This is a genomic window from Paraburkholderia sp. BL6665CI2N2 (genome assembly GCF_004366535.1).
In the GTDB taxonomy this organism is placed as follows: Bacteria; Pseudomonadota; Gammaproteobacteria; order Burkholderiales; family Burkholderiaceae; genus Paraburkholderia.
Genome location: NZ_SORC01000002.1, coordinates 114975 through 230317 on the forward strand (window position 1 = coordinate 114975; position 115343 = coordinate 230317).

Here is a 115343-nt window from a genome sequence, read left to right on the forward strand (position 1 = left end):
CGTAAGTCTTTTCGGTGCTGTCGTCTTCCGTCTAACTGTTCTACCAAAAAGTACAGTCCATCGACAGGAGAAAATCGAGTGGCACGAGCACGGCTCATCATCTGCCCTTGGCCGATCATGTGTGTGACCTTAACAACACTGCGCAGGATCCGGGCACAGCGAGACGTCGTGTCCCATGCGCATTGCGGATGGTTCTGAGCATCGTCACCGGATCGGATTGGTCGGGCGGCCACCGCGAGCCTTGATAGGCTAGTCTCCACACCAGCCCGGAATCAGGCGCATGAATATACTCCGGCATCTGGTGCGAAAAATGCTCACAGTATGTAGGCACCGCCTCAGTTGGAAACAGACGCACCCGTAAACAGCTCCATCTTGGGTCTAGCAGTACAACATCTGTAGTTACATCCATGTCGTATTGATCCCATTCGGCTTCTTCGCGTTTATCAGGCTAACTCCAGCCCCATCTGTTTTCATAACAACGTTTCGTTGATATATCCCGAGTTTTCTACCACAATCAGCGGGCAAGCAAAGCAGCGAAAAGTAGCGACGCAAAGCCAGCCGCTCATTTTTTCCGTATGTCGATGCAGACAGTTAAACATAAGGAATGTCCCCGCATATTTGGTTGTGACGATCTGTAAGAAATCGTATGCCTGAAAAGCAAAGCAGGCAACTATTAGCCTTGACAGAAATAGCAACCTCGATGGTATTGTCAAGTTGTTCGGTAGGCGGACGAGCAAGGGCGATTGGAGTGAGTAATCGATCGGCTTATGCCGCCATGCGAGCGCACGAAGCCCTTTCCCAGGCCGCGAAGGCCAGGGCGCGTGGCTCGCATTTGTGCAGCGCGTTGTGGTTGTAGCGGCAGCCCATGAACAGATTCGAAACCAGTCCATGAACCGAGGCGAATCGTTGAAGCTGGCGCGCCGATTTGAAACGCCGCATACCTTCTCGCGCACCCGGGTCGGCTGATGCGAATTCTCTGCCCGTTGTTCAGCCCCTTGTGCTGCCGATGCTTGCCAGTTGGTTGTTGGGCACCCCGTAGCTGCGCAGCTTGTCCGTCACGATGACGCGAGGGCGGCCGTGGCGCTTGAGCAGCTTGCGCATCAACCGTTTGGCCGCTGCCTTGTCGCGCCGGCTCTGCGCCAGTAGATTACTGCGCCGTGCTGATCGACGGCCCGCCACGGCCAGTGCTTCCTGCCGTTGATCGTCACGACCGCTTTATCGATGTGCCACTTGTCACCGCAACCCGGCGCCGCCGACGGCTCCGCCTCGCGATCGCCAAGCCGAACTTCCTCGCCCAGCACCGCACCGTTTCGTACGTGAGCTCGATGCCCCGGGCGGCCAGCATCTCCTCGACGATGCGCAGGCTCAACGGCTCAACGGAAAACGGTCGTACAGCCAGACCGCTTAGCTGATGATGTCCGGCGGAAACCAGTAGCCCTTGAAACGAAACCGGCGCCTCGGCCGATGGCAGAACGGAGATGGATGCTTTCTTCATGCTCCCAGTATATTCGCCGGCGTCTGCAGCAACCTGACAGTACCCGATGGACAAATGGGCATATGAAAACGGCGTGGAGATCGACTTCAGCCGTCCCGGCAAGCCAACCGACAATGCAGAGTGCGAATCCTTCAATGTGCGGTTCCGGCAGGAGTGCCTGAATAGCCATTGGTTCTTGTCATTTGCCGAGCCAAGGAGAAATCGACGCTTGGCGGACGTACTATAACGAGGTTCGTCCCCACTCCGCGCTGAAGTGGCAGGCACCTGCCGAATATGCGCACCAGCGCTTGCCGACGGCCAAATCGCTAATCCCCTTGAGCCGGAAATTTCTATTTCTGATCCGGACTAATTCGGGGTTCGGGTCAACAATGCGGGGGTTACGTGGCGACGCCCCGGTAGACATATTGATATTGCACTACATTTTCTCCCTCCAGTTCGACCAGGTATGACACCAGGGCTGGCCCGGCTTGGGTACGAGACCTAAATAGATTTGTAACGTGGGTCCAAATCTTATCCCCAGTTTGACGAGTGGCGGTGTAGACGCCCGTGTCACTCCCGGCTCCCTTATACGCCACTACAAACGACGATTGGTCCTCGCGAAAGGTTAGGCCGGGTCCGTCACTGCTGCGCTCCGTGTGGGTAATGCCTGTAAGAAGCAATTTGTCGGCGCTCCACATGTTGCCGTCGTAGTCGTAAGTTGTTTCCCTCAGTCTCTCGTCAGTGCCGCCGCCGCGGTGCACGCAAAGCAGCATGCGTTTCGAAGCGGCCAAGGCCGGACCAGCCGCGCTGAAATGGTTGGAGAACGGCTCGTCCGTACTCCATTCAGCATCGACATCGTCGAGTGTTACGTAATGCAGTTTGTCGTCCCTTGCGTTCTGGACATATACGCACCAAAGTTTGCCTTGAAACACGGCCAAGGCGGGGTCGTAAGCGCTGTAGTGCTTGGGGAACTTTTTGGCATCGCTCCAGCTGCTGTTTACGTTGGACCAGTACGTATAGTACAAACTGTTGTCACCGCCCGTGCCGACATAGACGCAATACAGTCGGTCTTTGAATACGGCCAGGGCCGGCCCTTCGACGGTGGTTTGGTCGGGGATCTCAATCTCACCGCTCCATGGGCGTCCCACGCCAGTCCGCTGCGGCGGCGTGATGCAGTAACACAGTTTGTTTTTACCACCGCCGCTGCGGTATACGCACCACAGCTGGTTATTAAACATGGCCAGCGCTGGCCGGTTGGGCGTTGTATATTCGAAGGGAGACGTCCCGGTTAGCGGGACTTGCGAACCCAGAACAGGCGGAAAGTCGAAAATGTAGGTGGCATAGTAAAGTGACTCAGGATATATGCTTAACATCGAATGCTCCTAAACGGCAGGTATAGGAATCACGGACGGGGGAGGATCATCTGTAGTTTTTTAGCTTGGTCTGACAGGTCCAGTTTATAGGTACGGCTCCCTTGCGGTCAGAGAGCAAAACCTATTGCAGCTCAATGCCACGTGTGATCCGGCTCGCCCATTACTGCGCGACGTTCACTCATTAAAAGTCCAAGGTTTCGAATTTACCTCGTTGGTTTCGTTACTACCTTGAAGACGGTACATGTTTAAGTCGGATTTTCAGTCGTTAGGATTGAATGGCTCCAGGTCGCTATCTATCGGAACATTATCGTCGCCGTAACCGCGCCCCATTATTAGTTTTGGTAACGTTTGTATGTTATGCACTTTGTAGTCCGGCAGGCCTATTGTTTTTTATGGATTTCTTGAGTCGCAAGAAAATTTCATGGCGGCGTCACAAAACTATCAAAAATAATAGTTGCATAGAGACTTAATCTCAGAGATAAATATTACTCGTTTTTTAATTGAAGAGAAATCGATTAAGGGAGAGGTGGTCTCGATATAAATAATTCAAGAGTTCACGCCGGGCGATAGATTTAAGGCGATAGACTAATAAAAAAGCGATTCGCGGGAATTTGTCATGAGAAGTTTTTATGAAACTTCCCCTTATTACCACTGCGACTGACGGGATGAAGGCGGATTCCGGTACGCCTCCTCCTGATTCAGGCCACCGCCGTTTACACGTCACTGCCATTGAGGAGAATTCGATGAAATATTATCCTGAACTACTCAGATTCAACCGCGCCGACAGGAGATTAACGTGGGAGGGCGAAACCATTTTCGTGGAGACATTCCCCTTCCAATACGCAAGCCCCGATCGGCCGGCCATCGCCATGTTCAATAACCAGCTCTGGTGCGTATACCGCCTCGTCTCAGGCAGTAAACTGGCCTACCGCTTCTCCTCTCCCCAGGATGTCGACGGGCAGTGGACCGGGGGCCAAGTAATCCCCGACCAGACAACCGTCGAAGGGCCGGCCCTGGCCGTATTCAAAGACCGACTGTATTGCGTCTATGTCGGCACGGGCGGTGACAACAGTTTGTACTATACGTACTGGTCTAACGTAAACAGCAGCTGGAGCGATGCCAAAAAGTTCCCCAAGCACTACAGCACTCGGGGGACCGCTCTGGCGGTTTATGACAACAAGCTCTGGTGCGTGCACACGGGGAACGGACGGGACGGGAGCTTGCGGTACACGACCAGCAGCGACGGCGAAAACTGGAGCGATGACACAAAGTTCCCCGGCCAAACGACCGCCTCCGCACCGTCATTGTTCGTGAAAGGTGACGATCTATTCTGCGTGCACCGCGGCGGCGGCGATGACGAGGTCGTTTATTGTACGTCTTGGGATCGCACCACGTGGCGTGGGAGCAGAAAGATGTTGGCTAATTCCTCCTCTATATACAGCAGCCACGCACCAGGCGTCGCCTACAGCGCCGATGACAAACGGCTGATCATGGTGCTCAAGGGTCGCCGCAGCGATACGCGGCTGTTCTATGGGGCTCTCAGGGATGGAAACGAGAATTGGTTTTTAAACGAAATATCCAAATCGTTCAGCCAAGCTGGACCGGCTGTGCTAGCAGCCCAAAGCACGACCTTTTGCTTTTACCGCGGCGCCGAGAGTTAAGACGGACCTCCGACGCGTCAGCAGACTGTGTCAAAACTCCAGGCGGGGCGATGCGGTTGTGTCGCGCCGTGCTGGATGGACCGATTTAGCGGGTTAAAGAAGCCCCGCCGGGCCTAAGTTGGGCAGCGACAAATGGAATGAACGCCCCCACCTACGAGGTGGGTGACGCCGAAGAGGCGGACCCTCACGGGCCGACGGCATCAAAAAGTGCCCAAATGGAAGATTGAACCGCCCCGGGTTTCCCGGAGACTGTTTTGCTTGAGTCATGCCACGGTGGCAGACCAAGCGAGATTTGCATAATAGGCGGCTTCTGCCTCGGCAGGTGGAATGTTGCCGATGGGGCCGAAGAGCCGACGATTGTTGAACCAGTCCACCCATTCGAGCGTCGCCATTTCGACGGCCTGCACATTGCGCCACGGTCCGAGGCGATGGATTACCTCTGCCTTGTACAAGCCGTTGATCGTTTCAGCCAGTGCGTTATCGTAGGAGTCGCCCACGCTGCCCACTGACGGCTCGATGCCAGCGTCGACCAACCGATCTGTATAGCGGATCGATACGTATTGGGCACCGCGGTCGCTGTGATGGATCAGCCCGTCCTGCTGCGCCGGCTGTCGTTCGTACAAGGCCTGCTCCAGCGCGTCCAGAACGAAGTCTGTGCGCGCCGAGTTCGACACACGCCAGCCGACAATGCGTCGGGCGAACACGTCGATGATGAACGCGACATAGACGAAGCCCTGCCAGCTCGATACATAGTCGGCCCTGAACAATTCGTTTCTCGCGCCACCGGCGTCAGACCATCACGTCGGCGGCAACCTGGCGGTTGATCAGAACGGCGAGAACGAAGACGCAAAGAAGCCGCAGCTTCCTCAGGATCATCCGCAGGTTGTGGCCGGCGCCGCACAGCACCGCGTGCATCGCATCGCCGAGCGCGCCTTTGAGCCAGTTCCGATCAAGTTTTCCGTCTGCCTTCATGTGGCCGATGGCTGGTTCGATTGCGCTGCGCCGCCTGATCATCGCGCGTAGTGTGCGTGTGATGCCGCGTCGCAAACCCGGGTGGTAGATTTTCACGCCGTCGACGGCGACACCCTTGTAGCCGCGATCCACGATTGCCACCTCGGGCTTCGTGTCACTCAGGATTGCTGCCTGTTCCAGCGCTTCAGCCAGTGTGTGCCCGTCGTACGGATTGCCCGGCATCGAGCGCATGCCGATCACCAGCCCTTCCTTGTGTGTCGTCGTGATGGAAACTTTCACGCCGAACTCGTAAGGAGTGCGTGCCTTGCCCTTGGCCAGACACTCGACTTCCGGCGCGTGCAACGCATAGAGCTTGTTCTTGTCCTTCGGCTTTTGCGACAGGATGCGTTTCGTGCGCGCAATCAGCTCCAGCAGTGCCGCTCGGCCGCCTTCGGCCACCTGGCCGGCCTGCCGCTCTACGTCGCGCATGACCCGCCCGACCCGGGAGCGCAGCGTGCGCAACGACTTTCTCATCCTCTTGAACTGTTTCGCATGAGCGTAGCGGCCAATCTGCAATGCAAGCCGTGGTGCTTCCCGGTTGTAGTTCTGCCTGAGCTTCAGTCCGTGCCGCGCTGCGGCTTTGACCAGATGTTCGCGACACCGCTCAAGCAATCGTGAGTCGGTTGGATGGGCAATCGCTTTCTCCATAACTGTGGTGTCAACGATCACGCGCTTCACGCTCGACGCCTTGATCACGCCGGCACGCCTGGCCGCTTCGATCGTCTCGGCCAGCAACTCCTCAACGCCGGCTTCGCCCAGGCGCTTCCTCCAGCGAGTCAGGCTCGATGGGTCGATCGGCGGCTCGGTCTGCAAATAGGTTTCGCCAGTGAACACCTGCCAATAAGGGTTCTCCACCCATTGCCAGATCACCTCTTCGTCGGACAGGTCGAACGCGTGCTGCAGATACAGCAGCCCGGCAACCAGGCGCGGCGACGTTGCCGGTCGCCCCTTGTGCGACACGAAGCTCTCGCTCATCGATGCGTCCAGCCGCTCCCAGTTGATCAGATCAGTCAGGCGCACCAGCGGATGCTTAAGGTTGATCTGTTCTCGCAGCGGTTGCCGGAAGAAGTCTTGTTCCGGCACAGGCGTCTTCGGACCCATCTGCACCTCGCCAGGATTTGCAGGATTCACGCACCAATATGCCAGGTCTCTGCAATTCCCACAACACCATTTCGGCTCCAAAGCCATGCCGCATAAGGCTCACCGGATTGTTCAGGTTCGACTACATAGGTAAAATCTGACACCCACAGCGCATTGGGCCGTTCGGCCGTGAATTGCCGGTTCACGAGATCCTTCGGGCACGGCGTCGAACCATCGCTCACTGTCGTGCGTACCGTCTTGCCCCGCACCACGCCGCGCAGGCCCATCAGCTTCATCAGCCGTTCGACTGTGCAGCGCGCCACGACGGTGCCTTGCCGCCTCAATTGCTTCCTGACCTTATCTGCGCCGTAGACCTGGAAGTTTTCTTCCCATACGCGTCGGATCTCATCCTTGAGCATCCTGTCGCGCCGGGCCCGCGGCGACACCAGGCCAGGATCGGCGCGGCGGGCCACGTGCTTGTAGTACGTCGACGGTGCGATCGGCAGCACCCTGCAGATCGGCTCGACCCCGTAGACGTGCCGGTGATCATCGATGAACGTGATCATCACTTCGGTCGGCGGTCGAGCTCCGCCTGTGCGAAATACGCTGACGCCTTGCGCAGGATTTCATTGACCTGCCGAAGCTCACGCACTTCCCGCTCCAGTTCCTTGATCCGATCCTGCTCCTGCGTGCTCGTGCCCGGGCGCAAACCCCGATCCCGCTCTTCCTTGCGCACCCAGCTACGCAGCGTCTCGCCCGAGCAGCCGAACTTCGCTGCGATCGACGCAATCACCTTCCATTGCGATTCGCGGTCGCCTTGATGTTCCAGCACCATTCGCACAGCCCGCTCACGAATTTCCGGCGAGTACCTTGGGGACTTCTTCTTCGTGTTTTCCATAGCTCCATTTTCTCAAGAAGTGGAGTCTCCGGAAAACCCGGGGCGGTTCACACGCGCGCTGCACGCACTTGCGGGCGCGCGAGCATGACGTTCAAGGTCGTTGCGCAGTGTTTCATGCAGGTGAATGCCCATCCAACCGATTCGCAATTGCTGGAGCGATGCCGTGAGCATCTGGTGAAGGCGGCGGCCCGTAACGGCCCGAAGTTGCGGCAAAACTAGAACCGCGAGGCGCCGCGTCTGGGGTTGCAGATTGGCCGCTACGCGCACGCGAAGCAGTACAAGCGGATGAGAAAGGCATTGCGCACGCTGCGTTCGCGCGTTGGACGGGTGATGCGCGATGTGGAGCGGCAGGTCTCGCCACCCTTCGTCACTTCTTCAGTCAAATCCCCGATCACAGTCCGAGCCAATTGCGATACAGCTGGATCTTTTCGTCGGCATCTCCGACCACGACTGAATCTTCGCACCGTCAGGTAACGTTCATTCGTGAGGCAACACGCCGGAGAAGATACTCGAAAATCACCTAGCGGGCCTCCTTCCGTAGCCGTGGAGGCGATGGGGTTAAAGTGAGCTTGAGAGCGCTTTAACCGGAAGGAGAGAGGGTAGCCGCACCCCCTCTCGGAAGCGCGACCCCTCGAAGAACTGTACGCGTGCGAGTCTCCCCGCATACAGATCGAGCACAGCATTAAGCGTCGTACCGACGCCGGTCGCACGTGCACTGCATACGACCTTCGTACGCGCCACATCATTGATTCACCTCAATACTGAGGCCAAAGGCGCTGAACCAGCAACATCTCCGGCCACCCACAAGCTGCCCTTCGTGGAATCTGAAACCTGGGCCTACGACAACTGCGCCACGCGGGAGTTTGCATCTCTCAGATCAGGGCAAATCTTGAAGACCCTTGCGGCCTGTTACAGGTCACCATTCGCTTTCTCTGCTTTTCTTACCCACTTCGTCAAGAGCTTCACTCGCGGGTCACCTGGCACTGATCCGATGTCCGAAATCTTTCGAAGGATCGGGCTTACCAGTTGTTCCCAGCGTTGCGGACGAACAAAGGACGTGGCTGAGTCAGTAGCCCACTTTTATGCTCAGCTCTTGCTAGAACAGGGCAACCTCATCGTCCCATTTTTGGGAGTCACTTCCAACAAGGGGGATGCTGTAGTCCAAACTCCCCTTAAGAAATACGTTCAGTGGATTGAATTGAATTCTGAAATTATAATTTACGGTAATGCCGGCGACGCTCACCTTTTCTGAGCGAATCAGGTGGTTTTTATCGAAGATCAGCGTCGCGCTGCCAATGTCATACTTGAAGACGCTGGTATCCGTCTGCAAGGTGTATTTCTCATCAACCTCGTCTAGCGAAAATTCAATTTTCGCAATCCCAGCGGAAATTTCATTCTTATATGGAAGTGATTTGACGTGGCGCTTAATATTTGCCTGTTCATGTTTAATTAGCTCATACGCCAAGCCTGATGCAAAGCTTTCGCTGTCGTCTGCTCCGGATTTGCGGTACATCAGTTGCAATGCTTCATCTCCTTCATTTAATTTATCAATAAGTTTGCATTTCAGGCTGTCAAATTGAAGTGTGCTCATAGCTAGATTCCTCGAAAAAAGTATAAACGATGTTGTCCACAAGTCCCAACGGTCCGAATGCCGAAGTTCGACGCTGGACTGTTTTAAATTTAAACCTGAGTCACCCGATTTTCTCTATCATTTTTAATAGTGATTTATCGCGCCACCGACCTGCCCCCGTCATAGTCCGAAGGGCATTGTCAACTTGCCGAGAGTGAGGCGGCATGACTGCAGATGGTGACGACTGTTACACAGCAGTCGACAAATTTTGGGCGAGTACGGCGAATTCGCCCAATGCGACGAACCGGGCTGCTGGTTGTTTTCGATAGAGTGAAGCGCGCAGCAAATGCGGTTTTGATAATCATATAGCCGACCTCCCTCCGTTCGAATCGAACGGCCGGCGTACAGTCAGGGTGCGAACACCGACGTGACGCACAGGAGGCCAGCATGAATAAGTTTAGTGGAATCGACCTGCACTCGAACAACAGTGTGGTCGTCGTTAGCGATGACGCTGACCGGGTTGTCTACCAGCGACGGTTGCCGAACGATCCGGTGCAGATCCGGGCGGCGCTGGCGCCGCACCGCGAAGATCTGGTGGGCGTGGTCATCGAAGCGACGTATAACTGGTACTGGCTGGTGGATCAGTTGATGAACGATGGCTATCAAAGGATATCGTGGAAGAGGTTCTTGATGAACCGTTCCCATTGAATGGGGCGTTGTTGCATAAATCCGGCTGCTGCGCGTCGAGCTAACGTTACGCGCAACAGACGGGACGGTACTGCTGATAACTTCGTGTCGGAGTGCGTAGATTCTCGCCTTTTGGGCGGGAAGATGCGCTAGGACGAACGCAAGACCAGCGAGCCGAAGGGCGTGTGCCGCGTCAGGGCCGGAATACAATGCGGGGCTGATCGAGCGACGGAACGCAAATTCGATTTACGCAACAAGGCCACTCGACGCGCGCCGACCCGATTTATACACCAACGCCTCAATCCAAGATCGTCATCCCGTTAAACATATTTAAACTCCCGCAGCTAGACCGAGTGGGATTGAATTCCTTCGTATTTTACGGGCGGATCATAAGAAATGCATACCTTCTTCCCATCGTCACTATGGTAGGCGTGTTTTACAGATTCGAATTCTATAATGGCCTTCAAGTTGTTGAATGCATCGCTAAGCTTCCCGATCTGCCTGGAGGACAGCGCGGTTATTTTATTTTCGTCGTTGCCTACGATTTCGCGGATTGTATCAATATCCGAACTAACCTTCCCCAGATTCGATTCGAAATTATCCTGAAATTGCGCAAATTGCTCCTTGGCGGATGCAACGTTATTTTTTGTAGAATTGCCGACATTAAGCCATGAGTTTACAAAGATATAGAGCCCGTATTTATTGTATTTTTCGAAAACACTATTGTATGCTTTGAACCTGCTTTTTACCTCGTCGTTCGCCTCGCGTACGTGATTCCAGTCTTCGACTGCATCTGCGCCTTTAACGTAGAGGCCGAGCGCCACCGGAACGATGGCGCCCGCTGAAGCTGGGAAGATAGCAATCGCTCCAAGCACCACCACTCCGATAACCACAACGCCGGTAAGCTTGACGAGTGTCCATCGCTCATCCGCCTCCGCGTTCGCCAAATTCTGCTCGGCCTTGGCAACCGCACTCTGGGCGTCGCTGAGTGCGGTTTTCAATTTGCCAAAGTCAACTTTGTCTGCGTCGCTTCTGCCAGCATATTTGGCATCTAGTACGTCGCAGGCAGAACTTAGCGGCGCCAAGTCAGCCTTCATGCGGTCGACCAGCGCATTGGCACTCATTATAAAATTGTTGCCGGACGATTTAAGGTCATTCTTCATGTTCTCAATGCTTTCAACTGCGATTTTCAAATTCGAAACTATGATCCCCACATCCTTATTCACATACACCGTATTGGGCTTCAATTTTTTTATCACCTCGCCCAACTTTGTGACGACAATTTCCGAAGATTTCGTATAAGAGTCCCAATGGGCATTTAACTTTACATCCAAATCGAACATGATTTCAAATAGTTTTTTCCCTTTGATCTCAAAGGTTTTTTTCTGGTCCGAAACAAATTCCAGCACTTTTTTGAAATATGGCTCGAGCTCCGGCTGATTGTTAGGCGCCTCGAATGGAGCACATTCACTCATCGAGCCAAAATATTCATAGACCGGATAGATGTAGCTTGCAACGTCCTTGTATTTTCCAGACATGATCACCTCTCAAGTGTTTCATTAATGGACTCTGATCGATTCGTTAATTCATCAACCCATATACCTTAGCATCTCACCGCTCGAAGTATTCAAGTAAAAGTAATAGTTCTGAATCTGTTGCAGTAAGGCGCTCCGCTATGATGTCCGGAACAACACGAACCACAGACAACTCAATGAATACGTGAATCCGGCGGTGGCCAGAGTGCTCAAGCGCCTGCATTCTCCGCTGGACATGATCCTGACCTGCGTGCGTTGGTACGTGGCATATCCGCTGAGCCTGCGGCACCTCGAAGCCATGATGGCTGAGTGCGGCGTTTCGGTCGATCATTCGACTTTGCACCGCTGGGCCGTCAAGCTGTTGCCGGTGCTGGAAAAAGCGTTTCGCTCGCGCAAGCGGCCGGTTGGCAAGAGCTGGCGCATGGACGAGACGTACATTCGCGTCAAGGGAGAATGGCGATATCTTTACCAGGCCGTCGACAAGGATGGCAACACCATCGACTTTCTGCTACGCGCCTATCGGGATAAGACTGCAGCCCGGCGTTACTTCGAGAAATCGATGGCGCAGAATGGCGCACCCGAGACGGTGACCATCGACAAAAGCGGCTCCAATCTCGCCGCGCTCGAAGCGAGCAACGCCAATCGAAACGCCCATCAAGATCCGCCAGTCGAAATATCTCAATAATCTGGTCGAGCAGGACCATCGGGCGATCAAGCGACGAACGCGGCCCATGCTGGGATTCAAGACTTTTCGCTGTGCCCGGATCCTTCTGGCCGGCATCGAACTCAATGGAATGAACGCCTCCCACCCGTGAGCGATGGGTTTCAGCAATGAGGTGGACCCTCACAGACCGACGGGCATCAGAGTGCCTGGGATGGAGGATCATACAGATCTTCACAGGCAAAACCGGAGGTGTCCGAAATGAACCTTACGCCAGTAGGGATTGATATTGCAAAGAGCGTTTTTCAGCTTCACTACGCGGACGCTGAGACAGGTGAAATCGTGAACAGGCCGATCAAGCGAGCCAGGTTTCTCGAACACTTTGCGAACCGGGCGCCCTGCCTGAATGAAATGAACGCGTCCCACCTGTGAATGTGCGAGCAAAGGAAGACGGATCCTCACGGGCCAACGGCATCAGAGTGCCAAAACTGGAAGATCATGGTGTTCTTCTCACGCAAACCGGAGGATCCAGCATGAACTGTACAGCTGTGGGTGTGGATATCGCCAAAAACGTGTTTCAGGTGCATTACGTAGATCAGGCTACCGGCGAGATCGTGAACAAGCCAATCAAGCGAGCGCATTTCCTCGAGCATTTCGCCAACCGCACTCCTTGTCTCATTGGGATGGAGGCGTGCAGCGGCGCACACCACTGGGCCCGGCAGCTTTTAAAGATGGGCCACGAGGTCAGGCTGATACCGGCGGAATTTGCCAAGGCGTTCAACATTCGCAAAAAAAATGATGCTGCGGACGCGAGAGCGATCTGGCTCGCCGTTCAGCAACCGGGCAAGCCGGTAGCGGTGAAGAGCGAGACGCAGCAGGCGATGTTGGCACTGCACCGGATGCGCCAACAGCTCATCAAATTTCGCACGATGCAGATCAACAATCTGCGCGGACTGTTGACGGAGTACGGCGAGGTGATGAGCCAGAGCCGAGCGGCACTCGATAAGGCGATACCAGAAGTGCTGGGACGGGTTGCCGAGCGATTGCCCGCAGTGGTAATCGATACGCTGCGCGAGCAGTGGAACGGGCTGACGAAACTCGACGAGCAGGTTGCGCAAATCGAGCGCCGGATGCGCGCGTGGAAGAAGGAAGACAAGGCCGTGAAAGCGATCAGCGAGATTCCCGGTGTCGGTCTGCTGACGGCCACGGCGGCGGTGGCCATGATGGGTGACCCGAAGGCATTCAGGTCTGGACGCGAATTCGCCGCGTGGGCCGGCCTCGTACCCAAGCAGACGGGCTCAGGTGGCAAGGTGAACTTACATGGCATATCGAAGCGCGGCGACGCGTACCTGCGCACACTGTTGATCCATGGCGCGCGAGCGGTGTCGAGGCATGCGAATCAACCTGGAACGTGGGTCGACCAAATGATCAAGCGCAGACCGAAGAATGTCGTGATCGTGCGCTCGCTTGATTGGCTTGTTCACGATCTCGCCGGTAGCCTGATCTACGTAATGCACCTGAAACACGTTTTTGGCGATATCCACACCCACAGCTGTACAGTTCATGCTGGATCCTCCGGTTTGCGTGAGAAGAACACCATGATCTTCCAGTTTTGGCACTCTGATGCCGTTGGCCCGTGAGGATCCGTCTTCCTTTGCTCGCACATTCACAGGTGGGACGCGTTCATTTCATTCAGGCACGGCGCTCGGTTTGCGAAATACTCGAGGAACTTCACCCGCTTGATCGCCTTATTGACGATTTCCCCGGTTTCTTCGTCCACGTGGTGTACCTGGAATACGTTTTTTGCGATATCGATCCCAACTGGCATAAGCTTCATCTCGGGGCCTCCGATTTGGCTGGTGTGAAGACCTGTATGATCCTCCATCTTGGGCACGTTGATGCTGCTCGCCGATAAGGGCGGCCTGCGTTATCTCTGTCTTCCTTCATCTGCATCACCTCCGGTGCAATCCAGGGTGGGAGGCGCTCATTTCATTCCGGGCAATCATGCCCAACATGACCGTTTGTAGCATCGCAGTCCTCCACCTTCTCACGTCGCAACGGCAATGCAGCACGTCACAACACGTAAGCGCGATTGAGCTTGTGCTCAACGGGGAAGTCCTTGTAGCGATAAGGGAATCGGGACAAACGAAAACACAATGTCGAATACTGCTTACGTTGCAAGCGAGTAGAACTGCTGGGCAGCAGAGGGTCGGTTTTTTCCTGCCCTTTTCAACTGCCCTTTCTTGATCCTATGCATGACCTCGATGCCGCCCAAAAGAATGCGGGCGCAACGGAAATTCTTGAATCCCAGCATAGGCCGCGTGCGCCGCTTGATTGCCCGATGATCCTGTTCAATCAGATTGTTCAGATACTTGTGTTCTGGCGGAGCCGGATAGGCGTTTCGCGCTCAGCATTCAGGGTCTGCAGCGCGGCTAGATTGGCGCCACTTTTATCGATCGTCACGGTTTCGGGCTCGCCGTTCTGGTCGATCGATTTTTCGAAGTAGCGTCGGGCTGCCGTCTTGTCACGACGGGCCCGCAGCAGGAAATCAACCGTCTGGCCGGCCTTGTCCACCGCGCGGTAAAGATACCGCCATTCGCCCCGGACCCTCACATAGGTCTCGTCCATCCGCCAGCTCTTGCCCACAGTGCGCGTGCATCGGCGAAACGCCTTTTCAAGCACCGGCAGCAGCTTGATGGCCCAGCGGTGCACGGCCGAATGATCGACCGGGATACCGCGCTCGGCCATCATTTCCTCAAGATGGCGCAAGCTCAACGGATACGCCACATACCACCGCACGCACAGCAACATCACGTCCAGTGGGTAGTGAGTGCAGGCGCTTGAGCACTTTTGCCACCGCCCCATTCAGGTGTTCCTTCATCGCTCCCATCGCTCGCCTCGGAATCGACAGCATACCCGAACGCCTTATTGCGACGGAACCTTTCTTTCCCAGATATTCGGCACTGGGAAAACTGATTTGTTGCATCGGCTAAGTTCGCTGGTCGTCCTGAGGCTATCAACGCTTCACACCGCCTCAACGTGGACAGCCTTGTCGATTAAATCAGCCGTTCCCTAGGCAATAACACCGAGTTCATCATCACCCAGCTCGATGCTTTCGACTTTAACCATGTCGTGCTTGAGCTGATCTATAATCTTTTGTTTTTCGGCTACCCATTTGTCTTTTTGCATAATCAATCCGAATCCATTCATTTTTACGTACACGTTGTTATAGTAATAGTCTAGAAACAATATATCTTGTTCGATCAGATCCTCTGATGAATAGCACATGATGTACGCGATCTGTATGTCCCCGCTTTCGTTTCTAACAGCACTAGAAATGTCGCAGAACATTCCTTCCCCAATTTTACTTGTCCTTTGCCTCCAGAAAATATTCGAAATATTGATTACACTTTGCCTGTTTTTATAGGGGAGTTTTTCGATAAAATCCCTGAAGATGGCGGTCATTACCGGATCGGTAGTTCCGAACAATTTCTTGTACGCGTCCACGGCAACAATATCCATCAGATTAATTTTACTTTTATATTTTTTGTCGATTATCGATTCGGCTGCAACGTAGTTTTTGGTTACGTGTCCTAGCTTGCTTATTATATCATTGACGATGTTGAAGTATATTAATTTTACCTGATTTTCTGGATTGTCACCGACTTTTTCTCCATAGGCGTATTCGAACCTAATGGAAGCGCGTTTTGAAATATACGCAAGAGTAAGCTGGACCATACTTCGCTCCTCCTTATCCAGGTCTTTTGCGTATACCAAACATTGATCTGCCGCGGCGATACAATAATTTTCGGCGAGCTTCACGATATGCTCCTCGTAGAACGCTGATTCTGAGTTAGCTGGGCTTATCCGATCCGCTCGAGTGCGAGCTCGTCCGAGCAGACCGGTAAGGGCGTCACTTAGACTCGTATATCTGGCGACTTTAATATTTCCGAACTCCCCAATTTTTTCTCATAATTGCGATCTTTCTTAGTGATAACGTCCACCAATAGTTTCTCCCAGCCAAGCAGCTCCCACAATTCATCGGCAAATTTGATGCCGATAGCCGCCGAATAAAATGTATTTCCTTTTCCGACTATGCTGAGTAGAAATGTCTTCCAGTCGCTATCTTTGATGTCAGATGCGCTAACAGCGTATACTGTTGCTAACATCTCTTCATTGCCCATGAGCCAGGCCGGTGCTAGGTCGAATAGGTGATTTTTATCCTCTTGCTCAGCCGATTCAAAGACATCGTTTAACAGCTTTTTGGCACTATCCGTAACGCCTTGATCGTTTGCCACGGACCCTAGGATTTGTTGGAAAGTACTGAGTACCGGACTGGTTACTGAGTTGGCTACTAGCCCGACGATGTTGGTCAAACAGTCAATGAACGGAAGGCCAACGGTTTTGGTAATAACGTTATAAATCTCAACTTCAGTGTGGAAAATAATCACTAAAGAATCGGTAAGACCTAAATCGTCCATCGCGGCGATATTAAAACGAAGCCAGTCCGGAGAGCCAGTTTTTTTTGGATTACCCAAGTCTGCAGTGCTCCAACCCGCCCTCTGGGCTAAATGTCTAGCGCGCCCCTGAATAGCGAGTTCCGTTAATTGAAGCATCTTCCTTTGAACGGGGGTAAGCTTCGTATCGCTTATAACTGCCTTATTATCGATCCGTATTATTTCCGCAGCTTTTGCTGCTGGCGGCTCTTCTTTTTTCAGAAGACGTTTGCGTAGCTCTTGATAAACTACTACATCGCGTTGCGACACTTTTCGCCGCATCTTCTCCACCTCCCTACGATATTCGGGGGAGATGTCGTTATCATCAAGGATGAAGAGATCGCTCATGGTAGTGCTCCTTTCCGGGGCTATTGAGGAGGCAGCCGTCGAATGCCGTGCATTCTTTGACCCGAGGTTCGTGCCGATTCATCATTGTTGTACTCGGCTGGAACGACCATAACATTACATAATATGAGGCTTCAAAACCTATGAAATGTATTAGCTTTATTGCAATGTCGTGTTCTGGCCATTTATAAATGTCGTGTTTAGGCTTCGGTATGCTTGCCAATTCCGCGGGGAACGACGGAGCCGGCCATGCGTCCTGCGACACTGGTAGCAGTGAACACCCACGAACTCGACCGCCTGAAGATGATCCGGGCTGTAGTGGACATGGGTCTGAATCCCGGCTGTGGTGCCGAACGGCTGGGCCTGACCGTGCGGTGGATCGAGCGGCTGGCAATCCTATACCGTGAATCAGGTGCAGCCGGCCTGGTCTCGAGCAAACGCGGCCGAGCTAGCCTAGTACTACAGCCGTAGATCTGGTTAACTGGAGGCACACATCCTCGTCTTCGGTAGTGGCACTGCTGGGCGCGGTACTGGTGTCGGCGCCGCCATGCCGACCAGGACAACACGTACGCGATAGAGTGGGCGCCGCGCCACAGGATGCGACAGAGCAGCCGGCGGATCTCCTGCACGCTGAGCGGCACCAAACCTTCAGGTGTTTTTTTTGCCGTGCACCCGCAGCGTGACGAGTACCGCATGGGCCAGCAGGGCCAGCGTGATGTGGCGATACCAGCCTTGCCATCGGCGCACCTCATACTGATCGAGTCCGCATTCGCCTTTGGTCGCCTCGAAGCCGGTCTCGATTTCCCACCTGCGGCCCGCCACGTTCACCAGGGTTTGCCGTGTGGCCTTGCTGCGCGGTGCGTATACGACGTAATACGCATGTTCGCGTTGCTCGTCCAGGCTGCGTCGCACCAGCAGGTAATGCCCGAAGCGACGCTCCTCTTCGATGATCTGCAAGCGCCACAGCGGAGTCAGCGCCCAGTCATACAGGCGCTCGCCCTTGGCGCCGGCACCCGCTGACAGGCGGCGCCATGCCCTTGCCGGCAGGGCCTCGGCGATTTGGTCTGCCCGTACGTAGTCTGGACCTTTCCACCATAGGGGTTCATTCTTCGCGATGGCCAGCACGAAAGACTGGCCGCGCGACTCGAGCCACAGCCGCAGGTGGCGGTCACCGCCGTAGACTTCATCCCCCGTGACCCAGCCGCACGGCACCCCTGCGTCCAGCGCCCGCTCAAGCATACGACTCGCAAGCTGTGGCTTCGTTGCGAACTCCACCGACCCGGGAATGCCCGCTGCCTCGCAGCGCACCCGGTCATCGGTCCACCCCTTGGGTACATACAGTTCGCGGTCGATGAACGCACTGCCGCCACGACCGGCATAGCAGAGGAACACGCCGATCTGGCTGTTCTCGATACGGCCTGCTGAACCGCCCCGGGTTTCCCGGAGACTGTTTTGCTTGAGTCATGCCACGGTGGCAGACCAAGCGAGATTTGCATAATAGGCGGCTTCTGCCTCGGCAGGTGGAATGTTGCCGATGGGGCCGAAGAGCCGACGATTGTTGAACCAGTCCACCCATTCGAGCGTCGCCATTTCGACGGCCTGCACATTGCGCCACGGTCCGAGGCGATGGATTACCTCTGCCTTGTACAAGCCGTTGATCGTTTCAGCCAGTGCGTTATCGTAGGAGTCGCCCACGCTGCCCACTGACGGCTCGATGCCAGCGTCGACCAACCGATCTGTATAGCGGATCGATACGTATTGGGCACCGCGGTCGCTGTGATGGATCAGCCCGTCCTGCTGCGCCGGCTGTCGTTCGTACAAGGCCTACTCCAGCGCGTCCAGAACGAAGTCTGTGCGCGCCGAGTTCGACACACGCCAGCCGACAATGCGTCGGGCGAACACGTCGATGATGAACGCGACATAGACGAAGCCCTGCCAGCTCGATACATAGGTAAAATCTGACACCCACAGCGCATTGGGCCGTTCGGCCGTGAATTGCCGGTTCACGAGATCCTTCGGGCACGGCGTCGAACCATCGCTCACTGTCGTGCGTACCGTCTTGCCCCGCACCACGCCGCGCAGGCCCATCAGCTTCATCAGCCGTTCGACTGTGCAGCGCGCCACGACGGTGCCTTGCCGCCTCAATTGCTTCCTGACCTTATCTGCGCCGTAGACCTGGAAGTTTTCTTCCCATACGCGTCGGATCTCATCCTTGAGCATCCTGTCGCGCCGGGCCCGCGGCGACACCAGGCCAGGATCGGCGCGGCGGGCCACGTGCTTGTAGTACGTCGACGGTGCGATCGGCAGCACCCTGCAGATCGGCTCGACCCCGTAGACGTGCCGGTGATCATCGATGAACGTGATCATCACTTCGGTCGGCGGTCGAGCTCCGCCTGTGCGAAATACGCTGACGCCTTGCGCAGGATTTCATTGACCTGCCGAAGCTCACGCACTTCCCGCTCCAGTTCCTTGATCCGATCCTGCTCCTGCGTGCTCGTGCCCGGGCGCAAACCCCGATCCCGCTCTTCCTTGCGCACCCAGCTACGCAGCGTCTCGCCCGAGCAGCCGAACTTCGCTGCGATCGACGCAATCACCTTCCATTGCGATTCGCGGTCGCCTTGATGTTCCAGCACCATTCGCACAGCCCGCTCACGAATTTCCGGCGAGTACCTTGGGGACTTCTTCTTCGTGTTTTCCATAGCTCCATTTTCTCAAGAAGTGGAGTCTCCGGAAAACCCGGGGCGGTTCACTCTGATGCCCGTCGGTCTGTGAGGGTCCACCTCATTGCTGAAACCCATCGCTCACGGGTGGGAGGCGTTCATATCATTCTTCGAGATTGCGCAAGCTCAGCGGGTAGGCCACGTACCAACGCACGCACACCAACATGATCTCAAGCGGATAGTGCAACCGCTTCAGCACCTTGGCTACCGCCGGACTGAGCGCTTTCATTGTCGTTCACATCATTCTGTAAGGTCCCCCAGCATACCAGCCGCCGCTATTGCGACGGAACCGTTGTTTCGATGGTTCTATTCTGGCCACGCGAGACAGGCGTGACTAGCGGGCTTGAACGCATTGCCACGAACACTTGGCGGCCTCATGCTGCTCCTATTTTTTTGGCCCTATTTGAGTCTATTTTTTCTTTCTCGTCATCGGCAAAGTAGAGACCGCGCGGGCGACCGTCTGGAGTCGCGATGTGTAAAAACAATGCGAGATGTTGAATGGCATCATGACGGATAGCGGTAGCTAAGGACCACCTCGCACAAGATGGTAATAGAGAGATTGGAGTCCAACATGCCAGACGAATTCATCCAGCTTGCGCCTGAATACGTGCGTGACCTAGACGCTTGGACGCGCGCTTGGTATATGGAAGCCGCCGCAACCGGCTATATCAGTTCGCCCTACCGTGCCGACGCCGCGACCGTAGAGCTTATTCGGGGCTACTTTCTCGCCGGCCTGTGCCCCGCTGACGCCGCTGAGGCTTGCTTCGGACGGAAGCACTAAGGATCTTCATTTTCGCGTGCTGATCAGGCGTAGACAAGAAGCGAGGGTAAGCATGCGAAACGCCACACTTGTTCGGGAGCATGAAGAGAAGATGGCTCGCATACAGGGTGTCCTGAGAGGTGATGAGCCTTCTATCGTTTACCAGCCGATCTACTCGCTCGCCCCCCGCCGCATGGTGGGCCTGGAGTGCTTGTCACGATTCTCGTCCACGCCGACTCGTGCGCCAAGCCAGTGGTTTGCCGATGCCGTCGAGATTGGCATGGCTGTGCCACTCGAGCTAAAGGCAATTCGCAAGGCACTTGCGGAGATGTCAGTTAGTCGGGATTTATACCTAGCGGTCAATGCGTCCCCGGAAACCATCTTGAGTGGCGAACTTGAGGCTGTGTTCGCTGACATGGAGATCGATCGCATTGTCCTGGAAATCACGGAATCCGCCTGCGTCTCCAACTACGAGATACTGATCCAGGCGCTCGAACCGCTGCGGAGCCGTTCAGTCAGGATTGCTGTGGATGATGTGGGTGCGGGCTTCGCCAACATGCAACACATCATCAATCTTCATCCTGAGTTTATCAAGCTCGATTCGAGCTTGATTCGAGGCATCGATACCGACGCCAGAAGACGCGCACTTGTGGCGGCGATGGTCTCGTTTGCCACCGAGACCGGCAGCCAGATTGTCGCGGAGGGGGTCGAGACGGCCGAAGAGTTGGACGTGTTGAAGTCGCTCGGTGTCACAAGTGCGCAAGGATATTTTCTTGCTCGCCCAGTGCGAGCCGCCATCGCGGCCCGTCTGCTCTGAAGTTCCAGTGAGGAACGCGTCGCCATTCGCACGCAGCGGCGAGAGACCACACAGAGACAAGTGCATCGCACGAATATAAAAAGAATTTTTGCAGTAAGCCAAAAGGCGCAATGCCATGAGACCCGTTCATGAATCATCATTTCGCATGACTAAGTTCGTGTTTGTCATACTTTTTCTGCTCGCCGCATTGGAACCGTCCGCGCACGCCAGCACGAGCCCGGATGTTGCAAGCGGCGACGTGGGGAACCGCATTGCGGCCTTCGCGCAAGGATTGTCTGAGATCATCACTCCGGCGCCCGTTGCGCGTCTCCAAGTCGGCACCGTTTGCACACTTCCCGCCATCATGCCGACGCCCGCAACGCTGGCGGGTCCGGTCGCTGGCCCGATAGGACAGGCAGAGGCTCGCCAACTGCGTTGCATTTCGGTGCTCGCCCCGTTGGAGATTGGCGTCGGAGAGCTTGTAAGCACAGTCGATGCGAACGTCACTCCGGAAACATCCATAGCACTAAGCCCTTCTATCGTCCCCCAGACCGGCGTGCCGTTCAGCATCCCCACGTCGGTCCCAGCGCCAGATTCTGCTGCCGTTGCAGATGCTGCCCCCTCGGGTGAAAAGTTGCATGTGTCGTCAAATTGCGGACAAGATCACGCATGTGCTGAGCGGGCTGCGCCTGTCCAGCCTAACAGAAGGTTTACCTCCGAGCCGTCGTCGGAAGCGTCCAGCTCCCTTGCTGTAGATCCTCAGGCAGTGCTTTTCGGCGCTAAGGTGTTGACCGGTCTTGCGCTTCTTGCTCTGATGGCTCTTGGATGTTGGGCGCTCTATAGGTGGCGATTTACGCCGCAAGCGAGGCTCGTTCGCGCGGCCCAAAGAGGATTGCTGCGTGGAGAATTTGGCCTTGAATATCAACCAATGATAGATCTTCGCCGAGGCAAATGCGTCGGCATCGAAGCACTGCTACGTTGGGACAACCTTGAATTTGGTCTGCGTGGGCCGATGCATTACATGAGGCGTCTCGAAAACAGCAAGGTGATTGGTCCTCTGACTCGATTCATGCTTGCCACCGCAGCCAGCGAGGTCGCAGCGTTAGGTGCCGCTAAATCGTTGTGTGTCGCGCTGAAGGTCTCCGGCGTTTACATGGCCGCCGACAACCTCGTGTCAGACGTGCAGGATTCGGCCAAGGGAATACTGCCCCGTCTGATTCTGGAGGTAACGGAAAGCGATTGCGCGGACTCCACGCCACGGGTGTTGGAATCAGTGGCAGCCTTGCGGAAACAGGGGGTTCAATTCGCGCTCGCTGGTGCCGGTTTGAGCCCGCTGAAATTCGGCTTGCTCAGGAAGTTCGATTTCGAGCTGATCAAAATGGACAGGCAGGTGCTCGCTCTTGATGGCTACGATCGCACGTCGAGCCTTGCGGCGATGACCGAAATCGCTCGCGACTTAGGCGCTTTGCTCGTGGCGGAAGGAGTGGACAGCGCAGCTCACCACGAGGCGCTCTACAAGGCGAGAACCAATCTTGGACAAGGATTTTTCTACAGTCGTGCGCTGCCCATTAGACGCCTCGCGGCATTCCTTGAAAGCGGTGGCCCGTCACGGCTTGCGGTGAGAACTCAGAGAAGGCGCGATGCAAAAGGAGGTAGTTGGCTGCACCGGCACTCGCCAACCTAGACCTCAAAATAGCAAGCTCACCGACACTAAGTTGATGTGGGCGACGGTAGAAGCCTGTTGGCAAACACTTTTAGCCATTCGATCAGTAGGAGTCGATCAGCATTGGACAATCGACCTACGATGGCCAGGATGGCCTTCGCCTGGTCATCCTCCCGATCGGAGGCCTCAGTAAGCAATTGATCAAGATTGCATTCGTAGACGTCGGCTAACTCTGCCAAACGCGCCACCGTTGGAATAGCAACGCCTCGCTCCATCCGCGAAATAGCTTCCTGCCCGATACCGAGCCTTTCGGCAACCTGCTCCTGAGTGAGATTCGCTATCGACCTACGCTTTGCGATAGCTTTCCCAAGAGATCTCGACAACGGTGTTGGGTTGTCCGTGCTCACTTTCTTCCTCCTGTCGCATACCACTTGGATGGTGGCAATACAACCTGTTGACATGAAGGGCGTTTTGAGTGGCAATACATCGTTTAAAGCTGTATTTCAGCCCAAGCAACTGCGGAAGGCGCATGGCACTTACGGGCAGACAATCGGATAACCCAATTTTATGACCCTAATTTATTGTAAAACGCATCCTTGTCGCACGGCGCTGTCGCCATTATCGATCGCCGCTGACACCTTGGGGTCAATTGGACCACCGGCAGCGCGGTGGAGGTAACAAACGATGCGTTACAAGAATCTGGCGACAGAAATCGCGGGGCTTATTCGCGCCGGACATCTTGCCCCAGGCATGCGTCTCCCGTCTGTGCGGCAAGCGACCAAGTCATATGGAGTAAGCCCGGCCACGGTTGCTCACGCGTATCACTCGTTGGAATCACAGGGACTGGTTGAGACGCGACCGCGTGCGGGGCATTTCGTATCTATGCGAGCGGGCCAGCCGTCGCCGGGATCGCAGTACGTCAGACCGAACGACGTCGCCCTCACGCCGGAGACAGACGACCTCTTATTTCACGTGCTCAGTTCGTCCGCGGCGCCGGGTATCGTGCCGCTTGCCGCCGCGTTCCCGAGTCCGGCGATGTTCCCGTCGAACCTGCTGGATCGGTCACTCGCGGCAGTTGCACGGACCATGGACATTGGGGCGGCGCCCATGGAGTTGCCTCTGGGCAACGAAGGTTTACGCCGTCAGATTGGCCGTCGCTATATGGTGGCAGGGATGGCGTTGCCGATCGATGAAGTTGTCGTGACGGGCGGAGCATTGGAAGCGCTAACGCTTTCTTTGCAGACAGTAACGTGCCCCGGCGATCTCGTCGCAATCCGGACACCTGCGTTCTATGGGGCTCTTCAGGCACTCGACAGGTTGCGGCTGAAGGCAGTCGAGATACCGATCCACCCAAGCAAAGCTCTCGACGTTTCAGTGCTTGCCGATGCACTTAAACGGCATCCAATCCGCGCATGCTGGTTCATGACGTCTTTTCAGAACCCCACCGGCGCCACCATGCCGGACGCGACCAAAGAAGCGCTGGTTGCGCTGCTAGCCGCTCACGACGTGCCGTTGATCGAAGACGATGTATACGCCGAACTGTATTTCGGGGCATCTCCCGAGCGGCCGGCTAAGGCATTTGATCGGAAGGGACTGGTGCTCCATTGCGGCTCCTTTTCAAAAAGCCTCACACCTGGCTACCGCCTCGGTTGGGTCGCGGCGGGCCGCTTCACGCAGCAGATCGCGCGAGCGAAGTGGATGACCAACATATCCACGTCCATGCCCGCACAGTTAGCGATCGCCGATTTTCTACAGGGCCGCAGCTATGATCGCCATCTGCGCCAACTCCGGCAGAACCTTGTAGCCCAACAAGGCAACATGCTGAAGGCCATTGAGAGATTCTTTCCGCCCGGAACCAAGGTTGCGCGCCCGAAGGGAGGGTATTTCCTTTGGTTGGAATTGCCAGTGCAGATCGATGCGGTGCGTCTGTTCGAGCTGTCGCTACAGCAGGGTATCAGTCTTGCGCCTGGCCCGATCTTTTCGCGGAGTCGCGGGTATCGGAATTGCATTCGCTTGAACTACGGTCACCCTTGGACACACGAGATCGAGCGAGCTGTGCAAACAGTTGGCACGCTAGCGCGTTCGCTATGCTGAGGCGTGGCTTCCTGAGCAGGAGCACGAAAGTCGATGTGCTGTTTTGCAGAAAAAATGAGGTGCGCGGAGGTACGTTCAGTAGCAGCGTTTGGGAAGTAAGAGTCGCAACACCCAATTTGGCAACCAAAGACGGCGGCGCCAGGCGGCGGCCTTGGGTGCACCGGCGTGAAGGCAGCGAAAGTTGTAGAAGTCAGCCGGTCGCGGATCGTTGGCCGGCGCCCTCGATGAGTTGCCACGGAGATTCCCGTCACCATGCGTCTCGTCCATCAGCCTTGGAGCCGTTCCTGGACCTGTCGGTCGGGCGGCGCTCGCTAGCCGCTCACCGCAGCCAGCATCGATCCCTTGCACCGCTTCGTCGCACAGTGGCACGCGTAGTCGGCGACCAGTTCGGGAGTGATCGCTTCATCGAGCGTGAGCCCATAGGCGATAAACAACTCGTCTCCGGGCAGCATGTCCCGGATCGTCTCGATAAAAACGCGCCCCCGCTCATCCTCGATCGCCTCACAGTTCGGCCTGCACGAATGGTTCAGCCAGCGGGCACTGTTGCCACCCATGCTGCCGTCAATTACGCGTCCGTCAGCAAGGCCGAAGAGAAACGTGTGACCGGGCGTTCCAGAACGCTTGTGCCTGGCAGCGGCCCGCCGCCAGGAGGTGACTTCACCGCGATATTCAAGGATCCGCGCGCCAGCGGTGATAGCCTGCAGCGCGAACACGCCCCGCCCATGAACTGAAGATTTTCTGACCGCCACACGCCGCACTTCCGCACTCCTGGTTCGTTGATGGCAGCGAGCATATCGGGCGCTGCGTGGCACCGCAACTGCACCGTGGCATTCAGAACAGGGTGGTCTGACGGGGGTCCCGCGCCGGCGGGCGGGAAACGGCAGTACGGCCAGGTCGACGGTTGCGGCCACGACTATTTCGCACCCGCTGCAGGTGGGCCAGCATCAGACAGCCCGACGTCCCATCACTGAAACGCAACGCAAACACCCCGGTTTCGCCGTGCGCGCACGGCCTGGTCGCGCAAAACGACAGACGCAGATCCCACGACTTCGCGCGCGCAATCATCTGCGTGCGGCTCATGCCGTGCCAGCAGTCAGCGATGAACGCCTTCACCGCCCCGGGCAACGACTCATGCGCGATGCCCGCGGGGAGCGTCAGCCCGGTGAGCAGATAGATATCGAGGCTTGACCGGGATTCATTAAAAATCCGCCACAACTCAGCCTAAGCGGCTGATTTAAATGCGAAATCGATGGTCGAATCTAGCGGTGGAACGGGGCGCTGGAGATCCAGTAGATAGTCCCCGAACCGGTTGATGTGTTCCCGCCGGTACGGCGACAGCACCTTGAGCACCTCGGCGTCGACCGGATGCCCCTTCTCCTGCAGTTCCTTTAGCTTGCGCGACATCCACTGCACGTTGTACAGGATCACCATGTTCGCGACGAGGTGGTTGTACTTGATTACCTTGCGCTGCTCGTGCCGGACGTTTTCGGCGATGACGCCTTCACCGCCGAACATCAGCCACTGCGCGAAGTCGTTGAACTGCTCGCTCTTGTTGGTCGCAGCGTGAATCGTGCGACGCAACTCCGGGTCATCCAGATACTTCAGCAGGAACAGCGTCCGGATCACGCGCCCCAGTTCCCGAAACGCGAAGTAGAGCTTGTTCTTTGTGCTTTCAGAGCCAAGCCGGCGCAGAATCGTCGACGGCGTCATCCTGCCTGCCTTGATCGACACCGCGACGCGCATCATGTCGAGATAGTGCCGTTCGATCAGTGCCCAGTCAATTGACTGGCGGCACAAGCTGTCGATGTGCTTGTACTTGCGACGCCGGTCCGCCTTGTACATCACGAGGTCCTTGATGTTGCGTATTCGCGGCATCAGGTTGATGCCCACCACGTACGACAAACCGAAGACCGGACCGCTTTGCGCCTGCGTATCGCCATGGATCGTGTCGGGCTTGACGTCGGCGCCGTTCAGAATCAGTCCATCGAGAATGTAGACGGCTTCGTGGACGCCACACGGGATGAAGTGACTGAACAGCGCGATGTACATGTCGGACACGTGATAGTAGCCGATCCCGCCGTATCCCCCATAGCGAACGTGATACTCGGACAGCAGGTTCTGCTCGTACAGGCTCCACTTGGTGCCGTCGGCCGACGCCCGCTTGCCGCTGCCCCAGTATTTCGGCAGCGCGAACTGATTGTAAGCGTTGATCACCTTCACATTCGCCTTGTCGAGCCGCTCCTCCGTGATGTGTTTCAGGTTCAGCCAGGCGACCTGTTTGCGGCTGAGCCCTTTCACCGAGCGCGCTGTTTGGCTGGGACCCAGGTTGCAGCCGTAGCAGAACAGCGTCGTGATGAAACGCTTGCGCGGATCGTCGATCTTCGCGTCGAACCCGGACAGCGGTCCAAACAGTTTATGCAGGTCCAGCCGCTGCTCGGTTTCGGTGAGTAGATCCAGGATGCTAATCTGCGGCATCGACGCCGTGATGGCCTGGTCGATCAGCGTCCGGTTCGGCGGCTCGGGCTCCTTGCCCGGCTTGTGAATGACGAGTTCCTGATCGACGAACTCGATGCTGTCGTTTATCGGGAAATTCGCATCGGTCTCGTCGAGCGCCACGTTAAGCTTGTCCCGCAAATCCTTCGCGAAGGTCTTGCCGTCCGTGGGCAATCCCACAATCTCGCAGTAGCGCGGCAGTTCACCCCGGAATTCCTCATCAGAGACCTGATGCACCCGATAATCGTCGAAGCGATCACTACCCTCGACGTAAAGATCGCCGGCATTTAGCTCCCGCATGATCTGGCTGAATACCCCCAGCTCGAAGAACCGGCGGTGTAGCATCCGGCTATCCCGGCCGTGCGGGAACACCGCGCGTTCCCATTTTTCCGGAAGCCAGTCCTGTGGGAGGTTCGCGAGGTCGTTCTCCGTCAGCAGCAGGTATTCGCGGTGCGCGTTCCGAAAGCCTTGTAGCCACGCGAGTGCGACCAATACCGCACGGTCCTGCGAACTCGATCGCAGCGGCAGCCCGTCCAGGCACTGGAACAGCAGCGCGCGCTGGTTGCGGTACGGCACGAGCATGAATGGCAGGTCGAACTGTCCGGCATAGGCGATGTGCTCGTTACACTGCGCGAGCGCCTCGGTCGGGTCGCCGAGCGTCTCGCGGATTTTCGGCAACCGTTGGCGTTCCGATACCTCTTCATCCTGAAGGATCTGCAGGACGTCCCGAAACTGGCCGACCAGTCCTTCCAGTACGTCGGTGTGTTCGAGCTGCTATTTTTTGCAGCCGGACCTTCGCGTAGGACTCCAACTTGCGCACCACCTTAATGAAGATCTCGGCAATATCATCAAGCGCCTTCTGCAACTGCGCCTGGATGAACAGCACCGCGAGCGCATGACGCTTCGCGGTCTTGAGTGAGCGCAGTTCCGCGACGTCGAGCGCCCGCGCTTCGGTGACCAGTTGGGCCCGCTTGCCGACAGACAGGATCGCGGGTGGCGCTGGCAAGCCTTCCGCCAGTTTCCTGATCCCGTTGATATGTTTGAGGAAGCTGGCAATCGCCCGCGCGGCTGGTCGCTTCGGCTCCTGTTTCAGATCGTCCCAACCAGACTTGCCGGCCCTGACGACGAGAAGCGTGTCGATCCGTTCGATGAGTGTTGCATCGAGTGCGCCGACGATGGCCCCATAGATCGCTTCGTTGAAATCGTTGCGCGCCTGCGTGGCGATGCGCTGCAGCGTCGCCAGCGGGGGCAGCTCATACCGGCGTCGGACCAATTCCTCAATCAGCACGTTGACGAGATCGGGAAGTTCGATCTTTGTCCGAACCTCCGCCGACGCGAGTTCAGTAAGCCACGCTGTCTCGCTCGCATCGAACGCCCGGATGTCGAGCCAGCTGCGCAGCAGCTTCTGGTGACGGATGCGGGTGCCGGACACGTCGTACCGCGCGATCGCCGCTCGGGACAGCGCGCGGGCCCGCATCGCACTCCGGATGTGATCGATAATGACGGGCGGCACATCCACGAGCATCGGAAAGTAACCGAGACGCTGCAGCAGCTTCAACTGCATCATGATCAGGACCGCGCTGGCTTCCTGCCGGGATTGCCGGCGCACGAAGCGGATTTCCGCGGCGCTCGGAGTGAATGCCACTTTCAGCTCCGCCGTGCCCGGCTCAGCAGGCAGCACCGGATAAATGGTCTCGTGGACGGTGCTCATACCGGCGGCCGCCGCGTAAAAATTCGCTCGATCTGCCGGGTACGCTGGACTTCGTCGTCGTCCAGGTAGATCGAGGTGGTCGTGATCGACGCGTGACGCAGGTTGTCGCGTACGGTCGTTAGCGTTGCACCGTTGGCCAGTGCCAATGTCGCGTGCGTATGGCGCAACCAGTGTGGCGTCGCGCGCTGCAGCTTGTCGGCGAGTGCCGGGTGGTCAGCCTGGATGGCGTCGGCGGCGGTCCGGAAAAACCGGCGCAGCACCTCCCGCAGGCGCGGCGTGGTGATGCCGCCGGATTCGTCGAGGTGGCCGAGCAGCGGCATATCCGGTGACCAGCGTGCGGGGCTCACGGGCAGACCGCGCTGCATCAGGTACTGGTCCAACGCAAATCGCGCGAGCGGCGGCAGTACCACTTTGCCAGCCTTCGCGCCCTTGCCAGTGAGGTGAAGCCACCGCTCGCCGTGCGCGCCGGTTACGATGCCGCCAAGTGTGACGCTGACCAGCTCACCCGCGCGCAGACCGGTCGCGTAACCGAAATCGAGAAGAAAGCGCATACGCTGCGCGGCGGGAACAGCCCAGCCATGCGACCATTCGAGGCCATCGGCAATCGTCCGGATTAGCTCCCATTCGCTGGCCGTGAAGGCCCGCGAGATGTCCAGTTCGCCATTGCGCTGCGCGCCACGTACCCTGAGGCCGGCGAACGGATTCGCGAGCACGTAACGCTGTTCGATCAGCCAACGAAACATTGCGCTCAGAACCGACAGCGCATAGGCGATGGAATCCGGAGACAGCGTACCCGTGAACGGCCGCCACTCGGACGACGATCGCGGCCGTGCCGGTGCGATCCACCGGACACGGGGTGCAGGACGACGCAGGAACGCGCGATAAGCGGTCGCATCCTCGCTCGTGAGCGAGGACAGCGCCTTGCCGTGCTCGACAATCGCCCACAGCAACAGCCGCTCCGCTTCCCGGCGATAAGCGCGCTGCGTTTCAGCGGCCTCGTGCCGTTCGAGCCAGGCGCTGATCGCCTGATAGTCGTTATCGGCCTCGAGCACGCACATAGGCTTCGGCGCGCGGAAGGCGCCGCGCGAACCGTCGACCTCATGAGGCAGGCGGATGCTTTCCCATGGCACCACGGGTTCCGGCGTCGCCACAACGATCAGCGCGCGGGCGCGTTCGGTGAGCGCCGGGTGGGCGGCAAAGAAGGCTTCAATATGGCGTGCGCTGCGCATGCCGAGTCCGGGAATCGTGCGCCACCAGCGCTGGCGACGAGGGATGCGCACGGTCAGATCGGCTAGCGTCCGGATGCCATGCTGATGCAGCACGGGGACGACGCGAGACGGCAGCCAGGCTCCGATGGGATCGCTTACCCACGGTTGCGGGACCGCAAGCGTCGGCAGGATGTGCAGCGCCCGGGTCGCGGCCTTGCGGTGACGCGTCCGTTCGCCGGCTGCGCACTGGAATGGCTGGGCCAGATCGTCGCGATGACGGCTTAGGGCAAAAGCGACGAGTTGCCGGCGAATGCGGCCGGTCATGCCGCGCGCCGACTGCTCACCTTCGAGCGCCTGCGGGCAATAGCGCTCGACCGCCTCGCGTGAGCCAACACCCGCGTACCACGCGCGCAGCGCGGACATGGACGCGGTGCCGGGAAAGGATGGTGGCGACGGAACGTTCGGCATCCGGAGATTATAGGCAACGGGATCGCAGCGGAGCTGCCGGTCAGGTGTGGTGCGTTTCGCGAAACGAGAGTTTCATCGAAAAATGCATCCCTATCGATAATAAGGGTTAGCGATAGGGATGCATTGAAAATCCATCCTTGCACTGGCTCAGCGCCCCAATCTGCCCGGTGCCCCATCGGGGTAAAATACGGACATCCGCGTATGTTCACCGGTGTGCCTGCGTACAGGCGCTGCACAAGGTTTCGCGTCAACGACAATGATGGCTTCACAGGCCGTCGGCATCGACTCTACCGTGTACCACTGTGGGAAGTTCATGAATCCCGATCCCCAATTCGACGAAGCACTGACTGACGAAGAGCTTGATTTCCTCGAGCGCTTTCTTTCGAGCAATGCCGTTTGCGACGACGCGATGGATGTCGTCATGCTGCACGGTTTTCTGACTGCGATTATTTCTGGTCCGAACATGATCATGCCGGGCGCGATCCTTCCGTGGATTTGGGATGCCAGGCAGGCAACCCGTCAGCCCAGATTCCTGTCTCCAGGACGGGCGCGCAAGGTCACCGGATTGATCGTCCAGTACTGGAATGACATCAACAACACACTGAACGAGTGTCCCGATCTGTTTGAGCCTCCGCTGTACACAACCGAGTGGAAAGGTGAGGAGATCTTCATTTTCGACGAATGGTGCGAGGGCTATTGCAAAGGCATCGACATTGACCGGAAGGCTTGGGAACCATTGATCGAGCTACACCCCAGCTGGTTCAACGTCATTCTGTTGTACGGGACAGCCTCCGGGTACGAGGATCTGGTGCAGCGAGATTACACGGTAGAGCAACGCCGATCGTTTACAAATTTGCTCAAGGCCTCAGCACTCAATATCCATCGATACTGGTGCGAGGAACGCCGGAAATCGATGGAGCGGGACGAACGCCCGCATATGATCTCAGTGGTTTCAAGGCCGAAAGCGGCGGCAAACCGCCAGGCTGGACGTAGCGATCTGGATGAGCAAGACAAGGACGAAGACCTGTTCCTCGTCGGTTCGCTAGGTCCTTCAACAGAAGACGCGTTCAATCCCCTTGAATTATCCCCGCTCTCCACGCGTGTCACGCGCGGCGACACCTCTGTCGACGTGCACATCTACCAGTCCGAAAACGGAAGCTGCAAAGGCTGGATACTGGAAATCATCGATTCGTTCGGGACGTCCACGGTATGGGAAGAATTGTTCCCAACCGATAGCGCTGCGCTTGCCGAAGCAGTCAACGAAATTGACGAGCATGGCATTGGCTCGGTAATGGGAGACGTACCAGCGCACGTGACGAAGCACTGAGCTCACGGGAAGACCCTTGATTCTCTTTTTTATCAGTAAGTTAGGGCGGGATGTGGCGGATTTTTCGCGAATCCCGGCCGACCCTCAATATCCTTCGCGGTCTTTGTATTTGTCCTGCGCCGCGCAACGATAAATCTACCAGAAGTTGAAAAGAGCGCGATCGTCAATGCCGCAACGGTTCAGCCGTACAGGAATCCGTTGTCAACATTGGCCAAGCGATACGGTGCTCGTTAACTTCGCGCGGCCTATGTTTTGTAGACGGGTTTAAGTTTTGTGGTGTGGTTTGCCGCGACAGACGGTTGATATGACTCCGCTTGTCAAGAGGGGATCGGTTTTGGGTTTTGATCTGCCATCTGAATTTCCTGAGGGCGACGTAGCAGTAAATCTCGACGGTGGATCATGCTGATATCCGCGGGTTGGTTACCGCATTACAGAAGTCCGCCCAGCGAGCCTGCCGCTATCTAGTGCCGCAAGTCGAATCAAATCCGTTGCCTAACCGTCTCGCGGGTTGCTCGGGTGCCGGGCTACGCCGCCTTCAGGAAACTCCTGCTCGGGTGGTGAGGTTGATTTACGTGTTGCTTAAGGGTTAGGTCACGCCATGTGCACCTCAGGCCGTTCGGAGAGCGACATGGCGAGCTGGCTGATGTCCCAGATGAAACCGGCGAGTTCGCGGGCGACCGCGACCACCGCAATATTCTTCTGCTTGCCGCGCGCGACGAGCTTCCGGTAGCGCCGGCACAGGCGCATCTGCGCGTCCCAGGCGCGGTCAACGATGGGCTTGGGGATGCCTTCGTGGCGGCGCTGGATTTCGGGACTCACGCGGGCCGGGTGCTGGTAGCTCCAGGCCGCTTCCACCAGCAGCTTTCTTGCATAGCTGTTGCCGTTCTTGGTGATGCTGCCCTGACGGCGCTTGTCGCCCGACGAGTGTTCGGACGGCGTCACCCCCAGCCAGGCCATCAGCTGCCGCGGGTGGGCGAAGCGTGACAGATCCCCGAGCTCGGCGAGCATGCCCACTGCCGTGGTGAACTGCACGCCGCGCATCGTCTGCAGGCCCAGCACGGCAGGATAGAATCGCCAGTTGACGACGGCCTCGCGCAACGCGGCCTCCAGTCGGTCGCATTGCGCCAGGCGATCCTCGATCGTGCGCCGATACTCCTCGAACGCCAGTTGCTGCCAGACGCTGTCGAAAGCATAGGCGCTCAGCCAGCGCCGATGCGCAGCTCCCCAGTTGGCGCTGCCGGCATAGCGCACGCCATGCAATAGCAGAAAGGCCTTCAGCCGTTGCCGGGCACGCTTCAGATCGTCCTTGGCGCTGACCCACGCACGAGCCAGATCGCGGAATGCTTCGTCTTCCACGCTTGGCACGTACACCGCTGACAGGTCGCCAGCGCGCAGCGACCGCACCAGCTTGATCGCATCACGCCGGTCAGTCTTGATCCGATCGCCCGGCTTCTTCGGAATCAGCGACGGCGCGCACACCATGCAGTCGATTCCCTTCGCCAGGAGCTGACGGTAAAGTCCATAGCCGCACGGGCCCGCCTCGTAGACGATACGGATGTACCGCGCCTTCGATTGCAGGCGCTTACAGAGGCGATCAATATCCGTCTTCGTCGTGCCAATCTTGCCGAGCAGTTCGACCTCGCCTGTGCCCAGCGCATAGGCAACCGTGATCGAATCCTTGTGAACGTCGAGCCCTACGTACAGTGTGCTATCGTTTTCCACGCTTTGCGACACGTGTCGCCGTCTGCCGGACGTAAACCGGTTGAGGTATTGGATGGCAAAGCTCCTCCCTGTCTTGTCGCACTCCGCCGCCATTGCTATTTGCGGCAGAGCTGTGACCTGCTGTACGACCAGCAGTTGCCTACCAGGACATGCGCGATGGGTAACTGTCGGGTGTGAAGCTCTTGGGACAATGTACTTTTCGAATGACGGCTCATCTCGGTGACGAGGGGGCCGACACTGCAAGCAGCAACGCGGTGTGAAGGCTAGGCAAGTTCCGAACGCACAACGTAAGTGAATTGCCGCTCGAATCCTCGAAAAAACGGACAAGCCAAAGCTGCTGATAGGCTTGAACCAAAAGGTGAATGGCCGGTTACTTCCTTAGCGTGTGGAAGTACGTCGTCGAAGCGCCATCGGGGAACAGGCAGGTGCTAACCGGATAGGCCCACCGACGTGGGTCGGCAAGGATGGGAACGTGGTAAACCCGATTTCTCGCCTTCATTCCAGTGAACCGGTATGAAGGCAGGCAATCCGCAAGGAAAGCTGTTGGGGGAGCGGGCATGGGATTGCGGAAAAAGCGAACGGCGGCCTGTAATGGGCCGCATAAGGGTTCAAGATTTGCCCTGACCTGAAAGGGTGCCCACTTCCGCATGGTGCAGCTGTCGTATGCCATCGTCTGAGATTCGACGAGAGGAAGCCTGGAAGAGACCGGTATCACTGCGGTTCGGCGCCTCTCGCCTTGCAATACGGTGAATCAACGATGAGACGTATGCGAAGTCCATGTGTAGTCAACATGGTCGGTGTCTGGACGACACTTAACGCTGTGCTTGAGCGCAGTGCGGTGAAAGTCGCACGCTGCGTTCTTAGGGGGCGGCGACGCAGCAATGCGTTGCTGCTACCCGCCGGCCTCCGTGATGGATATCGCCGGGTGTGGCCCTGCCCACACCGTGCGGCTCTGGCAGAAATACTAACCCGCGTTTGAGTCCTCCCGGCGGGCCAGCCTCTACCTCGCGGAGTCATACTGACTAGTTGCGTATTTGAAATCAACAGTCCTCGTTATGGTGAGCTTTTCCGGGAACAAGCATATGCCGCGATCTGACGCGTGCTAAGGCACGACAGTGTGAAACACCGATGAGGATGATTTACCAGCGAGAACGCAATAGTCGTTTCTGAAGAAGCGCTTGTAGATCACGGCGCGTATCGGTGACGACGTGAATGTAGATCAACGCCTTGGAGTTCTTCGTCCTTGAATGACGTCGTTTTGTGGACGACGAGGCGTCGCGGCAGCCGTCCGCCATTACGCCCCAGGTTGAGGCTCAGGCTATCAGATCACAAACGCCGGGCGCGGCAACGCTTTCAGTTCATTTCTTCGGCATAAATCCAACGACACCCCGGTTTTGCAATGAGGACGGAATCGATCAGCGAAGCAGCAATGACATCTGCTGGATTGATATGAAACCTCTTCGGAAGAATCGGAGCCAGGAGCCGAAGCAACGTCAGAGCTGCTCGCTCTGCACGCCTTGCTTCATTTCGCTCTCCGCCAATGAGGCTGGGTTTGCAGATCGTGAGAGATCGAAACCCGATTTCCTGGATGTCCCTCTCAACCTCTCCTTTGGTCCTGTAGTACAAGCTCATGGAACTTGCAGATGCACCCATAGCAGTCACAATCGCAAACGTCTCTACGCCGGCAGCGTGCGCGGCTTTGCCGATCGCAATAGGAAGTTCGTAGTCGACATGACGGAACGCTTCCTTCGAGCCTGCTTTTGCCTGGGTCGTTCCCAACGCGCATATGACCGCGTTGGGCTGGTACGACATCAGATTCGGAACAAGCTCCTCCAGGTTTGACCCGACCAGGTTCACCAGTCTTTCACTCGGTGCCAGCGGCTTCCGTGTTGGCGCAATCACCTCGGAAAAGGCGTCGTTCGCGAGCGCGAGCTTCAATGTTCTGCTTCCCACCAATCCTGTAGCACCCAGCAGTAGCAATTTCATCTTCAGACTCCCCCATCCAGATTTTCGAACCAACGGAACCGGTAAAAAGCCGATTTGCGTATGCAAAACAGAAGGCTTACTGCCTGATTCCCTCGAAATTGATCGTCGCGTGGACATCGTCGCCAACATAGGGAATATAAGCTTTCATGCCGAAATCGGAACGCTCGATCGTCGTTGTCGCAGTAAGGCCGGCCTGATAAACGTTGTACCAGTCGTATCCTGCCCCCTTCGATTGAAGGTTGTCTTGAGACCAGCGGCTTGGCGATACCAAGCAAAGTGAAGTCGCATCTCACGCTACACGCACCCCGTTGCCATCTCCAACCAGCGCCTCCTCGACTTCGATGAGGGCCGCGCCGACGACACGCCGCTTCTCATCCCGTTCAGGGGAAAGCGCCGCTGCATGTCGCGCTCAGCCGTGCACGACGCGATCAGAAGCGTATTCAGCAACGCCGCCGCGTGGCTGCGCGTCCGCGGACCTGAGTTCACGGATCGCGCCGATGAACTGGACCGTACCTCGGGCACTGGTTGCGACATACATCGGGCTCGCACCAGGCTGACAGCGGTGTCGACCTGCGCACGGCGCGCGACAATCTCGGTCACGTGTCGCTGAACACCACGAGCCTTTACCTGCATGAGGAACAGGACAAACACCATCGCGAAACGGTGAAGCGCCACCGGATGAGCTGGGAAACGCCGCCTGCTGCGGAGCCCGGTTCCACGAAGAACGACTCATGAACCCAGCCCCGCACGGCCGGCCCCTTACGATCGCGTTGACCCGCCGGCCGACTACCGCCTGACGCCCGGATGAGCGCGACCTATCCAGGCGGGAATCAGCCATCCGCGGGAATGGGAGAACGGGACGCTCCGGCCAGGAATGCCCCGAGCTTCTGCTCCGCCGCGAGTACTTCGTGCAGCGGCGCACAGGCGAGCTGCCGGTCATAGAGAGCAAGAAGCACCTCGAAGGCGGCGATCGCCTCTTCCGGAAGCCGCCACTCGCCACACTCGTGAGCATGGGCCAGCGTCGCCTCGACTGCGTATTCGGCGATCCTGAATTACGCGGCCGGACAGTTGCCGTATCCGGCTCGCTGCAGAAACCAGCCCAGATACACCACTCGCATGAGTTCATTGACGTGGTGTCCGTTCCGTGACCACTCCGGCATGCGACCAGCGCCAGATGACTGGCGAGAGACTGTGCGTTTGCCGACGCGCGATCCATCGGCAACAGAAGCGCCCTGATCAGCGGTTTATGGCCACGGGTACTGCGGGATTTGATTCGCCTGGTCGACACAGATTCGAGGTTGCAGGGAGCGGGTGTCTGGTTGATGAGCCCCAGCTGCTTCCTGGTAGACCAAGGGTTGGAGTGTCGGGGTGGTAGAAAGCGCGAGACGGTTGGTTGCATTCGCCTGTTGTGGTCAGGATGCCAAAGGTGAGCCGTTTCAGGAGACCTAAAAGGATATCTCGGTCTGAAGCATCATCGTTTCAATCAACCTGGTCGCGACAGGCGATCAGTCGAGGCACTCACTTAACCGTCGAGTATCAAGGCAGGCCTCACGCGCCAGCGTTCGTCCGGGGCAACCCGCATAAGCGTTGGCCGCCTCCTTCGTGCTGATGCCACGTAGCCGCAACTCCTTCACGAGTCGGTCCTGCAACGTCAGATTGGCGCGCTCGACGCGTCCCTTGGCCTGACTGCTGTCCGCACAGAACGTATCCACATTGAGCTCGTACAGCGCGCGGCCAAACTGCGTCACGCCCTTGCCAGGCGTCACAGAATGGCTGTTGCAGTGAAACACGCTGGCCTTGTCGCTGTACAGCGCGACCGGCTTGCCACGCTGCTCCATGTAGCGGCGCATCGCCTCAAAGTAACAGAAGGTCGACTCAGTCGCCGTGAAGTGCAGCGCCATCAGCCGGCTGGTCGCATCGTCGATGAACACAAGCAGCGTGCAGGCCGGCGCGCGTTCCTCAAACCACCGGTGACCACTGCCATCGATATGGATCAGTTCACCCAGGCATGCGCGGCGGTTTCTCGGCTGGTGCAACTTCGGCGGCCGCAGTTTGCGTGGAATCCATAGCCCGGCTTCCCGCATCCAGCGCCGCACGGTTTCCTTCGCCAGCACCACGCCATGACATTCAGCCAGCTTCTCGCACGCCAGCGTCGGCCCGAAATCGGCGTAGCGCTCACGCACCAGCGCCATGGCCCGTGCACGCAGATCAACCGGCAGTTCGCGGTTGCTCGGTTGGCCACGCCGCGCCGAAATGAGTCCGGCCGGTCCTGCAGCCTCGTAGCGTCGCACCAGCCGGCTGACCTGACGCTCGCACAACTGCAGCCGCTCGGCCGCCAGCATGACCGTCAGCCGCCGCTGCACGACTGCTTCGATGATCTTCACACGCTCGACTTCGTGCATGCTGATCGTGATCAATCCACGTCCGTTCATGTCCGGCTCCCAGGCTGTGCTCATGCCGCAGCATGCGCCACAGCAGCCAGCCCGAAGCCGGGAACCGGACATTTCTAAGGAGCCAGAACCGGACATTACTAAAAAGCCCTGACATCCCATGCTGCGCGACGGCACGTTAGGTCAACCGAAATCCGCCCATGATGCTTGACAAAAACCTAGGGTGCCCCAAATCATGCGCTTCAATGGGTTGCCTTACCTTAACTTTCCCTCGTAGCGCCCCAAAATCCCCAATGGGCCGGATCAAATTGATTCAGCGAATCCAACACTGAATGCGCGTGCATGAAACGTTCCCGACTCATCGCAGGGTCCGGAACGGCAATCACCTGCATACCCGCCGCGCTCGCAGCAGCGACGCCGAACGGCGAGTCTTCAAATACCAGCACCTCATGCGGCGCAACCCCGAGACGCCGCGCTGCGACCAGAAAAATATCCGGCGCCGGCTTCGCAGCCCGCACCTCCCGATCGTCCGCCGTCACCACGACATTGAACAGATTGAACCAGTCCCGATGCCGGGCAGTTTTGATCTCAACATACGCGCTCGACGAACTGGTGCCGACTGCAATCGGCACGCCGCGCGCCGCAAGCTGCCGCACGAGCGCAGCAGCTCCCGGCTTGGCCGGCGCATCCGCAAAACCCGCCCGCAATAGCGGCTCGCGTTCCACGAGGAAGTCATCCGCACTCATCGGCAGCGCAAGCGCACCCACCACATACTCAGCCAGCTCGCGCGCGCCGCGACCAATCGTGTTTTGCTTGACCTCCCAGTCGAACGTCTTGCCAAAGCGGCTCGCAATCTGCTGCGTGACCGCCGTGTAGATGCCTTCGGTATCGAGCAGCAGCCCATCCATGTCGAAAATCACGGCCCGCGTGGAACCGACTCTCAGTTCATTCGCCATACGGCACCCAGATGTTCTTGACCTGGAGCGCATGACGCGCAAACTCGCCGGTCGCGAGATGGCCGCCGTCTTCCGCGAGCAGGGCGAGCTCGGGGGACCAGACCGGTTTGAGGTTGCCCGCTGACTCTGCTTCAACACTGGCCCGACCGGCTGCGTCGCCGGAGTACCAGAACGCGTCGACGTCGTTGTGGGCGGCGAGCGCCTGCACCAGTTCGCCACGCGGGCCGCTCAGCAGATTGACTACCCCGTCTGGCACGTCGCTCGTATCGAGTAGTTGATAGAACTCGGTCGCAACCAACGGATGCGTCTGCGAGACCACCGCGACGACGCGATTGCCTAGCGCCATGGCCGGAGCAATCAACGACACAAGGCCAATGAGCGGCGCATCCTCCGGACAGGCGACACCGAGCACGCCCCACGGCTCGTTCATGGCGAGCGTGACATGGTGAGTCAAGGTCGAATGCACACGGCCGTCATACTTGTCAGCCAGCGCGGCATAGCGAAACAGCCGGCTAATGCCGAGTTCCACCTCACGTGCCGCTTCGAACTCCGAAGCGCCGGTGCATTCGCGCAACAACGCCGCGAACCCGGGCTTGCGCGCCGAGAGGTTCTCCGCGAGGTAGTAGATCACCTGGGCACGCGCATGACCCGACAACCCCGACCAGCCGCTCGCCTTACGCGCGGCCTCGACGGCATTGCGCACATCCTTGCGATTGCCAAGCGGCGCAAGACCGAGCGGCGCACCGTTCGCGCCGAAGACCCGGTAGCTGTAGCCGGAGTCGGGCCGGGTTTGCTTGCCGCCTATATAAAGCTTCGCCGTTCGATCGACGTTCCCGCAGTGATCGGACAAGTCCTGCAACGGAACCGGCGTGTGCACGACGGGAACATTCGTCGCTTGCGCCCTGTTAGCGCTCCCGGATGTGGCCTCCCCTCGTTCACTACGCGGCATCAGATACTCGAGCATGCCTTCGCGACCGCCTTCACGTCCATAACCGCTTTCACGGTAACCACCAAAGCCTGCTGCGGCGTCGAACTGATTTGCGCTGTTCACCCACACGACACCCGCCTTGACGGCGGCCGCGACTTCGAGCGTACGGTTCAGATTCTCCGACCACACCGAGGCGGCGAGACCGTAGCGGGTATCGTTAGCGAGTGCAATCGCTTCGTCAGGCGTACGAAACGTGCTCGATGTCACAACCGGCCCGAAGACTTCTTCGCGCACCAGTACGGACGTGGTTTCCACATCGGTCACGAGCGTCGGAGGATAAAAGAAGCCCTTAACGCGTACCGCCATTGGCGGCTGGAAGCAGGTCGCGCCTTCCGCGACGCCACGCTGAACCAGCGCAGTAATGCGCTCAAGCTGGATGCGATCGACGACAGCGCCAATGTCAGTGGACTTGTCGAGCGGGTCGCCCACCCGCAGTGTACTCATGCGCGCGCGCAACTTCGCATGGAAGAGTTCGGCCACTCCTTCCTGCACGAGAATGCGCGAACCGGCGCAGCAGACCTGCCCCTGATTGAACCAGATCGAATCGACCACGCCTTCGACCGCCGCATCGAGGTCGGCATCTTCGAACACGATGAATGGAGATTTACCGCCGAGTTCGAGCGAGAGTTTTTTGCCAGTTCCAGCCGTAGCCCGACGAATCGCGCGGCCCACTTCGGTCGAACCGGTGAACGCGACCTTGTCGACATCCAGATGCTCGACAATCAGCGCGCCCGTCGCACCATCTCCGGTAACGACGTTGACGACGCCTGCCGGCAGGCCCACCTGCTGGCAAATCTCGGCGAATGCCAAGGCGGTGAGGGGCGTGAACTCCGCGGGCTTCAGCACGACCGTGTTGCCGGCGGCGAGCGCAGGTGCAATCTTCCACGCAAGCATCAGCAACGGGAAGTTCCATGGAATGATCTGGCCGCAAACTCCAACGGCTCCGTGATTCGGAAATTCGTCGCCGATGAGTTCGGCCCAGCCGGCATGGTGATAGAAATGACGCGCGACAAGCGGGACGTCGATATCGCGCGACTCACGAATCGGTTTGCCGTTATCAAGGCTTTCGAGCACTGCGAGAAAACGCGCATGCTTCTGAACGTGTCGGGCAATCGCATACAGCAGGCGGGCCCGCTCGTGCCCCGGAGTCGTCGACCAGCTGCGAAAGGCGCGGCGAGCGGCCTCGACCGCGGCGTTGACATCGGCCGCGCCGCCCTGCGCAACCTGCGCGAGCAGAGACTCGTCAGCCGGATTCACCACGTCGAAATGTGCGCCATCCGCCGGTGCGACAAAAGCGCCATCGATGAAGTGATCGAAGCGCCGCCCGCGCTCGTCGAGCCAGTTCATCGCGACTTCGGTGCTTTCCGGGGCGGGGCCATATTCCATGGTATCGAGAATGTCTTTGATACGTGCTTGTGAGGTTTTCATGCGTGTGTCCCGTAAGTCAGCGTGTGGCGTCACGCCATGCCGTGCCGGTGAAGAGCGGAATATTGACCCGTGACGAAGTGCTCGATCTGCCGCTCGATATCGCCGAGCAACGAGCTCGCCCCGATGCGGAACAGGTTGGGTTCGAGCCAGTCGCGCCCGAGCTCTTCTTTCATCAGAATCAGCCAGTTCACCGCGTCTTTGGCTGTGCGCAGTCCGCCGGCAGGTTTGAAGCCGACCTTGAAGCCGGTCAGCGCTTCATAGTCGCGAATGGCGCGGCACATCACGAGACTCACTGGTAGCGTTGCGTTGACGTCCTCCTTGCCGGTCGAGGTCTTGATGAAATCCGCGCCTGCCATCATCGAGACGACGCTCGCCCGATAGACGTTGCGCAGCGTCTTCAGATCACCCGTTGCCAGAATTGCTTTCAAATGTGCCTCACCGCAGGCCTCACGCATCTGCCGGACTTCGTCGTAAAGGGCATTCCAGTTCTGCAGTAACACATACTCGCGCGTAATCACGATGTCGATCTCGCGCGCGCCCTCAGCCACCGCGTAGCGGATTTCCTCAAGCCTCTGCTTGAGTGGCGTCAGGCCGGCTGGAAAGCCTGTCGCCACCGACGCGACCGTAATGCCCGAGCCCTCGAGCGCGGCAACCGCTGCTCCGACCATCGTCGGATAGACGCAAACGGCACCAGTCATCGGCGGGTGTTCTTCAAGGCCAAGCGCGCTGACGAGGTCGTCGCGTAGCGGCCGGCGTGCCTTGGCGCACAGCCGCTTGACGCGTCCCGGCGTGTCGTCGCCCGCCAGCGTCGTCAGATCGATACACGAGATCGCCTTTACGTGCCAGGCCGCCTGATAAGCCTTCTTCACAGAGCGGCGTGCCTTCAGCGAGTCGCTGCGGCGTGCCGCGGCGGGCGCGTTGACCTGGGGACCAAGTACGGCGTCAAGGGCGAGCGCCACCCCTGTATTGCGTGGTAAGTGTTCGGACATGTCGTTGGGAAGCGAAGATTGAGCGGGAAGATCGGACGGCAACGCCGGCTGCCGCCGTCTGGAGATGCGTGCACGGGCCGTCATGTGCGCCCCGCGTAGTGGTCGATCAAGCGGTTCAGCAAAATAGCCAGCACAATGATCACTCCGGTTATCGTCATTTGGTAGAACGAACCAAGTCCCACAAGGTTGAAAATATTGCGCAGGACCTGCAACAACATCACGGCGAAGGTGGTGCCGAGCATGCCGCCGCGCCCGCCAAAGAGACTCGTCCCGCCAAGCACGACGGCCGCGATGGCGTCGAGTTCGAGGCCTTGAGCAGAAGTCGGCTGGCCGATATGCAGACGCGAGGTCAGCAGCACGCCACCAAGCGCCGCGAGCAGGCCGGAGATCGCGAAGACAGCGATCGACACTGCACGTACTGGCACACCTGACAAGCGCGCCGCCTCGATATTGCCGCCGGTGGCCAGCACATACTCGCCGAATACCGTATAGCGCAGCACGAGTCCAGCGATGATGGCGATCACGAGAAAAATGATGCCCATCACCGGAAACAGCAGATCCGATCCCGGCACAATCGGGACCATCGCGGAACCGATGCTGCTGAAGCCGCCCGGCAGCCCGCCGATCGGCGAACCGTCGGAAAGCAGAAACGTCGCACCGCGAAACGAGACGAGTCCAGCCAGCGTAATGATGAAGCTGGGCACCTTGCCGTAGACCGAAATTGCACCCATGGCTGCGCCGGCGACCAGACCAGCGCCGAGTGCAAGTGGCGCCGCAAGCCAGCCGGACATGCCTCCCTGCAGCAACAACGCAACGACGATTCCTGCGAACGCCGATAGGCTGCCAACCGACAGGTCGATGTTGGCGGTCAGGATCACGAACGTCATACCGATCGCCACGATGCCCACGACCGCAGCCTGCTGGAACAGGTTCGCGATATTGCCGAAGGTCAGAAAGTCGCTCGACAGTGAGGTTGCGACCGCTACCGCGAGCAGGAAGATCAAAATGAAGTTGTAACGCATCGCCCACTCGACGAGCGGGCTGTTGATCAAGCGGCGCTTTTTGCCGCTGTCGCCGCCTTGTCTGATCAGCTCTTTCGATGTTGTATCCATAGTCAAGCCCTTCGTCCAATGATGGTCGCCTGTTGAATGTCGAGACTCGGCGTCACCGCCGGATCGAAACAGACAACGTTCTTGCCTTCGTGAATGACCCAGATGCGGTTGCAGTTCGCGTATAACTCTTCGAGTTCGCTACTTGCTACCAGCACCGCCGCCCCCTCTTCGGCGAGGCCGCGCGCGAGCCGGTAGAGATCGGCCTTGGCGCCGATATCGAGGCCACGGCTCGGCTCGTCGAGCAGCAACAGCCTTGCTCCGTCGATCACCCATTTGGCGAGTACGATCTTTTGCTGGTTACCGCCCGACAATTGCCGCACCGGCTGGGTCAGCGAGCCGAATTTCGTCTGCAACTGTTTGAGAACCGGGTGTGTCAGCGTCTTCATGCGGCGATGCGACAGCCACCGGTGACGCCGGATGTGCGCAAGCGTGGCGTTGCGGTAGATCGGCGCATCGAGCACGAGACCTTCGGTCTTGCGGTTTTCCGGGACCAGGCCAATGCCGCGGCGGATCGCGTCCATCGCATGTTTTGGACGGTACGGCTCGCCGAACAATTCGATCTCGCCGGTCGACGGCTGCACGCCGAACAAGGCCTTGAGCAGCGTGGTTCGGCCCGCGCCGTTCAGGCCGGCTAACCCAACCACCTCGCCCTGACGCACCTCCAGATCGCGGATCTCGAGTCCCGCTGGACCGTCCAGCCGTTCGACGCGCAGCGCAAGTGTGTCGCGTGGCGGCGCATGCTCGCCGCGCTCGAGCAGTTCGTGACTCTCGCCGACCACGGCCGAGACGAGCGTGCGCTCATCGACTGCCGCCACATCGAAAGTCTCGACGGTTTGGCCCGCACGCAGCACTGTGACGCGATCACCGATCTCGCGAATTTCGTTGAGCCGATGGCTCACGTAAAGGACGGAAACGCCAGCGGCCGAAATCTCGCGGATCACCTGGAAGACCTTCTCCAGTTCGGTTTCGTTTAACGCAGCGGAAGGCTCGTCCATCACAACGAGCTTGGCCGCGCCCGTCAAGGCGCGCGCGATCGCGGCGAGTTGCTGGTTGGCGATCGACAGCGTCTCCACACGCGCGGTCAGTGCAAAAGTCGCGCCGATGCGCTCGAGGGCCGCCGCGGCGAGCGCGCGACGCCGGGCACGCGAGATGATGCCGAAGCGGCGAGGCGTATGACCCAGCAGAAGGTTCTCTTCAACCGTCATCTGCGGGATCAGATCCAGTTCCTGATAGATCATCGCGATGCCGGCCCCGCTCGCATCCTGCGGCGTGCGCAGATCGACCGGCTTGCCGTCGATCTGCATGGTGCCGGTGTCCGGTCGATGCGCGCCCGCGACGATTTTCAGCAACGTGCTTTTTCCCGCACCGTTTGCACCGAGCAGGCAGTGCACTTCGCCGGGGCGCACCTGCAGAGAGGCATCGACGAGCGCAACGACATTCGGTGGAAAGCGCTTCGAAACATGACTGACATCCAGCACGTAATCATTCATCGCCATGCTCCAGCAGGAAGCGCGCCGTCGCCTCGTCGGTGGCGAGGACATTGATATAGCGTGCCCGCAGGCAAGCACGCGCCACCCGATGCTTGCTCTCACCCACACAGACGCCAATCGAAAACGCCTTGTCGCGCAAGCGCTCGGGCCTAAGGCCAATGGTCCGGCTATCGAGTTCGGGAGCGACGATCTCACCGCTCTCGTCGACGAAGCGGCCCAGAATGTCGCCGACGGCGCCACGCTTTTCGAGGTCGCGCATGATCGCCGCGTCCACGTAACCGGACTCGACGAGCACCGAGCGCTCCGACAGTTCGCCCATGCTGAAGCAGGCAACCGGCGCCTCATCCGCGATACGCAGGACGTCAGCCACGATATGGTCCTGCTCGAGCGCTTCACGCGTGCGCTCGCTGCCCAGCATTGCGGGAACCGGCAGCAGCGTCGCGTGGCCGTTGCCCGCATGCGCGAAGCGCTCGGCAACGTTATTGGTCTGCTCGGCGACGTTGCGGATATTGATCGCGCCGTTCAACAGCACCACATGTACGCCGTCGTTCCAGCGCGGCGGCAACCATTGCGCCATCTTGATCATGGTACGGCCCCATGACACGCCCACCAGTTGCGGAGGCGGCTGCAGCCCTGCGAGATAGCGTCCGGCGGCCTGCGTCACGACATTCAGTTCGACATCCTCGTCGCCGCTGGACGCGAGCACGATGGCTTCGCGCAGTCCAAAGCGGCGTTGCATTTCGGCTTCGAGATGCGGCAGGCGCGGCGAACGAGGAATAATCTCGATGCGCACGATGCCGACCTCGCGTGCTTCGCGCAGCAGCCGCGCGACCTGCCAGCGCGTGAGCCCGGTTTCCTTGGCGATATCGCCCTGGGTCCGCTCGAGGTCGTAATAGAGCTTGGCGACCTGCGCCATCAGTTGTTCGCGCTGCGGATCGGAATTCAGCCGGCTCGGCAGCGAGTCATTGGTGGAAGCGCTTGTCATGCTGCGGACCTCATGGCAGTGGCCGCTGCAATCGGCGGCCTGGAGACGATAGGACCCACCGTGTCGGTCGCCTCCCGATAGCGCTCGAGCAGAATCTGATATTGCTCGTGCGCCTGCGGGTCGGGGTCGATGCGCTCACCGCGTGTCGCGAAGCTCGCAACCGCTTCACGCAACTGCGCGCACTCGCCGACCCCGCACGCCGCCGCAGCCGCTGCGCCGATCAGGGTCAGGTTATCGTGAGCGACGACCTCGAACGGAACACCCGTTGCATCGATGGTTGCGCGCAACCATAGCGGGTTCTTCTGAAAACCTCCAGCCGCTATCACGCGCCGGACCTCGATCCCCGCTGCCCGCAAGGTATGAAACACATTGGCGGAACCCAGCGCAATCGCCTCGACCGATGCGCGATAAACGTCCTTGCGCTGATGGTTAAGCGAAAGCCCGAGAATGGCGCCGCGCAACTCCGACGAACGATAAGGCGTGCGGTTGCCCATCCAGTAGTCGAGCACCAGCAAACCTGTCTCGCCGGGCGCAAGGCGCGCGGCTTCGGCGATCAGCGCCTGGTGGCCGGCATCGTCGAGACCGAACATTTCATGCGCGAGCCAATGCAGGATCGAGCCGGCCGAGACCTGTCCGCCTTCGATCAGCCACGGCCCGTCGATCAACGCGTTCGGGTATGGGCCCCACATGCCGGGCACGTCGACCCATTCCTCGATATGCATCAACTGAACAATCGACGTGCCGCCGATAAACAGCAGATCGCCGGGGCCAGTCGCTCCTGCGCTCAACATGGCCATATGCGCGTCGATGCCGCCCTGAGCCACAACCGGTCGGCCGGCTATGCCCAGATGTTGCGCCGCTTCGGCCTTGAGCGGCCCGATGCGGCCACCTACCCGGATTACCTCGGGCGGAAGCTTGTCTGCAAGATCCGGCACGCCGAGCCGTTCATAGAGATCGAGCGGAAAGCGTTGCTCCCGGGAGTCGTAGTTCCACTTGCAGGTCGCGTTCAACTGCGACGCGACCCAGCGGCCAGTGAGCCAGTAGTTCACGAGGTCTACCGCTTCGCAGATCCGGGCCGCCTCGCGATAAACCTCAGGTTCGTTGCGAGCAAGCCAGATCGCCTTCGTCACAAGCCATTCGACCGCGTCGCCACCGGTGCTCATCATCGGATGCCGGACCGCGCGCGTGTCATTGGCTTCACGGCCGGCGCGGCAATCCATCCACAACAAGGCGGGCCGCAACGGCGTGCCGTCCTCCCGGGCCGCGACCACCGTCGACGACGTCGTGGCCACGCAGACCCCGGCGATGCGCGGATGACCTGTGCTTGCCATCAGCTCGCGGCAGGCTTCACCGAGCGCCTTCCACCATGTAAGCGGGGTCTGCTCGGCCCAGCCAAGTTGCGGGTAGACCGTCGGATAACGCGCCTCCGCGACGCGCATCAGTTTGTGCGTCGCGGCGTCGTACAGTCCGGCGCGAACACTGCCTGTGCCGAAGTCCAGCCCTAAAAGCAGGGACATCTTGTCTCCTCCTACGTAAGTTTGTTGTTTATATATTACGCAGGCAGCTTCGAAGGCCGGAAGACAACTTTGGCCGCTCCTTTTTTTTCCGCAAAATGCTGGAACATCTCAGGCAGCGCTTCGAGCGGAAGATCATGGGTAATCATGAAATCCCAGCGCAGCGCGCCGCTCGCCAGCTTGTCGATGGCGGCCGTCCATTCGTCGCCGGGGAACGGTGACGAGAACGAATTCCACGCGCCATGCAACGACACTTCCTGACGTAGGAAATGCGAGAAGCTTTTCGTCGTCAGCGAGACATCCGCGGTGGGGATGCCGATAAACACGACATGACCGCCCGGGCCGGCCAACTGGATCGCCTGGTTGATCGCGCTCGGATGGCCGGCCGCTTCGACGATGAGATGGCAACGCGGCAACGATTCGTCGGGCTGGCCGCTCAGCAGCGTGTGCGTTGCACCGGCGACGCGCGCCATTTCGAGCTTGTCCTCGGAAATATCGATCGCAACGATATGGCGAGCGCCCATCAACTTCATCCACTGAATCGCGAACAGTCCGATCGGGCCGCAGCCGACCACGGCCGCGTCCTGCCCCGCCTTGAGTTCGCCTTGCCAGAGGGCGTGGATCGCAATGGCAGCCGGGTCGACCAGCGACGCCGCAGTCGGATCCATGCCCTGCGGCACCTTCACCAGATTGGTCAGCGGCACGCTGACGAATTCCGCATAGGCGCCGTCGCGCCGGCTGCCAAAGTAATCGTAGTCGAGGCAACGCGACGGATGTCCACGCAGGCATTGGTCGCATTTAAGGCATGGAATCAGCGGCGGCACGGTCACCAGTTCGCCGATCGAGAAACCCTCGAGGCCGTCGCCGAGCGCCTCGATAAAGCCAGAGAATTCATGGCCGCAGATGAGCGGCATCACGTGCGCGCCTTTGCTCAGCATTCGCGGGATGTCAGACCCGCACACGCCACATGCAGCGACGCACACGAGTGCGTGTCCCGCCTTGACAATGGGCTTTTCAACCTCTTCGACACGGATGTCGCCCGGTCGATGCATGACTGCTGCTCGCACGATTATTTCCTTACCAAGTGAGTAAATGAAACCCGCCACGAGCTGCGACTTCCGTTCGTACAACTGACCGGTTACGCGCTCATGACCAGGCGATTCGGGCCGGCGGCTAGCCGGCCCGAGACATCAGAAGACCTTTGGACGGTATTCGCCGAACAGGCCGTCGTGTTTGATCTGTTTGACGTTGTCTTTGGTGACGGCTTCCGTGCCGGCATCGACGAACGCCGGTACTTTCCTGCCCGCCACCACCTCGCGAGCTGTCTGGATAGTGATATCGCCCAGATAACGCGGATCATTCAGCGAGGTTGAGACGTACTGGTTGCCATTCTCGGTCGCATTCAACGCTTCAGACAAACCGTCGACACCGGCCACCAGCACGTCCTTGCGATTGGCTTCCTGCAGAACCTGCATCGCGCCGAGCGCCATGTCGTCGTTATGCGCAACCACGGCCTTCAGATCAGGGTTCGCCTGCAGCAGATCCTGCATGGCAGTGACAGCATTAGCGCGGATGTATTCGCTGTAGGGGCCTTCGACGATCTTGAAGCCCGTACCTTCGACCGCTTCGTGGAAGCCTTTGCGCCGATCCATCATCACCGTGCCGCCCGCATCGCCCTGGATCTCGATGATCTTGCCGCTAGTGACGCCCTTCTTTTTCAGCGCGGCGACCAGCGCCTTGCCAGACAGCTCGCCCATCTTCACGTTGTCGCGGCCGATATAGGCGACGACGTTGCCATGCACGTTGCGATCGACGGTGATGACCGGCACGTGAGCACGCTGGGCGGCTTCGAGGGACGGTGCGATTGCATCCGGATTCACCGGATCGACGATCAGCACATTCACCTTACGAGTGAGCAGGTCCTGAATGTCGTTGTTCTGCTTGGTCACGTCGCCATTCGCGTCGAGAAAGATCAGTTCGTCGCCGTCTGCCGCGGCGGCCGCTTGAGCGCCCTCCTTGAGCTGGACATAGAACGGTGACTGAAGCGTGACCTGGCTAAAACCGATTTTCAGGCCTTTGGCATAAGTGGCCGAAGTAGCAGTGAGGGCAGCAACCGCGATAAGCGTGATTGACACGAACCTCGCGGGATGGGCAGTACCTTTAACCATTGGGTCGTCTCCGAATTTGTTGTTTGCTTCTCTCAAATCACAAATGTGATTGTATTTCACATTTGTGAGTTTAAGATAGTTGCTGACGGGGGGGTTGTCAACTGAAAGTTGTGCAACGGTCGGGCACAAATGCGCTATTCGGGGTCGACGCGCGACGGCGACACGCCGTGGTGCGCGACGGCTAGCCGGCTCCGTTGCCTTTCGCGTCAGCACGCACCAGGGTCGCTCCGGAGGGGCGTGCTTGTCCGTTTTCAAGAGATTTCGATCATGAATCAGGCCACGCGCATCAAGCCGTTGTTTCATCCGGGCAAACTGCTCGTGACGGCTGCCGCCCTTGCCGCCCTACGCGCGAGAACGGCGTCCCCGCGTAATCAGCGTCATGCTTCGTCATATCCGCTGTGACTGGGGCACTGTTTCTGACAACGACAAAGAACAGAACGACCTGTCGCTCGCCTCTGGCCTACGCCTGCTGTCGACATATCGCCTGCCCGATGACAACCGGATCATCGTGGCCACGGAATGGGATCGTCGAACACCACCATCGAAAGCCTGGATGAAGTCGCGGCCGGTAGCGAGGGCCGGCCTGCTCCGACAGGGTGTACCCGTTGTCCCCATGGCCGAATGCTACCTACGCACAGGGCGGACGGGCATGAGCCGCGACATCAAGAATGATCCCGGTTTCCGATGGGCCGACCAGCCATCACACCCGCGGCTGAAGCCGCCCTCAATGCGGCCGGCATTCACCCGATGCAACTGCTCGCACGTCACATTCACCGAGACTGGGAGGATTTATCTGTCGAGGATCTGGCAGAAAACGAGTTAGCGTTGCTGACCGATAAGCGGCTGCTGTCGAGCTATGGGCTACCCAAAGGCGGCAAGGTCTGGGTCATTACCGAGGCGGACCGCTCGGCGACGACGATCCTGCTGCCCGAAAATTACTGACACGACGGCGGCAAATGCATACGAGCAGGCTCGCGAGAATGCCTGCTCGTTTCGTCAAAGCGCGAGCCGTCAACCGAAGCAATTTTGTCAAAATCGCGCCAACAAAAGTGTAAGTCGCAACGTGCCTGAGTGAGCATTAAGCGCCCATACCCAATAAAATGGCATTGTCAAGTTGCGGGATCGGTCGCGTAAGATGGCGCGATGAAGAAATCGAAATCACTCTATCACGGTCACCGTTTCCCAGCCGGCGTCATCAGTTGCGCCGTGCGCTGGTGAAGTTGACCCAGAAAAACGGATTTTTCGAGGAGCGCTTCAGGGTTGTGGTGCAAAAATTTAGATCGGGGGCGAGCGAAGTGTGTGCCACCCCGTCGCGTCATGCCGCGAGCACGGCACTCCAGATTGCAGGCGGAGTTTGGTCTTTGATGCGCAGGCGACCGATGGCAAACTGGTTCTTGCGAATGCGATGCAGGAGTTCGACGCCGGCCAGCGTGATCGCCGCGCAGTCGAAGTTCTTGAACCCCAACATGGGGCCAATCCGCGACTTGACGCCGCGATGATCCTGCTCGATCAGATTGTTCAAATACTTCGACGAGCGGCACTTCGTGTTGCGCCACGCCGGATTTTCGCCGGGCAGTTCGCGCACTGCCCGATGTGACGCCGCGTAGCCATCGAGCGTGATGCTGGTGGGAGCCCGGCCCTGGGTTCTGAGCGCCTTGCGCAGGAAGGCTTTAGCCGCCGCCACGTCACGTTTCGGAGTGAGCCTGAAGTCGACCGTATTGCCATCGCGATCAACAGCGCGGTACAGGTAGACCCACCGCCCGCGCACCTTCACGTACGTCTCGTCGACGCGCCACGAGCGGCCGGTTTTGCGCGCATAACGGGCCCAACGCTTCTCGAATTCCGGCACGTAGCGTTGGACCCAGCGCATGATGGTCGTATGTGCGACGTGCAGTCCGCGTTCCACCATCATTTCGACGAGGTCCCGATACGAGAGCTTGTAGCGGCAATACCAGCGCACACAGAGAATGATGAGTTCGCGTTCAACGTGCCGACCTTTGAACAGTTCGTCCAGATCCCGGAGCTTCTTCGCCATCCTGCATCACCGCCGCTAAAGCCTCTACTTTAGCTCACCGCGAATTCGCACCAGAACCACGTCAGCGACGTTACGTTCCATTGCCCATTTGATCGAAGCACGTCAATCAGAGGTCGTCGCCGATCGGTACAGGCGGGTTATTTGCTGTGATTCGTTCGAGCGACCGCTGCCGGTTGAAGTGCACGTTCGCGGCGGTTAGAAGAACAGCCAGCGCTGCGCGATACTCGGCGATGCCGACTTGTAGGCGTGGCCGTTGCGGTGCTCATGATGCGCCAAGACGATACCCACCATCCAGTCGACGAACTGCAGGGAAAAACTGTCCTTACTTTCCCATGGCGTGGTCTGCAGTATCGTCTCGGCGCCACAGCCCGCGAGTTCGGTGCAGAGATACTCGTGCAGTGAATGCTTGAGTTCGATCTTCAGGGCGCGGGCGTCCAGGATAAAGCATACCGAATCGTATTCGCTCATGACCTCATGCAGCAGGAGCTTCGCCATGAAGTTGTACAGGCCGTTGGGCGAGCGTCGGAAAGCGCTGTTCGCCTTTTTCTTGCGAACAGTAATCCTGACGAAAACGAATGTCGGGACCGATTCGCGCGGATGTTCGCGAGTTCGCCGGCGAAAGCCATCTGCTCACCCCACGAGAGCTGTACGGAGAGGCCACACGCTTTGGTCGCGCAAAGATTTACGCCGCTTCTTCGTCTTCGTCGGGTGCGTTCTTTCTCCATTCGATGTCATCGGTAAGGTCCATGGGGATTGAGATGGGTTCCTCGTCTTCGTGGACACTATTCCAGTGATCAGCATCCAACGATAGTTGGACCCCGTCTCCGACCATCTGCTCGCGGCGGTTGATTAGCGACTTATGCATCTGATGCCGTGGCGCTTCGTCGATGTCAATCCACAACGTAAGCTGTACCCCTCCCTGGTTTACTGGCAGGGCGTGGTTGGCGCGATAAGACTTGCCGGTCCTCGGATCACGGCGGAACTCCTGTCGTGCGGCCTGCGTGAACTCCTTCGCCAGCATGTCGAACGGATCTTTCGGCTTAGGTAGCGGCCATCCGCGCTGGTGTGCGAATTTAGCCACCTTCTTCATATCCACTTCGTGTTCGCCGGTGGCTTCTTTGTACTGGCGAATCATGTACTGCATCTCTACGTGCTTTGTCACCGCTGCTCCCTATAAAAGACCAACTGGAGCGATGTCGCCCCAACCATCAACCATCGCGCTGGGCGCTACGATGGAGCGTATCTTTACCAAATGAGCGCGGAAACGATCGTAGCGCCCCGTACGATGCTGAAGTTGGCCGGCAATCAGGCCGGGATGCACGTTGATGGTTTTGGCGAAGCCTAGTAGGTCCCGCTCCGCGAAGAACGGAGCTTTGCGCGCAATGAACGAATCCATCTTTTTTCTGGGAACGCAAAAATCTGCTGCAGCAGCGTTCGCGATCTGTTCTTCTTCGCTGACGGTTTCTCCCGTGCCGGCTCTCTCGCCTTCGAGTTCGATATCAAGAATGATCGCGTCCTTACCGTGTCCTTGAAGGACATGTTCCAATTCGTGACGTAGCACAAACCAGAAATTGTCCAGTCGGTCATGACGCAGCGTCATGCCAATGACTGGGGAGTGCTCGTCAAGCCACATACATACGCCGTCAATCTTGGCGGCGGTGAGCGACTCAACAAGGACAAATCGAATGCCAGCCTCAGCGAGGATCTTAGGAACTTTTCGCGCTTCCTCGGCTGCCGCCAAGAGCGTTGCAAGCTTTGCAATCGCCTGCTTGCCTAGCTGGGGACTATATTTTGGGACCAGCATTTCGCCGGCAATTTCGCGCACGCGATATAGCCATGCGATCTGAACCGGCGTGGGATTTCCGTGCACTAATGTCTTCTTGGCGGCATGCGGAAGTACTTCAATCGCGTCGGGTGATTCTGCCTTGAAGAATTTAGCCAGCGCATTTTCCACTGCTTGCACGTCTCGCGAGTCGTCGGCGTCTAACCAACCTCGCTTGATCATTTCTACGACCGGCAATCCTCCAAACAACTGAGCGCGAGTGGCGCGGCCGGGATCCGGTCTCGCTGAAATTCGGGCCTTAGCCAGATCGAACGACTTTTGAAGGTGAAGAAAATTTTCTGCCGGGACCTCGAAGATCTCCTCGAGTGAAATGGCCATTGCTGCGTCGACCGGTCGTTTGTCGGAAACGAGCCGGTTGATGCTGCTGTCGTCGACGCCGAGAATCACTGCGAGCACGCGTTTTGACCAGCCCCGCACTTCAAGTAGGGCGTCAATGTACTGTCCTGGGGTTCGAAAGTCGGTTGGGTCGATTTGCATGATGTTTTCACAATACGCCAGTTTGCGCAAAAACGCAAACTGGCGTATCTGACCGAATCTCGCCGTCTCGCCCCCCGAGGTGGCGGTTTCGTTTTCCGAAGTGGAGAATCCAATGTTAACGTGCGCGGTTGGACCGCCTGCGGTGTACCGCGCCTTATCGCTAGTACCCAACTCGCCGAGGTCAAAGATCGCAACGGGGTCGTGAACCGTCGACCGCCGCCGCGAAAACACCTGCCGTTTCCGCGATCCCAATGAACTGCAGAAGCACGGCTCCGGTCGCAATCAGGTTCGATGAGCATCCTATCGCGATAACAAATTGACTATTTGGACTGCTTTTCTGCCTGAACTGGCATCGATGAAAACGCGTCACCCTTTCCACATGATGATGCGTTGCCGACTCGCGGCCTCGCCTTCAGATGACCGGATATTCTAGCGGCAGATCCAGACCTACGAGGCCCCGGTACGCCGGTCCAGTTCCGCTGTCGTGCGCTCCAGCTCCTGCACGATCATTGCCTCGTCTGGCAACACCGTCTGGTATTCCGCCGCGAGAATCTTGTTCGGCAGGTTGTCCAGCACGTAGTGTGCTTCGGCCGCACCTTTTTCGGCGCAAAGGATCAGACCGACAGGCGGATTCTCCGCCGGCTTCATCCAGTGCTCGCGCGCGTAGTTCAGGTAAAGATGCATCTGCCCGCCGTCCGCATAGCTGAAGCGACCGACCTTGAGATCGATGATGACCAGGCATCTCAAACGTCGATGGAAAAACAACAGGTCGACCCTGAACCATGTGTCGTCGGTTCTCAGGCGGCGCTGCCGGCCGACGAAAGCAAAGTCGTCGCCGAGCTCAAGCAGGAAGTCCGCCAGATGCTGGATCAGCGCCTCCTCAAGATCCGACTCCGAGTACTCGTCCTTGATGTCGAGAAACTCGAGTACGAACGGGTCGAGAATCGCCTCCTCTGGCGTGAGGAGATCACCCGGCTGGACATCGGCGGCTTTCCTGAGCAGGGCCGCCTTGTTGCGCGACAGCGCCAGCCGCTCGTAAAGCTGGCTACTGATCTGGCGGTCGAGCTGGCGCACCGACCAGCCTTCGCGCAACGCCTCGGTTTCATAGAATGAGCGAGCGGCCGCCGTCTTCACTGAAAGCAGGCGCACATAGGCGGACCACGGCAACGTAAAACGGCCGGCCAGCGTCAGGTAATCGGGTGCCGTTGTCATGGCGTCGGCGACGTCTTTCGCCGGCAGCGATTTTCCAGACGGCGTCTGGACGTTTTCGGGGGCTGCCGATTTTCCAGACAGTGTCTGGAAAATCTCCGCCGCTGGCCAGGCGACATAGAAGGCGCGCATGCTGGCCAGATTGGCCCGGCCGAATCCCCGTCCGAAACGGCGCGTCAGGTCGTCCGCGAGCCGGGCGATCAGCGCCTGTCCGTAGTCGGCGCGCGCCTGCCCGCCCTGCACGGCTCCCTATGTCAGCCTCGACAAGTTGAACCGGTCGCTCCAGTTGCTGACGGACGTGAAGCCATTCGAGCTCCGAGATTGAACCCGTACGGAAGGAGTGTCACCGGCAGTCTTAGCTGCACTTTCGCTACATTTGGTGGAATCCGTGCGGCAACGGGATTGTTAGCGGCACGCGGCTCTCGCAGGCGGAATGATGGAACTGAGTAATGCCGGGGCTGCTCTTTGGCTCACGGCGATTGAAGCAGCATAGATGCTCTTCACAGGCGTCAAACCGCGATATGGACGCCGCCGCGCGACCGGCGTGGCCTTATGTCCTGGATAGTAGCCCTGCTACGCGTGCGCCATTTCGGTCAGCCGGGTAAGACCGATCTGAATTGCGCGTTCGTCGAACAGACGGTGCTTGCGTCGTCCGGCCGATTCACCACCCGGCCACTCAGCCAGACCCGTACGGATGCTCTCCACGCTTGCCGTGCAACCCTCGCGTACCAGCAGCCAGTCCAGCGATGCAAGCAGTTCAAGACCAAACGGCGATTCGAATCCATCAATCAGCGACGCCGTTTCTTCTACCGCGCCGAGATACGGTTTCATCTCGCTGCTTTTCAGATACGCAGCCAGCACATCGCTGCGTCGGTCTTCGAACCAGATCACATCCAGTGGATCTGCATCCGCGATGCGTTTATCGCAATGCAGATAACTGCCGTCAAGGTTGTTGAGCAGGTGCTCGAGACGGTTTGCGTACGGGCCATATGTGTGGGCAATGAACTGGAGTTTCAGCGGGTTAGGTACTTCGGTGCGCTCGATCACACGCTCGAGGAACCACGCCAGCTTCTGAATCTCCAGCAGACTGCATTCCATACCGAGTACCCAGTACCGTCGCACCAGTTCCGCAATCAACGCACGCGCCGGCGTCAGCTTCTCGACGCCCTCTCGCTTCGACACATTCTGGTATTTGGCGATCGGCTCGTAGACAAGGATCTCGGTGCCAGACACCCCGCCCAGCGCTGCATCGATCTGTGCCTTCACAACCGGCCAGTCCAGACCGCCGTTGCCAGCACCGAGCGGCGGGATCGCTATCGACTGGACATGTTCGCGCTCAATGAATTGGCGGAGATCGTTCAATCCCGCAACGATCCACTCCAAACGGGATGGCGCGCGCCAGTTCTGTTTCGTCGGGAAATTGACGATCCAGCGGGGCCCCATCAACGCCATACGCTCCGTGACAAACATTTTGCCTGTCTGGACGCGACCTTCCTTGCAGGCAATCGCATATTCCCGGAAGTTCTCCGGGAACTGCTCCTTGAACATCAGGGCGATGCCTTTTCCCATTACTCCAACGGTGTTGACCGTGTTGACCAGCGCTTCGGCCGGCGCTTCGAGTAAATTGCCGTGGGTGTAAGTAATCATCAGAAGTACCATTTTGGAAGTGAACGTACCTGCACGCTCAAACGGCGTGCCGCCAGTTCCATCTCCAGCTCGCCCTTCACCTTATCGGTATAGCACACGATGGCGGTAAGCAGTTCCACCGGAAGCTTGCCGTGCACCAGCGCCTCAGCCTGATATCGCTCAATCTGCTCCGGATCGTCCGGATTGCGTTTGAAGTTTCGCGCCTGAAGCAGCGGCCAGTCAATCTGATCGAGATCATCTAGGTCGCTAAAGAAACGCGCCATCTGCGTATAGGCATGCCGATCCGTAAATAGGAACGGAACGCCAGACTCCTGCAGGGCAGGCAATCTGCTTACCAGGATACAGATATCTTCGTTGCGCTGCTTCGGCACGCCCCGGCCCGTGTAGATGTTGTACATCATCGGCGAAAACGGGGTGAAATAGAACGGCACATAGTCGCTCAGCGTCCCGCCTGGCGCGATGGGTACCGGGCGATGGGTGCGGCGGCTAATCAGGTCAGCGTTCCCGATGGCTACGAAGTTCGAGTCGCGTACCTGGCTGCTCGCGCACACGATGCCGTTATCAAGCAGCCACGGCAGGTTTTGCCGGTGCACGATGCGCCAGATGAACGCTTGCTTGGCGTTGAGATTTTCGTAATTCGCCATTGAATGCTCATGTCGCGGCGCGAATTGTTTCGCAATCTGGCGGCCCGTGCCGCCTCCCCGGCTACGGACAGTTCATCTGCCGAGCGCTGCGCGAATTTTACCAGCGCGCGGTGGATCGTCGCCCTCCATTCTGCATTTACCTGATAATCCTCACTGGCCAATCACGCTACCTTCGTCCGCCGCAAGGTCCCATCGACAAACGGGGAAAAGTTGGCCGGTCGCCCGAGGCGGCAGCCTCGGCAGCCAGATCGCCATCCGCGGAGCCGACTTACCGCGACGCAGGGCGCGGACGCCGAGTCACTCGCCCGGGCGGCCGGACAGCTTGCCGGAACAGAAAAATTTCTCAAGGCACAGAACGATGCCGTGCGGCCGCAGGCTGCGGTCGGGGTGAACGCGCTGCGCATTCGAACCGGCAGCTACGCGGGCGGATCGATCACCTCATTGCCGACATCGACCAGTACCAGCGCGCGCTCGCCAGTCGCGGCACGCCGCCTAGCTGCCGTCCTAGTCGTTCGCGGTTGCCGGACCATCCGTAGGAACGCTTCCGCAAGCCGAGGTCGCGATCGTTTCGCGCAGCGCCGCCGTCGTCGGGTGCAGCTGGCGCAACGCCTGCGGCCCTCCCCGGTCATGCCAGCAGCGCACGCGCATTCCTTTAGCACACCGGGCGACGCCAGCGCGCCGTGCAATGCATCGCCGTCGACGGTGGCGGGCTGTCCGCTGCCCCCGCCCCCGTCCGGTCGAATTGTATTTCCATTCATCGGCGCAAAACGTGAAGCCGCAGGAACCCGCGCCGTTACTTCGGCAGCCGCCGCAACCACGCCACGTTCGAGCGCCTGCATGCGCATTACCACCGCTTGGATCGTTGGCGTGCTCGGCTGCCGGCGGCCGCCAGACGGTCGGAACAAAATCGTCACATCTGATAACTGGAGTTATCACGAGTGATGATTTTGGTTGGCAGATTTCACGCGCTCCGTTACCCTTCGTTGAAGTGCCCGTCCCGCATGGGGTTGCGAGCAACCCCATGAACCCGCTTCCGGCCCGAGCGCCCCTGATGCCGTCCGATGAAGCGAAAGTAGCAGCGTTTCGGAAGTAAAAGTCGCAACAGCCACTTTGGCAAACATTTGCCCTATACCGACAGCGGCGCTCGGCGGCGGCCTTGGGCGCGCCGGCGTAAAGACAGAGAAAGCTGTCCCAGTCAGCCGGTCGCGGAACGTCGCCCACCGCCCTCGATGAGTCGCCGCGAAGCTTCCCGTCACGGTGCGTCCGGCCCAGCAGCATAGGAACCGCTGCTGGACCTGTCGGTTAGGTCGCGCTCGCTACCCGCTTACCGCAGCCAGCATCGATCCTTTACACCGCTTCGTCGCACAGTGGCAGGCATAGTCGGCGACCAGTTCAGGAGTGGTCGCTTCATCGAGCGTGAGCCCATAGGCGATAAACAACTCGTCGCCCTGTATCACGTCACGGATCGTCTCGATAAACACACGCCCCCGTTCGTCCTCGACCGCCTCGCAATTCGGCCGGCAGGAGTGGTTTAGCCAGCGGGCGCTATTGCCGCCCACGCTGCCGTCAATCACGCGGCCGTCGGTCAGGCCGAAGAGAAACGTGTGACCGGGTGTTCCCGAACGCTTGTGCCTGGCAGCGGCCCGCCGCCATGAGGTGACTTCACCGCGATATTCAAGGATCCGCTCGCGAGCGGCAATTGCCTGCAGCGCGAAAACGCCCCGCCCGTGAACTGAAGATTTTCTGACCGCCACACGCCGCACTTTCGGACCCCTGGTTCGTTGATGGCAGCGAGCATAGCGGGCGCTGGGTGGCACCGCAACAGCGCCGTTACCTTCAGAACAGACTGGTCTGACGGGGGTCCCGCGCCGGCGGCCGGGAAACGGCAGTACGGCCACGCCGACGACTGCGGCCACGAGTATTCCGCACCCGCTGCAGGTGGGCCAGCATCAGGCAGCCCGCTGTGCCATCACTGAAACGCAGCTCGAACAGCCCGGTTTCGCCATGCGCGCACCGCCCTGTCGCGCGAAACGACAGGCGCAGACCGCGCGACTTCGCACGCGCAACCATCTGCGTGCGACTCATCCGCTGCCCGCGGCGATGAACGCCTTCACCGCCGCGGGCAGCGACTCATGCGCGATGCCCATGGGGAGCGTCAGCCCGGTGAGCAGATAGATATCAGCCATGCAGCGACTTTCCAGAATGCAGTGATCTGCTGTTTATACCGCTTTTTTGCGGCGTGTTCCCGGTTTGGCCGCGACCGCAGCGCGGGACGGGCGGGTCGCACGCGGGCCGCTCCGGACCGTGGAAGGAACAGGCGCTCGATGCGCGTCCCGAGCCGCGATGAGTTCCGTCTGCAGGCGCGTGTTCTCCGCCTGAACCGCATCGAGCCGCCCCTGCAGTACGCCCGTCTGATGACGCGCGTCGCCCAGTTGCGATTGCAACGTCTCAACTGCCCGACGATGATCCGCATCCTTGCGGTCCGCGCGACGCGCGGCTTCGTCCAGTTCCTTCTGCAGCTTCGCCGCGTTACCCCGCTCGCGGTCGATCTCCAGCAGAGCGCGTTTCTCGGACGCCCTGAGCCGATCCTCGGCCCGTTCGGCCGCTTCGCGCTGCTTTTCCAGATCCCGCGAAAAGCCTTCCCTCACTTCCGCGAGTTCGCGATCGCGCCCAGCCAGCGCGTCCCTGAGTCGCGCGAGCTCCGCTTCGAGTGACTGTCGCTGCGCGTGAGCTTCAGCCTGCTCCTTTTCCAGCTCCCGGACCTCGACCTGCGCGGCCAGCAGCGCCGCGGTGCGCTGCTCGAGCGCGGTCCCGGTACGACCCAGTTCGTCGCGGGCGACGACGACCGACTGTTGCGCCTCGACGCGTTGTGCCTCGAGTTCTTCGCGCAACGCACCGAGCGCGGCCTCCGCTGACGCGCTCGCGCGCTGCCAGAGCGTGGCGACCAGTTCGCCGGCGGCCGCCCCGAGATCGGCGGGCAGGTCGGGATGGTCGATGCGCACGCGGCTTTTTTCGCGCAGTTCCGCCCAGAATTCACCGAGCACCTGGGTCGGCGTGCTCATGCTGCCCCGCTTCACCAGCTGGTACAGGCGGTTCGCGGTCGGCGTCATCCCGAAGCGGAAGAACAGCAGCGCGCAGACCTCACGGTACAGCTCGCGCGTCTTCGGAAATGCCACCTTCAGGCGGTCGATCTCGGCGGCCAGCGCCGCGTCGGGGGACAGGACGTCACTCATGAGGATTTTCGTCAGTGGATTACCTTATAGATTACTACGTAAACCGGCTAAATCATAACGCCCCCTTCTTTGAATTTTGACATTATTACTATAATGTTGAAATGATGCAGGACAATCAGTCCATCATCACGTCACGCCCCGACATCCGCGCTCGCTGCGCCTTCCCCCCATGAAAACCGCCCTGCCCGATCGAGACGCTCGAAGAACTGCCCGCCGCGCTCGATGGCCGCCACGGCACGAACCGCGCAACCGGCCACATGCAGGTCGCCGCTGATACCGACCTCGACGCAATCCGCGCATGGCTCGCCCGCTTCGTCGATACAAGGACGACGTTCGACAACTACCGCAAGGAAGCCGAACGGCTGCTGCTGTGGTCCACCCTGCAGATGGGCAAGCCGCTCTCCTCGCTCACGCACGAGGACCTGCTGTTCTACCAGCACTTTCTCGCCGATCCACAACCGGCAGCGCGGTGGACCGCCGATGGCGGACGCAAGCACCCGCGCAGCGATCCGCGCTGGCGGCCGTTCTATGGCCCCCTGTCGGAATCGAGCCAGCGGCAGGCCATGGTGATCCTCAACGTCATGTTTGCGTGGCTCGTGCAGGCGGGGTATCTGGCCGGCAATCCCCTGTCGCTCTCGCGCCAGCGCGCCCGTCGGGCCAGGCCGCGCATCGTCCGGTATCTGTCGCCCGAACTGTGGTTCGAAGTCAAAACGTTCATCCAGGGCATGCCCAGTGAGACCGGTCGCGAGCGTGAGCATCACGCACGCGTGCGCTGGCTTTTCACGCTGCTTTATCTCGGTGGTCTGCGCATTACCGAAGTGGGCAGCAACACGATGGGCCGGTTCTTCCGCCGGAGCGACGAGAACGGCAAGGATCGCTGGTGGCTCGAAGTAATGGGCAAAGGTGGCAAGGAACGGCTGGTGCCCGCCACTGCGGAAATGATGATGGAACTCGGCGCGTACCGGCGAACCCGCGGATTGCCAGCACTCCCCTCGCCAGGCGAGGACACGCCGCTCGTGCTGCCGGTCGGGCAGTCACTAAAGCCACTCACGCGCGCCGGGCTGCACCGGATTGTGAAGGACGTCTTCAGCGGCGCCGCTGAAGCGTTGCGGGCGCGTGGCGACGACCATGCGCAGCGCGCAGACCGCCTCGAGCAGGCATCGGCACACTGGCTGCGTCACAGCGCAGGCTCACATATGGCAGACCAGCAACTGGATCTGCGACTCGTGCGCAATAACCTGGGGCATGCGTCACTGACAACAACCAGTCAGTATCTGCACATGGACGATGATCGCCGGCATCGCGAGACCGATGAGAAACACCGCATTGAGTGGTGACGCGCGGCAGCCGAAGGACTAATGTCCGGCCTCGAAATCCCCGGTAGTGAGTCTGACGGGTTTGCCCGGATGCAGGCGGATTTTTCTTTCGGCGACCGCGATAATGCGACGCCGTCCGTCAGCAAATGCCTTGAGCATGCGGACCGGATCAGCGTCTCCGGGCAACCAGAATTGCGCTTCGAGCGCTTTCCGTGTGATCACGCAGGCGACCTCACCGCATTGACTGGCCAGGCGAAACGGGATTTCATGCCGGTCCGCCGCGACTCCTGGCATCAGGTCAACAGTGTCCATTTTCTCAACTCGTGAATTCAGCAGCGAACTTTTAGTCTGCTGTCGTCTGTCTTGAGTTTTACAGAGCGATCGAAGACGGCGAGCCGCAAATTTCCGCCACGTAGATAACCCGCCCTGTAGCGTTGCCCGCCTCCATGCAGGCAAGGCTTTGCGTTTGGCGAGGACGCAATGACGCCTGACGGGCAGTTGCGTCTCCCGGAGCGACCCAGGTCTTCAAGGTGAGCCTTTACGGGACGCGAGCTGCAAGCAAAAAATCAAGACTCGGTCATCTGGTTGAACCGGTCGGACTTAGTAATGCGCTTCTCTCTAGATCCGGATGGAGGACGCTGCGCCGGTTTTCGTGCGTAACGAGTGCTGAGTCGACCCCGGGCCAACTGTCGACATACCGAAATCTCAACTTATCGTAATGTGGGGCGGATATTCGTCGGCTAAGGCCACGGCCGGGTCATTCGGCCAATGCCGACATTGGCACAGCTTGAGTTCTACGTCGGCAATGTGGCGGAATGCTGGCGGGTGCGGCATCGAGCAACCCGACGGCAACTTTCCGCATCAGCGAACTCACACTCCCGACCCGGTATAGCTGCCGCTCGGATCCCATCCGCGTCGAGGACAGCTTTCAAGGCACAACGTTCGGTCAAGCAGGGCGCAAAATTCACGATGCAGTCGTGTCTCCGACAATCACGACTGAAGCGAGCTGCGCCCCTGCAAGCTGGCATTCGCGTTTTGCGGCGTTTCGTCCGCTACCTAGCCGGTTGCGGTTGTTTTCGCCGACGCGGAGATCGCGCACGGCGGCTGTTGGCCGGTAAGAGCCTGCTCGCTACAACATGATAGAACTCGACCGGTATCAGGCGGCCGATCCTGGCGGCGCGTCATGACGAGCAAGGAACGCATATTGCATCTGATGAGCGAAGAGAACGAAGCCCGAAGCAAGACTGCGATCAATGGTGGACGCCAGGGTCTGCGACGCATTTAAGACCTCCGCATGGATATCCTCGGACCGGGAACGGCGGCGAGGTCAGACTTGCTCGCGTCAGTTCTTAACCACCCAGACCACAGCCTCCGCACCCCCGACAGCGATCCAGCGGGGCCGATTGAGTGGACGGCGCGAACATTCGACGGCGCGAGGAAACAGCTGACGCACCTCCCGCGTATAAACCGGGAACGGCGGACCGCTTCTGCGAGTCTCGTCATACTCAATCGTAATCAGCAGCAGCAGACCTCCTGGCCTCAAGCATGCACTTAAATGCCGGGCATACCGCTGCCGGTTTTGGTGCGGTAATGCGACGAGGCCGCCGCGATCGAGTGCTGCATCGTACGTGCCGGACAAGTCAAAGAAGTCGCCCTCGAGAATTGTGACTCCTCCACCGTGCCACCGCGTAAATCTCCCATGAGTTGTCCGTTCGACGATGATGTGCCGTTCGGCGTAAAAGGCCTCACACGCGATTGGAGAGATTTCAACGCCGACCACCTCGAATCCGTGGGCGGCAAGCCAAGCCATATCAGGTGATTTTCCCGACATCGGCACCAACACCGCGCTCCGAGGAGGAACACCGAGAGTCGGCCAATGCACCGCCAGCAGGCGTCCGTGCTCTCCAGCCGAGAAAGCGCCTCCGCCGTTCACCCATTTGGTGAGCCAGTATTCAATGCCGTATGACAACTCAAACATCGCGTTTCCTTCGCAGGATAAGAGATGACTCTACCACCCAGTCCTGCCGAACGGATGTAGCGTCAGTTTGCCCAGCCGGCGTCTTCAATGGACTTTATGTTCAGGTTTGCCTAACATCAAGAGGCTGGTTCTTCGTCGTGCTCTGATCGAGTGGGAGGGTTATCAAATGCCGAATCAAAAGCAGAAACCCGATGATAATCAGCTAAAGGCTCATCCCCTTTTGAGTCGCCTGCTCGATGCGGGCGTCAATGTGCGGGCATTCCGAGGCTACATTGGACCGGACGACGGCAGCGGGCGGGTGAGACTGTTCCCGTCGCTGGGGGATCTGGCATTCTTCATTGAAGTCGACAAAAACGACATCGTTGCAGCGGCCGATGCTCCGGAATCGCTTTTACCGCATGGCGGCACTGTGATCTGGGTCAAACCTGATGCGGAAGTCGTATGCCACGGCGATCGCGTCAATGTGATCGCGGCACGCCGGCGCCGCGACAGCGGCGCCTTCGTGTCAGCCGCCAACCTCAGTGAGCCGCAGACAGCTGCGAGTCGCCTCGTTGAAGTGCGTGCGGGACGGCTGGATATCCGGTTGCGGCCGCGCGTGATGAGTTCTTGCGCATCGTGTTCGTGCTCGAGCTGCGAAACGCACCCAAGCTGCACATCGGAGTGCAACGCCGCGATGGCCATACCGTCGCTTGTGGTCAGACCGTGAACGGCCCGGAACTCACGACCGACAAGGCTGCCGACCGAGAGACGTTAGCGAGGTACGAGTCGGTACTGCGTTACGAGGCCGGCTACCTGATTGACAAGTTGGTCAAGGAGCGAATCGTCGATTCGCCCGAAGAGGGCGAGTCGTTATTCGCAGAAGTAAAGAAATTCTTGATATTGTCATATGTCGATTCGGATGTGACATGGAACATGTATTCCGTACGCATCGACGAGGCGTGGCATCAGTTTGTCCTATTTACTCGCCAGTACACAGACTTTTGTCGTCGATATTTCGGAGAATACGTGCACCATATTCCGAGCGGCCCACTTGAGCCACTTGGCCACGCGACGCGACGGCCATCGACGTTCGAGGCCTTTCGTGCCCGCTATGAATCTTTCTTCGGTAACCCACTGCCCGACGTGTGGCTAGATGGCCTGTCAATATCGTTGTCGCGCCGTGTGATCAATTACCATGCGGGCCGCGGCCTGGTGTCGGCCGAGGGCGGGATGGCTTGCCTGAAAGGCCCGGCTGGGAATGTCGATGTCCTCGTCAGCGATATCGCGCGTAATGCCTTAGAATTCGTCGCCCAGACGAGCTCGTTCTATGTGCGCGAATTACCAGGGGATCTCACCGATGACGAGAAGGTCGGCCTGATCGCCACGCTGGTAGAGCACCGCATTTTGCGCGTCGCTCCGTGATCCACGAGCAATGCCTTAACGAAACGGCACGTAACAGGCGCTACGGCGCTACCAGCACTCGGCGATTTCTTCGAGCGGAAATGCGAGGCCTACCCGCGCCCACTGCTCACTGACGCGACGGAGCGCCGGTTCGGCCCGCGCTAACCATTCGGGATGGTAATCGCGCCGGTCTTGAACATGGAATTCCTCGACTTCCACAACTCTGGATGATCCAAAGCGGTTGGCATTACCTTGGGCCTCGCGCACGAACCGTTCCGCACCGTAAGCAACGACACGGTAGTAGCGCGCGATTTTAGCTCCGTCCAATGACACGCGCACGTAATAGTCTTCCCAGTAGCGCAGGTACGCGTCGAAATAATTCATGTCTGCCAGTTCGCGTGCCGTGATCCCGGCACTCATTAAGTCTCGAGCCCACAGGTGTTCGATGTTTCCGCGCTGAACGAATCGCTGGTCGGCAGGCAGGCCGCCCGATGCTTCATACGTCGAAATGCATGCTGGAACAGGATGTCGAATCGTGATGATCCCGTCCATGTCATCGCCCAGAACGGATTGAAACAGTCCGGGTGCATATACGGCCTTCGTCGCCTTCTTGGGAACGACAATGCGCCCTTCGTGGCGGTCCGCAGCGACAAAGAACAGTTCCACCATGGCAAGGTACTCGGCCATGGAGTGCAAGCTCTCGAGCCACGTTGTGCCGGAACGGTCGAATCTCCAGGGCCCTGCTTCCGGGAAACCGTCGTGTGCAATAACCGCCGGCACGCGATTCGGAATATGACCGAGTGCACGAAACATTTCTTTGGTGAGATATTTGCCCCCGCTGCGCGGAGCACCGACGACGAGGGCGAAGCGGAATTGTTGTTGCACAGCCCGGATCGCATCGACGTCCCCGATGAGCAATGCGACAAAAAGCTCATAAGCCCGGCGAAGGAGGCTCATGCCGGTCGCACTGTCGGCAACCCGCTGTTGTAGCTGAGTCGAAGCGCTGCCCGATAACCCCCGGCCAAGTCGTTGTGGCCGCTCCTGTCCGAAGCTTGCCCAATTGGATCCGTCGAATTCCGCTCCGGATAGCCATGCGTCGACAAACCCGAGGAATTGCTCCGACGGCGGCATTTGAGTTTCGGTCAGGGTGATATGGACGCTCATGTGGCAATTTCCCTAACAGTGGTCGAGACAACTGAGCGAGGGCGACCGAACCGTGTCCAGACAGCTTTGATGTCCGTTTGCAAACCTGAGCAGACGACTGAACGTCCGACTGATTGTACGCATGAACGACGCTTCCTGGCCGAACCCGGTCCGATAGCTGAATTGAGAACCGCTTGCCGGCCCGCAGCGGATGATCGTCGCAAGTCAACCCGTTGCTGCCCGTCGATCCATTGCAAACTTTGCGACGGCATTCTTAAATGAAGACCAATTGATCGGCCTTTGCAGCCGTTCGGCGATGGGTATCAGTGCGTCGGCTCCATGTCGGTTTGCTGCCCTTCGCAAGCGGTGTCCTTACAGTAATGCATAAACCGGGCGGTCCCACCGACGTGCCGCCCGTTTCTTCAACGACTTATCGCACCACAAACCCCGCGCCGACGGCGTCTTCCCGATCGAGCATCCAGCGTGCTGTGCCGAGAATGCTGGCCGTCCCCTTCACAGTCGGACGCACGGCGCGCGTGCCGTTCAAATCGACCTCGCCGAGCAGGCAGCCTTCGAACGTGCCGCTGCCCAGCAACCCTTCGGAGAGGATTGGCTGATTCAGCTTGAGTTTGCCGCGCGCCTCGAACATCGCCATCATCGCGCTGGTGCCAGTGCCGCCCGGTGAGCGGTCCAGCTGGCCCGCGCTAAACACGTGAACGTTCTTGTAGAAAGCGCCTTCGATCGTCGGCGAGTGCCAGAACGTGATGAAGTTCAGATTGTTGATGTGCGCTTCGGTCGGATGCTGGATGCGCATCTGATCGTTGATCTGGTCGCGCACGAGCAGACCAAGGCGCGACAGTTCGCTACCGTTTTCGGGCGAGATTCGCAGCGCGCAGCTCGACAAATCGACGATGCCGAAATAGTTGCCGCCCCAGACGAGATCGGCCTTCAGATCGCCATAGCCCGGCAGATGCACGGGGATGTCCTGCGCGGCCACATAGGCCGGCACGTTCTCGAAGCGCGTCCACAGCACTTCGTCGCCCTCTGAAGCCACTTCGGCGACCACCAGGCCGGCGGTCGTTTCAAAACGGATCCGCGTGACGCCATTGTCGCCGCGCGGCACAAGTCCCAACGCCACCATCGTCATGCCGACCGCGATCGTGCCGTGGCCGCACATGTGTGAATACTCGGTGCCATCGATATAAATCAGGCCCGCGTCGAATTCCTTGCTCGACGGCGGCGTCAGGAACACGCCGAACATGTCCTTGTGCCCGCGCGGCTCGCGCATCAGCGCCTTGCGCAGCCAGTCGTAATTCGCCTCAAGGAAAGCGCGCTTTTCCAGAATCGTCGATCCCGGCGGATAGAGAATGCCGCTATGCACGATACAAAGGGGCTCCCCTTCAGTGTGGGTATAGATGACGTCGAACGCGTCCTGCTTACGCATGGTTGAAGCTCCTCGTTGGAAAGTGAGAGAGGGTTAGGTTCGGTCGGACAACATGTCCAGACCGATCGTCAAATCGAGAATCGTGATCACCACGATCGCCACAACGATGGTCGCGCCCGATACCGCGGCGATCGTCGGGTCGATCGTGTACTGCACGTAGTTGAAAAGTTTGACCGGTATCGTGTTGAGATCGGCGGTCGTGTTGAAGATCGACAGCTCGACGTTGATCCACGACGAGATGAACGCGAAGATCGATCCCGTCACGATGCCCGAGCGGATTCGCGGCAACACGACGAGGAAGAACGTCGTCCACGGATTGGCACCGAGGTCGTAAGACGCCTCTTCGAGCGCGCGTTGTTCGGGGGTCATCATCGACATCACCGAGCGCAGCACGAACGGCGAGACGATCACGGTATGGCCGATCAATAGCGAAGCAAAACTGCGCGTAAGTCCGAAGTAACCGCCGAATTGCAGCAATGCCGCGCCGAGCACGATGTGAGGCAACACAAGCGGCGCCATCAGCGCGGCCGTCAACGCGCGCTTGCCTGGAAACGGGTAACGGGCGAACGCCAGCGCCGCGGGCACGGTGAGGACAAGCGCTGCGGCCGTGGCGGCCAGCGCCAGCAGCGTGCTCGTCGAAAACGCCGCGACGTAGCTCGGGTCGGACAGCATCACCTGGTACCAGTGCAAGGTGATCCCGCGCGGCGGAAACGTGAGGAATTGCGACGCCGTCACGGAGCTGCCGAGAATGACCACGAGCGGAAGCACCAGATAGGCCAGCACGATCCAGGAGATAACGCGAATCGAGGTTCGGGCGATCATCGTGCCCTCCCCCGAATCTCGCCAATCCGGCCCGCCAGCGCGACCATGACCAGCGTGAAGACGAGCAGCACAATACTGAGCGCGCCGCCGTAGTGAAAATCGAACGTCGTGCTGTACTGCTGGAAGATCAACATCGAAAGAACCGTGACGCGACCGCCCGACAACAGCGCCGGCGTCACATACGCGCTGACCGCGAGCGTGAATACCATGATCGCGCCGGCGACCACGCCCGGCAAAGTCAACGGCCACGTGACATAACGGAAAGTTTCGAGCGGGCTAGCGCCAAGATCCGCTGACGCCTGCTCGACGGCAGGATCCACTTGTGCAAGCGCATTGCCAACCGCCAGCACGACAAACGGCAGCAGCACGTAGACCATGCCGATCAGAATGCCGAGCTCAGTGCCGAGGAAGCGCACCGGCCGCTCGATCGCGCCGGTGGCAAGGAGTGTCTGGTTGACGAGCCCATTGCGGCCCAGCAGAACCATCCAGCCGAACGAGCGAACAATGTTGCTGGTCAGCATCGGCACCACGAGCAGGATCACGCAGGTCCGTCGCCAGGCGGCCCAACGGACCACCCGCACGAGATACCAGGCAAGCGGATAGCCGAGCAGCAGGCACGTCAGCGTGCTCACGCAGGCGAGACGGAAGGTGACAAGAATGACGCCCCAGTGATACTGGTCTGCCAGCACGCGCACGTAGTTGGCCAGCGAGACGCCATGTGCTTGCGGGCTGGTGAAGCTGGCCAGCAGCACCACGGCGAGCGGGGCGAGAAAGAAGGCCGTGAAAAACGCCATCGGCGCGGCCATCATGATCAATGGCGTGACGACGGGGCGCTTCACGCCGGCTCCCCAATCAGATGCAGGTCGGACGGGTCGAAACCGAAACGCACCGGGCCTCCCGTTCGCGTTGCCCGCGCCGGCGGCCCCATCACGCGCGCAACGACATGCTCGCCGCCGACATTGGCGTGCAGCATCGTATGACTGCCGACGCTCACCACGTCGACGAGCACCCCGGACACGCAGCACAGCGACGCATCCTCGTGGCCCGCGTTGTCGAGTACGCGCAACTGCTCGGGCCGCAATACGGCGACGCCCCTTGATGGCGCATCGGCGCGCACGATACGGGTGGGCGCGCCTGGCAATGCCAGTGAAATCGCGCCACTCGCAGCAGTAAAGTCGATCAGGTTGGCGTCACCGATGAACTCGGTAACAAAGCGCGTGGCAGGCGCGCGATAGATATCCGTGCCAATGCCGATCTGTTCAATCCGTCCCGCGTTCATCACGACGATCCGGTCGGCCATTGTCATCGCCTCTTCCTGATCGTGCGTGACGAACACGAACGCGATGCCGAGCTTTGCCTGCAGGTGCTTGAGTTCGAGTTGCATGCGCTTGCGCAACTTCATGTCGAGCGCGGACAGCGGCTCGTCGAGCAGCAGCAGCTTCGGCTGATTGACCACTGCACGCGCCAGCGCCACACGCTGCTGCTGGCCGCCCGACATCTCGCGCGGATAGCGCTCGCCAAGCGACGCCAACCCGACCAGTTCAAGCGCCGCTCCGGCGCGTTCATTTGCTTCGCGACGTGACGCGCCCCGCCGCCGCGGACCGTAGGCCACGTTTTCGAGCACCGTCATATGCGGGAACAGTGCGTAGTTCTGGAATACCGTGTTCAGGGGCCGCCGGTATGGCGGCAGCCCGGTGACATCCTCGCCATCGATCACGATGCGGCCGCTATCGGGCGCCAGAAAGCCCGCGATCGACCGGAGCAACGTAGTCTTTCCGCACCCGCTCGGTCCGAGCAGCGCGATGAATTCTCCCTGGCGGATGTCCAGGTGAATCTGGTCGAGCGCCGTGTACCCGCCAAAGCGCTTACATACGGCATCGAGAGTCAGAAGGGCTTGCATCGCTGGCACCTGGTTCATTGCTTGGTGACCACCTGGCGGTTCCACGCGGCCGTGATTTCGGCGCGGCGCGCGTTGAGGACGCTCCAGTCGAACAGCTTCAGGTCGCCCACCGAGCCGTTAGCCCCCCAGGGTAGCTTGCGCGCCACGTCGGACGGCAGCTTGACGCCTGCCACAGCCGGCCCGAGATACAGCTTCGTCGCGAGGCACGTCGCCGCCTCCGGCGTCAGCGCGAAGTTAATGAACTTCTCCGCCGCCGCCTTGTTGCGAGAGCCCTTCACGAGATGCAGCCGGGCGTCAGTCGCCCATGCTCCTTCCTTCGGCACGACAAAGCCGATCGGTACGCCCTTGTGGATCAGGTCCCACGCGCCGACGTTGAAGAACGCACCAATCGTCGCCTCACCGCTTTGGAATGCGTTCGTCGCCGCGCCCGAGCTGTCGTAGAAGAGCGCGGTATCGAGCGACGCAAGCTTCGCGTAGACGGGGTCAAGATGGGCGGGGTCGACACCCCAGACCTGGGCCAGGAATACGACAAACGGGATGCCTGCGGAATTGGCCGGCGACGGCACCGTGACCGCGCCCGCATAGGCGGGATTCCAGAGGTCCTTCCAGCTCGTCGGTGGTTTGACCGATTTGGTGTTGTACGCAAGTCCCAGCGAGTAGTAGCCGGAGCCGACCGCATACGTCGTATTGCCGCTACGGTAGACGGCTTTGGCGATGACCTGCTTGAGATTCGGAATCGCCGCGCTATCGAGGTTTTCGAGCACACCGGCCTGGTAGGCCAGTTCGCTGATGCCGCCATCCAGCCACGCAACGTCGATAGTCGGTGCCGCCTTCTGCTGCTGCAACTTGGCGAGCGTCGTGGTCGAGGTGCCGAGTTCCGGCGTCACGGCGATCCCGGTTGCCTTCGTGAAGGGCTCGGCTACGCAACTGCGAAAGGCGTCGCCCCAGTTACCGCCGTACATTGCGACAGTCAGTCGCGGCGACTGCGCGGCAGCGCCCAGTGAAGCTATCGTGCAGGCCAGCGCAATGGCTGCCTTGATCGTGTTGCGAGTTCCGTGTCCCATTTCGTCCCCTGCCAGGTTTGCCTTGTTGTGACCACGCCCGTATCTTGCGCGTCGCGCGGTGTCGCCAGCTTGCAAGTCGCGGCCAATTAATTGAATAATTGCGTCATGCCGAATCCGCCCAACGCCGACGCTGAAACCCGCGGCACGCGCACCACCGCTGCCCCGCAGGAAACGGGTAAACCCGAGCTTTCCATCGGTTTCATTCTGCTCAACCAATTCACACTGGCCGCGTTCGCGGGGCTGATCGACGTGCTGCGTCTGGCCGCGGATCACGGCGGGCGTAGTCGACAAATTCACGCGCGCTGGCGCGTCATGAGCATGGACGGGTTGCCGCGCGCCTCGAGCGCCGGTGTAACACTCGAGGTCGGCGGCGGATTGCCGGACGACCCGGCGGAATTCGATTACATTGCGGTCTGCGGCGGCAACGACTATCCGAATACGTATCTGGCACCGGCGCTGGGCTACTGGCTGCGGCAGGCGAGCGCGAGCCGCGTCCGGATGCTAGGTATCTGCACCGGCACCTTCGCGCTGGCACAAGCGGGGTTGGTTGGGGCGCGTGTTGTCTGCGTGCACTGGAATGTGCTCGACGCGTTTCGCGCCCGCTTTCCGCAGACGCCTGCTGTCGTCGATCACCTGTTCGTGGATGAAGGAGACCTGATCACGTGCGCCGGTTCGACCGCGGCGATCGATCTCGGTCTATACCTGGTTGCCCGTCATTGCGGCCGGGACAAGGCGCAGCAGGTCGTGCGCCATATGATGCTGCAAGGCATGCGTCCAGCGAAATTGCCGCAGGCGCACTTCTACGCCGACCTCGCGCATATCGCCGATATCCGCGTGCGGCAAGCGGCCCATTTCATTGAGCAACGCATCGACAATCCACCCACGCTCGACGCCATTGCACGCTATGTGGGTGTCGGCAGGCGGCAACTGGAGCGCGCCTTTCATGACGCGCTCGGCCTCTCACCGATGGCATTCCTGCGCTCGCTGCGGCTCGAATATGGCTGCTGGCTGTTGCTCAATAATCCGCACAGCATCACCCAGATCGCACTCGATTGTGGCTTTGCGGACGGCGCGCATTTTTCACGGGATTTCCGCTCACGCTTTGGTGTCACGCCGCGCGAGTTTCAGCGACGGTCGGCAGAGGATGCGGCGCGGCTGTAGACGCGTCACCTGCGTGACCGTAGAGCATTGCCGCGAACGATCATAAACCGGGGCGTTCGTCCTTTTCGTGCAAATCTGGCGCTTTTCTCTGAAAATCCTTGAGTTTTCACTGGCTTGCAGGATCGGGCGTCGCGTAACGAACGCAAAAGCGAAAACCTTACTGGACGGGCTCTCCGGGAGACACCCGCCAGATTTGCACGAAAAGGACGAATACCCCCATTCTGGCGCAAATTTCACGAATCCCGGCCAACCCTCGAGTTCTTTGCGCGCCGGGAGAGTGAACAAAAAAGCCGGACTGGGCAGCGACAATTGTCTTGGCCGGCGCATTGACTCATCAGAATTGCAACTCGCGCTGACCTGTTGCCTCACGTAGTTTGCTACCCGTCGGATTGTCCGGCGGGAGCGGCACGAGGTGACGAGACAAATCAGCATGACGACACGCAAGGAGTTGGTGGAAGCATTGCAATTGCGATACGGCAGCGCGACGTTCGGTGACCGGATCAGAATTCTCGATGAGTTCGTGGCTCTGACCGGGTATCACCGCAAACACGCCATCCGTCTGCTACGGGAAGAGCCCGGCGCAACAAAGGGGACGCGCGAACGCAACCGGCTGTACGACGAGGCGGTACGCCAGGCGCTGACGGTATTGTGGGAAGCAGCCGACAGGGTTTGCGGCAAGCGACTGAAGGCGTTGATCCCGAAGCTGATTGATGCCATGGAACGGCACGGCCATCTCGACCTGGACCCGGTCGTCAAGGCCAAACTCCTTCAGGTCAGCGCGGCGACCATCGATCGCATGCTCGCCAATGCGCGTGCACACATCGATGGGCAGCGCAAACGGCGCACGGGGGTGGGCTCGGCCATCCGGCGCAGCATCCCGGTGCGGACCTTCGCCGACTGGCGCGATCCACCACCCGGCTTCTTCGAGATCGACATGGTCGAACACTGCGGCGGCTCGAAGATAGATGGCGAGTTCGTCCACACCCTCACGCTGACTGACATCGCCACCGGCTGGACAGAATGCGTGGCCATGCGAGTACGTAACCAGATGCTGGTGATTGAAGGATTTGAGAAGGCGCCGGCCGATCTGCCATTCGCGATGCTTGGTGTGGACTCGGATAATGACAGTGCATTCATGAACCAAAGCGTCCTCGATTACTGCAAGGGCCGTGGCCTTGTGCAGACCCGTTCGAGAGCCTATAAGAAGAACGATCAGGCTTGGGTCGAACAGAAGAACGGCGCCGTCGTGCGGCGACTGGTGGGTTATGGCCGGCTGAGCGGTGTCGATGCCCGGAACGCGCTGGCACAGCTGTACGCGTCATCGCGGCTTTACATTAACTTCTTCCAGCCTTCGTTCAAGCTGAAGTCCAAGACGCGTGACGGCGCACGCGTACACAAGATCTATTCAGCGCCGGCCACGCCGTGTGATCGGCTTCTGGCACATGACAGCGTTGAACCCGCTATCAAAGAGAAACTGAAGGCACAGTTCAAAGACCTCGATCCTTTGCGACTGCTGCGGGAGATGCGAATGGCTCAGCAGACATTGAGCGAGTTCGCGGCCCACGGCGTGCGTGCTGAAGCGGCGTTGGCGGGCGAATCGGACGTTGCCGTCTTCCTCGCAAGCCTCGCTTCGGCATGGAAAGAAGGTGAGGCACGTCCAACGCACCGAAAGCAACCCAAGCCAAAGCACTGGTGGAGAAGTCGGGTGGATCCGTTCGTCGACGCGTGGCCGCTAATCGAAGGGTGGCTGATTGCAGAGCCCTCTGTGCCGGCCAACGTCTTGATGGATCGGTTGGCCGAGATGTTTCCAGAGGCGTACGCAAGTCAGGCACAACTACGAACGCTGCAGCGCCGGGTCAAGGCATGGCGAGCAGAGCGCGTAAAAGAACTGATTCTGGGCGGCCTGCGAAAGTCCGCTGATGCGCCAGCCAGCCGAATTGTGAGTTGCGGAAAAGTTGAAAGTCGCCGGGGGCCGGGCGCTCCGCGCCCGGCAAACCACGAAAGAGAGAAGAGAGAAAGCGAAACGACAACAATCCCTCGGGTAACATTCCTTCGTGAGGCAACACGATCGGACGTTGTAGTTGACGTTATCCATCGCCGAATTCGGCGTGGTGCTGCCACAGAGCCCGGAGCGTCTGCGAAGAGAGATCACGATCCATCTTGATGCTTTGCCCGGTTGGGCCAGACGCTGCATCAGCGATCTGCTCGAGCACGCCGGCAATATCGAGGACCGGCTTGTCGAATACGACCGCGCGATTAGCCAAATTGCGCGCGACGACGAGCGCAGTCGACGGCTCATGCAATTGCGCGGCGTCGGCCCGACCACGGCGAGCGCACTGCTTGCTAGCCTGGGTGCCGGACATGACTTCAAAAATGGTCGTCAGGTAGGCGCATGGGTCGGATTGACGCCGGGGCAGCACAGCAGCGGCGGGAAGCAGCGGCTGGGCGGCATCACAAAGGCGGGCGACGCCTAGCTGCGCTGTCTGCTGGTGAACGGTGCGCGCGCCGTCATCGCGAATCTCGGCGAGAAGCAGGACCGCTTCAGCCGTTGGGTGCGAAGCCTCGTTGAGCGGCGCGGATATTGGCGCGCGGCCGTGGCGATCGCAGCCAAGAATGCGCGAATGGCGTGGGCGGTCCTCAAGTACGGCGACGACTTCAAGCACGAGCCAGCCGCCGCGTGAGCTCCACCGATGTGTTTATCAACCGTTCAGCAAGGAGAAGCAACGGTACCATGAGCGATTAAACGATCACTTTGCACTGCCAGCGGTGATGTGAAGCGGGTTGGACCCGCGCGAGGTTTACCTGATAAGGCTAGAGGGATTTCATTCCCGGTCAGCGAACGAGGCCCCCGCGCGCGTCTTTCATCAGGGTCCCGGCCGTCGGCCCAACATGACCGGTTGTAGTACAGCAGTCCTTCACCTTCTCACATGACGGTAAGCGGCTCGGCTGGGCCAGTTCCTCATTCGCGCGCGCAAGGCATGATAGTGCTGTCGTGGTGGAATTCGTACAGATCGGGGGGATCGTGTCCATGATCGGCGATCGTGGGCACGATTCACGCAAATTTATCCAGATCTACCCGGTTAAGGGGCTAGGCGGAGTGGCCGGCTTCAGTTTGTCGGCCACGTTCCAGGGCAGCAATTCGTCGATGCGTGAGATCTTGTGATCAGCGATATGGGTCAGGACGTGTTCCAGATAGGCGCGCGGGTTGATCCCGTTGAGCTTTGCCGACCCGATCAAGCTATACGTCGCTGCGGCTCGCTCGCCCCCGCTGTCGGAGCCGACGAACAGATAGTTTTTGCGTCCAAGCGCGACACAGCGCAGCGCATTCTCGGCAAGCACGTTACTGATCTCGAATCGACCGTCCTCGCAGTAGAACACGAGCGCCGCCCAGTGGTTCAGCGAGTAGTTGATTGCTTTTGCGAGCGCGGACTTCGTCGATAGCGTCGCGAGTTTCACCCTGATCGTCGCTTCGAGCTTCCCGAGCAACGGCTTGCTCTTTTCCTGCCTGAAGCGCAGACGCTCGTCAGGCGCCTTGCCGCGGATGTCGGCTTCGATGCTGTAGAGCTCTCCGATCATCTCGAGCAGTTGCTGGGTATCTGGAGTCGGTGTGCGCGCATGAACATCGTAGATGTACCTCCTTGCGTGATCCCAGCATGCCGCTTCGTGGATCTCGCCGCTCGCATACAGTTGATCGAAACCGCTGAAGTGTTATGCATAACACTTCGCCGGCTATGTTGCGTCCAAATTTATGTGGCGGCGATGGCTTCGAGTCAGGGCTTATCCAATCACCCCTGACTCGTGCCCGCACATAAAAAATGTCAGCGAACAACTAAAGTTGCTTCAGGAACGTCATCAGTGAAGGCAGCGTGGTCGCGTGCCTTGATGCTGCGGGCAGGCCCGAGATGTCGACGCGAGCGAGCGCCTTTGCTTTCATTTCCAGGTCGACCTCGGCATAGATGTGTGTCGTATCCAAAGAGACATGCCCTAACCAGGCTCGGATTGTGTTGATATCGACGCCGGCACGTAGCAGATGAACCGCGGTCGTGTGTCGATTATATCGCTGGGTAAATAACAGGCACTATATTCCCTTCCGGATTATGTCTTGTAATCGCGTGAGGGCGCGCTTTTCAGGTCAAACGGCCGACGCCGGAGAGAGATAATCTTGACTCCTTCCACCCGCTCCCCATGTCGGGGAAGGAGGTCATCGTGAAGTACACCGTTCATGATCAGGTCACGCTCTCTCAGGCGCCAGAAGGGCCGCTTGCAGCCCATTTGGTATCGTTTGCGGATGCGATCAGCGCCCAGGGATACAGCGCGCAGTCCATGAAGCAGCAGGTACGCATCGCCGCATGCTTTAGTCGATGGCTTAAACAGACAGGTGTCAGCGTAAAGGACATTTGCTACGACCACGCGATACAGTATTTGCGCTATCGCGCCCGGCATGTGCAACCTTACCGTGGAGATCGGGCTGCGCTCCGTCGTCTCATCGACTTTATGCGGAGTGAAGGCGTGATTCCTGTCGAGAAGACAGCAACACGTCGGGTGCCGCCGGTTGAGATCTGTGCACAGGCATACGCAGAGTACTTGCGCGACGCTCAGGCTCTCGCCGCAACAACGGTCATTAACTACGTGCCATTCATCCGCGATTTTCTCCACCATTGTTTCGGTGACGGGAGGGTCAACTTATCGTGCCTACGTGCCGTGGATGTCGTGAGCTTCGTGCAGTTCCGCGCACCACGTTTGCATTTGAAGCGAGCTAAGCTCATGACCACTGCGCTGCGCTCGTTTCTACGCTATGCGCGCTATCGCGGCGACGTTACGCTGAATCTGGCTGCCGCCGTTCCCGTCGTCGCCAACTGGTCGATGCCGTCAATTCCTCGAGCGATTTCTGCTGAGCAGACACGGCAGTTGCTGGCTAGCATCGATAGACGGACCTCGGTTGGGCGTCGTGACTACGCCATCCTGCTCTTGCTCGCGCGATTGGGGTTACGCGCTGGTGAGGTGGCTTTTCTCGAACTCGATGATATCGACTGGGGCGCGGGCCAAGTGAGCGTGCGTGGCAAGAGGGGGCAGCGTAGCGAACTACCCTTACCCGCCGACGTCGGCAAGGCGATTGCCGCATATTTGCGGTACGGGCGTCCTCATAGTGCCAGTCGCCGCGTATTTTTGCGTGCAAAGGCGCCCATCACAGGTTTTCGTGGGCAAAGTGGCGTCGGCTCCCTCGTCCGGAATTCGCTTCAGCGCGCCGGCATTGAGGCACCCACGATGGGTGCGCATCAGTTCCGCCACGGACTGGCCACCCAGATGTTGAGCCACGGGGCCTCGCTCAGCGAGATCGGCGAGGTATTGGGACATCATCATCTACAAACTACGAAGATCTATACAGCGGTAGACATCAAGGCATTGCGCACGCTTGCTTTGCCCTGGCCAGGAGATGTGCGATGAATACTCTTCGAGAAGCCGTTCAGGATTACCTCGATCTGAGGCGCAGCCTGGGATTCAAGCTGAAAGCGGCAGGCAATGCGCTACCAGATTTCGTCGCGTTTATGGAGCAGCATCGTGCTCCCTACGTTACCCAGACGTTGGCTCTCGCGTGGGCCCAACAGCCATCGGATGTCCAACCCGCGCATTGGGCTCAACGTCTGAGTTATGTACGACAGTTTGCGCGCCATCGCAGTGCCACCGATCGCCGCACCGAGATACCAGCGCCCGGCTTGTTACCGTTTCAACCGAAGCGAGCCCGACCATACCTGTACTCGACCAAAGAGATCCGCGCACTATTACGGGCAGCGCTTCAGATGCCATACCGCTATGAACGGGGTGCCCTGCTGCCGTTGACTTATCATTGCCTGTTCGGATTGCTAAGCGTATCAGGAATGCGTCTGGGTGAAGCGCGCAATCTCGAGCTACAGGACGTGGATCTGACAGCGGGAATCTTGACTGTCCGCGGAGCGAAACTAGGCAAGACGAGATTGGTTCCTTTGCATGCCTCGACCTGCGAGGTGCTCGCAAACTATATCGCACAACGCGAACGTCATTGGGCGGGGCGACCGGTATCTTCGTACCTGTTCGTTTCGAGCTGGGGCAACCGCTTGGACAGTGGCCAGATTCATCGCGCTTTCTATGCGGTTTCGCGGCAGATTGGCTTGCGCGGTGGATCAGACAGTCACGGGCCGCGTCTGCATGATATGAGACACGTTTTCGCGACGAACACACTTGTACGTTGGTACCGGTCCGATCAGGATCCCGAGCGTCGTCTACCAGTCCTGTCGGCCTACCTTGGCCATGCCCACGTTGAGGATACGCAGTGGTATTTAAGCGGCTCGCCCGAACTGATGCGTGAGGCGATGCGCCGCCTCGAACAACGCTGGGAGAACCGGCAATGACTACTTCAGCAACCTTCGCTCCGCTACTGGAACTTTTCTTCACGCAGCGCCTGATGCAGCAGCGCCAGGCGAGCCCGCACACCATCAGCTCCTATCGCGATACCTTTCGGCAACTTCTAAAGTTCGTGCAGCAACGCTTGCATAAGCCACCGTCCCGACTGAACTTCGAAGACATCGATGCGCCGTTGATTGTCGCGTTCCTCGATGAACTTGAGAAGCACCAGGGTGTCAGTGTTCGCACTCGCAATCTACGCCTCGCGGCAATTCATTCCTTCTTTCACTACGCAGCCCTCGAATCGCCGACCCATTCCGCCCAGATCCAGCGGGTCCTTGCCATTCCTAGCAAACGCTTCACGCGTACACTGGTTCACTTTCTGACGCGTCCTGAAGTCGACGCCTTGTTAGCCGCGCCGGATCAAGGCACGTGGTCCGGCCGGCGCGATCACGCCTTCCTGTTGGTCGCAGTACAGACCGGCCTTCGCCTCTCCGAGATGACCGGCCTCAATCGCGAGGACCTGATCCTTGGCGCGGGTGCTCACGTGCGGGTGATCGGGAAAGGTCGAAAGGAGCGTTGCACACCCATCGCGAAATCCACACGCGCGGTACTGAAAGCGTGGTTGCGTGAACCACAACGTGGTGACGGCACGGTCCTGTTTCCCAGCGAGCAGGGTAGACGCCTCAGCGTCCACGGTGTGCAGTACCTGCTAAACAAGCATCGCAAGACCGCGTGTGAAGTTTGCCCATCATTGAAAGAGAAGCGGGTCACCGTCCACTGTTTGAGACACACCATGGCCATGGACCTTCTGCAACAAGGCGTTCGTCGCTCGGTCATTGCGTTGTGGCTCGGGCATGAATCGGTGGAAACTACGGAGATCTATGTTGCAGCGACCCTTGCCATGAAGGAGCAGGCCCTAGAGAAGGCAACTCCGCGACACGGCAAGCCTGGACGCTTCAAGCCCACAGACGAACTCCTCGACTTTCTGAACAGTCTATAGACCCTTGAAATTATGTCGGATAGTCGCTTGGGCACATCTGCTTTTCGACGCGAAATTGTCGATCGATCGTCGAAGTTCAATCGTGCCGCCCGACATAATCCGGAAGGGAATATAGTGTCGAACCGAATGCGGACTGATACGTTTATCTTTCATCGCAGGATGTGACTTCGTCACGAGCTTGGCATATTGGGTGACGATCCGATGTATGCCGAACCGCGTCATCGGCTGATTTGTCCGTCCACGGAACACGGTGTCTTCTGCACTACGCCCGGTTACGAGTTGAGTCAAGACGGAAGACGTCGTTGGCCACAAGGGACACACACGCATCTTGTTTCCTTTGCCGAGTATGCGAACGGAGGACGGCTCGGTGAGCTGCAAGCGTCCGATGGTCAACTTCGCAGCTTCATCGGCGCGAGCCCCGCTGTTGTACAGGAACAGAAGCAATGCATAGTCGCGCGCCCCGATCGCCGTGCGACGGTCCGGCGCTGCCAGCAAAGCATTCATCTCGGACTTCTCGAGATAACCGACCAATGTCATCGCCGTTTTTTTGAATGGAATTGACCGTACCTCGCCACACCAGGACAGATGAACTGGTGAGTGCATGCCGATGAAACGGGCCAGAGAATGGAGCGCGCTGAGCCGCACATTGCGGGTGGCACCACCGCAATGCCGATCGCATTCGACGTGATCCAGAAACTGACGCACGATGGTTGGCGAAAGGTCCTCAACGGTCATCCGGTCGATCGCAAAGCCGCCGAGTTTGGCCGCAAATGGTAACAACAAAGTCAATGTGTCGCGGTAACTGGCCTGCGTGTTGGGCGAGAAGTTCCGTTCCGCCACCATATGCTCAAGCATGAAGCGCCGGATCCATGGGCCAAGCAGGTTTCTGTCATTCATGATCGTCTCCACACTGCGCGTACTGTGCGAAACGCCGGCTTGCTTCTGCGAGCAACTCCGGTGTCATGCGCAGATATCGCTGCGTCGATTTGATATCGACGTGCCCTAGGTAGGTCGCTAATTGCGGGAGCAGGCGTTGCACATCCTTGCCATCGCGATACCATGCAAGAACCCGATGTACAGCCGCGGTGTGCCTGTTATTTACCCAGCGATATAATCGACACTATATTCCCTTCCGGATTATGTCGGGCGGCACGATTGAACTTCGACGATCGATCGACAATTTCGCGTCGAAAAGCAGATGTGCCCAAGCGACTATCCGACATAATTTCAAGGGTCTATAGACTGTTCAGAAAGTCGAGGAGTTCGTCTGTGGGCTTGAAGCGTCCAGGCTTGCCGTGTCGCGGAGTTGCCTTCTCTAGGGCCTGCTCCTTCATGGCAAGGGTCGCTGCAACATAGATCTCCGTAGTTTCCACCGATTCATGCCCGAGCCACAACGCAATGACCGAGCGACGAACGCCTTGTTGCAGAAGGTCCATGGCCATGGTGTGTCTCAAACAGTGGACGGTGACCCGCTTCTCTTTCAATGATGGGCAAACTTCACACGCGGTCTTGCGATGCTTGTTTAGCAGGTACTGCACACCGTGGACGCTGAGGCGTCTACCCTGCTCGCTGGGAAACAGGACCGTGCCGTCACCACGTTGTGGTTCACGCAACCACGCTTTCAGTACCGCGCGTGTGGATTTCGCGATGGGTGTGCAACGCTCCTTTCGACCTTTCCCGATCACCCGCACGTGAGCACCCGCGCCAAGGATCAGGTCCTCGCGATTGAGGCCGGTCATCTCGGAGAGGCGAAGGCCGGTCTGTACTGCGACCAACAGGAAGGCGTGATCGCGCCGGCCGGACCACGTGCCTTGATCCGGCGCGGCTAACAAGGCGTCGACTTCAGGACGCGTCAGAAAGTGAACCAGTGTACGCGTGAAGCGTTTGCTAGGAATGGCAAGGACCCGCTGGATCTGGGCGGAATGGGTCGGCGATTCGAGGGCTGCGTAGTGAAAGAAGGAATGAATTGCCGCGAGGCGTAGATTGCGAGTGCGAACACTGACACCCTGGTGCTTCTCAAGTTCATCGAGGAACGCGACAATCAACGGCGCATCGATGTCTTCGAAGTTCAGTCGGGACGGTGGCTTATGCAAGCGTTGCTGCACGAACTTTAGAAGTTGCCGAAAGGTATCGCGATAGGAGCTGATGGTGTGCGGGCTCGCCTGGCGCTGCTGCATCAGGCGCTGCGTGAAGAAAAGTTCCAGTAGCGGAGCGAAGGTTGCTGAAGTAGTCATTGCCGGTTCTCCCAGCGTTGTTCGAGGCGGCGCATCGCCTCACGCATCAGTTCGGGCGAGCCGCTTAAATACCACTGCGTATCCTCAACGTGGGCATGGCCAAGGTAGGCCGACAGGACTGGTAGACGACGCTCGGGATCCTGATCGGACCGGTACCAACGTACAAGTGTGTTCGTCGCGAAAACGTGTCTCATATCATGCAGACGCGGCCCGTGACTGTCTGATCCACCGCGCAAGCCAATCTGCCGCGAAACCGCATAGAAAGCGCGATGAATCTGGCCACTGTCCAAGCGGTTGCCCCAGCTCGAAACGAACAGGTACGAAGATACCGGTCGCCCCGCCCAATGACGTTCGCGTTGTGCGATATAGTTTGCGAGCACCTCGCAGGTCGAGGCATGCAAAGGAACCAATCTCGTCTTGCCTAGTTTCGCTCCGCGGACAGTCAAGATTCCCGCTGTCAGATCCACGTCCTGTAGCTCGAGATTGCGCGCTTCACCCAGACGCATTCCTGATACGCTTAGCAATCCGAACAGGCAATGATAAGTCAACGGCAGCAGGGCACCCCGTTCATAGCGGTATGGCATCTGAAGCGCTGCCCGTAATAGTGCGCGGATCTCTTTGGTCGAGTACAGGTATGGTCGGGCTCGCTTCGGTTGAAACGGTAACAAGCCGGGCGCTGGTATCTCGGTGCGGCGATCGGTGGCACTGCGATGGCGCGCAAACTGTCGTACATAACTCAGACGTTGAGCCCAATGCGCGGGTTGGACATCCGATGGCTGTTGGGCCCACGCGAGAGCCAACGTCTGGGTAACGTAGGGAGCACGATGCTGCTCCATAAACGCGACGAAATCTGGTAGCGCATTGCCTGCCGCTTTCAGCTTGAATCCCAGGCTGCGCCTCAGATCGAGGTAATCCTGAACGGCTTCTCGAAGAGTATTCATCGCACATCTCCTGGCCAGGGCAAAGCAAGCGTGCGCAATGCCTTGATGTCTACCGCTGTATAGATCTTCGTAGTTTGTAGATGATGATGTCCCAATACCTCGCCGATCTCGCTGAGCGAGGCCCCGTGGCTCAACATCTGGGTGGCCAGTCCGTGGCGGAACTGATGCGCACCCATCGTGGGTGCCTCAATGCCGGCGCGCTGAAGCGAATTCCGGACGAGGGAGCCGACGCCACTTTGCCCACGAAAACCTGTGATGGGCGCCTTTGCACGCAAAAATACGCGGCGACTGGCACTATGAGGACGCCCGTACCGCAAATATGCGGCAATCGCCTTGCCGACGTCGGCGGGTAAGGGTAGTTCGCTACGCTGCCCCCTCTTGCCACGCACGCTCACTTGGCCCGCGCCCCAGTCGATATCATCGAGTTCGAGAAAAGCCACCTCACCAGCGCGTAACCCCAATCGCGCGAGCAAGAGCAGGATGGCGTAGTCACGACGCCCAACCGAGGTCCGTCTATCGATGCTAGCCAGCAACTGCCGTGTCTGCTCAGCAGAAATCGCTCGAGGAATTGACGGCATCGACCAGTTGGCGACGACGGGAACGGCGGCAGCCAGATTCAGCGTAACGTCGCCGCGATAGCGCGCATAGCGTAGAAACGAGCGCAGCGCAGTGGTCATGAGCTTAGCTCGCTTCAAATGCAAACGTGGTGCGCGGAACTGCACGAAGCTCACGACATCCACGGCACGTAGGCACGATAAGTTGACCCTCCCGTCACCGAAACAATGGTGGAGAAAATCGCGGATGAATGGCACGTAGTTAATGACCGTTGTTGCGGCGAGAGCCTGAGCGTCGCGCAAGTACTCTGCGTATGCCTGTGCACAGATCTCAACCGGCGGCACCCGACGTGTTGCTGTCTTCTCGACAGGAATCACGCCTTCACTCCGCATAAAGTCGATGAGACGACGGAGCGCAGCCCGATCTCCACGGTAAGGTTGCACATGCCGGGCGCGATAGCGCAAATACTGTATCGCGTGGTCGTAGCAAATGTCCTTTACGCTGACACCTGTCTGTTTAAGCCATCGACTAAAGCATGCGGCGATGCGTACCTGCTGCTTCATGGACTGCGCGCTGTATCCCTGGGCGCTGATCGCATCCGCAAACGATACCAAATGGGCTGCAAGCGGCCCTTCTGGCGCCTGAGAGAGCGTGACCTGATCATGAACGGTGTACTTCACGATGACCTCCTTCCCCGACATGGGGAGCGGGTGGAAGGAGTCAAGATTATCTCTCTCCGGCGTCGGCCGTTTGACCTGAAAAGCGCGCCCTCACGCGATTACAAGACATAATCCGGAAGGGAATATAGTGCCTCAAATCGTGTAGCCGCGGCGGATGCAATTCTCCCTCGGGGCACTCGATTTTAGCCAGCCGGCGCAGACGCTGAAACAGGGTAATGACTTGTGAATACGGCCACCTGTGCCCAGTGCGTGAAGTGAACAGGCATGAGTTATTGCCCTCCGGCATCGGCAGGCCCCGACGGCGCTCGATATGCACGGCCAATTCCGTCGACAGTCGCTGCCCAATCGGTACCAGACGAGTCTTGAAGAACTTCGTGTCGCGTACGGTGATGACACGGTCGATCAGGTCGGCATCCAGAATGGTCAATCGCAGCGCTTCGCCGATTCGCAAGCCGCTGCCATACAGCAGGAGAATCAATGTCCTGTACATGGATGCCTGCTGCGGACTACGGTAGTTGTACAGCAGAGATGTCGCGTCGATCAAACGGTGGAGCTCGCCGGTCGAGTACACATAGGGGGTTTGGGGCGGAGGCAGCTTCGGCACGTTTGCGGGAAGCGGACATGTCTCGCCGTATCCCCTGCTGATGGCAAACCGGTACAGGCCTGCAAGCACGTTGTATTTGAGCCGCCATGTAGCTGTGAGCGGCCCCGTTCCTTGTAGAAATTCCACGACGGCATCCGGCCGGACGTCGGCGATGCCGACATTCCCCATCTGATGGGCAAACTGCCGCAAGAGTCGGTCGGCAGCTTCAAATCGCAGGCCCAACGACCGTTGCATTGCGACGTATGCTGTCACCACGGCGATCAGTTCCATGACAGATCTCCCAGATCGAAGTCGCCGACTTCGCGTAGCGCGCGCATATCGACCTTCGCATACGTCATCGTGGCAGATGCACTATGGTGGCCGAGGTGGTCACCAATCTCCTTGAAACTTAAACCCTGATCGACCAGGCGTGCAGCACAGGCGTGGCGCAATGCGTGTGGGCCACGATGCTTCGCCTGGATTCCCAGCGCCTTGAACCTGTCATTGACCAGGCCGAATACCGCCTGCGGGCTCAACGGCCGCTGGGGCGCATGCAGTCCGAGAAATATCTCCGGTGCAGAAGTCTGTGGGCGCACGGTATCGATATACCGGGCCAATGCTTCGGCGACCGTTGGCAACAGCGGATAGACCTGTGGCTGCCGGCGTTTCAGGCGAAACACATGCAGCGTTCGCCCAGCCCAGTTCACCTGATCAAGGCGCAAAGCCACGACCTCCCCACGGCGCATGCCGTAGATCGATAAGAGCATCAGAATCGCGCGGTTTCTGATGTCAGCGGGCTTGTCGGTCCCGGCAGTTGCCAGGATCCGTTGCACGTCGCTCCATCCTGGCGCGGATGGTATGGATTCCTGCGTGTAGACACGCGGGGTGCGTAGTGCCGTAGCAAGGCGTGAGTCGCATAAACCTTGCGTGGCCGCGTAACGCAAATATATCCGAAGGGCACCCGTTACACCCTTCATCGATATCCGCCCCCAGCGTGACGCATTCTGAATGAAGTAAGCGTCGATATCATCTGGCTGCAGATCTTCGAGGCGGCGATCAGAGTCTACGCACCACTGAAGAAACTGTCTGGTCCTGCTTTGCCACTGACCGACCGTGGAAGGGGTGAACCCTCGTTCATCGCGCATCCATTCGATGTAACTGTCGAGATTGCCCTGAAACGGAAGAGCGACGGCTGGCTCACGCTACCACCCGAGGAACCGTAACCACGGTCGGGCGGCTACGATCATCCGGTATGCCATCGTGACGCCCGTATGCATCGATGCGCGTCGGCGCGCGATCTCATTCAGCACACTGATATCGACGCCTTGCGAAGCAGTCGCGGGTAGAAGGCGAGCGACCCAGATGAGCTCATTTCTTTTTATACACAGCGACCCAGGCGTTGCACCCGACTCGGCGCAGTGACGTAAATATCGCTCCCGTTCCTGCAAAAACGGCGCATCGCGATGGCGGCTACCTTCGACCTTTGCAGGGGCTGGCTTCTTGGACATGACAGACCTCCGAACGACGGTTGGAAGGTCACAAAGCGCCGAAATTTATGTCACGTCAATAGACGGGGAATGCCCCGTTTCCTCGGCGACGATCGGGCGCCGCCACATAAATTTGGACGCAACATAGCCGGCGTAAGCATCGGCCTGCAGGATGCCGCGGAATGCGGCGAGCCGGGTCTGAGGATGGACGCCTTTGCGATTCGACGAGAAGTCGAACCATACCGCAGCCGGCTCAGTCGAGCCCGAGCGATGATCGTCACGCACGTAGACCCAGAAGCGACCGGTCACCGTCTTTCCGTTGCCTGGCGCGAGCACCGCAACCGGTGTGTCATCGACGTGTACCTTGCCGGGGACCAGCACATAGCGCTGGATCGCTTCAACAAGCGGCCCGCAGAGCTCGGCGATCTGCCCGATCCAGCGGCCCATGCTGGCGCGATCCAGCGTCACGCCGTCGCGTGCCGCAATCTCCGATTGGCGGTACAGCGGTTGGTGATCGGCGAACTTCGATACCGCAATGTCGGCCAGCAGGCTCGGATGCGCGATGCTGTGCTCGATGGGCAGGCTGGGCATCGCGGGCTGTTCGATGTGGCCGCAGTCAGGACAGCACAGCTTGTGACGGATCGTGCGGATCACCTTGAACGCAGCCGCTACGCGCGCGAGCTGCTCGGAAACATCCTCGCCGAGTCGCCGCATCGTTGTCGCACACCTTGGGCAAGCCGGATTCGGTGTAAGTTCGATTTCATCGCGTGGCAAGTGCTGCGGCAGCGGCTCTCGCGTGGGCGCTCGACCGGGCGGCGCCGTCGACGTCTTGTTTCGGTGCCCTCGCGTCTCGGCAGCGCCCCGACCGGCCGTCAGGTCTTCCAGTTGCGCCTCGAGTTTGTCGATCTGCCGGGCCAGTTTCTCGGACTTGCTCCCGAAGTACATCCGCCTGAGCTTGTCGATCTGCGCCTTCAGGCGTTCGATTTCGTCGTCTCGTGCGGCGATCTCCCGCACCATGTTCTCGATCGACGCCTGCTGCTCGAGCACCAGAGCCTGGAGCTCCGCGACGGTGGTGGGAAGCGGCGCAGATTGGGACATGCGTCGCATGTTTACGAGCCTTCGATGTGGTTTACAACATCGACAGAGCAGCGGTGCGTTGCGGGTGTCGCCAGTCGATGCCTTCGAGGAGCATCGATAGCTGTGCGCTCGTCAGATGGATCTTTCCACCGTCGGCCTGGGGCCAGATAAACCGGCCTCGCTCCAATCGTTTTGCGAGCAGCCAGAGCCCATCGTCGGTCGCCCAAAGCAGCTTCACGAGATCGCCGCGGCGGCCGCGGAAGATGAATACGTTGCCACCTAGCGGATTGTCTTCGAGCGCTGTCTGCACTTTCGCGGCCAGCCCCTGGAAGCCACAGCGCATATCTGTCACGCCGGCCACGAGCCAAACGCGCGTACCTGCCGGCAGCGCGATCACTTCAGGCATTCCTGCAGGAACGCTTCAGCGCGCTCGGCAGACAGGCCGCGAATCCTCACACGCCGTTTGCCGATCTCGACCTCGATTTCACACACGGGCGCCGGCATCGGTACGCCGCTCGGCGCTTGCGACGCCACTGCCGGCTCAGGCGGCCGCGGTACCAATGCCAAGTCGATCACGTCGACGCTCAGCAGCTTCGTGGTGGGCACGCTCGGCGCAGCTTCGAGTGCAGGAATGACAAGCTTGCCTTCACGGTATTGCTTGCGCCATGCGAACACTACATTGGCGTTGATGTCGTGCCGTCGCGCAACAATCGACACCGATATGCCGGGTTCCAATGTCTCCCTAATCACCTGCTGCTTGAATTCTTGCGCATACGTGCGATGGGGATGCGTACGGCTCGCTGCGTTCGACATGGCTGACTGTCTCCATCAAGCTGAACGCGCCCATCATGCGTCGAAATATTCAGCAGTGAGAAACGGTCGTGCCGAGTCGCTTACACATGACGCCGGCAAGGCAGCATTGCAACAACAGAAAACCGCATTTGAGCTTGCACTCGATGAGGAAGCCCTTGTAGTTGCCTTAGCTTTGCCTTGCTGCGACTTCGGCGGCGCATTAAGCACGTTACCCATCTATGTGTGGAACCAGCAGCGCTGGCCTCGCGTCGCAGGAAACACTTCTTCCAATGCGGCCCGGAAGCCCATCGCACCGTCGCCAACCGCTAGCAGCGGACCAGCCTGCAGGCCTCTCGATTTCAGATCGAGCAGCAATTCCTGCCAGGACGCCTTCGACTCCCGGTACCCGTCGCCGATCGCCACGCGCTCCTTGCGCCCATCTGGCCTCACGCCGATGATCACCGGCAGGCACTGGCCGTCCGAGTTCTCGCTTCGCAGCCCCGTGTGAACCCCGTCGACCCACCAATACACGTAGTGTTTTTCGAACCGCTCCAGCAGCGCTGCCAGCTCGGCTTCGATCGCCTGCTGAATCACTTGCCGGGCTCCGTGCCGGACCAGTTCGTCCAGCCCAAGACCGACTCGCGATAGACCAACGCTTTCTTTTCCATAAACTTGTTCATGGTGGAGGGTTCGTTGTTTGCTGGTTTCCGACTTCGACAATCAGATTCTCAGCTAAAACCGCCACCGCCTTCAATCTCCCGCATGAACTCTCCCGTACACCACTTCCGACCTTAGCTCTGAAACACTCCGCTTCCAGTAGAAACCTTGACCGACTGGTGGTCATGAGGTCATGGTCAGACAGTTTAACTAGACGGTTGAAAACCGCACGCGGCCGCGGTTATCTGTGGGGAGAGCACTTCAGTGTCGATGGCGCCGCCTGTTGTATTGAGCGAGCGTCGGGGTCGGTTAGTGAAACTAACTAGCGTCCACGATTCAGGTGCGCTTTGACTTATCAGCCTGTTTGCGTTCATTGCTGTCTCCAGAGTTGCGTTGAATTCATCGCGCATGAATGTTTTGATGTGATGGCGGCGATTTAGGGAAACACTGATTTATGAGGCTCGGCTGTCATCGCTGAGATGGCCGAGAACGTTGTAGGCGGAACTCCAGGGAACGGAGCACGGCCGATGAAGCGGCAGATGAGTTTTGCGGAAGCAGAAAGCGCGGGCAAGAAGCGCGTGACCAAGCGTCAGCGTTTTTTGGCCGAAATGGAAAAGGTCGTTCCGTGGCCGCGGTTGCTGTCTGCCATTGAGCCGTACTACCCGAAGGGCGAGCGAGGCCGGCCACCGGTTGGTCTTGAACGGATGCTGCGGATTTACTTCTTGCAACAGTGGTATGGGTTGTCGGATGAAGGGCTTGAGGACGCGCTGTATGACAGCATGGCAATGCGCGCCTTCGCCGGCATCGATCTGGCCGTCGAGAACGCGCCGGATGCGACCACGCTGCTGAAGTTCCGGCGTCTGCTGGTGGAACATGAACTGACGCGCAAGCTGTTCGATGAGATCGGCATCTCGCTGTGTGAGCGCGGGCTGATGATGAAGGAAGGCACGCTGGTGGACGCGACGATCATCGAAACGCCGCCGTCGACCAAGAACGCCGAGAAGAGCCGCGACCCGGAGATGCATCAGACGAAGAAGGGTAACGAGTGGCACTTTGGCATGAAGGCTCACATCGGCGTCGATGCCGATTCGGGACTGGTCCACAGCGTGGTCGGCACCTCCGCCAACGTGTCGGATGTCTCGCAAGCCCATGCGCTGCTGCACGGGCATGAAGAGGAAGCGTTCGGCGACGCAGGCTACATTGGCGTAGACAAGCGCGACGAGATGAAGGACAAGCCGGTGAAGTGGCACGTGGCGGCCAAGCGCGGAAAGATCAAGGCGATGCAAGAAGGTCCGCTGAAGGACTTGGTGATCGCGGTCGAGCGAACCAAAGCGCAGATTCGAGCGCGAGTCGAACATTCGTTTCATATCGTCAAGAACCTGTTCCATCATCGCAAGGTGCGCTACAAGGGGCTGGTCAAGAACACGGCACAACTGTTCAGCCTCTTCGCCTTGGCGAATCTGGTGATTGCGAAGAACGCCTTGCGCTCGGCCCATGGGAGCAATCCGTCATGTGCGTGAAAAATGCGGGAAGTGAAGCCAGTTCCCGGGCTAAATTCACCGAAAACGAGACTCTTTCACTTCGTCATCCAGAAAATTCCGAGGCATCTCGTCTACAACCTGCGCGATTGGCCCATTAATCAGTGTTTCCTTAGTAACTTCCAAAAGCCAGTCTTTGAACGCCGCCAGTGAAGGAGGTAAAGTCTTGTGCGGCGGGACAAATAGATAGTAGCTCCATCCAGTAGCCAACGGAGCGTCTAACAGCGCTTGCAGCGTACCGTCGCGCAACTCATCCTCAACGAGGAAGTCGGGCACAAGTGCGATGCCCATACCGGCCACTGCGGCTTGAATCAGGTGTGAGGTATGGTCATATTGCGGTCCAAGTCGCAGCTTTTTCGTCGGCAGATCGTAAGTTGAAAACCATCGATTCCAAAGCGCGGGTCGAACAGCGACCGGCAACAGGACGTGTTTAAGCGCATCCGACGGCTTGTTCAGAGGATGCTCGAGGGCCAATTTGGGGCTGATGACTGGGATCATACGCTCGTCCAAGAGGCGGTACGAGACCAAGCCTGGCCAATTTCCATCACCGACGCCGATGGCCGCATTCATTCCTGCCAACTCCAGGTCGAACTGCCCAATCCGAGAGTGAACGTGTACCAACACCTCAGGATAACTAGCGTAGAAAGTCGTAAGCCGCGGCATTAACCACTTCGCGGCGAAGGTCGGCAGACTCGCCAGATGAATCGATGCGCTTTCGTTGCGGTAAGCCATCACCTGCAATGACGCGTTGCGGATTCGCCGCAATCCGCCGCGCACTTCGCGCAGATACAGTGCGCCCGCCTCCGTAAGTTCGATCCGTCTCCCGTCACGGCGAAACAGTGAAACTTCAAGTAACTGTTCAAGGGCCTGCACATGGCGGCTTACGGCGCTTTGGGTCAGCGACAACTCGTTAGCGGCCCGTGTGAAGCTCAGGTGCTGAGCCGCAGACTCGAACGCCACGAGCCAAGACATTGAGGGAGTTAAGCGTCGCGGATTCATTTGTCGCTCCTGCGAAATTCAATCTACGAGTCGAAGCGACTCCTCGCGTTCGTAGGCCCGCGTCAAGTTCAGGCCGGCGCCTTGCGTTGGCTGAGATCGTCGCTACCAGCTCATCGGTTCCGGATTTCGCTCGGGGCGGAAAAATGGGACCTGGTCGGTCGGGTTGCAAGAAAGCGCTGTCGGAAGTGGTTGATCGGGACGGGATCGGCTTCTTTCGCTCCGTGGTTGTCCACAATTAAAAGCTCGAGTCCGTTCGGCGCCGCCGCCCTCCTCTGTACAGCCGCGGCAATCGTCCTGGCCTTTTCTGTGGCGAGGACCATGTGCCTTCGCTGATCCAACCTTCGCGATCGCTCGCACGAACATTGACGCAAACGGGTTTCACTCGCCCCCGCGGGATGCCTTCTGTTCGTCACCCCAAGCGTAAATCTACGTCGCCATCATTCATAAAATTCATGGTTGCACGGCGGATTATACGTTTGTTTTTGTCTACGTCGAACGTGAAAATGCAACTATCGAAGAGGCAGGCACGCACCGGTTGCAGTGGCCGGCGGAACCGCAAATATTGACTCCCTAATTATGTATCCTAGCACTCAACTTTTGATCGACGGCAGCTGGCGCGACGGGTCTGCCCGTAAGACTATCGATGTCTTCAACCCTGCCACGACCAAGCGAATTGGTACCGTGGCTCATGCGGAAATCGCTGATCTAGACGAGGCGTTATTCGCCGCAGAGAAGGGCTTCCGGGTGTGGCGCGCGACCCCGGCGTTCGATCGTTACAAGGTGCTGCGTCGTGCGGGCGAGATCTTGCGTGAACGCGTCGATAGGATCGCGGAGATAATGACTGTCGAGCAGGGTAAACCGCTCGGCGAAGCTCGGATCGAGACCTTGGCTTCGGCTGATCTCCTCGACTGGTTCGCCGAAGAAGCGCGCCGCAGCTACGGCCGGGTCATTCCGGCCCGCGCCACGGGCGTTCTCCAGATGGCGCTGAAGGAACCGGTCGGCCCGGTGGCTGCGTTGACGCCTTGGAACTTCCCGATTTCTCAGATAACGCGGAAGCTTGGCGCCGCTTTGGCGTCCGGCTGCTCCATCATCTGTAAGCCAGCCGAGGAAACGCCGGCTACAGCCGCGGAACTGGGTCGGGCACTAGTCGAGGCGGGCCTGCCAGCTGGTGCGCTAAACCTGGTCTATGGCACGCCGTCCGCAATTTCCGAGTATCTGATCTCGCACCCGATTATCCGCAAGGTGTCTTTCACCGGCTCCGTCCCGGTCGGCAAACATCTCGCGGCGCTTGCAGGCCAGCATATGAAGCGCGCGACGATGGAGCTCGGCGGCCACGCGCCCGCAATGGTGTTCAGTGACGCTGACATAGAGGCAGCAAGTGCAATGCTGGCGAGCGCGAAGTATCGTAATGCCGGTCAGGTTTGCGTGTCTCCCACCCGGTTCCTCGTCCACGAAAGCGTGATGGAAAACTTCGTCCAATCCTTCGTCAAACAGGTTCGAACCATAAAAGTTGGCGACGGACTGGACCCTGAAACTCGCATGGGGCCCGTGGTTAGCGAGCGGCGACGGCTGGCCATTGAGAACCTGATCGAAGACGCGAGAGAACATGGTGCCGAAATCGCGAGCGGGGGCAATCGTATTGGAAGTCAAGGCAATTATTTGGAGCCGACCGTACTGACGGGCGTGACGCCTAACATGCGGATCATGAACGAAGAACCCTTTGGACCGGTCGCCTTATTAACGCCGTTCCGCGACCTCGATGAGGTCGTGGCGGAAGCGAACCGGCTTCCCTTTGGCTTGGCAGCTTATGCGTTCTCTCGATCGGCCAAGACCGTGTCCGCCCTCTCTGACCGCGTCGAGACGGGCATGCTCACCATCAACCATCTGGGACTTGCCATGCCTGAGACGCCATTCGGCGGCGTCAAAGAAAGTGGCTATGGATCGGAGGGTGGTACAGAGGCGATGGAGCCCTACTTCGTGACGAAGTTCGTTACGCATGCCTCTCAGGCTTAGCACCACCACGCATTATTTAAGAAATTCCTTGCAACGTCGGATAAAGGCCACGAGATGTCAGAACATTCAAACTGGAATTCAACTGTTGCTCTTCGTTTAGCCGAAGCGTTTGCTCGGCATGGAGTGACGGTCACTTTTGGGCAGAGCTTGCCCAGTGCGTTTCACCTCGCGGCGCCGCATGCCGGTATCGAGCAGAAGGCTTATCGGCAAGAGAACGCAGGCGGTGCAATGGCCGATGGCTATGCCCGCATCTCGCATAAGGTTGGAGTTGTCACAGCCCAGAACGGTCCCGCCGCGACGCTTCTTGTTGCGCCCCTTGCGGAGGCCCTGAAGGTTTCAATCCCTCTGATCGCGCTCGTTCAAGAAGTACAGCGCGACGGCATGGACAAGAACGCCTTCCAAGAGCTTGACCATATCAAATTGTTCGACGGTGTCGCAAAATGGGTGCGCCGAGTCGAACGCGCCGATCGACTTGAAGACTTTGTGGACATGGCATTTACTGCTGCAACGTCTGGCCGTCCTGGGCCGGCCGTGCTGCTCGTGTCACCTGACCTGTTGCTTGAGCAGGCGCCGGCACCGTCTTCTCGCCGCGCGAACCTTGGTACGTTTCCCCTTGACCGCACGATTGCTGCGTATGACGTGGTGGAGGCGGCTGCGGATCTTATTGCGGCGGCAAAGTATCCTCTGATCGTAGCCGGCGGCGGCATTCACGTGTCGGACGCGGCCCACGAGCTCGAAGTACTGCAAGAGAGCGCGCATCTGCCGGTTGCTACCACAACTATGGGAAAAGGAAGCGTCGACGAAACGCATCCCTTGAGCTTAGGCGTCGTTGGCTACGCTATGGGGCTTGGAAGTCGCACCCACAGGTTGCGATCCATGGTCGACAAAGCCGATCTTGTTCTTCTGATTGGCAATCGCACGAATCAGAATGGAAGCGACAGCTGGAAGCTGTTTCCGAAATCGGCGCGCTTCATACACATCGACGTGGACCCAAATGAGATCGGACGTAACTATGAGGCGTTGAGACTTGTTGGCGACGCTAAGCTCACCATCTCGGCGCTAACAAAGGCGCTGGCACAACGCGATCTCACTCAGCGTAAAATCGCGCGTCCAGCAATCGAAAAAGAGATTCGCTGTGCCGTCGAAGACTGGCGTCACACTATTGAGAGCGTCTCCAGTCGTGACGGCGGCCCTGTCCGTCCGGAACGGGTCATGGCCGAAGTCGACAAGCGCCTCAAGCCGACCGACATTGCGGTTGCGGATGCCAGCTACTCATCGACTTGGGTTGCTAATTACCTCACCTCTCGTCGCGCGGGGCAACGCTTTCTCACACCACGCGGTCTCGCAGGCCTCGGCTGGGGTTTGCCACTCGCTATGGGCGCCCAGATCGCCGCTCCGGAGAGCCGGGTGGTCTGTGTCGTCGGCGATGGAGGTTTCGCCCATTCTTGGGCGGAACTCGAAACCGTTCGAAGGCTCGGACTGCCTATTACGATAATCGTGCTGAATAACGGCATCCTGGGTTTCCAGACCCACGCCGAGCAATTGAAGTATGGGGAGTATACAAACGCTTGCGATTTCGCACCTGTGGATCACGCTGGCATTGCGCGTTGTTGCGGCATACGTGCGGTGCGAGTGGAGACAGCCGAGGAAATCGGCTCAGCGTTGGATAAAAGTTTCGCAGCTGACGAGGGCATGCTTATCGAGGTGATGACTGATCCCTCAGCGAAACCGCCAGTCACATTCTTCGCTGGCCACTTTGACGAACCATTTTAAGAGAGGTCAGCTAAAAGAGCACGGATAGTGATTGCGCAAAGCCAGTTTTCCGAGCTTTAGCTATCGTCAGCCCACGCGTCGTCACCGAGTTACGATGCGTGGCAAGGACCAAAATAGATGGGCTGGATCAATGAGCAAATCGTTCAGTGCACTCAAACTCGGTAGTTGCCGACAAGCTCGAAGCGAGCAACATCGAATGGCCGAACGGCTGACGGCGGGCTCAACCTCCGCGATCAATGCGACCACGTGGGCGATCAACATGGAACTTCGCCGCCAGTTCGAATCGACCGTCGAAGCATATTTCGGCCAGGAACTAATGTCGCGCCTCACCGCCGATCATGCCGAAGCAGTGGACGTTTTTCTCAAAAAACGTGCACCGACCATTGTTGGAAGATGGCGCAGCGACCGCGTCGCGCCAACCTTTGTTAGTGTTGCTCAACGGCACGGTCTAGACGGAAATGAGAAGCGGTGCGCGCTCGGCCGCAGCGAATGGCCTCAGGCTAGGCTCTCAGCGACGGCCATACTTGTCGTTGGCCGGCTGCGTGAAAAGGCCTAAAGATCATCCCACTCGCGACGGCGCGTGGCCCGCAATGTGCCAGGCTAAATTGTCTCCGTTGATCGCGTCTGCAATCCAGGCATAGCACTGGCACGGATGGCCGAACAGCCAGCGAAGAAGTTAGCAGGCAAGCGTCGCGGCGAACGGGAACAGTACGCCGGACTTGACGACCGTGGCGTTATCGACAACGCCAATGGCCACGCCTCGAAAAGTTGACGAACCATTGAAAAGGTCGCCATGATTTACGATTACTGCGTCGTCGGCGGGGGAATTGTTGGACTCGCCACGGCCATGAAGTTGCTTGAGAAGCAGCCGGGTGCCAGCCTCGTCCTACTCGAAAAGGAGCCGTCCTTGGGAAAACACCAGACGGGGCATAATAGCGGCGTGATTCATGCTGGTATCTATTACACCCCCGGTAGTCTCAAGGCCGAGCTTTGTCGTTTGGGCTCTCAGGCGACAAAAGATTTTTGTACCGCGCATGCGATCCCGTTCGAGGTTTGCGGCAAGCTTCTCGTCGCAACGAACCAGATTGAAGTAGCACGGATGAACGCGCTGTACGAAAGATCGATCAAGAATAATATCAAGGTAGAACGACTTGGTGCGACGGACCTGCGGCGACGAGAACCGAATATCCGAGGGCTGGGCGCCCTCTTCGTCGAATCCACCGGTATCGTCGACTACACGCTGGTCTGCGAAGCGTTGGGGCGCGTGGTGCGGTCCGCAGGCGGCTTGATCGACCTGGGCGTGGAAGTTACTTCCATCCAGGAAGGTTCGGAGGGAGTCGTTGTCAACGCTGGGGACATGTGTTGGACGGCTCGACACCTGGTCGCCTGCGCCGGGCTGCAATCGGATCGCATTGCGAGGAGCGCGGGGCTGAACATCGACTACCGCATAGTGCCGTTTCGCGGCGAGTATTATCAGTTGCCGTTGGATAGAAACAAGATCGTCAAGAGCTTGATCTATCCAATCCCCGATCCGGAGTTGCCGTTTCTTGGCATCCATCTAACGCGGATGATCGATGGTCGGGTAACGGTCGGGCCGAACGCCGTGCTCGGCTTCGCGCGTGAGGGTTATCCAAAGTTTTCGTTCAGTCTGCGCGACGTGCGCGACTACCTTTCCTTCCCAGGTTTCTGGAAGGTGCTTCTCAAGAACCGTAAATCAGGCGCGACAGAGATGATCAACTCGGTATTGAAGAAAGGCTACCTGAGGGAGTGCCAGAAATATTGTCCGGACCTTAAGCTCGAGGATCTCGGGCCCTACGAAGCTGGGATCCGCGCCCAAGCCGTCATGCGCGACGGAACCTTAGTTCACGATTTCCTGTTTGTCGAGACAGACCGGATGCTCCACGTGTGCAACGCTCCGTCACCGGCCGCAACTTCGGCCATTCCAATAGGCGAGATGATCGCCGACAAATGCATCAGCAGGGCATTGGTGCATCGATAAAAGATAACGTCTCCAGCCGGAAGATGGCCAGCGGTCTTCGATAGTGTGAGCTTGCCCCCGAAAAACGAATCCTTTGCCGAGCATGTAAACTCGAGCGAGCAGAAGAACGATGACAAGCAAGGCAAAGCGAGCGCAGTACACGCTCGAGTTCATGCGGGAAGCGGTACGACTCTGATCAAGGCCGGGCAAAGCATGGCAGCAGCGGCGGCGACACCGGGTATGGTTGAGCAGACACTGTACAGCTGGGTAAAGGCTGACCGGGAAGGCAAGCTCGCGGGAGCAGGTACGAAGCCTGTGAGCCCGCAACAGGCGGGGCTGGCGCGGCTGCGTACGGAGGTAGCACGCCTGAAGAGTCTCGGTCCTATGCGACGTGCTGGAGGTCAGCCCCAGCGGATATCGTCGGCGCCGACAACGCACCGCGTAGGACAGCCCGCACCGAAACCGGGTAAGCAACGATGCACTGCTCGCACAAGTCAAGGAGTCAAGGCGATTCGCACGCAGGTTAAAGGTATGCGTCGCGCGAGGGCCGTTGAGAATTCTTTGGACAAGCGTCGGAGAACGCGGCAGGCTAAGCCTGCCGCAGGCAGAAGGGATCAACCCGATGAAGGTGGAGATGGGAGCAGATGCTTCGCGACGTTCCAGGGCAACAGTTCGTCGATGTGGTTGGCCTGGTGATCGGCAATGTGGGTAAGGACATATTCCAGGTAGGCGCGTGGGTTGATGCCATTCAACTTGCACGAGCCGATCAAGCTATACATTGCGGCGGCTCGCTCGCCGCCGCTATCAGAGCCAGCGAACATGAAATTGCGCCGGCCGAGGGCCACGCAGCGCAAAGCATTTTCGGCGAGTACGTTGCTGATTTCGACGCGGCCGTCATCACAGAACAATGTGAGCCCGTCCCAGCGGTTCAGAGAGTAGTTGATCGCTTCGACCAGCGGTGCCTTTGGCCAAAGCGTCGCAAGTTTCTCCCTCATCGACCTTTCGAGGGCTGCGAGCAATGGGGTGCTCTTTTCTTGCCTGACGCGTAGCCGCTCATCCGGCGGTTTGCCGCGGATATCAGCCTCGATTCCGTAAAACTCGCCAATCATGTCGAGCCATTGCTTCGTGGTGTCCGACGGGGCTGTCTCATGCACGTGAATACGTATCGGCGCGCATGATCCCAGCAAAATGCCAGACGAACTTTGCCGCCTTCGTGCAACTCGTTGAAGCCGGCATAGCCGTCCGCCTGAAGGATGCCTTCGAATCCGGCAAGATGGGTCTGGGGGTGAATGCCTTTGCGGTCCGGCGAGTACGCGAACCAGACAGCAGCGGGGTCGCGCGAACCTGAGCGGCGATCATCGCGCACGTAGACCCACAATCGACCGGTCTTGGTCTTTTTGTTCCCAGGCGCGAGCACCGGGATCGGCGTGTCGTCCGCGTGGAGCTTGGCAGTCGCCATTGTGTAGCGACGCAGGGCTTCAGTCAGCAGACGACAGAGTTCTTCGCATTGCCCGACCCAGCGTGCCATGGTGGCCCGATCGAGACGAACGCCGTCGCGCGCTGCGATCTCGGATTGCCGATAGAGCGGCGTGTGATTTGCATACTTGGCAACGATGATCTCGGCCAGCAAGCTCGGATGCGCGATGCTGCGCTCGATCGGCAGCCCCGGCATGGGAGGTTGCGCGATATGGCCGCAACCGGTGCAGATCCGCTTGCGACGGATAGTGCGGATGACCTTGAACATCGTCGTGACGCGCGCGAGCTGCTCAGACACATCCTCGCCGAGCAACTCCATGGAGTTGTTGCACTTCGGGAAGATGGAATCGGGCTCGAGCTCGTGCTCTTCGCGTGGCAGATGTGGCGCCAAGGCTTCCTTCGGGGATGCTGCAGATACGCCCGAGCTCGATGCACGAGCGCGCGCACGGCGAACATCGGCAACGCCGCTGCCCGCTGCTAGATCCTCGAGTTGGGTTTCGAGCCGATCGATCTGCCGCTCCAACTGCTCGGATTTACGACCGAAGTGCATGCGCCTGAGCTTGTCGATCTGCGCTTTCAGGCGTTCGATTTGCTGGTCGCGTTCGACAATCTCCCGGTCGCGTTCGACAATCTCCCGGTCGCGTTCGGCGATCTCCTGCTGCATCTTTGCGATCGATGCCTGCTGCTCGAGCACCAGGGCGTGGAGCTCGGCAACGGTTTGCGGAAGCGGCGCATGATCGGGCATGCGCCGCAGTTTACGAGCCTTCGATGCGGTTTACAACATCGACAATGCGGCCGTGCGACGGGGCTGTCGCCAATCGATGCCTTCCAGCAACATCGACAGCTGTGCCGACGTCAGAAAGATCTTGCCGCCATCCGCCTGGGGCCAAATAAACCGCCCATGCGAAAGCCGCTTCGCGAGAAGCCATAGTCCGTCATCTGTTGCCCATAGAATTTTTACGAGATCGCCGCGACGTCCCCGAAAAATGAACACGTCGCCGCCGAGCGGATTCTCTTCGAGTGCCGATTGCACCTTCGCGGCAAGAGCCGGGAAACCACTACGCATGTCGGTGACGCCTGCGGCGATCCAGATGCGAGTGCCAGCCGGCAGGCCGATCATCGGGACAGCTCCCGAATCAGCAGCCGCAGCATATCCGGCGACACGTTACCGCGAATGCGCAAGCGTGCACGGTCAAATTCGATCTCGCAGGCGTCCTCCGACACGGCTTCGCGGACCGGCATCGAAGCCTCGGCTTCCGGGACAATGCTGACTGGAAGTAACGATGCAACGTCACCATCGGGTTCCTGTCTGGCAGGCCCCGGACGCGGCGTCCCAAATGCACCCTGAAGATACTGGCGACGCCATCTGAACAGCAGGTTGGTGTTTATGTCGTTGCGACGCGCGACCAGCGATACAGACGCCCCGGGCTCGAACGTCTGTTCGACCAGCTGTCGTTTGAATTCGCGCGCAAAGTTGGGGCGCTTGCCCGGTGCCTCGCACTTGCTATCCACAATCTCGGCCACTTTGGTTCCCATCAAAACATTTGGTGGGAACCAAATTACCCCCGTTCACTGCTGCCCGGAGAACGGCCGACGTGAGACGCATACGAAGCGCGTGCGGGCCTCGATGGACAACTTTGATGCCGAGCTCCAGAAACTTCGAACTGACGATCTTGTAGATCGCCGCCCGCGTCAATGGACGTCGAGGCGAGTGCAGTCCGATAAATACCTCAGGGTAAGGTGTTGAGGGACGCACGGTGTCGATATAGCGGGCCAACGCTTCCGCCATGGACGGCAACAACGGATAAACTTGGGGTTGCCGTCGCTTGAGCCGGAATATCCGGATGACATGTTGTTGCCAGTCCACCTGGTCAAGCCGCAGTGTTGCAACCTCGGTAGCACGCATGCCATAGATGGACAACAGCATGAGGATCGCGCGAGCCCGTATATCCTGAGGTGCGTCGAAGACGGTGCACGCCAATAGCTTTTGCACGTCACTCCAATCCGGAGCATAAGGCAACGACCCTTGTGCATATATGCGCGGGCCACGTATTGCGTCGGCAAGTTGAGAATGGCACCAGCTCTGCGACGCCGCAAAGCGCAGGAAGTTCTTCAACAATGCTGCGACAGTTGCGACCGTCCGTCGGCCCCGGTGATGAGCGCAGTCATCGATAGAGTAGGTATCGATGTCGCCAGGTTGAAGAAGTTGCAATTCACGATTGCCTGCGTCGCACCAGATCAGGAAATCCCGCACACGGCATCGCCATCCGACAATGGTGGAATCAGTAAAGCCGCGCTCGTCACGCATCCATAAGCAGTACCAATCGAGCTTATCCTGAAATTTACATGGAACGGCTGGTTCATGCCACCACCCGAGAAACTGAAGCCATGGACGAGTGATGTTGATAAACCTTCGCCTAGTCGTGCCAGAATTCTCGAAAACCACTCTCCGGTCGGCAAGCGCCTCAAGACCATCCATGTCGAGGCCGTTTCCTGCATCCCCGTCAAGCAGCCGGGCGGCCCATAGCAATTCATTGCATTTGATCCGCAACGACCAATACGTGGCACCGGTATCGGAGCAGTGCTGGAGATAGCGCTCACGCTCGGCGGCAAACGGCCCGTCTTGATGGCGGCGCAAAGCCGTCGCGGATGACAGCAGTTTCTCAAACATGGCGAACCTCCGATTGATGGCTGGATCACCAGAACACTCCGATTGATATGTGACGTCAAGATTGACGAATCCTGCGTACTTACAACTCAACCGTTAAGTTGTACAACATATCTTCGACCGCAACATATTACGGGTTGTCGTTACTCACGCGTGGCCGGCTAAACGAGGCCACGACCCCCAGGTTCTCCAGGGTGGCAAGCATCGTCGCACCTTTCATCGGGCTGCCATTGACGCCCTTCTAAAGGTCAAGGGGTAATTTGAGTTTTGTGATCTGGCGGTTGCGTTGCTGGATTACGTAGTAGACCTCCCGCGCGATATAGCGCTTGAGGCAGCGGATCGCTTCAAGTTTCGAATGCCCCTCGCTGACGCGTTTGGCGACGTAGGCCTTTGTGCGAGCGTCGGTTCTCAAGCGACCGATGGCAATGATGTGCAAGGCGCTGTTGGCTGCGCGATCTCCACCTCGATTCAGGCGATGTCGCGTCACCTTACCGGAAGACGCCGGCACGGGGCTCACGCCACAAAGGGCGGCGAAGCTGGCCTCCGACTTAAGCCGGTCGCTGTTATCGCCAGCGGTCAGTAACAGTTGCGAAGCCGACTCGTAACCAATCGAATTTCGCGAGACAAGATCGGGGGCAAGTTCGTCCACGAGCCTCGCGATCATGACGTCGAGGTCGGCAATCTCGTCGTGCAACTCCAGATACCGACGTCCCAGTGACTTCAGTGCAATTCGGCAGGCAGAGGTCAGGTTCCGATAGTCCGACAGATCCGGACGCCACGCAGCCAATGTTCGGATGAGCTGCATTCGTGTCATCGCGCGTAGTGATTCACGTAATTCATCGGGCGCGCTGATGATGGTACTGTGGATCAGCTGTAAAGCGACGCGACGCGCCGAAATGGCCGTCTTCCGGCAGACTTTCAGAACGCGTAGCGATTCAATCATGCCATCGCGCGTCTTGGGCGTGACCGTACGCACGCCGGCGAAGGCAGCATGAGCAGCGTTGTAGGAGTCCAGCGTATCGTCCTTGCCACGTTTGCGCCGGTCGCTCTTATCCGGCGCGGTTACCTCCAGCACCGTTACATGGGCCTGCTGCAGGTAGCGCAGTAAGCCCGCGCCATAGCTCCCGGTGCACTCGACGCCGACCCGGACGAGCTCACCGAACGAGCACATCCAAAGCAACATCTGCTTGTAGCCGTGCCGCGTGGTTGGGAAGCATTCGCTGCCCAGAGGACGATCATGTTCGTCAACGACAGCCGCGAAATGCAGATCTTTATGCGTATCAACGCCGCCGACGATGCTGCGACGGCCAGCAGTAGCCTGTTCTTCTTTCATACAGTCTCGCTCCGGTTGCCGATGGGATATGGGCGATCTCACCGGCATCGAATACCTGGACAAGACAGTAAAGTGACAGGGCGTCGGGCCCTTCTTGAGTCACACGTATCGACGAGGTGAAACCTCGCCGTTCGGCAGTTCCAGAGGACCGACGGGTCCAGGGAAAGACATTGAGTCGATCGGAGTGTGGGTCAGGTCGCCCGGAACGCTCTACGGCACCAGACCTCGCCCGGAAGCCCCCTCTTTCGAAACGGTGACTGCCCGGAAACATCTGGTACCCGTATTCTTACTATCCGAGTGCAGCACCAGGGGACGTCCTGCCAGGCCCTCTGCCAGACTGGCACGCCGCATCAGCAACGCGGCCAGTTCTGCAGATTCGGCTTCATGCACTTCGTGACCGACAATCTTGCGGTGAACACGTCCAGCATCATGTACCAGTAGTAATACTGTCCTTTGACCGCCGCAGGTACCCAGGTGATGTCCCACGACCAGACCTGATTGGGCGCCGTCGCGCAATGACTGGTCACTATCCGGGTCGAGGGCTTGCGCGCACGACCACGATGGTGCTGCTGCGAGGCGCTGCGCAGCACGCGGTAAAAGCTCGACTCCGATGCGACATACACGCCGCGATCGGCCAGCCTCGGCACGATCTGGCTGGGCGGCAGACTGGCAAACTCCGTACTATTGGTTACCTCAAGAATCTGTTGCCGTTCAGCCTCACTCAGCTGGTTGCCCGGCGGCGGCCGTTCGGTCGTGGTACGACCATCGGCACGTACCGTGTCACCGTCACCGACCCAGCGCTGAAACGTGCGCAGGCTCACGCCCAACTCGTCGCACGCCTTCTCCAGCCGGCAGCCTGACTGCGCCGCCTCGCGTATCAACGATATACATAACAGGCGATCCGGGACGTTGATCAATCGTTCTCTTTGTCTCCCCAGATCGCCTGGACTTTTTTTCTCAGAATTAGCAGCGCCGCCGCTTCCGCTAGCGCCTTCTCCTTGCGCTGCAATTCCTTCTCGAGCTGCCGGATGCGCTGCCTGTCGTCTTTCGACTGGTGGCGCTGCTCGCGTGCCTGCTCGGTGGCATTCGCGTTGGCTGCCTGGCAGGCAGCACGCCACGCCGCGATCTGTTCGGGATAGAGTCCTTTGCGCCGGCAGTACTCGGCCAGCTCCGCTGCGTTGAGCGGGGCGGCTTCCAGCACTACTGTAAACTTGTCTTCCGAAGACCATCCCTCGGGATTCTTCCCATCGCCCGGCACGGCCAACCCTTGTCCTTTCGCCTGTCGGCGCCACGTGTACAACGTCTGTTCGGTAATCCCCGTTTCTCTGGCCAGCGCTGAGACCAACGCGTTTCCCGGCGGCATCATGCGACGCACCAGCGCTTCTTTTCTTTCTGCTGAGTAGGCTTTCATTCACCCTGATTTTACCGCCCCCGGACCATATCTATAAGATTCAGATAACACGACAAGTAGTCTGACGCCGGGGGCCGTACCACGGGTGCCAACGATAGAGAACTTCCCTTGACTCGGTGATATGGGCGTTGTGTTGACGGCTTGTACAACGCGCGCCGACTACATTCAACGCTCGATCACGTCAGCCCCATGACATTGGAGAAGAACTGGTACGCAACTCAGAGAGGCGAAGCAGCATAATTCACCCGACTATGGCATTCGTCAAACGAGGGCAAGGTCAGACAATGAACTCTGTCTCCCTGCCACATATCGCTCAAGAAAAACTTGAAGATCGTCCGCCGTTGGACGCGTCCCCCAACCGCTGGCAACATTAACGGCGGCAAGCGCCATCCATGAATCGGGCGCTGGAATTGATTCAACAACCGCAGTCCCTTCACTTATAACCAACCGTCCCGTCGACAAGTGGAAGCGAGCGGAGACCTGGAGACGGTCGACGACCACGTCCGCAAGCACGCTTCGCCTTTTCATCCCACCTCGTTTCAGGATCGTTGGCAACAACTTATGATGCCAATCTGACTTTACCAAAACCTGACCTCCTCAGAAGTCAAACGTGTGTAATCAACGATTCAACAGTGCTAACTTAGGACGTTAGGTGATAAATCAAACTCCTGCAGAATTCCTAAAGTGGCCGCGCGTAGCCCTTAGAGACGACAGCCGAATATGGGGCCTCCCTCAGACCGCGTGATCTTGCCATCTTGCCTCACCAAATCATCGGCGCAATGCAGAACCCATGGCAGGACGATAAGGCGCTGGTGGAAACACGCGCCATGAGCCATCGTCATGGCGAAAGAACGCGATGGCGAACGCGCCGGCCTCGCCCGAGGCTTCTACATAGACGTACCGAAGCAGCTTACGTCCCGACCTACTGAAGCGCGTGATGCGGACATGCCTTAACTGATTAATGCCGATCCACGATTGGACAACATTGCGCAACGAATCTTCCCGCCGAAGCATGGACATCTCCTACTGAGCGCACGACATTCGGTGGAAGTACCAAGACAATAAGCGTGCGCCCCCTGCTCAAGGTCCTGACAAAACTCGGCACGGACAATTCCTCGACGACTGGGACCGCTCCCCAATATACCTGCGTTGAAGAGCGTAAGCGAACACATCGGGGAAGATGGTCCGCGCACGCAGGATTTGCCAACTACACAGCGAGACACAGGTATTTGATTACTACGTAGTCGTCGATTCCATAACGGGAACCTTCGCGCCCCAAGCCGGATTGTTTCACGCCACCGAAGGGTGCGACCTCGTTGGAGATAAGACCGGTGTTTATGCCGACCATTCCATACTCCAATGCTTCTGCTACGCGCCATACGCGGCGAATGTCCCGACTATAGAAGTATGCTGCTAGACCATACTCTGTATCGTTGGCCATGCGGATCACATCGTCGTCGGACGAGAAAGCAAAGAGCGACGAGAGAGGGCCGAACGTTTCCTCTTTAGCAACGACCATCTCTGGAGTGACGCCTGTCATGACGGTGGGCTCAAAGAAACTGCGTCCCAAGGGATGCCGTTTGCCACCTGCAATGACAGACGCGCCCTTTGAGACCGCGTCTTCGATATGCGCCTCGACCTTCTTAACGGCATCTTCATTGATCAACGGGCCGAGAACAACTCCGCTCTCGGTACCGGGGCCAATGGAGAGCTTCGCGACGGCCGCCGCCAGCTTCGCGGCGAACTCGTCATAGACCCGATCATGGACGTAAAAGCGGTTTGTGCAAACGCACGTCTGGCCACTATTTCGGTATTTCGAAGCGACCGCACCTTCAACAGCTGCATCCAGGTCGGCGTCCTCGAACACGATGAATGGCGCATTGCCGCCAAGTTCGAGAGTCACCTTTTTAATTGTCTGGGCGCTTTGCGCCATCAAAACCCTTCCAACTTCAGTTGAACCGGTAAAGGAGAGTTTTCTGACGTAACGGTTGGACGTCATCTCCCCACCGATCAATCGTGATTTTCCCGTTACGATGCTTAGCACGCCCGGGGGAACGCCTGCTCGCTCCGCGAGCACTGCGAGGGCGAACGCCGAGTACGGCGTCGCCTCGGACGGTTTCACGACGATCGTGCACCCAGCTGCGAGAGCAGGACCAACCTTGCGCGTGATCATTGCGGCAGGGAAGTTCCACGGCGTTATTGCCACGCAAACGCCGATCGGCTCTTTGGTGACGAGAATGCGTTTGTCTTGCGCCGTGGAGGCCAATGTATCGCCAGCAATTCGTTTACCTTCCTCGCCGAACCACTCGATGAATGACGCTGCGTATAGGATTTCGCCCTTCGCTTCTGCAAGCGGCTTCCCCTGCTCGGTCGTCAGGATGAAAGCGAGATCGTCCGCATTCTCGATCATAAGTTCGAACCATCGACGCATGATCGCTGCGCGCTCCTTCGCCGTTTTCTTGCGCCACGCCGGCCATGCCGTGTTCGCTGCATCAATCGCCCGGCGCGTCTCATCCGCACCCATCCGGGGCGCCGTTCCGATCCGCTCGCCAGTCGCGGGGTTTACGACAACGAAGGTTTCGCCGCTGTCCGATTGTTGCCATTTTCCGTCGATATATGCGTCTTGGCGAAACAACGACGGATCCTTCAGTTTCGATTTGAGTGTCATTTTCATGCTCAGTTAGACCGTTGCCTTAACTACTTCTGCTCGGAAAGCCATCAAAGACTCAGTACCTCCCCCAGATCGCCACGCGTGGCGAATGCAACTGCTTCGACACGTTCCTTTCGTAGGCTCGCGCACCGCTGTTCTTGAGGTCGAACTACTGCATGAATACTGACATCCCTTCAGCCTTTTGAACCATCTCGTACGCGCGGCGGTGCGCACCCTAAGCCTAGTCAATTGACGATGTTAGGAATGCTGCGTTAACAAAATTAGCCCTTCCTGCGCGAGTGAGGCGATCAGCGTACCTCCGCGTGAATAAATTGCGCCCCGTGTTAGGCCGCGCGACGATTGGGTCGACGGGCTGTCATGCGAAAACAGAAGCCAGTCGTCAAGAGGGTCTTCGCGATGGAACCACATCGCATGGTCGAGACTCGTCAATTCGATGTCGAGGTCGAATCCGGCGCGCCCGTGGGCGAAAGTCGCTGTGTCAAGCAAAGTCACGTCCGACAGATACGCGAGTACCGCCGCCCGAGTTGCCCGGCTAGCAGGCAATGGGCCTTTGGCCCTGAACCAAATGTTCTGCCGCGGCTCGAGCTTTTCGCGGCTAGTATAGTGTTTTAGTATCACTGGCCGCATCTCGGCTGGCCGTTCACGTTCCCAGTAACGCTTTACCCCTACCGGCCCTCGACCTGCAAACTGACTGATCAGTTCCTGTTGCGTCGATAACGTTTCGGGCGGCGGCACATCGTGCGGCATGGCAATCTGGTGTTCAAGGCCTGTTTCGTCTACTTGAAAGGAGGACTCCAGAGAGAAGATTGTCTGGCCATGTTGGAGGGCGATGACGCGGCGGTTGGAGAAGCGGCGTCCGTCGCGAATCCGATCTACCTCGTAGATGACCGGCACCTCCATGTCGCCGGGCCGCAGGAAGTAGCCGTGCAACGAATGGACATGCCTGCACATTTCAACTGTCTGCTGCGCTGCAATCAGCGCTTGGGCAATGATCTGGCCGCCGAAGACACGCTGCCCTTCCTGCTTTAGATTGCAACCTAGAAAACGGTTGTCTCCAAGCTTCGCGAGTTCGAGAACAGTAAGGAGCTCTGACATCGTGGACATGTTATTGCCCTTCATGAGGCGTTATTGGATAGGTCAAGAACGGAGAAGCACATCTGGTATTTCCCGGTAGACGATGGGATCTTGGCAAAAGTCGGTTGACCGATAAGTTGCTCTGTTGCCTGCCGACTTACCCCTCGCTTCCGCCTTCCGCTCCCGAAGCTAGCGCTTTCGTCATTTGCGAAAATGCGTTCGAAACGTTGGATGGCAGGCTCAATTAAATTGCTCGGGCTGGTCCATGACGTCCTACTCATGCATCGAATCTTTTGCCTCTGGTAGGGTGTGCAGCCAACAACACGTCCAACAGTGGAAGGTGGCATTGGCCCGCCCCAAATTCGGAACGCAAGCCAGCGTTCGCGGCGCCCCCAAAATATTGCCGAGGAACGATCGAGATACTAGCCGTCTAGGAAGCACTGTGCCGTTATGCGCGACCTCGCGGGATCGCTGCGCAGGCCATCACTCGTGCCCAAGGTTGGGTCGCGGTAGGTCAAACGGTTATTTTGCCAACGCGTGCCTGACTCGGGTCTATCGCATTTTCAGACTTGATGTGGATTAACACAAACATATAATTCGCAGTCTATGCATGAACTTTGCGAATGAAGCGCGAGGACCCACTCGATCAGGTTCGTGGCCGTAGCGCTTGCGTCAATTCCAGCCGAGAAAGTTCACAAATTCCTGCACCATCGCGTGTGGCCAAGCACCTTCAGGTTGCGCGCGTCGCCGCAAGCCTCCATCCCGATGAGGGAGGCCGGGGAAGAATGCGATGACTTGGTCACGCCGCGACTGCCAACGCAATACTGCGTTCTGGCGCCCGTTCCCCCGTGAGCCTAGTTGCTGACGCGCCCTCGGTTCGAGTGCCCGAATTGCGGTAGGAATGCCCATTGCTGAGTACCCCCCGCGCAGATCCCGGCGTGCCCAATTCGGGCACCGGGCTCCTACCTTGGGTGTTTGACGGCAAATCGCTCGTTCGGCCACGGATGAAGGATTCGAGGGCGCGGGAGCCAGGCATTGGCAATCCGCGACATTCGCCCCCACGTCATGGCGTCTTTCTGACTGCGTCGCCGGAGCGTGCGCCTCCAGAGATGGGTGACGTGGTGTCGAAATGCGCCGAGTGCCCGCGAGTTGGTGGGCACCGCGTGATACGCGAAGTACCCGCGAACCACCTGCCTGAGCCATTGCCCTTGCACTGGAATCGGTTCGTGCATGCGCCTCCGGAGTTCCTCCTTGATCTGCCTGAGTTTCGCCCGCATGCGATCCCCTCGGGTCTTCCTCTGTAGCTGGAAGGCACCACGGCGAGACCGCCCGCAGATAAAGATGAAACCCAGAAAGGTGAAGGTCTCCGGTCGGTCAAGGCCGTAGCGCTTTCGTCTGCCCGCTGCATTGCGGCCAAACTCCAGCAACCTCGTCTTGTCCGGATGCAGCACAAGCGAGAACTCCTCCAACCTCGTTCGCATCGCGTCCCAGAAGCGCCGCGCGTCGGCTTCGTGCTCGAAGCCGACCACGATGTCATCCGCGTACCGCAGGATGATCACGTTGCCTTTGGCTTCCCGCCGTCGCCACCGGTTGGCCCAGAGATCGAAGACGTAGTGCAGGTACACGTTCGCGAACAGCGGTGAGGCCACTGATCCCTGGGGTGTACCGGTCTCACTGACGCTAAGCTCTCCGTCTTCCAGAACACCCGCCTTGAGCCACTTGCGCACAAGGCGGATGATGCGTTGGTCGTAAGCGATCCATCAGCGGCGCCGGTCAGAGTGAGGCCTTTGGGCGCGTGATGTATGGTAGGGGACGAGTCAGCGGAGATCGGCAGGCATCTTCCAGGGAAGCAGCGCGTCGTAGTCATCGACGGTCTTCGCGAGTGGGAGACGCTGGAACAGCCAGGTGAGATATCGATAGGGATCGGTGCCGTTGGCCTTGCAGGTCTCGACCAGCGAATACAGATTGGCGCTCGCATTTGCGCCGTCGACGGTGTCGGAGAAGAGCCAACTGCGGCGGCCGAGGACAAACGGGCGGATCGAATTTTCGCAGGGGTTGTTCGATATGGGCCAGTTGCCGTTCTCAACATAGCGTGTGAGTTTCGGCCATTGCCCGTGCAGATAGTTCAGCGCCTTGCCGAGCAGACTGTTGGGGACGACGCCGGGCGACTGCTCGATCATCAGCTTTTCGAGGACGTCGAGCACGCGCGCACTGTAGCGTCGTCGCAATCGCTGCCGTCGTTCGGCCTGCCACGTTTTACTGCGCGCTTCGGCGGCGAACAGTTTGCCGATCAGTTTGATGAAGCGGGTCGCGAGCAGACTGCGGGAGCGTGCCGCCTTCGGCACGTTGTCTTCGGCTTTGACGAAGTACCGTCTCGCGTGGGCCCAGCATCCGAGATGCACGAGCTGGTACTGTTGCGCGATGCCGTTGTACGGTTCGTAGCCGTCAGTCATCAGGGCCGTGCCCTTGCGAATGCCGGTGAACAGTTTGTCAGCGAGCTTCGTACCGCGTCCGGCCGTATAGGCGTAGCAGCGGATCGGGGTACCCGAGCCAGTCATCTGCGACCAGAGGTAACTTTTCGTTTGCGGCTTCCGGCCTTCTTCTTTCAGCACCTGGAACGTCGTCTCGTCACTGAGGATCAGATCAGACTCCAGCAGCGCGTCGCGCATCAGGTTGATCACGGGCTGCGTGGCCAGACCGACGCGAACCATGCTCGCCGCGATCGTGTTTGACGAGATGTCGCCGCCGAAGCGCCGCAACAGGCCAGCCTGACGATACAGCGGCATGCCGAACTGAAACTTGCCGGTCGCGATCCACGAGAGTGCCGACTCGGTCAGCAGCCCGCGCGCGATGATGCGCGGCGGCGCAGGCGTAACCTTGATGCCGAGATCGCAGCACGGGCAGGCATACTTGACGCGCTGATGCTGGATCACGCGCAGCTGCTCGGGGATCACGTCGAGCTGCTCGCTGGTCTCGACGCCGATCTCGACGAGCACGTGGCCGTCGTGAGCGCAGAAACGCTCGGCTTCGGGCAGCTCGTGCCGTACGACCTCGCGCGGTAAGGCAGGATCGAGTGGTTTGCGGTGGCCGCGCTTCTTGCGCGTGTGTGCACCAACCTGCGTTTCAGGGGTGTCTTCCTGCGCGGGGATAGCGTTTGCGCCTAGCGCCTCGGCTTCATTGAACAGGCCGGGCTGATCGGCATTGCGCGCTTCGCTCTTCGCGCCGAACAGCTCGCGCCGGTAAGCACGCAGCCGTTCTTCGGCAAGATCGCGTTCCGCAGTTACGACGCGCAGCGCGCCGCGAACCTCGTCATGCGCGCGCTGAAGCGAACCGTACGCCTCGCGTATCGCGAGCAGTGCGGTGAGTTCGTCGGCGGTGATGGCGACCTGGATCGGCATGCCGGTTAGACCGACATGCCGACTGCCTGTTCAGCTCACACGCAGATATTCCTGCTTCGGATGCCGCCGGATCGCGGTAATGTCGTCGCCGTCCAGAAGCGCATGCAGCAGGTCCGTCGTCAACGTCACGACCTCGGTCTTCCTCTCGGGCCAGATGAAGCGGTTAGCCTCGAGTCTTTTGATCATCAGCCAGAATCCGCTGCCATCCCAGCCCAGAATTTTTATACGATCGCGACGCCGGTTGCCGAAGATGTAAAGCGAAGAATCCATCGGGTTCAGGCGCATCGACTGTTCGACGAGAATCGACAGGCTGTTCATGCCGTAGCGGAAGTCGACAGGATCGCGATGCAGGTACACCTTCAGCCCTTCGTCGAACCGGAACACGGCAGCCTCCCCAGAATCTGAACCAGGGTCGTCAGCTCGTCGATGCTCGCGATCGCCTTGCCCAGCTCGAGCTCGACGCCGTTCGACAGTCGCACATGCAACGCGAGCGTCATCGACTGCGGTGACGATGTGGGCGATGTTGACGACGGCGCCGCGACGACCGGCACGAAAGCCGACTGCGACGACTCGATCGCTCGCAGTCCGGTGGGTACCATGTCGATCGCTACACCGTCGACAGGCATCGGGTCCCGAGCCTGTAGTCGCTGCTGGTACCGTGCAATCCATTTGCGCAACTGGTTCGGATTAACATCATGATCAATTGCCATGCGGGCGATCGACACGCCCGGCTTCAGGCACTGCTCAACCAGTTCTTCCAGTGCGCTTTCATCGTACTCGCGCCGGCCATCGCGTTTCATGCCGATTACCAGGCGACTCTTGAGGTCCTTCTTTTCGTTCATCTGAGTCAGTGTGCAGGTGTCCACGTGGACACCTAGCTTCTGACCTTCGCGGCTTTCAAGGAAGGGCGTCGTTTATGGACCGCATACCGTTGGTCGCCGATCCGGTGCTCCAGGAAACGGACTAGCCAGGTCTGGCTAACCGAGTCGAAAAAGCTCCGGATATCCGCGTCCAGAATCCAGTTCACCGGGGTGCTGGTGATGGCCGTCGCCAACGAATCCAACGCATCATGTTGACTACGCCCGGGCCGGAACCCGTACGAGAAACCCAGAAAGTCTTCCTCGTATATCGCGTTCAGCACTTCCACCACCGCACGCTGGACGATCTTGTCTTCCAGCGCGGCAATCCCCAACGGTCGACCAGCTTTACGAACTGGGAGTGGCATGAAGAACTCGTTGATCGCACCGCTCGCTGGGCGCCCCGACTGGTACCGGGTCGCGGACGATATGGTGGTCACGCACGACAAGGCTGGAAACGCTGCTTCGCTGTTTGGTGACGACGGCTGGGACGTCCGGGCATATACGACTGGAACATGCCGCAGCCATATCTATTTCAGGGGTCACACGCCTGACGGCGTGAGCCGCGCCCTTTCAGAGGCGACTACGCGCCAATGGAAGCAGGTGATGTACTTTCTGATGTATGAAGCGACCGATACGGTACCGGCGTCCAGTACGCTTAAGGCAAGTTCAGTTTGCCTGAAGGACTTCACATTCTTTGCCGCCGCGCGCCAGATCACGCTCTACGAGGGGCTGTCCAGCGTCGCCGTTGTTCTGGACTATGTGGCGCAAGCCGGGAAGGAGAGGAAGGCCCATCGTCTACATGCGATTCTGGTGAAGCTTCATCGTCTGGGTGTCGAGACCACAGGGCTGCGCGTACCGCTGGCCCAACTGCATAAGCCTCTGCTCGAACGTTTCTCGCAACGTGCTGGATACGCACAATACCCTGTTATCCCGACGCAGATCTACCAGCACTTCCTGTCGGCGTGTGAGCATGACCTCGTCCTCGCTGAGGGGATCGCTGACATCCTGTCTGGCTACCTCGCACGCGTCTATGGCGGTGAGAGTCCGGTCGTCCCAGCAGAATTAATAAGGATTGCAGTACACTTAGGGGGCAAGGACTCCCCTTACGTTGTGTCGTCGCTTGTAGCGTCGACCAGGGCGTTATGCCAGCTTGTCATCCTGTCGTTCACCGGCATGCGTGCGGCAGAAGCGGAGAACCTGCCATACGACTGCCTGCGCGAGACCCTTCTGGATGGCGTGACCCACTACACCATCGAGGGCATCACGACCAAGCTGTCAGGCGGTCGTCCCAGGCGCGCATGCTGGGTGACCAGCCCGATCGCTGCCCGCGCCATCAAGCTCGCGCAACGCCTGTCGGGCGAGGCACACCGTGCGCACGGAGCGCACGGAGCGCACGCCTACGCCGAATCGACGGATGGTTCGCACCTCCTGTTCTGCCGGATGGGTTTGAGTCTGCGTTATGGGTACGTGGCAAACCAGGCGGCGAGTAACGTGCATGACGATATCGAAGCCTTTCGTGAGCGCGTCTTCCCGACGATTACGGCCGAGGACATTGCTGAGCTGAAGCGTGTCGACATGCACCGCGCGTGGGAAGACGAGCCGAAGTACGCGGTCGGGCAACAGTGGCCGTTCACGCGGCACCAGCTTCGGAGGACGCTCGCGTTATACGCGCACCGCAGCGGACTCGTGACGCTGCCAACGCTCAAGCGTCAGCTGCAGCACATCACCGAGGAAATGGCCAGATACTACGCCCGCGGCTCCGCGTTCGCGAAGGGCTTCATCGACACCAACAGGACCCACTTCGCGAAGGAATGGGCCGAGACGCAGGGCCTGTCCGAGTACCTTGCGTACGCCGAGCAGGTACTGTTCTCTGACGAACGGCTGTTCGGCGGACACGCAGCGTGGGTGCAGAGCCGTGCCGTGCAGGCTTCGCCCGTGTCGGTTTATTCGCGTGAGCATACGGTGAGGATGTTCGGGAAGGGCGAACTGGCGTACCGCGAGACGGTGTTGGGCGGCTGCGTCAGCGTCGAACCGTGCAAGTCGACGCCGCTGGACTGGATGCGTCTGGATTGCCTTGAGTCGAACTGTCGTAACCTCGTGATCGTGCCGTCAAAGCTTCAGCGCGTGATCAAGGCGCAGCAAGCTACGGTCGGGAAGCTGCGCGCGGTCGATGAGACGAGCGTCGAATACCGTCTCGAGGCGCAGACGCTGCATCGACTGCTTGACGCGCAGGAGAAACTGATCAAACCGGAGGCGGCATGAGCGACGCCATGACCGACTACTACGCCGCCCTTGAGCGGCTGAAGAAGCGCAATGGTGCGCGTATCAACAATGACACCGTGGCGATCGAGGCAGGCCGGAAGAAAGGCAGCATCAAGAAATCGCGCCCGCGGTTCGCCGAACTGATCGCAGCGATCAACGCGGCCAACGGGGTAGCCGGGCGTCCGAAGCTCGAACTGACCGAGCGTCTGAACCGCGCGAAGGGCGACGCAAAGAATCTGCAGGCACAGCTTGACGAATCGCTGGCTCGTGAGCTCGCACTACTGCGTCAGGTGTTCAACCTGCGCAAGGAACTGGCCGCTCTGCGTGGCGGTAGCGTCCTGCCCCTGCAGCCGCGCTAGATCGGGTCGATCATCTCCGCTCGATATCAACTGCGAAACTTGCGGCGAAAGATGGACACTCTGACGGTCATTGTGTCCATTTTTTTGC

The 115343-nt window shown here is 59.0% G+C and carries 79 protein-coding genes, 27 pseudogenes and 2 other annotated features; of the genes and pseudogenes, 32 read left to right on the forward strand and 74 right to left on the reverse strand.

Features of this window, described 5'->3' with window-relative positions:
- Window positions 1–765: 765 nt before the first annotated feature.
- Window positions 766–1471, reverse strand: a pseudogene (locus tag B0G81_RS38145) (IS6 family transposase).
- A gap of 70 nt (window positions 1472–1541) precedes the next feature.
- Between B0G81_RS38145 and B0G81_RS38150 the strand changes: the two are divergent.
- Window positions 1542–1773: pseudogene (locus tag B0G81_RS38150) on the forward strand (integrase core domain-containing protein); the annotation flags it as partial.
- 99 nt (window positions 1774–1872) lie between these two features.
- Here B0G81_RS38150 and B0G81_RS38155 read toward each other — a convergent pair.
- Window positions 1873–2847: a hypothetical protein gene (locus B0G81_RS38155; RefSeq protein ID WP_134143389.1), complete on the reverse strand. Its 975-nt coding sequence runs from the start codon at window positions 2845–2847 to the stop codon at window positions 1873–1875.
- Between the two features lie 629 nt (window positions 2848–3476).
- On the opposite strand from B0G81_RS38155, the gene B0G81_RS38160 reads away from it, so the two are divergent.
- Complete coding sequence (locus tag B0G81_RS38160; protein ID WP_134143390.1) at window positions 3477–4508, forward strand: hypothetical protein; 1032 nt, start codon at window positions 3477–3479, stop codon at window positions 4506–4508.
- A gap of 263 nt (window positions 4509–4771) precedes the next feature.
- On the opposite strand, the pseudogene B0G81_RS38165 reads toward B0G81_RS38160, so the two are convergent.
- The 3 genes and pseudogenes from B0G81_RS38165 to B0G81_RS38175 all read right to left on the reverse strand — a co-directional run.
- Window positions 4772–5281: pseudogene (locus B0G81_RS38165) on the reverse strand (IS3 family transposase); the annotation flags it as partial.
- Window positions 5282–5297: 16 nt separating this feature from the next.
- On the reverse strand, window positions 5298–6620 hold the full coding sequence (locus B0G81_RS38170) for an IS5 family transposase (protein ID WP_134143857.1): 1323 nt from the start codon (window positions 6618–6620) through the stop codon (window positions 5298–5300).
- Window positions 6621–6742: 122 nt separating this feature from the next.
- Window positions 6743–7497: pseudogene (locus tag B0G81_RS38175) on the reverse strand (IS3 family transposase); the annotation flags it as partial.
- Window positions 7091–7207 (reverse strand) — a sequence feature (AL1L pseudoknot). It overlaps the preceding pseudogene by 117 nt.
- A gap of 126 nt (window positions 7498–7623) precedes the next feature.
- Here B0G81_RS38175 and B0G81_RS38180 point away from each other — a divergent pair.
- A pseudogene (locus B0G81_RS38180) lies at window positions 7624–7851 on the forward strand (IS5/IS1182 family transposase); the annotation flags it as partial.
- Between the two features lie 742 nt (window positions 7852–8593).
- On the opposite strand, the gene B0G81_RS38185 reads toward B0G81_RS38180, so the two are convergent.
- Window positions 8594–9088, reverse strand: coding sequence for a hypothetical protein (locus tag B0G81_RS38185; RefSeq protein WP_134143391.1), 495 nt, complete (start codon window positions 9086–9088; stop codon window positions 8594–8596).
- A 426-nt stretch (window positions 9089–9514) separates the two neighbouring features.
- On the opposite strand from B0G81_RS38185, the gene B0G81_RS38195 reads away from it, so the two are divergent.
- The gene (locus tag B0G81_RS38195) at window positions 9515–9775 is read left to right on the forward strand and encodes a hypothetical protein (RefSeq protein WP_243856828.1); all 261 of its coding nucleotides are present in this window, start codon (window positions 9515–9517) and stop codon (window positions 9773–9775) included.
- A 323-nt stretch (window positions 9776–10098) separates the two neighbouring features.
- Here the strand turns inward: B0G81_RS38195 and B0G81_RS38200 are convergent, their stop codons facing one another.
- Window positions 10099–11292: a hypothetical protein gene (locus B0G81_RS38200; RefSeq protein WP_134143392.1), complete on the reverse strand. Its 1194-nt coding sequence runs from the start codon at window positions 11290–11292 to the stop codon at window positions 10099–10101.
- A gap of 232 nt (window positions 11293–11524) precedes the next feature.
- Between B0G81_RS38200 and B0G81_RS38205 the strand changes: the two are divergent.
- From B0G81_RS38205 to B0G81_RS38215, 3 pseudogenes are all read left to right on the forward strand, one after another.
- Window positions 11525–12077: pseudogene (locus tag B0G81_RS38205) on the forward strand (IS6 family transposase); the annotation flags it as partial.
- 134 nt (window positions 12078–12211) lie between these two features.
- Window positions 12212–12355, forward strand: a pseudogene (locus B0G81_RS38210) (IS110 family transposase); the annotation flags it as partial.
- A 128-nt stretch (window positions 12356–12483) separates the two neighbouring features.
- Window positions 12484–13410, forward strand: a pseudogene (locus B0G81_RS38215) (IS110 family transposase); the annotation flags it as partial.
- On the opposite strand, the pseudogene B0G81_RS38220 reads toward B0G81_RS38215, so the two are convergent.
- From B0G81_RS38220 to B0G81_RS38260, 8 genes and pseudogenes are all read right to left on the reverse strand, one after another.
- A pseudogene (locus B0G81_RS38220) lies at window positions 13411–13515 on the reverse strand (IS110 family transposase); the annotation flags it as partial.
- A gap of 128 nt (window positions 13516–13643) precedes the next feature.
- Window positions 13644–13787 (reverse strand): annotated as a pseudogene (locus B0G81_RS38225) (IS110 family transposase); the annotation flags it as partial.
- 333 nt (window positions 13788–14120) lie between these two features.
- Window positions 14121–14831, reverse strand: a pseudogene (locus B0G81_RS38230) (IS6 family transposase).
- Between the two features lie 191 nt (window positions 14832–15022).
- On the reverse strand, window positions 15023–15772 hold the full coding sequence (locus B0G81_RS38235) for a hypothetical protein (protein WP_134143393.1): 750 nt from the start codon (window positions 15770–15772) through the stop codon (window positions 15023–15025).
- A gap of 95 nt (window positions 15773–15867) precedes the next feature.
- The gene (locus B0G81_RS38240) at window positions 15868–16794 is read right to left on the reverse strand and encodes a hypothetical protein (protein WP_134143394.1); all 927 of its coding nucleotides are present in this window, start codon (window positions 16792–16794) and stop codon (window positions 15868–15870) included.
- 645 nt (window positions 16795–17439) lie between these two features.
- Window positions 17440–18219 (reverse strand): annotated as a pseudogene (locus B0G81_RS38250) (IS701 family transposase); the annotation flags it as partial.
- Between the two features lie 33 nt (window positions 18220–18252).
- Window positions 18253–19490 (reverse strand): annotated as a pseudogene (locus B0G81_RS38255) (IS3 family transposase).
- Window positions 19084–19200: a sequence feature (AL1L pseudoknot), on the reverse strand. (Overlaps the previous pseudogene by 117 nt.)
- A gap of 127 nt (window positions 19491–19617) precedes the next feature.
- Window positions 19618–19740 (reverse strand): annotated as a pseudogene (locus B0G81_RS38260) (IS6 family transposase); the annotation flags it as partial.
- Between the two features lie 342 nt (window positions 19741–20082).
- On the opposite strand from B0G81_RS38260, the gene B0G81_RS38265 reads away from it, so the two are divergent.
- From B0G81_RS38265 to B0G81_RS38275, 3 genes are all read left to right on the forward strand, one after another.
- The gene (locus B0G81_RS38265; RefSeq protein WP_134143395.1) at window positions 20083–20292 is read left to right on the forward strand and encodes a hypothetical protein; all 210 of its coding nucleotides are present in this window, start codon (window positions 20083–20085) and stop codon (window positions 20290–20292) included.
- A gap of 52 nt (window positions 20293–20344) precedes the next feature.
- Window positions 20345–21088, forward strand: a complete 744-nt coding sequence (locus B0G81_RS38270) for an EAL domain-containing protein (protein WP_134143396.1) — start codon at window positions 20345–20347, stop codon at window positions 21086–21088.
- 115 nt (window positions 21089–21203) lie between these two features.
- Window positions 21204–22751, forward strand: a complete 1548-nt coding sequence (locus B0G81_RS38275; protein ID WP_134143397.1) for an EAL domain-containing protein — start codon at window positions 21204–21206, stop codon at window positions 22749–22751.
- Window positions 22752–22777: 26 nt separating this feature from the next.
- Here B0G81_RS38275 and B0G81_RS38280 read toward each other — a convergent pair whose 3' ends face one another.
- Window positions 22778–23137 (reverse strand): helix-turn-helix transcriptional regulator, encoded by a 360-nt coding sequence (locus tag B0G81_RS38280; RefSeq protein ID WP_243856829.1) that lies wholly within the window; start codon window positions 23135–23137, stop codon window positions 22778–22780.
- Window positions 23138–23414: 277 nt separating this feature from the next.
- Between B0G81_RS38280 and B0G81_RS45670 the strand changes: the two are divergent.
- Window positions 23415–23597, forward strand: a pseudogene (locus B0G81_RS45670) (winged helix-turn-helix domain-containing protein); the annotation flags it as partial.
- A gap of 168 nt (window positions 23598–23765) precedes the next feature.
- Complete coding sequence (locus B0G81_RS38285; RefSeq protein WP_347877485.1) at window positions 23766–24824, forward strand: PLP-dependent aminotransferase family protein; 1059 nt, start codon at window positions 23766–23768, stop codon at window positions 24822–24824.
- Between the two features lie 311 nt (window positions 24825–25135).
- Here B0G81_RS38285 and B0G81_RS38290 read toward each other — a convergent pair whose 3' ends face one another.
- From B0G81_RS38290 to B0G81_RS38305, 3 genes and pseudogenes are all read right to left on the reverse strand, one after another.
- Window positions 25136–25582, reverse strand: a complete 447-nt coding sequence (locus B0G81_RS38290) for an SET domain-containing protein (RefSeq protein WP_134143400.1) — start codon at window positions 25580–25582, stop codon at window positions 25136–25138.
- Window positions 25583–26045: 463 nt separating this feature from the next.
- A pseudogene (locus tag B0G81_RS38300) lies at window positions 26046–29028 on the reverse strand (Tn3 family transposase).
- Window positions 29025–30704, reverse strand: coding sequence for a phage integrase family protein (locus B0G81_RS38305; protein ID WP_134143401.1), 1680 nt, complete (start codon window positions 30702–30704; stop codon window positions 29025–29027). Before B0G81_RS38305 ends, B0G81_RS38300 begins: the two are co-directional and overlap by 4 nt.
- A gap of 313 nt (window positions 30705–31017) precedes the next feature.
- On the opposite strand from B0G81_RS38305, the gene B0G81_RS38310 reads away from it, so the two are divergent.
- Window positions 31018–32031: a UPF0149 family protein gene (locus tag B0G81_RS38310; RefSeq protein ID WP_134143402.1), complete on the forward strand. Its 1014-nt coding sequence runs from the start codon at window positions 31018–31020 to the stop codon at window positions 32029–32031.
- A gap of 591 nt (window positions 32032–32622) precedes the next feature.
- On the opposite strand, the gene B0G81_RS38315 is transcribed toward B0G81_RS38310, so the two are convergent.
- Complete coding sequence (locus B0G81_RS38315) at window positions 32623–33753, reverse strand: IS110 family transposase (protein ID WP_134143859.1); 1131 nt, start codon at window positions 33751–33753, stop codon at window positions 32623–32625.
- A 1353-nt stretch (window positions 33754–35106) separates the two neighbouring features.
- Complete coding sequence (locus B0G81_RS38330; protein WP_134143403.1) at window positions 35107–35739, reverse strand: NAD(P)H-binding protein; 633 nt, start codon at window positions 35737–35739, stop codon at window positions 35107–35109.
- 525 nt (window positions 35740–36264) lie between these two features.
- Here B0G81_RS38330 and B0G81_RS45030 point away from each other — a divergent pair.
- The gene (locus B0G81_RS45030; protein ID WP_243856830.1) at window positions 36265–36474 is read left to right on the forward strand and encodes a tyrosine-type recombinase/integrase; all 210 of its coding nucleotides are present in this window, start codon (window positions 36265–36267) and stop codon (window positions 36472–36474) included.
- Window positions 36475–37316: 842 nt separating this feature from the next.
- Here the strand turns inward: B0G81_RS45030 and B0G81_RS38345 are convergent.
- The 10 genes and pseudogenes from B0G81_RS38345 to B0G81_RS38390 all read right to left on the reverse strand — a co-directional run.
- Window positions 37317–38171 (reverse strand): annotated as a pseudogene (locus B0G81_RS38345) (ISNCY family transposase); the annotation flags it as partial.
- Window positions 38172–38389: 218 nt separating this feature from the next.
- Window positions 38390–39085, reverse strand: a complete 696-nt coding sequence (locus B0G81_RS38350; protein WP_134143404.1) for an HAD-IA family hydrolase — start codon at window positions 39083–39085, stop codon at window positions 38390–38392.
- Complete coding sequence (locus B0G81_RS38355; RefSeq protein WP_208328625.1) at window positions 39075–41501, reverse strand: aldehyde dehydrogenase family protein; 2427 nt, start codon at window positions 41499–41501, stop codon at window positions 39075–39077. Before B0G81_RS38355 ends, B0G81_RS38350 begins: the two co-directional genes overlap by 11 nt.
- Before the next feature lie 29 nt (window positions 41502–41530).
- On the reverse strand, window positions 41531–42490 hold the full coding sequence (deoC, locus tag B0G81_RS38360; protein ID WP_134143861.1) for a deoxyribose-phosphate aldolase: 960 nt from the start codon (window positions 42488–42490) through the stop codon (window positions 41531–41533).
- Window positions 42491–42570: 80 nt separating this feature from the next.
- Entirely contained in the window at window positions 42571–43602 is a 1032-nt protein-coding gene (locus B0G81_RS38365; RefSeq protein ID WP_134143405.1) for an ABC transporter permease, read from the reverse strand.
- A 2-nt stretch (window positions 43603–43604) separates the two neighbouring features.
- Window positions 43605–45092 carry a sugar ABC transporter ATP-binding protein gene (locus B0G81_RS38370; protein ID WP_134143406.1) on the reverse strand — a complete coding sequence of 496 codons (1488 nt, stop codon included), beginning with the start codon at window positions 45090–45092 and terminating at the stop codon, window positions 43605–43607.
- Window positions 45085–46077 (reverse strand): sugar-binding transcriptional regulator, encoded by a 993-nt coding sequence (locus B0G81_RS38375; RefSeq protein ID WP_134143407.1) that lies wholly within the window; start codon window positions 46075–46077, stop codon window positions 45085–45087. The genes B0G81_RS38370 and B0G81_RS38375 overlap by 8 nt, the downstream gene beginning before the upstream one ends.
- Window positions 46074–47594 (reverse strand): FGGY-family carbohydrate kinase, encoded by a 1521-nt coding sequence (locus B0G81_RS38380; RefSeq protein WP_134143408.1) that lies wholly within the window; start codon window positions 47592–47594, stop codon window positions 46074–46076. The genes B0G81_RS38375 and B0G81_RS38380 overlap by 4 nt, the downstream gene beginning before the upstream one ends.
- A gap of 35 nt (window positions 47595–47629) precedes the next feature.
- Window positions 47630–48658, reverse strand: a complete 1029-nt coding sequence (locus B0G81_RS38385; protein ID WP_243856831.1) for a galactitol-1-phosphate 5-dehydrogenase — start codon at window positions 48656–48658, stop codon at window positions 47630–47632.
- Window positions 48659–48781: 123 nt separating this feature from the next.
- Window positions 48782–50062: a substrate-binding domain-containing protein gene (locus B0G81_RS38390; protein WP_243856832.1), complete on the reverse strand. Its 1281-nt coding sequence runs from the start codon at window positions 50060–50062 to the stop codon at window positions 48782–48784.
- 381 nt (window positions 50063–50443) lie between these two features.
- On the opposite strand from B0G81_RS38390, the gene B0G81_RS38400 reads away from it, so the two are divergent.
- A complete protein-coding gene (locus B0G81_RS38400; protein ID WP_134143409.1) occupies window positions 50444–50701 on the forward strand; it encodes a hypothetical protein in 258 nt (85 codons plus the stop codon).
- 373 nt (window positions 50702–51074) lie between these two features.
- Here B0G81_RS38400 and B0G81_RS38410 read toward each other — a convergent pair whose 3' ends face one another.
- The 9 genes from B0G81_RS38410 to B0G81_RS38455 all read right to left on the reverse strand — a co-directional run bounded on the left by B0G81_RS38410 (window position 51075) and on the right by B0G81_RS38455 (window position 60847).
- A complete protein-coding gene (locus B0G81_RS38410) occupies window positions 51075–51794 on the reverse strand; it encodes an IS6 family transposase (protein WP_134143410.1) in 720 nt (239 codons plus the stop codon).
- A 195-nt stretch (window positions 51795–51989) separates the two neighbouring features.
- Complete coding sequence (locus B0G81_RS38415) at window positions 51990–52289, reverse strand: hypothetical protein (RefSeq protein ID WP_134143411.1); 300 nt, start codon at window positions 52287–52289, stop codon at window positions 51990–51992.
- A gap of 187 nt (window positions 52290–52476) precedes the next feature.
- A complete protein-coding gene (locus B0G81_RS38420) occupies window positions 52477–52938 on the reverse strand; it encodes a hypothetical protein (RefSeq protein ID WP_134143864.1) in 462 nt (153 codons plus the stop codon).
- A gap of 27 nt (window positions 52939–52965) precedes the next feature.
- Window positions 52966–54345 carry a helix-turn-helix domain-containing protein gene (locus B0G81_RS38425; protein ID WP_243856833.1) on the reverse strand — a complete coding sequence of 460 codons (1380 nt, stop codon included), beginning with the start codon at window positions 54343–54345 and terminating at the stop codon, window positions 52966–52968.
- Between the two features lie 216 nt (window positions 54346–54561).
- Window positions 54562–55566, reverse strand: coding sequence for a PDDEXK nuclease domain-containing protein (locus tag B0G81_RS38430; RefSeq protein WP_134143412.1), 1005 nt, complete (start codon window positions 55564–55566; stop codon window positions 54562–54564).
- Window positions 55567–55896: 330 nt separating this feature from the next.
- Window positions 55897–56970 (reverse strand): macro domain-containing protein, encoded by a 1074-nt coding sequence (locus B0G81_RS38435; RefSeq protein ID WP_134143413.1) that lies wholly within the window; start codon window positions 56968–56970, stop codon window positions 55897–55899.
- Window positions 56970–57614 (reverse strand): DUF4433 domain-containing protein, encoded by a 645-nt coding sequence (locus B0G81_RS38440; protein WP_134143414.1) that lies wholly within the window; start codon window positions 57612–57614, stop codon window positions 56970–56972. The genes B0G81_RS38435 and B0G81_RS38440 overlap by 1 nt, the downstream gene beginning before the upstream one ends.
- Window positions 57615–58930: 1316 nt before the next feature.
- On the reverse strand, window positions 58931–59377 hold the full coding sequence (locus B0G81_RS38445) for an SET domain-containing protein-lysine N-methyltransferase (protein ID WP_134143415.1): 447 nt from the start codon (window positions 59375–59377) through the stop codon (window positions 58931–58933).
- A gap of 456 nt (window positions 59378–59833) precedes the next feature.
- Window positions 59834–60847, reverse strand: coding sequence for a DNA-binding protein (locus B0G81_RS38455; RefSeq protein WP_134143416.1), 1014 nt, complete (start codon window positions 60845–60847; stop codon window positions 59834–59836).
- A gap of 188 nt (window positions 60848–61035) precedes the next feature.
- On the opposite strand from B0G81_RS38455, the gene B0G81_RS38460 reads away from it, so the two are divergent.
- Window positions 61036–62184, forward strand: a complete 1149-nt coding sequence (locus tag B0G81_RS38460; RefSeq protein WP_243856895.1) for a tyrosine-type recombinase/integrase — start codon at window positions 61036–61038, stop codon at window positions 62182–62184.
- An 18-nt stretch (window positions 62185–62202) separates the two neighbouring features.
- On the opposite strand, the gene B0G81_RS38465 is transcribed toward B0G81_RS38460, so the two are convergent.
- On the reverse strand, window positions 62203–62475 hold the full coding sequence (locus tag B0G81_RS38465; RefSeq protein WP_134143418.1) for a DUF1488 family protein: 273 nt from the start codon (window positions 62473–62475) through the stop codon (window positions 62203–62205).
- Window positions 62476–63505: 1030 nt separating this feature from the next.
- A complete protein-coding gene (locus B0G81_RS38470; RefSeq protein ID WP_134143419.1) occupies window positions 63506–64141 on the reverse strand; it encodes a thiopurine S-methyltransferase in 636 nt (211 codons plus the stop codon).
- Between the two features lie 166 nt (window positions 64142–64307).
- Here B0G81_RS38470 and B0G81_RS38475 point away from each other — a divergent pair, with 166 nt between their 5' ends.
- Both B0G81_RS38475 and B0G81_RS38480 read left to right on the forward strand, forming a co-directional pair.
- Window positions 64308–64847, forward strand: coding sequence for a hypothetical protein (locus B0G81_RS38475; RefSeq protein ID WP_134143420.1), 540 nt, complete (start codon window positions 64308–64310; stop codon window positions 64845–64847).
- Entirely contained in the window at window positions 64748–65542 is a 795-nt protein-coding gene (locus B0G81_RS38480) for a hypothetical protein (RefSeq protein WP_166679173.1), read from the forward strand. Before B0G81_RS38475 ends, B0G81_RS38480 begins: the two co-directional genes overlap by 100 nt.
- Window positions 65543–65590: 48 nt before the next feature.
- Here the strand turns inward: B0G81_RS38480 and B0G81_RS38485 are convergent, their stop codons facing one another.
- From B0G81_RS38485 to B0G81_RS38510, 6 genes are all read right to left on the reverse strand, one after another.
- Window positions 65591–66685 (reverse strand): hypothetical protein, encoded by a 1095-nt coding sequence (locus B0G81_RS38485; protein WP_134143422.1) that lies wholly within the window; start codon window positions 66683–66685, stop codon window positions 65591–65593.
- Window positions 66686–67094: 409 nt separating this feature from the next.
- Window positions 67095–68108: a proline racemase family protein gene (locus B0G81_RS38490; protein WP_134143423.1), complete on the reverse strand. Its 1014-nt coding sequence runs from the start codon at window positions 68106–68108 to the stop codon at window positions 67095–67097.
- A gap of 33 nt (window positions 68109–68141) precedes the next feature.
- Entirely contained in the window at window positions 68142–68930 is a 789-nt protein-coding gene (locus tag B0G81_RS38495; protein ID WP_134143424.1) for an ABC transporter permease, read from the reverse strand.
- A complete protein-coding gene (locus B0G81_RS38500; RefSeq protein ID WP_134143866.1) occupies window positions 68927–69739 on the reverse strand; it encodes an ABC transporter permease in 813 nt (270 codons plus the stop codon). The genes B0G81_RS38495 and B0G81_RS38500 overlap by 4 nt, the downstream gene beginning before the upstream one ends.
- Window positions 69740–69765: 26 nt before the next feature.
- Entirely contained in the window at window positions 69766–70830 is a 1065-nt protein-coding gene (locus tag B0G81_RS38505) for an ABC transporter ATP-binding protein (protein ID WP_134143425.1), read from the reverse strand.
- A 14-nt stretch (window positions 70831–70844) separates the two neighbouring features.
- On the reverse strand, window positions 70845–71894 hold the full coding sequence (locus tag B0G81_RS38510) for an ABC transporter substrate-binding protein (protein WP_134143426.1): 1050 nt from the start codon (window positions 71892–71894) through the stop codon (window positions 70845–70847).
- A 105-nt stretch (window positions 71895–71999) separates the two neighbouring features.
- On the opposite strand from B0G81_RS38510, the gene B0G81_RS38515 reads away from it, so the two are divergent.
- From B0G81_RS38515 to B0G81_RS38525, 3 genes and pseudogenes are all read left to right on the forward strand, one after another.
- Complete coding sequence (locus B0G81_RS38515) at window positions 72000–73055, forward strand: GlxA family transcriptional regulator (RefSeq protein WP_134143427.1); 1056 nt, start codon at window positions 72000–72002, stop codon at window positions 73053–73055.
- Between the two features lie 430 nt (window positions 73056–73485).
- Window positions 73486–75219, forward strand: a complete 1734-nt coding sequence (locus B0G81_RS38520) for a transposase family protein (RefSeq protein ID WP_243856835.1) — start codon at window positions 73486–73488, stop codon at window positions 75217–75219.
- Window positions 75149–75736, forward strand: a pseudogene (locus B0G81_RS38525) (IS110 family transposase); the annotation flags it as partial. The gene B0G81_RS38520 and the pseudogene B0G81_RS38525, both read left to right, overlap by 71 nt.
- 391 nt (window positions 75737–76127) lie before the next feature.
- Here B0G81_RS38525 and B0G81_RS38535 read toward each other — a convergent pair.
- Both B0G81_RS38535 and B0G81_RS38540 read right to left on the reverse strand, forming a co-directional pair.
- Window positions 76128–76760, reverse strand: a pseudogene (locus tag B0G81_RS38535) (IS66 family transposase); the annotation flags it as partial.
- 124 nt (window positions 76761–76884) lie between these two features.
- Window positions 76885–77106, reverse strand: a pseudogene (locus B0G81_RS38540) (tyrosine-type recombinase/integrase); the annotation flags it as partial.
- Window positions 77107–77261: 155 nt separating this feature from the next.
- Here B0G81_RS38540 and B0G81_RS38545 point away from each other — a divergent pair.
- Genes B0G81_RS38545 through B0G81_RS38555 form a run of 3 tightly spaced genes read left to right on the forward strand, consistent with a single transcriptional unit; the run spans window position 77262 to window position 80436 of the window.
- Entirely contained in the window at window positions 77262–78500 is a 1239-nt protein-coding gene (locus B0G81_RS38545; protein WP_134143429.1) for a site-specific integrase, read from the forward strand.
- Window positions 78497–79441 (forward strand): tyrosine-type recombinase/integrase, encoded by a 945-nt coding sequence (locus B0G81_RS38550; protein ID WP_134143430.1) that lies wholly within the window; start codon window positions 78497–78499, stop codon window positions 79439–79441. The genes B0G81_RS38545 and B0G81_RS38550 overlap by 4 nt, the downstream gene beginning before the upstream one ends.
- The gene (locus tag B0G81_RS38555; protein ID WP_134143431.1) at window positions 79438–80436 is read left to right on the forward strand and encodes a site-specific integrase; all 999 of its coding nucleotides are present in this window, start codon (window positions 79438–79440) and stop codon (window positions 80434–80436) included. Before B0G81_RS38550 ends, B0G81_RS38555 begins: the two co-directional genes overlap by 4 nt.
- Here the strand turns inward: B0G81_RS38555 and B0G81_RS38560 are convergent.
- From B0G81_RS38560 to B0G81_RS38610, 10 genes and pseudogenes are all read right to left on the reverse strand, one after another.
- Window positions 80431–81333, reverse strand: coding sequence for a tyrosine-type recombinase/integrase (locus tag B0G81_RS38560; RefSeq protein WP_134143432.1), 903 nt, complete (start codon window positions 81331–81333; stop codon window positions 80431–80433). The two genes, B0G81_RS38555 and B0G81_RS38560, sit on opposite strands and share 6 nt — an antisense overlap.
- Window positions 81334–81671: 338 nt before the next feature.
- Window positions 81672–82670: a site-specific integrase gene (locus tag B0G81_RS38570; RefSeq protein ID WP_134143431.1), complete on the reverse strand. Its 999-nt coding sequence runs from the start codon at window positions 82668–82670 to the stop codon at window positions 81672–81674.
- A complete protein-coding gene (locus B0G81_RS38575; RefSeq protein ID WP_134143430.1) occupies window positions 82667–83611 on the reverse strand; it encodes a tyrosine-type recombinase/integrase in 945 nt (314 codons plus the stop codon). The genes B0G81_RS38570 and B0G81_RS38575 overlap by 4 nt, the downstream gene beginning before the upstream one ends.
- Window positions 83608–84846, reverse strand: a complete 1239-nt coding sequence (locus B0G81_RS38580) for a site-specific integrase (RefSeq protein WP_134143429.1) — start codon at window positions 84844–84846, stop codon at window positions 83608–83610. The genes B0G81_RS38575 and B0G81_RS38580 overlap by 4 nt, the downstream gene beginning before the upstream one ends.
- Before the next feature lie 46 nt (window positions 84847–84892).
- The gene (locus tag B0G81_RS38585; RefSeq protein ID WP_243856836.1) at window positions 84893–85720 is read right to left on the reverse strand and encodes a tyrosine-type recombinase/integrase; all 828 of its coding nucleotides are present in this window, start codon (window positions 85718–85720) and stop codon (window positions 84893–84895) included.
- A complete protein-coding gene (locus tag B0G81_RS44220; protein WP_208328627.1) occupies window positions 85711–86262 on the reverse strand; it encodes a tyrosine-type recombinase/integrase in 552 nt (183 codons plus the stop codon). Before B0G81_RS44220 ends, B0G81_RS38585 begins: the two co-directional genes overlap by 10 nt.
- A gap of 798 nt (window positions 86263–87060) precedes the next feature.
- Window positions 87061–88014, reverse strand: a pseudogene (locus B0G81_RS38595) (IS66 family transposase); the annotation flags it as partial.
- A gap of 31 nt (window positions 88015–88045) precedes the next feature.
- On the reverse strand, window positions 88046–88390 hold the full coding sequence (gene tnpB / locus B0G81_RS38600; RefSeq protein ID WP_134143433.1) for an IS66 family insertion sequence element accessory protein TnpB: 345 nt from the start codon (window positions 88388–88390) through the stop codon (window positions 88046–88048).
- A pseudogene (locus B0G81_RS45490) lies at window positions 88387–88764 on the reverse strand (transposase); the annotation flags it as partial. The gene tnpB (B0G81_RS38600) and the pseudogene B0G81_RS45490, both read right to left, overlap by 4 nt.
- Before the next feature lie 261 nt (window positions 88765–89025).
- Window positions 89026–89364: pseudogene (locus B0G81_RS38610) on the reverse strand (transposase); the annotation flags it as partial.
- Window positions 89365–89969: 605 nt separating this feature from the next.
- Between B0G81_RS38610 and B0G81_RS38620 the strand changes: the two are divergent.
- Complete coding sequence (locus B0G81_RS38620; protein ID WP_134143435.1) at window positions 89970–90962, forward strand: IS5 family transposase; 993 nt, start codon at window positions 89970–89972, stop codon at window positions 90960–90962.
- 36 nt (window positions 90963–90998) lie between these two features.
- On the opposite strand, the gene B0G81_RS38625 is transcribed toward B0G81_RS38620, so the two are convergent.
- Window positions 90999–91979 carry a LysR substrate-binding domain-containing protein gene (locus B0G81_RS38625; protein ID WP_134143436.1) on the reverse strand — a complete coding sequence of 327 codons (981 nt, stop codon included), beginning with the start codon at window positions 91977–91979 and terminating at the stop codon, window positions 90999–91001.
- Window positions 91980–92555: 576 nt separating this feature from the next.
- Between B0G81_RS38625 and B0G81_RS38630 the strand changes: the two genes are divergently transcribed.
- The 5 genes and pseudogenes from B0G81_RS38630 to B0G81_RS38650 form a co-directional block, all read left to right on the forward strand.
- Window positions 92556–93992: an NAD-dependent succinate-semialdehyde dehydrogenase gene (locus B0G81_RS38630; protein ID WP_134143437.1), complete on the forward strand. Its 1437-nt coding sequence runs from the start codon at window positions 92556–92558 to the stop codon at window positions 93990–93992.
- 54 nt (window positions 93993–94046) lie between these two features.
- Window positions 94047–95765, forward strand: coding sequence for an acetolactate synthase catalytic subunit (locus tag B0G81_RS38635; RefSeq protein ID WP_134143438.1), 1719 nt, complete (start codon window positions 94047–94049; stop codon window positions 95763–95765).
- Between the two features lie 196 nt (window positions 95766–95961).
- A complete protein-coding gene (locus tag B0G81_RS38640; RefSeq protein WP_134143439.1) occupies window positions 95962–96321 on the forward strand; it encodes a hypothetical protein in 360 nt (119 codons plus the stop codon).
- A 237-nt stretch (window positions 96322–96558) separates the two neighbouring features.
- Window positions 96559–97764 carry an L-2-hydroxyglutarate oxidase gene (gene lhgO, locus B0G81_RS38645; RefSeq protein ID WP_134143440.1) on the forward strand — a complete coding sequence of 402 codons (1206 nt, stop codon included), beginning with the start codon at window positions 96559–96561 and terminating at the stop codon, window positions 97762–97764.
- A 109-nt stretch (window positions 97765–97873) separates the two neighbouring features.
- A pseudogene (locus B0G81_RS38650) lies at window positions 97874–98185 on the forward strand (transposase); the annotation flags it as partial.
- A 172-nt stretch (window positions 98186–98357) separates the two neighbouring features.
- Here B0G81_RS38650 and B0G81_RS38655 read toward each other — a convergent pair.
- From B0G81_RS38655 to B0G81_RS38720, 13 genes and pseudogenes are all read right to left on the reverse strand, one after another.
- A pseudogene (locus B0G81_RS38655) lies at window positions 98358–99964 on the reverse strand (IS66 family transposase).
- Window positions 99965–99994: 30 nt separating this feature from the next.
- Window positions 99995–100339 (reverse strand): IS66 family insertion sequence element accessory protein TnpB, encoded by a 345-nt coding sequence (tnpB, locus tag B0G81_RS38660; RefSeq protein ID WP_087633492.1) that lies wholly within the window; start codon window positions 100337–100339, stop codon window positions 99995–99997.
- Window positions 100336–100743: a transposase gene (locus tag B0G81_RS38665; protein ID WP_243856837.1), complete on the reverse strand. Its 408-nt coding sequence runs from the start codon at window positions 100741–100743 to the stop codon at window positions 100336–100338. Before B0G81_RS38665 ends, tnpB (B0G81_RS38660) begins: the two co-directional genes overlap by 4 nt.
- Entirely contained in the window at window positions 100724–101890 is a 1167-nt protein-coding gene (locus B0G81_RS38670) for a tyrosine-type recombinase/integrase (RefSeq protein WP_134143442.1), read from the reverse strand. Before B0G81_RS38670 ends, B0G81_RS38665 begins: the two co-directional genes overlap by 20 nt.
- A 238-nt stretch (window positions 101891–102128) precedes the next feature.
- A complete protein-coding gene (locus tag B0G81_RS38675) occupies window positions 102129–103220 on the reverse strand; it encodes an IS110 family transposase (protein ID WP_134143443.1) in 1092 nt (363 codons plus the stop codon).
- 288 nt (window positions 103221–103508) lie between these two features.
- A pseudogene (locus tag B0G81_RS45040) lies at window positions 103509–104631 on the reverse strand (transposase); the annotation flags it as partial.
- A gap of 1207 nt (window positions 104632–105838) precedes the next feature.
- Window positions 105839–107299, reverse strand: coding sequence for an NAD-dependent succinate-semialdehyde dehydrogenase (locus tag B0G81_RS38690; RefSeq protein ID WP_134143445.1), 1461 nt, complete (start codon window positions 107297–107299; stop codon window positions 105839–105841).
- A 240-nt stretch (window positions 107300–107539) separates the two neighbouring features.
- Entirely contained in the window at window positions 107540–108406 is an 867-nt protein-coding gene (locus B0G81_RS38695) for an acyl-CoA thioesterase II (RefSeq protein WP_134143446.1), read from the reverse strand.
- Between the two features lie 932 nt (window positions 108407–109338).
- Complete coding sequence (locus B0G81_RS38700) at window positions 109339–110103, reverse strand: reverse transcriptase domain-containing protein (protein ID WP_347877479.1); 765 nt, start codon at window positions 110101–110103, stop codon at window positions 109339–109341.
- A gap of 90 nt (window positions 110104–110193) precedes the next feature.
- On the reverse strand, window positions 110194–111774 hold the full coding sequence (locus B0G81_RS38705; protein WP_134143447.1) for an IS66 family transposase: 1581 nt from the start codon (window positions 111772–111774) through the stop codon (window positions 110194–110196).
- 30 nt (window positions 111775–111804) lie between these two features.
- Window positions 111805–112158 carry an IS66 family insertion sequence element accessory protein TnpB gene (gene tnpB / locus B0G81_RS38710; RefSeq protein ID WP_134143448.1) on the reverse strand — a complete coding sequence of 118 codons (354 nt, stop codon included), beginning with the start codon at window positions 112156–112158 and terminating at the stop codon, window positions 111805–111807.
- The gene (locus tag B0G81_RS38715) at window positions 112134–112616 is read right to left on the reverse strand and encodes a transposase (RefSeq protein WP_134143449.1); all 483 of its coding nucleotides are present in this window, start codon (window positions 112614–112616) and stop codon (window positions 112134–112136) included. Before B0G81_RS38715 ends, tnpB (B0G81_RS38710) begins: the two co-directional genes overlap by 25 nt.
- 86 nt (window positions 112617–112702) lie before the next feature.
- Window positions 112703–112972, reverse strand: a pseudogene (locus B0G81_RS38720) (reverse transcriptase/maturase family protein); the annotation flags it as partial.
- 37 nt (window positions 112973–113009) lie between these two features.
- On the opposite strand from B0G81_RS38720, the gene B0G81_RS38725 reads away from it, so the two are divergent.
- Together B0G81_RS38725 and B0G81_RS38730 are read left to right on the forward strand one after the other, a co-directional pair.
- Window positions 113010–114896, forward strand: coding sequence for an integrase (locus B0G81_RS38725; RefSeq protein ID WP_243856838.1), 1887 nt, complete (start codon window positions 113010–113012; stop codon window positions 114894–114896).
- Window positions 114893–115255, forward strand: coding sequence for a hypothetical protein (locus B0G81_RS38730; protein ID WP_134143451.1), 363 nt, complete (start codon window positions 114893–114895; stop codon window positions 115253–115255). Before B0G81_RS38725 ends, B0G81_RS38730 begins: the two co-directional genes overlap by 4 nt.
- Window positions 115256–115343 lie beyond the last annotated feature (88 nt).

Bases quoted from the DNA above. Each gene is read 5' to 3' on its own strand.
- B0G81_RS38330 (WP_134143403.1), bottom strand. From the start codon at position 35,739: ATGAAATTGCTACTGCTGGGTGCTACAGGATTGGTGGGAAGCAGAACA.
- B0G81_RS38560 (WP_134143432.1), bottom strand. From the start codon at position 81,333: ATGAATGACAGAAACCTGCTTGGCCCATGGATCCGGCGCTTCATGCTT.
- B0G81_RS38470 (WP_134143419.1), bottom strand. From the start codon at position 64,141: ATGTTTGAGTTGTCATACGGCATTGAATACTGGCTCACCAAATGGGTG.
- B0G81_RS38240 (WP_134143394.1), bottom strand. From the start codon at position 16,794: ATGAGCGATCTCTTCATCCTTGATGATAACGACATCTCCCCCGAATAT.
- B0G81_RS38485 (WP_134143422.1), bottom strand. From the start codon at position 66,685: ATGAGCGTCCATATCACCCTGACCGAAACTCAAATGCCGCCGTCGGAG.
- B0G81_RS38625 (WP_134143436.1), bottom strand. From the start codon at position 91,979: ATGAATCCGCGACGCTTAACTCCCTCAATGTCTTGGCTCGTGGCGTTC.
- B0G81_RS38715 (WP_134143449.1), bottom strand. From the start codon at position 112,616: ATGAACGAAAAGAAGGACCTCAAGAGTCGCCTGGTAATCGGCATGAAA.
- B0G81_RS38475 (WP_134143420.1), top strand. From the start codon at position 64,308: ATGCCGAATCAAAAGCAGAAACCCGATGATAATCAGCTAAAGGCTCAT.
- B0G81_RS38170 (WP_134143857.1), bottom strand. From the start codon at position 6,620: ATGGGTCCGAAGACGCCTGTGCCGGAACAAGACTTCTTCCGGCAACCG.
- B0G81_RS38370 (WP_134143406.1), bottom strand. From the start codon at position 45,092: ATGAATGATTACGTGCTGGATGTCAGTCATGTTTCGAAGCGCTTTCCA.
- B0G81_RS38690 (WP_134143445.1), bottom strand. From the start codon at position 107,299: ATGACACTCAAATCGAAACTGAAGGATCCGTCGTTGTTTCGCCAAGAC.
- B0G81_RS38455 (WP_134143416.1), bottom strand. From the start codon at position 60,847: ATGAGTGACGTCCTGTCCCCCGACGCGGCGCTGGCCGCCGAGATCGAC.
- B0G81_RS38305 (WP_134143401.1), bottom strand. From the start codon at position 30,704: ATGCCGAACGTTCCGTCGCCACCATCCTTTCCCGGCACCGCGTCCATG.
- B0G81_RS38695 (WP_134143446.1), bottom strand. From the start codon at position 108,406: ATGTCCACGATGTCAGAGCTCCTTACTGTTCTCGAACTCGCGAAGCTT.
- B0G81_RS38400 (WP_134143409.1), top strand. From the start codon at position 50,444: ATGGGCCGACCAGCCATCACACCCGCGGCTGAAGCCGCCCTCAATGCG.
- B0G81_RS38350 (WP_134143404.1), bottom strand. From the start codon at position 39,085: ATGGCGAATGAACTGAGAGTCGGTTCCACGCGGGCCGTGATTTTCGAC.
- B0G81_RS38410 (WP_134143410.1), bottom strand. From the start codon at position 51,794: ATGGCGAAGAAGCTCCGGGATCTGGACGAACTGTTCAAAGGTCGGCAC.
- B0G81_RS38495 (WP_134143424.1), bottom strand. From the start codon at position 68,930: ATGATCGCCCGAACCTCGATTCGCGTTATCTCCTGGATCGTGCTGGCC.
- lhgO (WP_134143440.1), top strand. From the start codon at position 96,559: ATGATTTACGATTACTGCGTCGTCGGCGGGGGAATTGTTGGACTCGCC.
- B0G81_RS38435 (WP_134143413.1), bottom strand. From the start codon at position 56,970: ATGATTACTTACACCCACGGCAATTTACTCGAAGCGCCGGCCGAAGCG.
- B0G81_RS38155 (WP_134143389.1), bottom strand. From the start codon at position 2,847: ATGTTAAGCATATATCCTGAGTCACTTTACTATGCCACCTACATTTTC.
- B0G81_RS38585 (WP_243856836.1), bottom strand. From the start codon at position 85,720: ATGGAACTGATCGCCGTGGTGACAGCATACGTCGCAATGCAACGGTCG.
- B0G81_RS38630 (WP_134143437.1), top strand. From the start codon at position 92,556: ATGTATCCTAGCACTCAACTTTTGATCGACGGCAGCTGGCGCGACGGG.
- B0G81_RS38390 (WP_243856832.1), bottom strand. From the start codon at position 50,062: ATGAAACAACGGCTTGATGCGCGTGGCCTGATTCATGATCGAAATCTC.
- B0G81_RS38730 (WP_134143451.1), top strand. From the start codon at position 114,893: ATGAGCGACGCCATGACCGACTACTACGCCGCCCTTGAGCGGCTGAAG.
- B0G81_RS38380 (WP_134143408.1), bottom strand. From the start codon at position 47,594: ATGTCCCTGCTTTTAGGGCTGGACTTCGGCACAGGCAGTGTTCGCGCC.
- B0G81_RS38510 (WP_134143426.1), bottom strand. From the start codon at position 71,894: ATGGGACACGGAACTCGCAACACGATCAAGGCAGCCATTGCGCTGGCC.
- B0G81_RS38270 (WP_134143396.1), top strand. From the start codon at position 20,345: ATGCGAAACGCCACACTTGTTCGGGAGCATGAAGAGAAGATGGCTCGC.
- B0G81_RS38635 (WP_134143438.1), top strand. From the start codon at position 94,047: ATGTCAGAACATTCAAACTGGAATTCAACTGTTGCTCTTCGTTTAGCC.
- B0G81_RS38670 (WP_134143442.1), bottom strand. From the start codon at position 101,890: ATGTTTGAGAAACTGCTGTCATCCGCGACGGCTTTGCGCCGCCATCAA.
- B0G81_RS38620 (WP_134143435.1), top strand. From the start codon at position 89,970: ATGAAGCGGCAGATGAGTTTTGCGGAAGCAGAAAGCGCGGGCAAGAAG.
- B0G81_RS38555 (WP_134143431.1), top strand. From the start codon at position 79,438: ATGACTACTTCAGCAACCTTCGCTCCGCTACTGGAACTTTTCTTCACG.
- B0G81_RS38355 (WP_208328625.1), bottom strand. From the start codon at position 41,501: ATGAAAACCTCACAAGCACGTATCAAAGACATTCTCGATACCATGGAA.
- B0G81_RS38505 (WP_134143425.1), bottom strand. From the start codon at position 70,830: ATGCAAGCCCTTCTGACTCTCGATGCCGTATGTAAGCGCTTTGGCGGG.
- B0G81_RS38310 (WP_134143402.1), top strand. From the start codon at position 31,018: ATGAATCCCGATCCCCAATTCGACGAAGCACTGACTGACGAAGAGCTT.
- B0G81_RS38415 (WP_134143411.1), bottom strand. From the start codon at position 52,289: ATGGCGAAGCTCCTGCTGCATGAGGTCATGAGCGAATACGATTCGGTA.
- B0G81_RS38640 (WP_134143439.1), top strand. From the start codon at position 95,962: ATGGCCGAACGGCTGACGGCGGGCTCAACCTCCGCGATCAATGCGACC.
- B0G81_RS38705 (WP_134143447.1), bottom strand. From the start codon at position 111,774: ATGCCGATCCAGGTCGCCATCACCGCCGACGAACTCACCGCACTGCTC.
- B0G81_RS38575 (WP_134143430.1), bottom strand. From the start codon at position 83,611: ATGAATACTCTTCGAGAAGCCGTTCAGGATTACCTCGATCTGAGGCGC.
- B0G81_RS38200 (WP_134143392.1), bottom strand. From the start codon at position 11,292: ATGTCTGGAAAATACAAGGACGTTGCAAGCTACATCTATCCGGTCTAT.
- B0G81_RS38275 (WP_134143397.1), top strand. From the start codon at position 21,204: ATGAGACCCGTTCATGAATCATCATTTCGCATGACTAAGTTCGTGTTT.
- deoC (WP_134143861.1), bottom strand. From the start codon at position 42,490: ATGTCCGAACACTTACCACGCAATACAGGGGTGGCGCTCGCCCTTGAC.
- B0G81_RS38285 (WP_347877485.1), top strand. From the start codon at position 23,766: ATGTTCCCGTCGAACCTGCTGGATCGGTCACTCGCGGCAGTTGCACGG.
- B0G81_RS38185 (WP_134143391.1), bottom strand. From the start codon at position 9,088: ATGAGCACACTTCAATTTGACAGCCTGAAATGCAAACTTATTGATAAA.
- B0G81_RS38515 (WP_134143427.1), top strand. From the start codon at position 72,000: ATGCCGAATCCGCCCAACGCCGACGCTGAAACCCGCGGCACGCGCACC.
- B0G81_RS38265 (WP_134143395.1), top strand. From the start codon at position 20,083: ATGCCAGACGAATTCATCCAGCTTGCGCCTGAATACGTGCGTGACCTA.
- B0G81_RS38675 (WP_134143443.1), bottom strand. From the start codon at position 103,220: ATGAAAGAAGAACAGGCTACTGCTGGCCGTCGCAGCATCGTCGGCGGC.
- B0G81_RS38520 (WP_243856835.1), top strand. From the start codon at position 73,486: ATGACGACACGCAAGGAGTTGGTGGAAGCATTGCAATTGCGATACGGC.
- B0G81_RS38440 (WP_134143414.1), bottom strand. From the start codon at position 57,614: ATGGCGAATTACGAAAATCTCAACGCCAAGCAAGCGTTCATCTGGCGC.
- B0G81_RS38365 (WP_134143405.1), bottom strand. From the start codon at position 43,602: ATGGATACAACATCGAAAGAGCTGATCAGACAAGGCGGCGACAGCGGC.
- tnpB (WP_087633492.1), bottom strand. From the start codon at position 100,339: ATGATCGGCCTGCCGGCTGGCACTCGCATCTGGATCGCCGCAGGCGTC.
- B0G81_RS38420 (WP_134143864.1), bottom strand. From the start codon at position 52,938: ATGCAGTACATGATTCGCCAGTACAAAGAAGCCACCGGCGAACACGAA.
- B0G81_RS38490 (WP_134143423.1), bottom strand. From the start codon at position 68,108: ATGCGTAAGCAGGACGCGTTCGACGTCATCTATACCCACACTGAAGGG.
- B0G81_RS38550 (WP_134143430.1), top strand. From the start codon at position 78,497: ATGAATACTCTTCGAGAAGCCGTTCAGGATTACCTCGATCTGAGGCGC.
- B0G81_RS38570 (WP_134143431.1), bottom strand. From the start codon at position 82,670: ATGACTACTTCAGCAACCTTCGCTCCGCTACTGGAACTTTTCTTCACG.
- B0G81_RS38375 (WP_134143407.1), bottom strand. From the start codon at position 46,077: ATGACAAGCGCTTCCACCAATGACTCGCTGCCGAGCCGGCTGAATTCC.
- B0G81_RS38500 (WP_134143866.1), bottom strand. From the start codon at position 69,739: ATGATGGCCGCGCCGATGGCGTTTTTCACGGCCTTCTTTCTCGCCCCG.
- B0G81_RS38465 (WP_134143418.1), bottom strand. From the start codon at position 62,475: ATGGACACTGTTGACCTGATGCCAGGAGTCGCGGCGGACCGGCATGAA.
- B0G81_RS38195 (WP_243856828.1), top strand. From the start codon at position 9,515: ATGAATAAGTTTAGTGGAATCGACCTGCACTCGAACAACAGTGTGGTC.
- B0G81_RS38160 (WP_134143390.1), top strand. From the start codon at position 3,477: ATGAAACTTCCCCTTATTACCACTGCGACTGACGGGATGAAGGCGGAT.